Genomic DNA, 110,808 nt, shown 5'->3' with positions numbered 1-110,808 from the left:
CGAGCGGCATGATGGACGGCCAGGTCGCGGTGATCCGCGAGGCCCTGGACCGGGCGGGCCACCAGGACGCGGGGATCCTCGCGTACACCGTGAAGTACTCCTCCGCCTTCTTCGGCCCCTTCCGGCAGGCGATCAACTCCTCGCTGAAGGGCGACCGGAAGACGTACCAGCAGGACCCGCCGAACGGCCGCGAGGCGCTGCGGGAGCTGTCCCTCGACCTCGCCGAGGGCGCCGACATGGTGATGGTCAAGCCGGCCGGGCCGTATCTGGACGTGCTGCGCCGGGTCGCCGACGAGTCGGACGTGCCGGTGGCGGCGTACCAGATCTCGGGCGAGTACGCGATGGTCGAGGCGGCGGCGGAGCGCGGCTGGGTCGACCGGGACGCGGCGATGATGGAGACGCTGACGGGGATCAGGCGGGCCGGGGCGCAGATGATCCTGACGTACTGGGCGATGGACGCGGCCCGGAAGCTGCGCGGCTGACGCGCGGGGGCCGGGCGGCCGCTACGGTGACGCGCCGGGCGGCCGCGTTCGTCGGCCCCTGCACGCCACGCTTGCGCTCCGCGGGGTCGCGCTCGCCGAGCAGGAGGGGTACGAGGCTGCCGTCGTTGAGGAGGCGGGCGAACGCGCGGCGCTCGTCGGCGGCGGCGCCGGCGCCGGCGGCGAAGTTCTCGTACAGCGCGGGGTTGTTGAGGAAGTAGGCGCGGTTGGCGACCGGCGTGCCGCTGTTGACCAGGGCCCGGCGGAGTTCCGCGGAGGCCGCGGCGAGATGCGCGTCGTCCGGGCCGGAGCCGGCGGTGGCCGCCTGCCGGGACGCCGCGGCGGAGGGCGGCAGCCACTGGTTGTCCAGTGCCTGGGCCATGACCGGGTACCGGCCGCGGAGATCCTGGAACTCCCACTGTCTCGTTGCCATTTAACCCAGCCTGCCGGTCGCCGTCGATCGTCCCGCGCGGTCATCCTGCCGCACCGCCGGACGGGCGGCACCCGGATCTCCGGGAGGGCCGTGCGCCGTGTACGGGGACGGGCACCGGGACCGGCGCGGGCGGCTCCTCCGTCGCCGGAGGAGCCGCCCCGGGAGGGACCGCCGCAGTCAGCGCCGCCGTGCGCGCAGCACCGCGTCGTGGTGTTCCGCCGGCTGGTCGGGGCCGTGGGGTTCGTGGCCTTCGGGGGCCCGGCGGGTGCGGACCTCCGCCACGGCGATGTCCCAGGAATCGGTGGCCAGGTCCGCCGCCACGTCCTCCGCGGTGAAGTGCACGCCCGGGTGGGCCTCGGCGATGTCCGCGGCCCGGGGGTCCGTCTCGTGGTGGCCGACGACCAGCAGGGTGCCGCCGGGGACCACCATCGCCGCGAGGCGGCCGAAGAGCGCCTGGCGGGAGGCGGTGGTGTGGACGTAGTGGGTGGTGACCAGGTCGAAGGGGGCACCGTCAGGGGTGGAGTCGGTCAGGTCGGCCCGTACCCACGTGATACGTCCCGCGACCTCCGCGCCGCGCGCCTCGGCGTGGGCGCGGGCCCGGTCCAGCGCGGTGGCGGAAATGTCCACCGCCGTCACCCGCCAGCCGCGCTCGGCGAGCCAGATGGCGTCGGCGCCCTCGCCGCAGCCGGCCTCCAGGGCGGTGCCGGGCGGCAGCTCGGCGAGTTCGGCCACGAGCTGGGTGTTGGGGCGGCCGCTCCAGATCGCGTCGCGGGCGCGGTACTTCTCTTCCCAGTACGCCTCGCCGAACTCTTCCGTCGCGTTCGTCATCCTGGTGTCCCTCTCTGTCGTCGTCTCGGTCGGTACGTACGTCACACGCCGACCCGGCGGGCGGCGACCGCCCGGCGGGTGTCCTCGGCGACGAGGTCCGCGTTGATCTGCGCGCCGGCCATGGCGCCGGCCGACGACGCGGCGTGGACCTGGGCGGTCATGTCGGTGACGTTGCCCGCGACCCACACCCCCGGTACGTCGGTGCGGCCGGTGGCGTCGGCGGGGATGGTCTCGCCCATGCCGGACGGGTGGGCGACGGGGGTGAGGCCGAGGGCGGTCAGGAGCCCGCTGCGGGCCACCATGCGCGGGGCCACCGCGAGCGCCTGGCGGGGGACGACGGTGCCGTCCGCGAGGCGTACGCCGGTGAGCCGGTCGGCGGCGATCTCCAGGCCGGCGACCTCGCCGGTGACGACGCGCACGCCGAGGGCGTCCAACTGCTCGGCGTCCTCGCCCGCCGGGGGCTCGGTGGTGTGCGCGAAGTACGTGACGTCGGCGCTCAACTGCCGGAACAGCAGCGCCTGGTGCAGCGCCATCGGCCCGGTCGCCAGCACGCCGATGGCCTGGTCGCGGACCTCCCAGCCGTGGCAGTACGGGCAGTGCAGTACGTCCCGGCCCCAGCGCTCGCGCACGCCGGGGACGGGGGGCAGCTCGTCGACGAGGCCGGTGGTGACAAGGAGCCGCCGGGCGCGTACGGACCTGCCGTCGGCGAGGGTGACCACGAACCCGCCCTCCCCCTCCCCGGGCCCGCCGTCGCCGGTGCCGGCCGCGGGCTCCCGGGCCACCCCGGTGACCTCGCCGGGCACCACGTGGCCCCCGTAGCCGCGCACCTCCGCCCGGCCGCGCGCCAGCAGCTCGCCCGGGGGCATGCCCTCGCGGCCCAGCAGCCCGTGTACGCCGTCCGCCGGGGCGTTGCGCGGGGCGCCCGCATCGATCACCGCCACGGAGCGGCGGGAGCGGGCCAGCATCAGCGCACCGGTCAGCCCGGCCGCGCCGCCGCCGACCACCACGGCCTCGTAGCTCTCCGCCGGCTCGTCGGCCGCCTCGCGGCCCTCCGCCCACGCGGCGGTCCCGGCCTCTTCGGCGATCCCGGCCCTCTCGGCCCTTTCGGTCACGTCGACCACCTCCATGCCGCCGACGATGCAGCCGACACCGCCGAATGCGCAAACCCTGTTGCCGATATGGCAAACTCTTCGTATGGCTGACACCGACAGCACCCCAGACCCCGGCGGCGAGCTGGACACCGCGCTCACCGCCGTCGGCCCCCGCCTGCGCGAGCTGCGCCGCCAGCGCGAGCAGACGCTCGCCGAGCTGGCCACGGCCACCGGGATTTCGGTGAGCACGCTGTCGCGGCTGGAATCCGGCAGCCGCCGCCCCACGCTGGAGCTGCTGCTGCCGCTGGCCCGCGCCCACGGCGTCACGCTCGACGAGCTCGTCGGCGCCCCGCCCACCGGCGACCCCCGCATCCACCTGCGCCCGGTCACCCGCAACGGCATGACGATGCTGCCGCTGTCCCGCCGGGCCGGCGGCATCCAGGCGTTCAAGCTGATCCTGCCCGCGGGCAGCGGGCGCCGGGAGCCTGACCTGCGCACCCACGAGGGCTACGAGTGGATGTACGTGATGAACGGCCGGCTGCGCGTCGTGCTCGGCGAGCACGACCTGATCCTGGAACCCGGCGAGGCGGCCGAGTTCGACACCCGCGTACCGCACTGGTTCGGCGCGGCGGACGACGAACCCGTGGAGTTCCTCAGCCTCTTCGGCGGCCAGGGCGAACGCGCCCACCTGCGCGCCCGCCCGAAGTCGGCCCCGTAGCGGAGGAGCCGGCCGGCGGCCGCTGTCAGTGCGGCGCGATAGCTTCCCCGACATCTTGCGGCGAACCGTCGAAAGGGAAGTCATGTCCTACCCGGAGCTGCCCCGGACCGCGTCCGGCGAGGTGCTGGTGATCTGCACGTACTACGACGAGGGCGAGCCCTGCTGGGGCGAGCTGCGCGACCGGACCGGGGACGGCGCCGCGACCGTCCCGGACGGCGGCGGCCCGGTGCGGCTGCGCCGCGTCGTCGACGCCGGCTGGGACGGCCTGCGCGGCGGGAACGTGCCCGCGCTCCTCCCGCGCGGCGGATCCGCCGCGCCCGTCGCCGTCCTGGTGGACAGCGCCGCGGTCTACGGCGGCGAGCCGCTGCTGGTGGACCTGGCGGCGATACCGGGGCGCGGGGTCCGGGTCGTGGCGGACCGGCTCGGCGAGATCCTGGGGGCCCTGCTCGGCGGGACGCTCGTGTTCGACGATCTCGTCCGCGCGATGGACAGTCAGGGCACCTACCAGGGCGACGCCGGGCGTCCGGCCTTCCCCGCGCCGACGACCCCGCCGCCCCGGGCCTTCCCGGCCCTGCCCGTCACCGACGGCGCCCTGCTGGTCCGTACCTCCTTCGAGGACGACGACGGCTGGCGCGCCCTGCTGGCCGAGCTGGGCGGGACCGACGCGGACGGCTGGGTCGGCGCGGACATCGACCCGGACGACATCGACGTGGACAACTACCCGCTGACGGCGCTGGTCGTGGACGACCCGGCCTACGCGGGCCTGCCGCCCGGCGCGGTCCCGGCGCTCGTCCCGCCCGGGGAGCACACCGTGCTGGTCGCACTCGCCGACGCCGGCACCTTCGCCGGGGCGGGAGGACGGCCGGTGGTCGCCGTCGATCTCGACGACGCCCCGGGCCACATCGCGGTCCTGCCGTGGCGCCAAGCGGGCTCCATGGTCTGCAACCTGGAGATCGCCAACATGGACTTCTTCGACTACGTCGCCGTGGAGGGCGTGCAGCCGTGGTGGGAGGAGGCGTAGGCGCGCCCGGCGGGCGGTTCCAGGGTCTGTCTTCGATCTTCCGTCTGCGGCTGGGGGTACCGCCCATGTGCGCGCAGCGCGCTGTGGGGGAGCCTGGCACGCCCGCTCGCTGCGTTGTCGGGATCGACCGGACAGGCCCACTGTGCGGTCGGCCCTCCGCCTTGCGATCGCACGCGCCGGCCTCCCCCTACGCCCTGGGGGCGTGTCCGGTACCCCCTGCGCCGCCCGCCCTGCGGGCGAACGACGCGAGATCGAAGACAGACCCTAGGACTGCTCGGTGAGGAACGTCTGCAGGACGGCGGTCAGTTCGGCCGGGGCGTCTTCCTGGGCCAGGTGGCCCGCGCCCTCGAACAGCTCCAGTGCGGCGTGCGGGACGAGGGCGTGCAGTTCGCGGGCCTTGGCGACCGGGATCCAGGTGTCGTCCGTGCCCCAGCAGATGAGCGTGGGCAGGGCGATCTCGCCGTAGCGGGGCTGGATCTCGTCGGTGTAGCGCTGGTCGGCCTGGGCGATCTGGCGGTAGAACGCCGGGCGGCCGGCGTCGTCGGTCCAGGGGGCGACGAGGGCGTCGAGGACCGCCGGGTGGAGGCCGGGGCCGCCGGTGGTGGTGATGTACTCGCGGACGAGCGCGGTGTGCAGTGCCGCCGGAAGCTGCTCGAAGACGGGCGCGTGGTCCCTGACGAGACGGAAGAACGGCGAGCCCCAGGGGGCGAGCGCGACGGGGTCGACGAGGGCCAGCGCGCGGTACGCGGCGCCGTGCAGCAGGTGCGCGCGCAGCGCGACGGCGCCGCCGAAGTCGTGCCCGACGACCAGCGGCTCGTCCAACCGCCAATGATCCAGCAGTTGGACGAAGATCCGCCCCTGCGCGTCGAGCGAGACGTCCTGCCCGGCGCGCTTCTCCGACTGCCCGTACCCGGGCATGTCCCAGACGTACACCTCGCGCCCCCGCGCCAGGGCCCGCGCGACGGCCCGCCAGGTGTACGACGACCACGGCGTCCCGTGCAGCAACACCACCGGCCGCCCGCCGGCAGCCCCGAGCCGGTCCCAGCGGACCTCCCCGGCCGAGCTGGGGAAGGTCCGCGTCAACTGCCAGTCGCTCATGACGATCACCCTACGGGAGCCGCCCGCGACCGGTCGGTCAGAGGCGCTCCGGGGTGCGGATGCCCAGCAGGGCCATGCCGGTGTGCAGGGTCTGCGCCGTCAGGTCGCCGAGGAACAGGCGGTTCTCCACCTGGGCGGGGGTGTCCGCCTTCAGGACCGGGCAGTGCTCGTAGAACGTCGTGAAGTGCGACGCGAGTTGGTAGAGGTACGCCGCGATCTTGTGCGGCGCGTACTCCTCCGCCGCCTCCGCGACCACCGCCGCGAAGCCGTCCACGTGCAGGCCCAGCGCCCGCTCCGCCGGTTCGAGCGCCAGCTCCGGGTGGGCCGCCGGGCGGGCGGTGTCGCCGGCGCGCCGGAGGATGGAGCGGATCCGGGCGTACGCGTACTGGAGGTAGACCGAGGTGTCGCCGTGCAGGGACACCATCTGGTCCAGGTCGAACTTGTAGTCCCGGGCCGCGGACGTGGACAGGTCGGCGTACTTGACCGCGCCGATGCCCACCTGCGCGCCGCGCTCCGCGATCTCCGCCTCCGTCAGCGGCGGCACCGCCTTGTCGGCCTTCTCCCGGACCACCGACGACGCCCGGTCGACCGCCTCGTCGAGCAGGTCCTCCAGCCGTACGGTCGTGCCCGCCCGGGTCTTGAACGGCTTGCCGTCCTTGCCCAGGACCGTGCCGAACGCGAGCTGCGTCGCCGTCACGCCGCCGTCGAGCCAGCCCATCCGGCGGGCGGTCTCGAAGACCATCCGGAAGTGCAGCGACTGGCGGTGGTCCACGACGTAGAGCAGCGTCTGCGCCTTGATGTTGAACACCCGGTCGCGGATGGCGGACAGGTCGGTGGCCGCGTACCCGTAGCCGCCGTCGGACTTGCGGACGATCAGCGGGACCGGCTGGCCGTCCTGGCCCTTGATGTCGTCGAAGAAGACGCACAGCGCGCCCTCGGAGTCGACCGCGACGCCCGCGTCCGCGAGCAGCTCGCAGGTCTCGTCCAGCATGTCGTTGTAGCCGGACTCGCCGACGATGTCGGCGTCCCTGACCTCCATGTCGAGCTTGTCGAAGACCGAGAAGAAGTACAGCTTCGACTCGTCCACGAACCGCTGCCACAGCGCCCGCGTCTCCGGGTCGCCCGACTGCAGCGCGACGACCCGGCGCCTGGCCCGCTCCTTGAAGGCGTCGTCGGCGTCGAAGACGGCGCGGGCGGCCTTGTACAGCCTGTTGAGGTTGGAGGCGGCCTCTTCGCCGGAGACGGCGGCGCCGTCGGCGCCGTCCGCGCCGCCGCGGTCCAGCTCGTGCGGGTGCTCGTCCAGGTACTGGATGAGCATGCCGAACTGCGTGCCCCAGTCGCCGATGTGGTGCCGCCTGACCACCGTCTCGCCGGTGAACTCCAGCACCCGCACGAGCGAGTCGCCGATGACCGCCGACCGCAGGTGCCCGACGTGCATCTCCTTCGCCACGTTCGGCTGGGCGTAGTCGATGACGGTCGTGCCGGGGGCGTCCGCGTACGGGACGCCGAGGCGGTCGTCCGCGGCGCGCGCGGCGAGGGTCGACGTGATCGCCGCGTCCGTCACCGCGATGTTGAGGAAGCCGGGCCCGGAGACCTCGACGTCCGCGAGCACGTCGCCCGCGTCGACCTGCCCGGCGACCTGGGCGGCCAGCTCCCGCGGGCTGGTCTTCAGCCGCTTGGCCAGCGCCAGCATGCCGTTGGCCTGGAAGTCCGCCCGGTCGCTGCGTCGCAGCAGGGGGTCCGCGGCCGCCTCCTGCGGCAGTGCTGCCGCAAGGGCGTCCGCGACGCGCTGCCGGACCTGGGTGGCGAGGGACGGGACTGAGGCCATGTTCGTGATCGCCGCTTCCTTCTGGAGGTGGGATGAGCCCTCAGTATCCCATGCAGGGCAAGGCGGTTTTGTTTGGGAGAATGGGTCCCGCAAGCGCTGCAGAGACGCGCAGAGAGAGGAAGTACAGGACTGTGGGTGCCACCGCCGAGGCCGCCGACTGGGTCTCCCGTTTCGCCGACGAGGTCATCGCCGAGGCGGAGCGTCGCGCCCCCGGCAAACCGGTGGTCTGTGCCTCCGGCCTGTCCCCTTCAGGACCGATCCACCTGGGCAACCTGCGCGAGGTGATGACGCCGCACCTGGTGGCCGACGAGATCCGCCGCCGCGGCGTCCCCTGCGAGCACCTGATCTCCTGGGACGACTACGACCGTTTCCGCAAGGTGCCCGCCGGCGTCGAGGGCGTCGACGAGTCCTGGGCGGAGCACATCGGCAAGCCGCTGACCTCCGTGCCCGCGCCCGCGGGCAGCCCGTACCCGAGTTGGGCCGCGCACTTCAAGGCGGCCATGGAGGGCGCGCTCGCCGAGATGGGCGTGACGTACCGCGGCATCAGCCAGACGGAGATGTACACGGCGGGCGCGTACCGCGAGCAGATCCTCTTCGCGATGCGGCACCGTGCCGAGATCGACGCGGTCCTCGCCGAGTTCCGCACGAAGCCGAAGCAGCAGAAGAAGCAGCAGCAGAAGCCGGTGGACGAGGCGGAGCTGGCCGCGGCCGAGGGCTCCGGCGCCGCCGACGAGGACGACGGCCTGACGGCCGGCGGCGCGTACTACCCGTACAAGCCGTACTGCGGGGTCTGCGGGCGCGACCTGACGACGGTCACCGCGTACGACGACGAGACCACCGAGCTGACGTACACCTGCGCCTGCGGGCACGGCGAGACCGTGCGGCTCGCGGAGTTCGACCGCGGCAAGCTCGTCTGGAAGGTCGACTGGCCGATGCGCTGGGCGTACGAGGGCGTGGTCTTCGAGCCCTCCGGCGTCGACCACCACTCGCCCGGCTCGTCGTGGAACGTCGGCGGCAAGCTCGTCGGGATCTTCGGCTGGGAGCGGCCCATCGGCCCGATGTACGCGTTCGTCGGCATCAGCGGCATGGCGAAGATGTCGTCGTCGAAGGGCGGCGTGCCGACGCCCGCCGAGGCGCTGGAGATCATGGAGCCGATGCTGCTGCGCTGGCTGTACGCGCGGCGCCGGCCGAACCAGTCGTTCAAGGTCGCCTTCGACCAGGAGATCCAGCGGACGTACGACGAGTGGGACGCCCTCGTCCGCAAGGTCGGCGCGGGCTCGGCGCAGCCGGGCGACGTCGCGGCGTACGAGCGCGCCTCGGGCACCGCCGCCGGGCCGCTGCCGGCGACGCCGCGCCCGCTGCCGTACCGCATGCTCGCCTCCGTGACCGACGTGACCGCGGGCGACGACGAGCAGACGCTGCGGATCCTCGCCGAGGTCGACCCGGAGCACCCGCTGACGTCGCTGGCCGAGGCGCGGCCGCGGCTGGACAAGGCGGAGCGCTGGATCACCACGCAGGTCCCGGCCGACCAGCGCACCCAGGTACGCAAGGACGCGGACGCGGAGCTGCTGGCGTCGCTCGGCGAGGACGAGAGGGAGCTGCTGCGGCTGCTGCTCGCCGGTCTTGACGAGCACTGGTCGCTGGACGGGCTGACGACGCTGCTGTACGGGGTGCCGAAGCTGCGCGCCGGGCTGCCCGCGGATGCGAAGCCGACGCCGGAGCTGAAGGCGGAGCAGCGGGCGTTCTTCGCGCTGCTGTACCGGCTGCTGGTGGGCCGCGACACCGGGCCGCGGCTGCCGACGCTGCTGCTGGCGGTCGGGCAGGAGCGGGTGCGGGAGCTGCTGGGCGGCTGAAGCCGCGGGGCGGGGCGCCGCCGGCCGGTCAGGCGGTGCCCATGCCCTGGTTGTAGCGCGCCTTCAGTTCGTGGGTGTACGTGCGCAGGTAGCGCTCGTCGAGCGTGCGGCCGTCGGTGTAGTGGACGCCGTGGACGTCGCGCAGGTAGCGGGCGAACACGCGCGCGGAGGGGAAGCGGCCCTCGTCCACCACGAACTGGCGGTAGAAGCCGAAGAGCGCGTCGTCGTACGGCACGCCGTCCGGCAGCCCGACGACCTCGGCGCTGTCGTCGGCGGGAGCGGGCGGCGCGACGGGCTCGGGCGCCGGTTCGGGTTCGGGCTCGGGTTCCCGGGGCGGCGGGTCGACGGCGGCCGGCCGCTGCGCCGCGGCCCGCTGGTGGCCGTTGACCCCGGCGGGGGCGCGCAGATCGCGGCGCGGCGCGGGCCCCGGGATCGTCGCGACGGGCTCGGGGGCGGGCAGGGGCTCCGGCTCGGGTTCCGGTACGGGAGCGGGAGCGGGAGCGGTGACGGCGGCGGGCGGCGCCGGCTCGGCCTGCGGGGCGGCGGCCGCGGGCTGGTACGCGACCTGGGCGGGCTGTGCGGTCTGTACAGGCAGCACAGCTTGTGCGGTCTGTGCAGTTTGTGCGTCCTGTGCAGTTTGCGTGGTTTGTACGTCCTGTGCGGGCTCCAGGGCGTGCGCCGTCCGCGCGACCGATCCGGCCGGCCGCAGCGGCGCGTCGATGCCCGCCGCCGCCAGCCCCGCCTGCGCCGTCTCCGCCAGCGGCACTCCGTACCGTGCCAGCTTCAGCGGCATGACCGCCTCCACCGGCGCCTTCCGCCGCCACGCCCGGCCGTAGCGGGCGCGCAGCCGGGCGCGGTAGACCATACGGTCCTGTTCGAGACGGATGACCTCCTCGTACGAGCGCAGCTCCCACAGCTTCATCCGCCGCCAGAGCCGGAACGTGGAGGGGAAGGCCAGCAGCCAGCGCGAGACGCGCACGCCCTCCATGTACTTGTCGGCCGTGATGTCCGCGATCCGGCCGATCGCGTGCCGCGCGGCCTCCACCGCCACCACGAACAGCACCGGGATGATCGCGTGCATCCCGACGCCCAGCGGGTCGGGCCACGCCGCCGCACCGTTGAACGCGATCGTCGCCGCCGTCAGCAGCCACGCCGCCTGCCGCAGCAGCGGGAACGGGATGCGGATCCAGGTCAGCAGCAGGTCGAGGGCCAGCAGCACCACGATGCCCGCATCGATGCCGATGGGGAAGAAGACCGCGAAGTCGCCGAAGCCCTTCTTCTCGGCGAGGTCGCGCACGGCCGCGTAGGACCCGGCGAAGCCGATCGCCGCGATCACCGCCGCGCCGAGGACGACGACGGTGATGAGTATGCGGTGCGTCCGGTTCATGCGTATCGCAGGAGCCCTGTCCACGCGCCGTTCCCTCTCCGCTGGCGATCACCGGCCGCCCCGGGTCCTGCCCGGAGCCACGCTAGCCTCGCACGGCTGTACGGGCTTGCGTATGCAGGTTCGCTCACTTGACCGCGGCCAGGGCCTCCTTGGTCGCCTTCTCGGCGTCCTTCAGCAGGTCGGCGGACTTGGGCTGATCCGAGCCCTGGAAACCGGCGCCGTGGTAGTTCACGGTGACGACGACGTTTTCCTGCAGCGAGACGACCGTCTGCTTCCGGTAGTCCTGCTTGTCCTCCGTCGTCTCGTACGTGAACCCCGCGGCCTTCTGCCCCAGGCCCGACGGCGCGGAGGTCTTCATGCCCTTGGCGCCCTCGACCGCCTCGGCGCCCTTGACCTGCTTGCCGTAGTACTCGGCGGCGCGGTCGGCGCCGCTGCCGACGGCCGGGTCGGAGTCGTAGCGCTGGTAGGAGACGTCGAGCCAGCGCCACTGGTAGCCGTCGAGGCCGTCCCAGGAGCAACTGCTGCGCTGGGAGGTGTCGGCGGACTTGCCCGCCTTGCCGGCGGTGCTCTTCGCCCCCGGCACCAGGTCCTTGATGCTGTCCTTCGCGAGCGCGCCGCAGGGGTCGGGCAGCTTGGCGAACTTCGCCGGCTCGATCTGCGGCTCGCTGCTCTCCGCGGACGGCGCGGCGCTGCTCGGCTTGCCGCTGTCGCCGCCGTCGTCGCCGGAGGAGCAGCCGGCGGTGACGAGTATCACGGGCACGGCCGCGGCGGCCAGGGCTCGGGGGATGCGGGTCGTGGAGCGGTGCATGGGTCCTTCATCACTCGGTCGTCGGGCGGCGCGTGGTGGGGGCACGACGCCCTGGGCCAGGCGCCTCGCGTGCGCCAGCTTGCGAGCGTACCCGCAGGCGCCGACGGCGTACGGGCGGCCGGGGCGTCAGCCGGCGAGCTGGTCGGCGAGCCGGTCGGCGACCTGCTGGGCGCGCTGTTGCAGCTCAGCGCTGTCCGGCGGCTCGGCACCCGCGGTGTGCCACTGGTCGTACGTGACGGTCACCACGACGTTCGACGTGCGGAACACCACTGTCACCTCGCGCTGGACCCCGGGGGAGGCGCCGGCGGTCTTGTCGTCGAGGAAGGACTCGTCGCCGATGTCGTCGAGGAGGCGGGGGGCGATGGTCTCGGCGGGGCTGGAGCCGTCGTCGGGGGAGCCGGTGCTGTCGTCCGTGCTGTCGGGCGTGCTGCCGTCGGTGCTGTCGGGCGTGCTGCCCTGCGTACCGCCCTCGGAGTCCTCGCCGCCCGCCTCGCCGCTGCTCCCGCCCGTCCCGGGCTCGTCGCTCGCGCCGGCGTCCCCGTCCTTGCCGCCGCCCGGCGGGCTGCTCTCGCCCGTGGCCGGGACGCCGCCCGAGGTGTTGCCGGTCTCCGTCTTGTCGGGCAGATCGGGCCGGCCGCTGCTCACGTCGACGTCGTGCTCCTCGGCCCGCTCGGCGTAGATCTGGGCGGCCTGCTGGTCGTCGCTGACCTCGTCGTCGTACGACACGATCCGCTCGAACTGCAACTCCAGCTTGTGCCCGCCCTCGGTGGTCTCCCGCTCCCAGCGGCAGCCCACCTGCCGGTCGGCGTCATACGTCAGGTCCGGCTCGCCGGCAAGGGCCGCCTCGGCGTCCTCGTCGCTCTCCTCGTCCGCCGTCCCCGGCAGCATTTCCTCCAGCGTCCCGGCGCTCAGCGCCGTGCACGGCTCGGGCAGCGTGCTGTACTTCCCCGACGGCACCGGTACGGAGGCTGCGCCGGCCCCGCCTGTCTGGCTGTCGACCGCGCCGCTGCCCTGGTCGGAGCCGGTGCAGCCGGCCAGCGCGACCGCGAGCACGGCGGCCGTCGCGACGGCCTGCGCGAGTGCCCTTCGCTGCACGGGAGAAGGCTCCTTCCGACTACAGGACATGGTGCCGTCCGCAGGTGGCGGACGACCACCATGTTTATCGCACGTCCTGCTGGTTCGCCCGGTCGGGTGTCCGCCGTAAGGCGGTTGACCCGCTTATCTTGTCGCATGGGCGCGGGAGGCGGGCATGTCGCGTCTCATCGAGCGCTGCGCGCCGGGATGTTCCAGCCGAGAAGTACGGGTCTGTCGTGTTCCGTACCGAGGGCCGACAGCGTGGCGGTCTCCAGCCGGTACAGCGCGCCCGCGGCCGGGCGCTGGCCCAGCCGGCGGGCGGTGAGGACGCGCAGGACGTGCCCGTGGGCGACGAGCAGCACGTCGCCGTCCGTCTCCTGCCGCGCCGCGTCGGCGACGGCCAGCACCTCGTCGCAGCGGTCCCCGACGGACGCCAGGGTCTCCCCGGGGTGGCCGGGGCCGCCCGCGGGTACGCCGTCGTGCCACAGGTCCCAGCCGGGCCGCTCCGCCTGGATCTCCGGGGTGGTCAGGCCCTCGTAGCCGCCGTAGTCCCACTCCTGCAGCCGCGGCTCCAGCACCGCGCCGCGGCGGCCGGGCAGCGCCAGTTCGGCCGTGCGCACCGCACGACGCAGCGGGCTGCACAGCACCGTGGCGATGCGCCGCCCGGCGAGCAGCGGGGCCAGCGCGCGGGCCTGCTCCTCGCCCACGTCGGTCAGCGGCAGATCCGTACGGCCCGTGTGGCGGCCGTCGCGGCTCCACTCGGTCTGGCCGTGCCGTACGAGCAGCAGGTCACCCATGGGCGGCCGTGCCTCCTTCTTTCTCCGCGGCGTCCAGCGCCTCGTCCAGGGTCAGTGCGGCCAAGATGAGCGCGAGGTGGGTGAACGCCTGCGGGAAGTTGCCGAGTTGTTCACCGGTGGGGCCGATCTCCTCGGCGAACAGGCCCACGTGGTTGGCGTACGTGAGCATTTTGTCGAACGCGTAGCGCGCCCGGTCCACGTGCCCCGCGCCGGCGAGGGCCGACACGTACAGGAAGCTGCACAGCGAGAACGTGCCCTCGCTGCCCCGCAGCCCGTCGGGGGCGGCGGACGGGTCGTACCGGTGCACGAGGCTGTCGGTGACCAGCTCCGCCTCCATCGCCCGCAGCGTCGACAGCCAGCGCGGCTCGGCCGGCGCGACGAAGCCGACGAGCGGCATCAGCAGCAGCGAGGCGTCGAGCACGTCGGCGCCGTAGTGCTGGACGAACGCCTGCCGCCGCGGACTGTAGCCGCGCTCCATCACCTGCTCGAAGATCGCGTCGCGCGCGGCGGTCCAGCGGGCGACGTTGGCGGGGCGGGCGAGTTCCGCGGCCATCCGGATGCCGCGCTCGAAGGCGACCCAGCACATCAGCCGGCTGTAGGTGAAGTCCTTGGGCCCGCCGCGGGTCTCCCAGATGCCCTCGTCGGGGCGGTCCCAGTGGTCGGCGAGCCAGTCGAGGAGCGCGGCGAGGCAGCGCCAGGCGTCGTAGCCGGCGGGTCCTGCCGTGCGGCTGGCCTGGGCGAGGGCGTAGACGGCCTCGCCGTAGATGTCGAGCTGGAGCTGGTCGGCGGCGGCGTTGCCGGCGCGCACGGGGGCGGAGCGGCGGTAGCCCTCCCAGTGCGGCAGGGTCTCCTCGGGCAGGTGGGGGTCGCCGTCGACGCGGTACATGACCTGGAGCGGCTCGCCGCTGACGGTGCCGCGGGGGGTGTCGCCGGCGCCGTCCGCGGCCACCGCGGTGCCGGTGGCCGAGCGGGCGGCGTGGGCGGCGCCGAGGAGTTCGCCGAGCCAGCGCCGGTAGGCGTCCGCCTCGGCGGCGTAGCCGAGGTCGAGGAGGGCGCGTACGGACAGGGAGGCGTCGCGGATCCAGGTGTAGCGGTAGTCCCAGTTCCGCTCGCCGCCGACCTGTTCGGGCAGCCCCATGGTGGCGGCGGCCACCGGGGCGCCGGTCGGGGCGTACGTCAGCAGCTTCAGCGTGATCGCGGAGCGGGTGACCACCTCGCGCCAGCGGCCCCGGTAGGTGCAGCGGGCGGTCCAGCGGTGCCAGTAGGCACGTACCTTGCTCAGCTCCCGGTGCACGTCCCGCTCGTACGCGGGCGGGGGCGGGTCCGCGCCGGGGGCGCACACCGTGAACACCGCCGCCGCGGTGCGGCCCTGCGCCAGCTCCAGCACGGCCCGCACGTCGTCGCCCTCGCGGGTCAGGTCGCCGACCGGGCCGAGGAGCTGGAGGTGTCCGTCCGCGGTGGCGGAGCGGAACCGGGCGGTTCCTCCTTCGAGTTCGAGCCGGTGCGGGTCGCGGCCGTAGTCGAAGCGGGGGCTGCAGTCGAGCGTGAAGCGCATCGGGCCGCGCAGCGCCCGTACGAGCCGGATCACCCGGTGGGTGTCCGTCGGCTGCTCCGGATGGTCCACCGGCATGAAGTCCAGCACCTCGCCGATGCCCCCGGTGGACAGGAAGCGGGTGACGAGGACGGCGGTGCCGGGCAGGTAGATCTGCCGGGGGACGGCGTCGGGGGCGTCGGCGGTGAGCGCGAAGCGCCCGCCGCGCCCGGCGTCGAGGAGCGCGCCGAAGACGCTGGGGGAGTCGAAGCGCGGCGCGCACAGCCAGTCGACCACGCCCTCGGCGGAGACCAGCGCGACGGTCTGCAGGTCTCCGATGATGCCGTGGTCCGCGATCGGGGGGTACGGGCCCGGGGTCACGACGGCACTTCCTTCCCCTGGCGGCGGCGTTACGTCGACTCTCCCGCCCCGCGCACGCGACGGCTGCCGCGGCGCGGCCATTCGGGTGCCGGGGCTCTGCGCCGGGGTTTACGGCTCGCGGTGGACCTTGTAGTTCGCGGCCTGCGCCCGGGGGCGTACGACGAGGAGGTCGACGTTCACATGCGCCGGGCGGGTCACGGCCCAGGCGATGGTGTCCGCGACGTCCTCGGACGTCAGGGGCTCCTTCACGCCCGCGTAGACGGCGGCGGCCCTCTCCGCGTCGCCGCGCATCCGCGTCACCGCGAAGCCCTCGGTGCGGGTCATGCCGGGGGCGATCTCGATGACGCGGACGGGGCGGCCGTTGAGCTCCAGCCTGAGGGTGGCGGCGATGCTGTGCTCGGCGAACTTCGCGGCGACGTAGCCCCCGCCGCCCTCGTACACGGCGTGGCCCGCGGTGGAGGTGACGATGACCACCGTGCCGTCGCCGGAGGCGACGAGGGCGGGCAGCAGCGCCTGGGTGAGGTTGAGCGTCCCGATGACGTTCACCTCGTACATCGCCCGCCAGTCGGCCGGGTCGCCGGCCTCGACCTGCTCGGTGCCGAGGGCGCCGCCGGCGTTGTTGACGAGCACGTCGCAGCTTTCGAGGGAGGCGGCGAAGGCGTCCACGGCGGCGCGGTCGGTGACGTCCAGCGCGTACGGGGTGGCCGCGTACCCGGCGGCGGTCAGCTCCTCGGCGAGCGCGTCTATACGGTCCTTGCGGCGGGCGGTCAGGACGACATGGTGACCGGCGGCGGCGAGCTGACGGGCCGTGGCCGCGCCGATGCCGCTGCTCGCGCCGGTGACGACTGCGGTAGGCATACGCCCAGGATAAGCAGGTGGCCGGCGGGGGAGAGGGTGGCGTCTGGTGTGCGAGACGGGACCGCACGGATGAGGAGACCGCCGAGTTCGCCGACCCCTTCGCCCAGGGAGACCTTCCTCCCGGCGAAGGCCCCCGCGGAGTGGGTGCGGTGCGCCCGGGCACTGCCGCCGCGCGCCCGGCCGTGCACCTGTCCATGGCGTAAGACAGGCTGCACAGCCGCGGTACCGGCGTGCGAGGCTGTGAGCTTGCCGAGCGCGCGCAACCGCGGAGTTCGCGGCCGGCGGGCCGGGAAGGAGTGCCGGATGTATCTGGTCGCGGGTGCGGGGGGCAACGTCGGGTCCGAGGTGGTCAGGGCGCTGGCCGAGCAGGGCGCCGAGGTCCGCGCGCTCAGCCGCGGCGGCGAGCTGTCCGGGCTGCCCCCGCGCGCCACCGCCGTCGCCGGCGACCTCGACGACCCCGCGTCCCTCACCGGGGCCCTCACCGGCGTCGACGGCGTCTTCCTGCTGCCCGGCCACCGCGACATGCCCGGCCTCCTCGCCCAGGTCGTCCGCGCCGGCGTGGCCCGTGTCGCGCTGCTCTCCGGCCGCTCCGCCGCCAGCGGCGACATGGGCAACGCCGTCACCGCGTACATGGTCCGCTCCGAGGAGGCCGTGCGCGCCGCCGGCATCCCCTGGACCGTCGTCCGCCCCAGTGCCTTCGACGCCAACGCCCTGCGCTGGCTGCCCCAGTTGCGCTCCGGCGACGTGGTGCGCGGCCCCTTCGCCGACGTGCCGGTCGCCTGCATCGACCCGTACGACGTGGGCGAGGTCGTCGCCGACACGCTCCTCGGCGACGGCCACGAGGGCAAGGTCTACGAGCTGTCGGGCCCCGAGCCGCTGCTGCCCGCCGAGCAGGTCACCGTCCTCGGCGACGTGCTCGACCGACCGCTGCGCTTCGAGGGCCTGGACGACGCGACGGCCCGCGCGGAGATGGCGGCGGCCATGCCGGAGGAGTACGTCGACGCCTTCTTCGACTTCTACCGCGGCGGCGCGCTCGACGAGTCGCCGGTGCTGTCCACGGTGTACGACATCACCGGGCGCGAGCCCCGCACCTTCGAGCAGTGGGCGCAGGCCCACGCCGACGCCTTCGCGGCCTGATCCGCCTGGATCCCTTCCCTGATCTTTTTCCGCCCCGGGCCGCCCCTCCGGCGATGAGTTTTCGTGCATCACGCAGTCAGTGCTTGTAGCGGGTGCCGCGGAAGCGACCAGAGAGGGCGGATCGGCGATGGCTACGGTGAACACGGCGGCCGGGGAGGACTTCCTCCGGTTGTCCGACCCCTACCGGCGCGAGCTGCTTGCGCACTGTTACCGGATGCTCGGCTCCGTACACGACGCCGAGGACCTGGTGCAGGAGACGTACCTGCGCGCCTGGCGGTCGTACGACAACTTCGAGGGCCGCTCCTCGGTGCGCACCTGGCTGCACACCATCGCCACCCGCGCCTGCCTCACCGCCCTGGAGCGGCGGCAGCGCCGACCCCTGCCCACCGGCCTCGGCGGCCCCGGCGACGACCCGGCGGGGGAGCTGACCGAGCGGCCCGAGGTGCCGTGGCTGGAGCCGGTGCCTGACGTGCTGGTCGAGCCTTCCGCGGCGGATCCGGCGGCGGTCGTCGGGTCGCGGGAGTCCGTGCGGCTCGCGTTCGTCGCCGCGCTCCAGCACCTGCCGCCGCGGCAGCGCGCGGTGCTGCTGCTCCGCGACGTACTGCGCTGGAAGGCCGCGGAGGTCGCCGAGCTGATGGATACGTCGACGGCGTCCGTCAACAGCGCGTTGCAGCGCGCCCGGGCGCAGTTGGAGAAGGCCGCGCCGAGCGAGGAGTCGGTCGCCGAGCCGGCGGACGCGGCGCAGCGCGAGCTGCTGGACCGCTACGTCGAGGCGTTCGTGACCAAGGACGTACGGGAGATCGTGCGCCTCTTCACCGAGGACGTGGTCTGGGAGATGCCGCCGGTTCCCGAGTGGTTCCGCGGTCCCGACCAGGTGGCGACGCTCGTCTCGGTGCAGTGCCCGTACGCGCCCGGGGACGCGCGGCTGCTGCCGGTGGGCCTCAACGGGCAGCCGGGGTATGCCGTTTACACCCGCGGCCCGGACGGCGACCATCATCCGTTCGCGTTGCACGTGCTGACCGTCGCGCCCGGCGGCCGCGCCGTCTCGCACGTCGGCTGCTTCTTCGACACGTCCCTGTTCGCCACCGCCGGCCTGCCGGCCGTCCTGAGCGGCGGGGGGAGCCGATGAGGCCCGATGGGAGCGCGCCCACGGCGCTGCTCGGCGGCGTGGCGCTGCTGGAGCGGTCGGTGACGTACGCGCTGGGCGTGCTGCACCGCGTCGGCCCCGGCGACCTGCGGCGGCCCACGCCCTGTGCGCACTGGGACCTCGGGCAGCTCCTCGCGCACGTCGGCGACTCGATCGCGGCGCTCAACGAGGCCGCGGACACCGGCCGCATCGCCCTCAAGCCGCAGGCCGCGTACAGCCTCGCCGACCCGGTCAAGGCGGTACGGGACCGGGCCAGGCGGCTGCTCGGCGCATGGGCCGCGGTGCGGCAGCGGGAGCTGGTGACGGTCGGCAGCCTGCCGCTGGCGGCGGCGGTGGTGACGTGCACGGGGGCGCTGGAGCTGGCGGTGCACGGCTGGGACCTGGCCCGGGCGAGCGGGCAGCGGGAGCAGGTGCCGCCGGCGCTGGCGGAGGAACTGCTGGAGCTGGCGCCGCTGTTCGTGGCGGCGGAGGACAGGCCGGTGCGGTTCGCGGCGGTGCAGTGGGTGCGGGAGGGGGCGGAGCCGGGGGAGCGGCTGGTGGCGTACCTGGGCCGCAGGCCGGACTGGGCGGGCTGAGGGGCGTACGGGGGCGGGGCGGCAGGTTCGTCCTCAGTCCGCCGTGCCCTCCGCGTACCGTGACGGCGGTGCGCCCACCGTCGCCGTGAAGTCCCGTGTCAGGTGGGCCTGGTCCGCGTAGCCCAGGTCCGCCGCCAGCGCCGCGAGGTCCAGTGCCGCCCCCGCGTCCGCCCGTGCCGCCGCCTCCTGGAGCCGGGCCCGCCGCAGCACCCACTTCGGGCTCGCCCCGACGTACTCCGCGAACAGCCGCTGCAGCCGCCGTACGGACATTCCCGCCCCCGCGGCCACCTGGTCCACCCGCAGCAGCCCCGGCTCCGCCGCGATCCGCGCCACCACGGCCGCCGCCTCCTCCGCGGCAGGATCCGGCGCCGCCGGCAGCAGCGGCCGCAGGAAGTCCTCCGCCACGGCGCACATCTCCGTCAGGCCCTCCGCCCGCAGCACCGCCCGGCTCACCTCCGCCGCGCCCGGCCCGAGCAGCTCCGCCGCCGGCACCCGCCGGTCGACCAGCTCCGCCACCGGACCCGCCGTCAGGGCCCGGAAGCCGCCCGGCCGGAACCGCACCCCGAGCACCTGCCCGCCGCCCGCCAGCCGGCGTACGAACAGGTCGCGCTGCACCCCGTACACCAGCGGCTCGGGCTCCTCGAAGACCAGGTGCAGGTTCGGGTGCGTGAGGACCTTCGTGTCGTACGTGGCCGCGCCCGGCAGTTGCCAGCGCACGTGCCAGAACCAGTCGACGAACGGCGCCAGCGCCGCGCCGGGCCGGCGGCGGTCGAGCGAGGCGAGCCGGGCGTGCTCGCCGGGGTGCAGGACGCCGCGTGCGTCGTCGAATCCGGAGCCGGGCATACGCGCAGCGTAGCTGTCGCGTTTGTTCAAGACCGGCCGCGGCGCTCGCCGTACGTTCGCCCGTATGAGCAGCGAGAACAGCCGGGACGCAAGCGAGAACGCCGATGTGTACGCGCTGATGAAGGAGTGCGCCGCCGAGGCCGCGCGGGTGGCCAGGGGCGTACGGCCGGAGCAGTTGGCGGGACCCACGCCCTGCCCGGACTGGGACGTGCGCGCCCTCGTCAACCACTGGGTCTGCTTCACCTCCCACGGCCTGGAGCACCGCGCCCGCCGCACTCAGCTCCCCGAGGAGCTGCCGAAGCGCGACTTCGCTGCGGAGCCCGGCTGGGCGGACGCGTACGCCGCGCAGCTCGACCGGGCCGTCGCCGCCTGGGCGGCGCCCGCGGCCTGGGAGGGGGACGTCGACCTGGGCTTCCTGGAGATGCCCGCGCCGGAGGTGGCGGCGGTGATCGTCAAGGAGCTGGCGGTGCACGGCTGGGACGTGGCGCGGGCGACCGGGCAGGAGTTCCGGGCATCGGAGGGGGTGGCGGCGCTGGCGCTGCGGGTCGCGGAGGACCACGGCGAGATGTACCGGCAGTACGACGGCTTCGCCGACGCCGTGCCCGTACCGCAGGACGCTCCGGCGTTCGACCGCGCGCTGGCCGCGACGGGCCGCGACCCGCGGCACCCGGCCGCCTGACCCCGGGCGCTACGCCAGCTCGAAGCCGGTCGTGGACGGGATGTGCGCCGGCACCGCCTCGTGGCGGTCGCCGACGTTCACCGTGCCGGCCGGCTCGGACATCATGGTCGCCGTGCCGGGCGCGGCCACGGGCCGGTGCTCCACACGCCGCGCGGCACGGTGGACACGGCACCCCTGGGCAGCGTGACCGTACGCTCGCCGCGGGCCTCCCGCAGGCCGATGCGCAGCTCGCTCTCGACGACGAGGAAGAACTCGTCGGTGTCCTCGTGCGACGCCGGGTCGAACCCCTTCGAAATGGGCATCGCCACCGAGCTGTTCGGGCTGCGCCGGCCCGAGCTGGACGTCGCGTGGTACGACTTCACGCTCTGCGCCCCCGTGCCCGGCGTGCGCATGCACGACGGCTTCTTCACCCTCTCCCGCCGGCTCGTCTTCGCCGCCCACCGCGACGGCGGGCAGCGGCAGTTCATCGAGCGCCCGGTGCCGGCGGTGCCGGACGCCTCGCTCGCCCCGGTGCTCGCCTGGGCGGCGGAGCGGCTCGACCGGCCGCTGGCCGTCGCCGACCTGGCCGGGTACGCCGCCGTCAGCCCGGCCACGCTGCACCGGCGCTTCGTCCGGGAGCTGGGCACCACGCCGCTGGCGTGGCTGACGGGGGAGCGGGTGGCGCTGGCGTGCCGGCTGATCGAGCGCGGGGAGCACCGGCTGGAGGTGGTGGCGCGGACGAGCGGGCTGGGCACGGCGGCGAACCTGCTGGCGCAGGTGCGGCGGCGTACGGGGCTGAGCCCGTCGGCGTACCGGGCCCGCTTCGGCCCGGCGGGCGCCGCGGGCCCCGGGGGCGGCTCCGGGCCCGCACCCGTACCCGTACCCGGGCCCGCGCCCGTACCGGAAAAAGGTTCTGGGCCCGCTCCCCGGCCCTGCTAGCCTCCTCCGCATGAAGCGCGCTGTGCAGACGACGACGCCGGACACCGTCCCGGCGCGCTGACCCACGACCCAGCCGAAGCCCCGGGGCGACCGCCCCGGGGCTTCGGCGTGCACCACCCCCGCGGGCGGCCACCGCCCCCCACCGACCCGCGAGGAGCCCCACCGTGAAAGACCACCGCCGCCTCGGCCGCGAACTCGGCCTCTTCGGCACCGACCCCCTCATCGGCGCCGGACTCCCGTACTGGCTGCCCGCCGGCGCCGCCGTGCGGCAGGCGCTGGAGGAGTACGTCGCCGACGTCGAGCAGCGCGCCGGCTACCAGCGCGTCTACTCACCCGTGCTCGGCAAGCGCGAGCTGTACGAGCTGTCAGGGCACTGGGAGCACTACCGCGACGACATGTTCCCGCCCATGCGCCTCGGCGGCGGCCCCGACGGCCGCCCGGACGGTGAGGAAGTCGTACTCCGCCCCAGCCTCTGCCCCCACCACGCCCTCATCTACCGCTCCCGCGAGCGCAGCTACCGCGAACTCCCGCTGCGCATCGCCGAGCTGGGCGGCATGTACCGCGCCGAGCTGTCCGGCGTCCTCGGCGGCCTCACCCGCGTACGCGCCATCCAGCTCAACGACGCGCACGTCTTCTGCACCCTGGAGCAGGTCGCCGGCGAGGCGCTGGCCGCGCTGCGGCTGATCCGCGAGGCGTACGCGGCGATGGGTCTCGCTGCCGCCCGCTACCGGCTCTCGCTGCCGGGCCCCGGCGCCAAGTACGTGCGCGACCCGGAGCTGTGGCGGCGGGCGGGGGCGCTGCTGGAGCAGGCGCTCGCCGCGGCCGGGATCGACTACGAGGCCGAGGAGGGCGAGGCGGCGTTCTACGGGCCGAAGATCGACGTACAGGTGCTGGACGCGGCAGGCCGCGAGGCGACCCTGTCCACCGTGCAGGTCGACTTCCACCAGCCGGCGCGCTTCGGCCTCGCGTACGTGGGCGCGGACGGCGGGCGGCACCGCCCGGTGATGGTGCACCGCTCGGTCGTCGGCAGTGCGGAGCGGGCGGTGGCGCAGCTCGTGGAGGTGCACCAGGGGGCGTTCCCGCCGTGGCTGGCGCCGGTGCAGGCGGTGGTGCTGCCGGTGGGCGAGGCGGAGGCGGCGCCGGCGGAGGCGCTGCTGCGGCGGTGCGTGGCGGCGGGGCTGCGGGCGGAGCTGGTGGGTCCCGAGCGGGGCACCCTGGGTGCGCGGGTACGGGGTGCGCGGCTGGCCCCGTACCAGGTGGTGGTCGGGGCCCGGGAGGCGGCGGGCGGGGCGGCGGCGCTGCGGCTGCGCGACGGGCGGCGGCCCGCGCCGCTGCCGGCGGCGGAGGCGGTGGCCCGGATGGCGGCGGCGGTGGCGGCGCGGCGCCCGGAGCTGTGGCCGGACGAGGGGGAGGCGGCTGTCTGATCAGAGCCCGTCGAGGTCGTGCCAGTGCTCCTGCCAGCGCCAGTCGATGGGCTGGTCGGCGCGCTGGTGGCGGATGTCGGTCGACAGCCGGTACGTGGCCGCGGTGTTGTCCAGCGACGCGTGCACCATGTGCGCGGAGTGGACGACCATGTCACCGGCCGCGTAGTCCGCGAGGAGCCAGCGCGCGTCGTACTCCTCCGCCAGCGCCGGCAGGTCCGCGGTGATCGAGGCGGCCGGGCGCTTCAGCGTGCCCGCCGCCTCGGCCGCGAGGACCCGTACGTGGCTCCGCTCCAGATACACGAGCCCGCCCAGCTCCACGGGGCAGTCGCCGAGCGGGATCCACGAGCTGAGCACCCGGTCCGTACCCTCGCGGAGATAGACGAGGTCGTAGTGCGCCTGCGTGGCCGTGCCGACTCCGGCCTCGCCGGGCCGGGTGTGGCGCAGGATCTTGCGCCGGTGGAGGAACGTCCCGCCGCCGAGGAACCACGCGTACCAGTCCCGCACCGCGGGCTGCGCGCAGAACTCCGCGTACTCGCGCCCCGGCACGACCCGCCCGAACAGCGCGGCCCGCTGCTCGCCGCGGGGCTGCTCGGGGTCGACGTGCGCGAAGTAGAAGCGCCGGAACTCCCGTACGCCGCCGGGGTCGAGCACCCCCCGCAGCCACAGGTACCCCTCCCGCCGCAGCCGCGTCCACAGCGCCTCGCGGTCACCCCGCTCGGCGTCCGGCACGGGCCGCAACTCGCCGAGGCGGCGCGGGGACTCGTCCAGGACGTAGCCGTTGGAGGTGACCATGGCCCCAGGATGACCGCGGGGGACCGTCCGAGACCAGAGGGCCTTGCCGACCGGCGCGCGCGCCGTCAGGTCGTGTGCGGGCGTACCCCTTGTCAGGAACGGTCGTCCACGACGTCCAGGTCGACGAACCTGGGTTCTGAGGTGCACAGCTCGCGGAGCCGCCCCGCGATGCGCTGCGTTTCCGGCAGGTCGTTGTTGACCATCGCCTGTTCATACGACGGGAATTCGACGATGTCCACGAAATGCCGGCTGCTTTCCCGGTCCCGTGCGTGGATTTCCCGCGACATCGTGCGTTTCCCCTCGGTGGCCGCCATCCATTCGTCCATGGCGCGGCCCAGTTCCTCGGGATTGTCCGACTCGTACTCGATGAGCTGCACGAACGTCATCGTCCTCAGCTTCCCTTCGCGTACTCCGTCGCCATGGCGCCGGCGAAGTCGTAGAGGATGACCTGTTCGTCACCCACGACCCAGGCGTCGTGGCCGGGCGGGCAGACGAAGACGTCGCCGGCCTGCACCTCGGATTCCTGGCCGCTGTCCATGAGGATGCGCATGCGGCCCTGAACGACGTAACCGTTGTGGTGCACCATACAGGTTTCGGTACCCGCCAGGGGTTTGACCGACTCCGACCAGCGCCAGCCGGGCTCGAAAGTCGCGACCGCGAAATCCAGGCCGGTCATGTGCACCGCTTCGAGGTGACCGCGCGGGAAGTCGCGTCGTTCGTCCGGCTTCTCGATGGTCTTCACTTCCAGCATTGCGATACCTCCCTCCTTGCCCTTCCAGTGTGCACTTCGCGCGTCGGGGGCGGCAAACAGAGGGAGGTATCGCGGGCGGGGCCTAGGTGCCGGAGTAGGAGTGCAGGCCGTCGACGAACATGTTGACGCCGTAGTAATTGAAGAGGAAGCAGAGGAACGCGACGATCGCCAGGTACGCGGCCTTGCGGCCCTTCCACCCGGCCGTGGCGCGGGCGTGCAGGTAGCAGGCGTACGCGACCCACGTGATGAACGACCAGACCTCCTTGGGGTCCCAGCCCCAGTAGCGGCCCCAGGCGCTCTCCGCCCAGATCGCGCCCGCCACGATGGTGAAGGTCCAGAACGGGAAGACCGCCGCGTTCACCCGGTACGCGAACTTGTCCAGCGACGACGCCGCCGGCATCCGGCTCAGCACCGAGCGCGCGAACGAACCGGGCTGCGGGCCCTTCGGGTCCGCGAGCTTCGCCTCGTAGCGCTCGCGGAAGAGGTAGAGGACCGTCGCGACCATACCGAGGTAGAACAGCGCCCCGCAGGCGATGGCGAGCGAGACGTGGATCCACAGCCAGTACGAGTCGAGCGCCGGCACCAACTGGTCGCTGTCGGTGTAGAGCACCGACACGGCCAGGCCCAGGTCGAGCAGGACCGTGGTGACGAGCGGCAGGCCCATCCAGCGGATGTTCTTGCGGGCCGCCAGGAAGCCGAGGTACGCGGCCACCGCGACCATGGAGAAGGTCGTGGAGAACTCGTACATGTTGCCCCACGGCGCCCGCTGCACCGAGAGGGCGCGCGTCAGCACCCCGGCGGCGTGCAGCGCGAAGGCCAGCACCGTGAGGGAGACGGCGACGCGGCCGTAGACGTCGCCCTGCTCGTCGCCGCCCGCCGCGCCGGGACCGTCGGGCACGGCCGCGGCGCCGGAGGAACCGCGGGTGACGACCTTCGGGCGCTCCAGCACGGCGGTGCCGCCGCCGCGCTTCTTGACCGTGACGGTCACGGCGGGCGCCTCCGCGCCGGCCGCCTGCCGCGGGGTGAGCGCGGCGGCGGTCGTGGCCACGCGGCTACGGCTGCCGAAGACCCACTCCCCGACATGCGCGAAGAAGGCGAGGGCGTAGACGGCCATCGCCGAGTAGATGAGGACGTTGCTGATGTCCGCCAGGTTCTGGTCCGTCGCGGCAGCGATGTTCACGCGCGCGCTCCTTCATCGGGCTTGGCTTCGGGCCCTTCGGGCTCGTCGGGTTCGTCTGACTCGGTCTCTTCTGACGTCGTGGCTGCGGGCTCGGCTTCGGACTCTACGGACTTCGCACCCGCCGCCGCGGACCCACCCCCGGCCGCGCCGGACTTGTCCCCGGCGCCCCCGGACTTCTTCTCCCCGGCCGCCGCCTCGTCCGCCGTGGCATCGGGGCCGTCGGTTTCCCCGGCGTCGGCGTCGTCCGCGGTGGCCACCGCCGGTGCCCCGTCCGTCTGCAGCGCCACCGCCAGGTCCGCCAGCTCCTCCGGCAGCCGCGCGCTCTCGCTGCGCCCCAGCCCCGCCAGCTCCACGACCGTACGGCCGTCCGCCCCCGGCGCCGTACGCAGCCACACCCGCCGGCGCTGGATGAACAGCGACCCGGCGAGGCCGACGATCGCGAGGATGGACCCGCCCAGCGCCCAGTAGTTGCCGGGCTGCTGGGAGACCTGGAAGCTGGCCCAGCGCTCCAGCCGCTCGAACTTCAGCGACCCCGCCCCGTTCGGCAGCGTGAACGTGTCGCCGGGCCGCAGCGACTTCCGCAGCGGCTCGCCGTTCTTCTGCTTGAACTGCTTCAGCCGCTCGGTGTCGAGCTGGTACACGTTCTGCGGCACGCCGGCGTCCACGCCGAGGTCGCCGCGGTAGGCGTTGAGGAACAGCGCGGGATAGTCGGGCCCCGGGAACTGCGAGACCATCCCGTCCTTGCTGTAGCCGCCGAACGTCGGGGTGAAGAAGCCCTGGAAGGCGATCTGCGTCTTCTCGCCGTTCTCGTCCCGGTAGTCCGGGACCTTGATCGCGCCGGTGGAGGTGTGGTTGCCGTCCTGCGGCAGGAACGCGACCGGGCCGCTGAACGCCACGTCGCCCTGGCCGTCGCGGACCGTGACGACGGGCGCGTAGCCGTGGCCGATGAGGAAGATCTTGGTGTCGTCGATCTGTAGCGGGTGGTTGACCTCGACGCGGGCCTTGTGCTGCTCGCCCGCCGCACCCTTCCACCAGGTCAGATCGGCGTAGAACTCGCGCGCCGTGCCGCGCTGCGGCCCGTCCTTCTCGAACGTCGCCGTGAAGTCGTCCAGCGTGAAGCCGAACGAGTCCAGGTCGGCGCCGAACGCGGAGTCCTGGAAGTCGTCGTACTGCGTGAGGGTGTTGGCGAAGCCGTCGCCCTTGACGATCAGCTTGCCGCCCTCGACGCGCAGGAGGTTACCCACGGCGAAGGCGACGAGGAGGATGAAGAGCGCGATGTGGAACAGCAGGTTGCCGGCCTCGCGCAGATAGCCCTTCTCGGCGGAGATCGCGCCCTCGTCGCCGGCCGGCGCCACGGCGTAGCGGAACCGGCGCCGCCGCAGGATCCGCTCCGCGGCCGCGCGCACCTCGGCCCCTTCGGCCTCGGTCTCCCACGTCGTGTACGCGGGCAGCCGCGTGAGGTTCCGCGGGGCGCGCGGCGGGCGGGCGCGGAGCTGTCCGACGAACTGCCAGGAGCGCGGGATGATGCAGCCGGCCAGCGAGACGAAGAGCAGGATGTAGATCGCCGAGAACCACACCGAGCTGTAGACGTCGAAGAGCTGGAGCTTGTCGTAGAGCGGGCCCAGCGTCTCGTGCCGCTCGCGGAACTGGACCACCGCGATCTCGTCGACCGAGTTCTGCGGGATGAGCGAGCCGGGGATGGCGCCGAGCGAGAGCAGGAACAGCAGTATCAGCGCCACCCGCATCGAGGTGAGCTGCCGCCAGAACCAGCGCGCCCACGCCACGAGCTCGCGCCCGAACGAGCCGCCCTGCGGCACCGGGCTCTGCGGCGAGTCGTCGACCGGTGCCGTGGACAACTGGGACGCGGCGGCCGTCAGCTCGCGCTCGTCGGTCGTGGTCATGGCTCAGATCCCCACAGTGAAGTTCGACGTCCAGACCTGCATCTCGTTGATGATGCGGTCCCAGATGCCCGTGAGTAGCAGGATGCCGGTCACGACGAGCATGCCGCCGCCGATTCGCATGACCCACACATAGTGCTGCTTGACCCAGGCGAACGCCCCGAGCGCCCGCCGGAAGGCGATGGCGGCGACGATGAACGGCAGCCCCAGGCCCACGCAGTACGCGACCGTGAGCAGCGCGCCGCGGCCGGCGCTGGCCTCGTTCGTGGACAGGGCGAGCACCGAGATCAGCGTCGGGCCGATGCACGGCGTCCAGCCGATGCCGAAGACCATGCCGAGCATCGGCGCCCCGGCGAGACCCACCGCGGGCCGCTTGTGGATCCGGAACTCCCGCTGCGTGAACCCGCCGAGGGTGCGGCCCAGTATCCCCATGAACGTCAGCCCGAGCAGTATCGTCAGCGCGCCGACGACCTTGGAGATCGTCTCCCGGTGCTCCAGCAGGTTGTTGCCGACGCCGCCGAAGAACGCGCCCGTCGAGACGAAGACCGCGGTGAAGCCGAGGACGAAGAGCCCGGCGCCGGCGGCCATCCGGCCGCGGCGGGCGTTCTCCAGGTCGGTGCCGCTGACCCCGGTGACGTAGCTGAGATAGCCGGGCACGAGCGGCAGCACGCACGGGGAGAAGAAGGACACGAGGCCGCCGAGCACCGCGACCGGCAGGGCCAGCAGCAGGGCCCCGGTCAGCACGGTCTGGTTCGGCTCCATGGCTTACGTCACTTCTCCTCGATGACCGGTTCGAGCGCCTTGCGCAGCTCCTTCTCGGAGAGCGGCTTGAGGGCCCGTACGGCGATCTTCCCCTCGCGGTCGAGGATGAGCGTGGAGGGGATCGCCTGTGGCGAGAGGCTGTTCTCGGGGAACTTCAGGATCAGCTTGCCCGACGGGTCGTACAGGCTCGGGTACTCGATCTTGAAGGAGCGGTCGAACGCCTGGGCGTTGGCCACGTCGAGGTCGCGGGTGTTGATGCCGACGAACTGCACGCCGCGGTCGGCGGTGTCCTCGGAGACCTTGCGCAGGTTCGGCGCCTCGGCGCGGCAGGGGGCGCACCAGGAGCCCCACACGTTGAGGACGACGACCTTGCCCCGGTAGTCGGCGAGCGCGAGTTCCTCGCCGTCGGTGGTCTCGCCGGAGATGTCCGGCGCGGCGAGGCGCTCGCTCGCCTTCACCACGGTGAGCTGGCCGGTGCCGCTGACGAACTGGGTGTTGCCACCGGACGACGTCGCGTCCTCGCCGCACGCGGTCAGCGCCAGCGCGCCGGCGACGGCCGCGGCGGCGGCCGCGAGGGTCCGGCGGTGGAGCCTCCTCGCAGAAATCATGTGAAAAGTTTCGCATGGCCCGGAGAGGGATCTTCTCCACCCCCCTCTAGCGCCGCGCGGCGGGACGGAGGGGCTGCTCAGCGGGTCCGCGGGGGGCCGTCGGTCGTACGCCGCCGGGGCCGGGGCATGCGCGGCCGGGGGCCGCCGCTCCGCGTACGGGCCCGGGCGGGCCGCGCGGGCGCTACGCCCGCGGGGCGTTGGCCGCCGCGCCGCGGATGGCGCCCCGGCCGAACTTGCGCTGCGCCCCCGCGAGGAGGTGCGGCGGCACGAGGTCGCGGGCGGGCTCGCTGTAGCCGACGGAGACGATGTCGTCGCCGTCGAACGTGAACGACGTCAGCGACGCCAGCGTGCACTGCCGCGACCGTGGGTCGTGCCACAGCCGCCGGCCCTCGGCGAAGCTGCGCAGGATCCAGATGGGCAGTTGGTGGCTGACGCAGACGGCCTCGTGACCACGGGCGGCCTCGCGGGCGGACTGCAGCGCGCCCATCATCCGTACGACCTGGTCGATGTACGGCTCGCCCCAGGAGGGGCGGAAGGGGTTGGTGAAGTACTTCCAGTTCGCCGGCTTGCGCAGCGCGCCGTCGCCGACGCCGAACGCCTTGCCCTCGAAGACGTTGGCCGCCTCGATGAGCCGGTCGTCGCCGGCGACCTCCAGGCCGTGCGCCTTCGCGACGGGCGCGGCGGTCTCCTGCGCGCGCTCCAGCGGGGAGGCGACGACGTACCGCACGTCGCGCGCGGCGAGGTGCTCCGCCACGCGCTCGGCCATCCGCCGGCCCAGGTCGGAGAGGTGGTAGCCGGGGTTGCGGCCGTAGAGGACGCCGTCGGGGTTGTGGACCTCACCGTGGCGTACGACGTGCACGACGGTGAGATTCTCTTCATCTTTACCGCGCATGTCAGCCATTTTGGACGTCCTGCTCCCCGGCCGCCGACCCGCCCCCGGCTTCGGCACCCGCTTCGGCCGCCGCACGGGCCGCGACGGGCAGCGCCCGGGCGATCCGCTCCATCGCAACGTCGTCCAGGGCGGTGGAGACGAACCAGCACTCGAAGGCGGACGGCGGCAGGTACACGCCCTCGGCGAGCATGGCGTGGAAGAAGGCCGTGAACTGCTCCGTACGCTGTGCCTTCGCGCCCTCGTAGTCGATGACGGGGGAGCCGGAGTCGGTGAAGAAGACGGAGAACATGTTGCTCGCCGTCTGCACCCGGTGCGGCACGCCCTCCTTGGCCAGTGCCTCGGTGACGAGCCCACGGAGCTGCCGGGAGACGGCGTCCAGCGTGTCGTACGCCGCGTCGTCCAGGAGCCGGAGCTGCGCGAGCCCGGCGGCGGTGGCGACGGGGTTCCCGGAGAGCGTGCCCGCCTGGTACACCGGCCCGGCCGGCGCGAGCCGCCCCATGACGTCCGCCCGGCCGCCGAACGCGGCGGCCGGGAAGCCGCCGCCCATCACCTTGCCGAAGGTCATCAGGTCCGGGGTCACGCCGTCGACGCCGTACCAGCCGGCCCTGGAGGTGCGGAAGCCGGTCATCACCTCGTCGGACACGTACAGCGCGCCGTACTCGGCGCACAGGTCCTTCAGCCCCTGGTTGAAACCGGGCAGCGGCGGCACCGTGCCCATGTTCCCGGGGGACGCCTCGGTGATCACGCAGGCGATGTCCCCGGGGTGCTCTTCGAACGCCGCGCGGACGGCTGCCAAATCGTTATACGGCAGTACGAGGGTCTCGCCGGCCTGCGCGCCGGTGACCCCGGGGGTGTCCGGCAGCCCGAGCGTGGCGACCCCGGAGCCGGCCGCGGCGAGCAGCGCGTCGACGTGCCCGTGGTAGCAGCCGGCGAACTTCACGACCTTCGCCCGCCCGGTGAACCCGCGCGCCAGCCGGATCGCCGACATCGTCGCCTCGGTGCCGGAGGAGACGAGTCGTACCTGCTCAGCGGGGGTGACCCGGGACACGATCTCCTCTGCGAGCGCCACCTCGCCGGCGCCCGGGGTGCCGAACGACGTCCCGCGCGCGACGGCCTCCTGCACCGCGGCGGTCACCTCGGGGTGCGCATGGCCGAGGATCATCGGTCCCCACGAGCAGACGAGGTCGACGTACTCGCGACCGTCGGCGTCCGTCAGGTACGGACCCTGCCCCGACACCATGAACCGGGGCGTACCGCCCACGGCGCGGAACGCACGCACCGGAGAGTTCACGCCGCCGGGGGTCACGGCGGCCGCACGGTCGTAGAGCTTCTGCGAGACTGGAGCCTGGTACGGATAAGTCACGCAAGCCATGGTCTCAGAGTCGCAAGGCGACCCGCGTCGGGGTGTTTCGCGGGCCGGCTGCTGGGGATGTAGCTGAGACGATGATCGGGTTGCGCGGCGGGGGCAGTGCACATCTGAGAGCAGTCGGGTGGAGATATGCATCGCGGTGGCGAACTGGGCGAAGGGACCGATGACCGAGGGCCCCGGCGCGCCAGGTCGGGACGCCATCGCCGGGTGAACCACGGCGGCGAGGGCGTGAACAAGAACGACGGCCGGTCGGGCGGCGTGACGTACAAGTACTTCGGCGCGCCCGACGGCGCGACGGCGGCCCGCGTGCCGATCTCCATGCGCCCGGAGGAACTCGGCGGCGACGAACTCGGGCAGGGCGGGCTCTTCGCCAAGGTGAAGCCCGAGACGATGTCCGCGATGGTCCTCACGGGCATCGAGGGCATACCGCTGCACAAGGTCCCGCCCCTGGAACTCGTCGTCCTCCACCCCGACTACGCGGTGGTCCGCCTCCCCATGACGGTGGTCGACCCCCTCCGCGGCATCGGCGAGGAGGAGGTCGGCGCCGCCGCCTTCATCTGGTCCACGGTCCCCGACCGCGGCGGCCCCCGCGACGCCTTCGACGTCTACCGGATGCTCCACGAATGGCAGGAGTTCGCCGACAGGCTGCATGAGGCGGGCCACCAGCCGTACTGCCTGGTCTGGCCCTGACCTGCGATCTAGTGGGCTCACGGTCTCGGTTGCAGGAGCAGGCTTAGGGGTCTCACGAAGGCGGTGATCAGGCCGCCAGGGCACATTGAGGGCACATGCCGGAGTGATCTCCGGGGGATGTGCCCTCTGTCGTGTCCGGCCCGTCCTTGCCGGCGCCGGCACCCAGGACGGCGTCGATCGCCTGACGGGTCCGGCCTCGCTCTGCGGCATGAGGTGGGTGTACGTCCGCAGCGTGAAGCCGGGGTCGGAGTGCCCGAGGTACTCGGAGAGCGCCTTGATGCTCTCCCCGGCGTCGAGGAGCACCGAGGCGTACGTGTGCCGGAGGGCATGCATGCCGTCGTCGGGCGCGGCGGCCATGTACTTGGCCCCGCGCTCGCGGGGAGGGATGACCTCGGCGGCGACGAGCGCGCGCTTCCAGTCGCCCTGGTTGAAGACGCTCCGGTTGTAGGCGTTGCCCTTGGCGTCCGTGAAGATCAGCCGGTGCGTCTGCGGCTCACCGTCCGGCGTGGCCCAGGGCAGGGTGATGTCGGTTGCGGGGAACTTCTTCAGGTGCTGCTTCAGCACCTTGGCCAGTTCGTCAGGCAGCGGCACGGAGCGAATCCGATCGCCCTTCGGCAGAGCGAAGACCTTCTTGCTGCGTACCAGCCGTATCTGGCGTCTGACGTGGATGAGCTTGCGGGCGAAGTCGATGTCGCCTTCGGCGACGCCGAAGATCTCTCCCTGGCGGAGTCCGCAGCCGAAGCCCAGCGAGCCGCCGGCCGTGAAGCGGTCGGGGAGGCCGGAGATCACCGCCTGAACCCTGTCGAGTGTCCACGGCACCACCGGCTTCTTCGCGTGCTTCGGCAGCTTCACGGAACTGGACCGGCACGGGTTCCGAGCCAGGAGACCGTCCTCGACGGCCGCGTCCAGCATGCCCACCAGAACGTCGAGGACACAGCCCCTGATCACCAGCAGTCCCCACCTGGTGTCTCGGCGCTCGCATACCTGGCGGCTTCAGAGAAGGCCGTCAGAGACGGTGGGGTGGATGGGGGAACTGTGCATCCACGCTATGTCGAACTGCTGAAGTGCGATGGTGTACAAGAGGCTCGGTGCCCGGACATACAGGCAAGGCGTGTTTCTGCCGTGTGTGGAGCTGCTGTAAAAGGTCAGGAAGGCCGCTTGGTCCGTTGCGATCACACGGCAGGTGTTGGGCAGGTTGAACTCATGGAGTTCGACATTGCTCCGCAAGGACGTGACGTGGGCGAGGTAGTCCACGTTCGTCCGCACCTGATTCCTGAGCAGGTCAGGAGTGTATCCGGGGTCGAATCGCTCGATGTCATGCGAGCGTCGATCGAGCCAGGAGTCTCCCCGGGGCCGGGAGTCGGGCAGGAGGACTTGGACGGAGTCGGGTGACAGTTCCCCGGACCACACAGGGGAGAACGCCTCGCGAGTGAGCACGTTTCCGCGTCCCGACAACACCTTGATCCAGCGGGCGCGGCGGAGGTCGCGTGCGATGTCCTGTTCGGCGGACGACTGCCGGCGGTAGACGCGGCGGAGACCGGTGCCGGTGAACGAGGAGCAGGCGGCGATCAGCCACCACAGCGGGCGTGAGCCGCGGAGGAGGCCGAACCCGAGGGCGATCGCGCTGGCGATCAGTGAACTGCCTATCCCGAGGAGGAAGGGGGTCATCCGAACCATCTCCTGTGACTGCGTGGCATCACCCGTCAGGACTGCGGTGAGCAGATGAAGGGAAGGAGCTCCCGCAAGACGTGCGCGGCGTTCCGGGCCGCGAGTTCGTGATACTCGTGACCCTTCTTCTCATCGGCGTTGTCGGACACGCCTCTGATAACGATCCAGCCGGGGTTCTCCGCACCATGGACGGAGTGCTCCTGCCAGTACTGGCTGAGCCCTCCGGCTTCCATGTCCACGGCCAGGACCTTTTCGTGGTAGCCCTTGAGGTAGTGCCGGATCTCGCTGTCCCGGTCCGCGATGACGGCCTCTCCCGACCCGATCAGTCCCGGGTAGACGTCGAATTCCTCCGGGGCGCCCGATAGGAGTCGGCGGTGCAGGTGTGCCGGCATCCCGTTCTCCGCGAAGAAGGCGTTGGCGGCGTGGACGACCGGGGCAGGTGCCTGGCGGTGTTCCCCGCGGCGCCGGATGTCACCGTGTGGGTTGATCTTGCGGTTCTCGTAGTAGACGACGTCGGTGGAGACGATGACGTTGCCGATGCGGGCACGCTCGGTGTCGATGCCGCCGCCCACGCCGACCATGGCCCACAGCCGCGGCGCGTAGTGGCGGTGCAGGTTCTCCAGGGCCGCCATCGCCGACCGCTGGCCCTGGCTCTGACTCTGGGTGGCCACCACACGGACGGTCGAATCCGGAGTGGTGAGGCTGCCCCGGTAGAAGTAGAGGCCACCGGGATTTTTGTGCCGGCGTAGGTCCAACTCCTCTACCACCGCGCGTAATTCATCGCTCAGGATGGTGACCACGCCGATGTCCCACGTGGAGGTGGGATCGGAGCTGCTCCCGTCGCCGCCGGAGGCGTCGCCGACGTGAGATGGTGTGGCTCCCCCGAGAACCTTGGCATGTTCTCCGATGGCGTTGTTGCTGAAATTATTGTTGCTCCCGTTACTGATGATCCCTCGGTTGCCGGTCATTGCTTTCCTCCTTCGCCGGAGTCGCCGGAGCCCGCGGGCTGATTCCCCGCGGCGCCGACGTGGGCGCCGTCACCCACCGCATTGTTGTTGAAGCTGTTATTGTCGCCGAAGTTGAAAATCCCGCTGTTGATGATCTTCAGGGCGCGATTCGTGAACTCGGATATGTCCACGTCCTTGGTGGACAGGAAGTCACTGGCAGCCCGGAGCAACCTCAGCTCGATTGTCTTCATCTGGCCCAGAATGTCGCTCTTTTCTAGCTGTACCTTGGACCACGCCTGACTCGCCTTCTCCCTGATACTCACCCGGCTCCCCGTCAAGATGTTGCGCCTCGGCTCACTGGTGAGGTCGCGGGGGAGTACGGCGGCCTTTCCCAGCGCACGGAGGTGACGGACGACCCGCCACGACTTCTGAATCTCCTGCGGCAGCGTGCCCAGTTCGCAGAACGCGGACGAGATCACGGCCATGGCACCTTGCTGACCGAATTCCTCGGTCCGCTGGAAGGAGCGCGGCGTGTGGGCGAGAACGCAGGCCGCCATGAAGATACTCAACGTCCTTCCCTGGACGCTGACGCGCAGCAGGACGGTCGCAACGAACTCCGAACCCGCCATGGGAGCTGTGACTTCGAGGAAGTGGTGCCGTCTGGCTCCCGGGGTGTTGATGACGGCTCGCAGCTCGCCGTCGTCCAGGGGCAGCGCGAGGGACGGATCGGCCGCCACGTCGGTCTCGGCCACGTAGACGCGGTCACGGACCTGGATGGGGAGCCGGACATCCTGGCTGTCGGTGTCGAGCAGCCGCATCGCCTCGCGCAGGTGGTCTACCAGTTCGTGCGTCTGGAAGGGCGGTTCGCGGTGTTCGAGGTCATGGAGCTGCGCACCGTCGTCCTCGCTCGGGCGCAACAGCTGGATGTTCATCGGCGGGTTCCACTGATAGACGAGTTCACCGGCCCCGACGAAGGGTGATCTGTCCCCGAAGAGCGTGAAGAAGGTGAGACCCTCCTCCTCATCGTCGTCGTCCTCGCTGTGGCGGGGCCGGCGGTAGACCGCGCAGGCGTGCCGCTGCTGAAGGTCCGCAGCCCTCTGCCGGCCGGACAGGCGTGCGGGCCGGAGATTCCGCGCCCTCTGGATGCGGCTGAGCGTCAGCTGTCGCGTGGCGCCGACCCCGAGGTACAGGACCGCCATGCCCGTGGCGACGGCCATGGCCGCCAGCGCTTGGCCCGGATGGGAGACCGCGACTACCACCCCGGTCGCGGTCACCGAGAGCGCGACGACACGGATACGCCGGACCACGGGCGGCTTTTCGGCCTTCCACCAAGGAAAGACCAGCCTGAGGAGGTCCCTTTCGAAGATCACGAGTTCCCAGTCGCGGCGTTTCGATGTCCTCTTCGGCTGCTGCTTCCGATCGGCTTCCCGCAGCATCCTCGTGACGCGCAGCAGCCAGAGCAGGGCGAGGCCGCACCCGAGGAGGACGGCGCACGGCAGGGCACCGGCCAGGGCCGGGACGGCTACCGCTCCCACCAAAGCCAGGCGCAGGACGGTGGACAGCGCCGCGGCTCGCCATGCGTGGCGCATGACGGGGACGATGTCGAACCCGTAGGAGGGGGCGACCCTCCGGTACGGGGCAGTACACACCTCGTCGATCACTAGATCGCGGAAGCGTTCGTCGACGTAGACGCCCGCGCATAAGTGGCGCGTGGCCGCGGTGGGTTCATCGGCCGTTTCCTTGGGCGGCAGTGCATGTGCGCTGATCATGCTGTGCCCCTACCTCGCGGGGTTAAGGTCCATGAGACTATAAATGCCCAGGCATCTTTAAGTCAATATGACCTTTAGGGGTTCCGATGAACGACCAGTTGAAGGGCGCCGCCGAGGTGGAGCCGTCGTGGGTCACCGTGGACCTGGCGATCTTCACCGTCAGGAGCGAGCGGTTGATGGTGCTCCTGATCGATCGCGGGCGGCAGCCGTACCTCGGCCGGGCCGCGCTTCCCGGCGGCTACGTCCGTAAGAACGAGACTCTGCGCGCCGGGGCCCTGCGCGAGCTACGGGAGGAGGCCGGGATCGACGGCAGCCGGCTTCACCTGGAGCAGCTCGGCGCGTACGGGGATCCGCCACGTGACCCGAGAGGGCGCGTCGTCACCGTCGCCTACCTCGCCCTGGGGCCGAACCTTCCCGTGCCCGTGGGCGGCACCGACGCCGAACGCGCCTACTGGGCCCCAGTATCGGACATTACAAGCGCCACCGTCCGATTGGCGTTCGACCACTCCGACATCATCGCGGAAGCCCTGGAGGAGGTCCGCAGGAAGCTGGAGTACACCGCCATCGCGACAGCCTTCTGCGGGGAGTCGTTCGCATTGAGCGAGCTGCGCAGGATCTACGAGGTGATCTGGGGGCAGCCCCTCGACCCGAGCAACTTTCGCCGCAAAGTGCTCAACACCAAGGGCTTCGTCCGAGCCACCGGGGAACAGCGACTACCATCCACCGGCCGCCCAGCCGCCCTCTACCGCCGGGGGGAAGCGTGGCTGCTCAGCCCGCCTTTGCTGCGAAGCAACGGACAGGGCACATAGCCCGCCCACGGCTGGCTTTCTCCCGCCCCTTCCCTCGCCTCCTGCACGCAGCACCTGCAGACCTGGAAGGGCGAGTGGCTGCTCACAACTCCGCGATCGCGACCGTCCGCTTCAACCTCGGCAGCAAGTACATCAGTGACGCCATCGCCAACCGCCCTTGAGGGCCCAGCCCGTGCACGGAGGCAGTGACTAGCTGCAGTTTCAGTTGCATTCAACGCCGTTCAGCACGGTTCGACCGAAGGACGGCCGCCTCGTCCACCGTAGGTCAGGACCGCTGACGGAGCCCCCTAAACCCCCGGGCGAGCAGTTGGAAAGCGGGTTGAGGTGAGGTCGCTCGGCAAAGTTCCCCGCTCGGCTCTGTCTCGTCGAGGGCACATCCAGGGCACATGGGGGCCGAAATTGCCGGTGACCAGCCTCAACTGCTGAAGGTAGTTTTCGCTGGTCACCGGCAATATCGGTGCATCGTCGCAGGTCAGCGATCCGCTGTGATCACTGGCTCCACGAATGGCAGGAGTTCGCCGACAGGCTGCATGAGGCGGGCCACCAGCCGTACTGCCTGGTCTGGCCCTGACCTGCGGATTTATGGCCTCGTGAACCCGAGCGACCGAGGCAGCTTGGAGGCCGGGCGGACGCTCTACGCACCACGCATCGACGCCGGGAACCACGAAGGCGACGTCGACGACGTAGGCATGGCGGTGGCCGGCCTGACGCATGTCGTGCGCACAGCCGAGGATTCAGGCGTCGACCCGTCCGTCCCGGCCGCGGTCCTCGAACTCTTCGGCCGCGCAGTCGCCGCCGACCGCGAACGCGGCAGCCTGACCAGTCTCATCGAGCTGTGGTGGTTTTCCGCGGTGGCCGGTGCTGTCGTCCAGGAGGCGAAACCAGCGGCGGGCGAAACTGGCGGCGCTGCGGTTGTGGCCGGCCTCCATCAGACGCAGGATCAGCACCGCGGGGTCGATCCAGGGTGGCGCGGTTCAGGGGGCTTGTGCAGGTGAGGTAACTGTTGACGAGTCGGGACGTATTCGAGTCGGGGCAGCCCGTGCCGGATCGGTATTGCTCAACTGCATTCGGCGAAGCCTGTACTGCTTGCCGGGGGCACGCATCGCAGGGGTCCCCAGGAGTTGCGACGGCACCCGAGCCGGCGGAGGCAAGCCAGGCCACATGGCGTCCGAAAGCGCCACCGGCCGGCGGAGAGCAGTGAAGGGCTGTTTCTGCTGGCAGCAACTGCGTCGTCCGGCCCTGCGGCGACCTGCCGCCAGGGCGTCATCCCGCGAGCCGAGTCGGTGCTGCGGGCGTCACCGAGCGGCAGGGGTTCCGAGCGCGTGTTCCGCCGGGCCTCCATCAGCGTGGCGGCCGGGCTGAGCTGTGGCGCTATGCGGCCGCCCTGCGTGGCGTCGTCTTCTTCGGGAAGCGGGTGCGCGAGGACGCGCGCTGGGGCTGGGCGGTGTTGCCGCGCCGGCCGCTGCGTCCTTTGGCGTTCTGGCGCTTGACGGGCGTCACGGCGGCTGCGGAGTCTGCGGTGAGGGTGACGGGGACGCCGGACGGGGCGCGGGCGCCGGTGATGCGGGCGAGTTCCGTGCTGCCGGGCCGGATGCTCGTGATGTGTGCGGTGATGCCGGCGGTGGCGGTCAGGCTGGTCATCTCGCGGCGCTGGTCGGGCAGGACGAGGGTCACCACCCTGCCGGACTCGCCGGCGCGAGCCGTGCGGCCGCTGCGGTGGAGGTAGTCCTTGTGGTCGGCGGGCGGGTCGACGTTGACGACCAGGTCGAGGTCGTCGATGTGGATGCCGCGGGCGGCGACGTTGGTGGCGACCAGTGCGGTGATGTCTCCGCGCTTGAACCGTTCGAGGGTGCGGGTGCGCTGGGACTGGGACTTGCCGCCGTGCAGCGCGGCGGCCCTTATCCCGTTGGCCAGCAGGTGCCGGGTCAGCCGGTCGGCGCCGCGCTTGGTGTGCAGGAACAGCAGCACACGGCCGTCGCGTGCGGCGATGTGGGTGGCGGCCGTCCGCTTGTCGCCGTCCGTGACGTGCAGTACGTGGTGCTCCATCGTCGTCACGGTGGCGGCCGACGGGTCGACCGAGTGGACGACCGGGTCGGTGAGGAAGCCCCGTACCAGCCGGTCGACGTTATGGTCCAGCGTTGCCGAGAACAGCATCCGCTGGCCGTCTGCCCGCACCTGCCGCAGCAGGGCGGTGACTTGGGGCAGGAAGCCCATGTCGGCCATCTGGTCGGCTTCGTCCAGCACGGTGATGCGTACCTGGTCCAGGTGGCAGTCGCGGCGGTCGATCAGATCCCGCAGCCGTCCCGGGGTGGCCACGACCACTTCGGCGCCGTCGCGCAGCGCGGTGGCCTGCCGTGCCAGGGACGTGCCGCCGACCACCGTGGCGAGGCGCAGATGCGCTGCCCGGGCGTAGGGGGTGAGGGCCTCCGTGACCTGCTGGGCCAGTTCGCGGGTGGGCACGAGGACGAGCGCGAGCGGGTGGCGAGGGCCGGCACTCCGGCCGGCGGTACGGGCCAGCAGGGCCAGGCCGAACGCCAGGGTCTTGCCCGAGCCGGTGCGGCCGCGGCCGAGGACGTCCCGGCCGGCCAGGGAGTCGGGGAGGGTGGCCGCCTGGATGGGGAACGGCACGCTCACACCCTGGTGATGCAGCGTCGTCAGCAGAACGGGCGGCATGTCCAGGTCGGCGAACGACGCGGCCGGGGGCAGCGCAGGTGTGCTGTTCGCCGGCAGCGCGAACTCGCCCTGCGCGGCGGCGGGTTTCCGTCGCCCCGGTCGGCGGGGGTTCTGACCACGCGAACGGCGGCGGGCCGGGTTGTCGGGGGTTTGGCGTGTGTTGCGGTGCATGGGAGCTCCTCGTCACGGCGCGTGTCGAGGAGCTCCCGGCGGAGACGAGCCGCACGGGAGCCGCAGGAACGGGCCGGGGAATGGGCGAACGGCGGCGCGGTGCGCTCCGGACGCGGGGCACGGGCCCGCGCGGTACAGCCCCGCCGGCCCGTGCTTGTGACTTGCGCCACGTCCTCGGATCAGGGTTCAGATGAGGGTGATGTTCTCCGCCTGCAGGCCCTTCTGCCCCTGGGTGGCGTCGAACTCCACCCGCTGGCCCTCGGCCAGCTCACGGAAGCCCTGGGCGTTGATGTTGGAGTGATGGGCGAAGACGTCGGCGCCGCCGTCGTCCTGGGTGATGAAGCCGAAGCCCTTTTCACTGTTGAACCACTTCACGGTGCCGGTGGCCATGTCTTTTTCTCCTTTGGTGGCTGTGCCGGAGATCCGCACGATGCGTGATCCAGCGTCGCCGCGATGATTACCAGGTCCGGAAAGCACCGAAAAAACAGAAATGCGCCTGAGGTCAAAGCCAGCAGGCGCACACAAAGTACATGGGAACCACAACTGCAACTTTTCCCAGCGTAGCACGGGCGACCCGCGACCCTGGTTCTGCAGGCCGCAGCAGGCCGGACCTCCGGTGATCCCGCACTGTGCCTCGATGGAGCTCCTGGGACAGGCCGCGGCCCGATTTCGGCGTCCCGTGACCTCCCGCTCTTTGACATCGGCGCGAAAAATACGTCCAATGGGGCGCAAGCGCCTCCGGCCTCGATCGGCTGCGCACAATCGAATCCTGGCAGCGGGTGCTTCGCATCGAGTACGCGATGTGATCCGCGCGATAGTCGCAAAAGCCGGTGTGGACCTGGTCGTTTACCGCGGCATCCACTCCACGAAGTTCCCGGGAAGTCAGGACGGGGCGTGGCACGGGGACGACCGCGGCAAGGCCGCCCTGCCCCCGGGCCGCCATTCACCTCCGCCGACCTGGCCCGCCGCCTGCCCACGCTTCCCCTGGCCGTCGGGAACCGCAGCCCGATGGCACGGGGCAGGGTCCGCACACACATCACCCCGTGAACGCGGGTGCGACAACGGCCGGGAGGAGATCCCCGATGTCCTCCCGGCCCGCCTCACCGCCGTTCCCCGGGACGACCGGCGGGAGACCACGTACGCAACGCCGAAGAAGGGACCCACCACCATGACCGCATCCTCAGCTCCCTCAGCCCGTGCCCGGCCGCCGGACGAGTCCGGCAGTGACTTCTCCCGGCTGGCGAAGAAGATCTCCGACGCCGGGCTGATGGCCCGCCGCCCCGGCTACTACACGGTCCGCATCACGACCGTGGCCGCGTGCTACGCCGCAGCCTGGACCGTCTTCGGGTTCGTCGGTGCCAGTTGGTGGACGCTGGCGGTCGCCGCCGCACTCGCCCTGGTCTTCGGCCAGGTCGCCCTGGTCGCCCACGACGTGGCGCACCGCCAGGTGTTCCGGCTGCGCCGGGCCAGCAGCGCGTCCGGCCGGGTCGCCGGAGCCGCCATCGGCATGGGCTACGAATGGTGGCAGGACAAGCACACCCGCCACCACGCCAACCCCAACCACGAAGAGCGCGACCCCGACCTCGCCCCCGACATCCTGGTCTGGACGCCCGGCCAGGCCCGCGCCGCCCGGGGACTGCCCCGCCTGCTCGGCCGCTGGCAGGCCGCGCTGTTCTTCCCGCTCCTCACCCTTGAGGGCATCAACCTGCACGTCGCCGGCGTCCGTGCGCTGGCGGGCCGCCAGGTCAAGCACCGAACGCTGGAAGGCACCCTGCTGTTCGGGCACATCGCGGGGTATCTGGCGGTGCTGTTCCTGGTCCTGCCGCCGGGCATGGCGCTCGCCTTCCTCGCCGTCCACCAGGGCCTGTTCGGCCTCTACCTCGGTTCCATCTTCGCCCCCAACCACAAGGGCATGCCGACACTGTCCGGCCGTGATCTCCCGGACTTCCTGCGCCGCCAGGTGCTCACCTCGCGCAACGTGCGCGGCGGCCGGTTCCTCGACCTGGCGCTGGGCGGGCTGAACTACCAGATCGAGCACCACCTCTTCCCGAGCATGCCCAGCCCGCATCTGTCGAAGGCCCAGGTCATCGTCCGGCGTCACTGCCAGGAGCTGGGTGTGTCCTACGCGGAGACGGGGCTGTTCACCTCGTACAGGCAGGCCCTTCTCAGCCTCCACGAGGCCGGCGCCCCGCTGCGCGGCACTGCCCGGGCATCGTGACGTTCCGCTGTGGTCGGCCGCCGGGGATGACCACGGCGACCGGCAACGGCCACGCGGCGCCCGCACCGACCGCACGGCCGCGGTCGCTCCCCGTACCGGGCTTCGCGGAGGTCCGCACGCACAGAGAGGGCACACGCCGGAGTGATCTCCGGCGGGCGTGCCCTCTGTCGCATCCGCCTCGTCCTCGCCGGCGCCCACGACGGCGTCGATCGCTCGCCGGCGCCGGGCCCGACCCGGGTCGGGCCCGGTGGGAACGGTGATGACCTCGTCGCTGCCGCCCGTGCGGAGACGGCGTGCGGACTGCGCCGACCCGGGACTCCTGCCCGGTCGCTCCGGCCTCTCGGCCGTCCGCCTTGGCGGCGCACGATGCTTCTTTCAGCGGGCCGAAACCGACTTGTCTCCTGGGCCGGTCGACTAGGTTGTGGCGCACATTCGACACATGGGGAGGGCCATGGCCGACGAGCCGGCGCGCGTTGCCGAGGAGACGTTATCCAGGGTCGACTTCACCCTGCCGCACTCGGCCCGGGTCTGGAATTACCTGCTGGGCGGAAAGGACAACTACGCCCCCGACCGCGAGGTCGGCGAGCAGATCCTGGCGGCGTTTCCGAGCATTGCCCACATCGCCCGTCAGCAGCGGTCCTTCCTCGCCCGCGCGGTCCGCTTCCTGGTCAGGGAGGCAGGCGTACGCCAGTTCCTGGACATCGGCACCGGTCTGCCGACCGCGGACAACACCCATGAAGTGGCTCAGGCTGCCGCGCCGCAGTGCAGGATCGTCTACGTCGACAACGACCCTCTGGTGCTGGTGCACGCCCGTGCGTTGCTGACCAGCACGACCGAGGGGGCGTGCGCCTACCTCGACGCCGACGTGCGCGATCCCGGAGCGATCCTGCAAGCCGCGTCCGACACGCTGGACTTCGACCAGCCGATCGGTCTGATGATGCTGGGCATCCTCGGTCAGCTCCCCGACGACGATGACGCTCAGAGCATCGCGGGCCGGCTCCTGGACGGACTGCCGTCGGGCAGCTATCTGGCGCTCAGCGACGGTACCGACACCGACGAGGCGCTGAACGCGGCCATCGCCGCCTACAACGCGGGCTCGGCCAGTTCCTACCACCTGCGAAGCCCAGAACGTATCGCCGCATTCTTCGACGGGCTGGAACTGATCGAGCCCGGCGTCGTCATGACATCGGAGTGGCGGCCGGCACCTGGCGCTATCGGTACCCCCGTCGAGGTGGACGCGGTCTGCGGGATCGGCAGAAAGCCCTGACGCAAGGCGGCCGGGCACACCTGTCCTCCGTGAGTCCGGACTGCTCGGCAACTCCCTGAGGCGGGGCGGCGGGACGCATCTCAGCCGCCCACCAGGCGGAGGGAGTAAAGGCGGGTGATCTGCCGGGCTGAGGCGTTGTCATCCGATACCAGCACGAGGGTGCGGTGGCCGGTCAGGGTCATGCCTTCCACGTTGTCCAGCAGCGGGTTGGGCTGCGGCTGCGGCGATGTGGCCCCGGACGGCGGGCAGTCGGCCAGGTCCACCAGGAGCCGCTTGGTGAGGAAGACCCCGGCGCCGGCCCCGGTGAGCGACGGGAGGCCGGTGACGTCCGGCGCGCCGTGGAGCGAAACCCGGTAGATGCGGACGGTGTTGCCGACTCCTTCCGTGTAGCCGCGTTCCAGGGCCAGCAGGTGGTGACGGTCCAGCGCGGCCAGCTCGGCCAGGCCGAGACCGGGGTCGGCCCGGTAGGCGTACTGGGCCTGGGGGGCGAAGGCGCCGCCCGGCGTCCCGTCGTAGCGCAGGATGCGCAGCAGGCCGCGGTCCGCCTCGTCGTGGCCGTCGGCGTCGAGCGGGCCTTCCAGGCCGGCGTACAGGGTGCGGCCGTCCGGCGCCGCGGTCAGGGACTCGAAGGTCTGGTTGGCCGGGGCCTGCCCGGCCGGGGCGACCCGGAAGCGCGGCGGCACCGGCAGTTCGGCCGTCTGCCGGCCGTCGGACAGGCGGAACCGGCGGATGGACGGCTCGCGTTCCGAGGAGGCGAGCACCGTGCCCGCGGGTTCGGCGACCAGGCCCTCCCCGTCGAAGTCGGTCCCGGTGTACGGAGCACCGTCCGGGCGGCGCAGGACGGTGACGTCGCGTACCGCCGCCCCGACGTGCCCCGGAGCGCTGCGCACGGCCAGGTGGTAGAGCCTTGCCTCGTCGGCGTCGGTGTTGTCGGTCAGCGCCAGGACCGGCGAGCCCGCCCGGGCGCTCAGCGCGGAGAGCCCTGCGACCCGGGTTCCTTCGAAGGCGGTCTTGTCGAGGGCGTCGGAGAAGCCGGTCAGCGTCGTACCCGGCGAGCAGGCGGCAGGCCGGCCCGTCGGCGACGCGGCGGGCTCTGCGGGGGCTGCCGGGGCGGCCGGCGACGACACCGTCAGCAGCAGCGCGGGAAGCCCGGCCCGCCACCATCCGTTCATCAGGTCCTCCGGGAGTGTCGGGACGTCAGGACAGGTCCACGCTCAGTTTGTAGAACCTGGTCGTCTGGTTCTTCGTGTTGGCGTTGTTGTCGCTGACCAGGTAGAGGGCGCGGCGGCCGTCCGGCAGATGCTCGCCCAGGGCCATGCCCTCGATGTTGTCCAGCAGGGGATTGAGCTGAGGCTGCTTGTGAGGTGCGCCGGCGGTGGGGCAGTTCACCAGATTGGCCAGCGGCTTCTTCTCCACCCAGGAGTCCTCGGTGATGCCGGAGAGCGACTTCGTCCCGCTGATGTCCGGCTTCTTCGCCAGCGACAGCAGGAACAGGTGCACCGAATTGCCCTCCGGCATGTAGCCGCGTTCCAGGGCGAGCAGCCGGTCGCCGCTCAGGGCGATCAGCTCGGTGAGGAAGAGCCCGTATTCGGTCTGGTACGCGTACTGCCGGGGCTTCTTGCCGAACTCTCCGCCCGGAGAACGGGTGTAGCGCAGGATCCGTACCTGGCTGCGGCCCGCCGACTCGCCGTCGATGTGCAGGGGGCCCTCCATACCCGCGTACAACTGGGTGCGGTCCTCGCTCAGGCTCAGGGATTCCAGCCGCCGTGCGGGGCTGGAGTCCTCGAAGCCCTCCGGCAGGGCGATCTCTCCGTTCTGCATCCCGTCGCCGAGTCGGTACGACCGGATCGACGGCCCCGCCTCCGAGCTGATCAGGACGTTCTTCCCGTCCACCGCCATCCCCTCGCCGTCGATGTCGGCGGCGGAGAGCTTGTCGTCCCGGGGGTGCAGGATCGTGGCGTCTCCGACCGCGGGGACGAGCCGCGCGTCGTCGAGGGTGAGGGAGTGGAGGCGGGGAGGGCGGTTGTCCCCCAGCGCCAGGATAGTGCGGTCCCCGGTGACGGCGAGGGCCGAAAGCCCCTGCACCGGCGTGGGTTCCGCGACGGTGTCCAGGGCGTCGGAGTAGCCCAGCAGACCGACCTGTTCCGAGCAGGGGCCGGTCGTGCCGGTGCCGGAGGAGCCCTTCCAGACCCCCACGCCGGTGATCACGGCGAGGGCGACCGCCACGGCCGTGAGGGCCCTGGAGTACCGGCGCGGCCAGGAGAGGTGCGCGGTGCCCGGCTTGGCCCGGAGGTTCCGGACGAAGGGCCGGCTGCCGACCGAGTGCGGGTCCAAGGTGTGGGGCTCGGGGCCGCCTTGGCCGGGAACGATCCGGCGCAGTTCGGCGGCGATGTCGTTCGGCGTCAGGAAGTCCTGGTGGTTGCCGATGCCGGCCCGGACCGTTTCGACCAGGGCCTGGGTGAATGCGGTGAGACCGGTGCCGGTGGTGCCGACCGCGTCGCCGCCGGGGGGCGAGGCCGCCAGTACGTAGATGTCGCGCAACTCGGCGGCTTCGACCTCCCTTCGTACGGCATCGAAGGCGACACTCCCCTGGCAGCAGTCCAGGATGACGATCGTCCGGGACGGCGGGTCGGGGGCGGCGCCGAGCCGGCGGAGCAGGTCGGTGAACGGGACCGCGGTGCCCGGGACGTCGTCCTCGCGGCTGTCGGGCAGGGCCAGATGGAGCGCGCCGTCGTGGGTCAGGCCGTGGCCCGCCCAGTAGACGACCAGGCAGTCCGACGCCTGCCGCGCGGCGTGGGCCACCGGGTCCAGGAGCTGCTCGCGGTTCTGCGGCCGGACGAGCCGGCACCGACCGGTCGGCAGGCCCCAGATCCGGGAGTCGCCCAGTACGTCCCGCAGCTCCAGGCAGCCGCGGTCCACGGCCGGCAGGGGCCGGAGGCCGCTCTCGGGGACGTGGTCGGCGACACCGATCAGCACGGCGTACGAGAGGTGGGGCAGCGGCAGCCGGGGGCGCAGGGCCGCGTCGGTCGTCTGGGGGTTGGCGAGGGCCTGCGGGGAGAGCCGTACGGTGTGCTCGTCCTGCCGCACCTCCAGGGTCGAACTCACCGGCCGCGAGGCCCGCCAGGCGGACAGCGCCAGGACCAGGTTGGCGAGGTCGAAGGAGCTTCCGGTGACGAACTCGATGGCCTCCAGGGTGAGTCCCATGGAGGGGGTCAGCGGGATGGCCGGGTCGTCCTCCAGATGTCTGCGTAAGGAGCGCAGCTCCTCCTCGCCCTCCGGCCCGCCCTGTGCCGTGATCGTGATGTGCATGGGATCTCCCTGCCGGCCGGCGGTCGTTCACTCCCTGACCGGTACCGTAGCGCCGCTGGGTGACAGGGTGTACTGGACCGGTCACACAGATGGCGGTGGGCGGGGGAGGCCGACCCGATCAGGCGAGGTGTCCGTCACCCGTGCGGGACCCCGGACGCCGGCGGTGGTGGCGGGCCCGGCCGGAAGGGCGGAGGGCTGGCGCTGAAGGGGGTGAACTCAGACACCGAGCGCGGAGTTCTGGCGGCCGGAGTACGTACGCCGCGAGATCCTGCGCCGAGCAGATCCGCCGCCTCCACCGGCACGGCAGGCCCGTCGTCATCACCGAGTTCGGCTGCTGCGCCTACCGGGGCGCCGACGACAAGGGCGGCATGGGCTTCGACGCCATCGACCTCGAAACCGGCCGGATCGTGGGCGACCCGGTCCGCGACGAGCAGGTCCAGGCGGACTACGTGGACGAACTGCTCGGCATCTACGAGACCGAGGGCGTCCACGGCGCCTTCGTCTACGCGCCCGGGGCGGACCGCCGCACCGGCTGCCGCGCCCACCGCGCCGAGAACTCCGACGGCCTGATCAAGACGGCGCCGCCGACGGGCGAGTACCGGAAGGGGTGCCGCTGATCGGCCGGGCCCCCTCCCCGGCGGGCGGTGATAGGACGGTTCACGGCTGGACGAGGCGTGCGGAGAGGGGAGTGGGTCGCGGTGGCGGAGAACATCGACGAGGTCGTGGACGGACTGGCGGGGATCGTACGGGACGCCCGGCGGGACGGTGACCGGGCAGGGTACTTCGCGGCGCTGTACCGGCAGGTGACGGTCGAGGTCCGCGGGGCCATCCACGAGGGGCGGTTCGACGACGGGGCCCGGATGGACCGCTTCGACACGTTCTTCGGCAACCGCTACTTCGAGGCGTACGACGCCTGGCGCCGCGACCGCGGCGGACCGCGCTGCTGGCGCGAGACGTTCGGGCTGCTGGACGACGACCGCACGGTCATCGTCCAGCACCTGATCCTCGGGGTGAACGCGCACATCAACCTCGACCTCGCGGTCGCGGCCGCGCGGACCTCCCCGGGCGAGGACATCCGGTCGCTCCGGCGCGACTTCCTCCTGATCAACGACATCCTCGCGAGCGTGGTCCTGGCCGTGGAGGACTCGGTCGGCGCGCTGTCGCCGCTGCTGTCGCTGCTGGACACGATCGGCGCGCGTACGGACGAGCAGATCCTCGACTTCAGCGTCCGCCGGTCCCGCGAGGAGGCGTGGCACAACGCTGTCCTCCTCGCCGGCCAGAACGAGGAGCAGCGCGCCGCCACGATCGACCGCCTCGACGTCCGCGCCGCCGTGCTGGCCCGCCTGATCGCCCGCCCGGGCGGCCTCGTCCAGCCGGCCCTGCAACTGATCCGCAGCACGGAGAGCGACGACGTACCGGCGAACATCGCCCACCTGGACCGGGCCATGGAGCGGCCGGCAACGGCACCGGCGGAGACGGCGCGTTGACCGCGGCGTCCGGGCCCGGGGGTCAGACCTTGCGGGCCAGGGCGCCGAACTGCGGTACCTCCGGGAGCCCGGCGGTGCCGGCGGTGCCGGCGGTGCCGCCCGGGGACGGGCGCCAGTGGGTGCAGGAGACCAGGCCGGGGGACAGGGGGTCCAGGTCGTCGAGGAAGCTCGCGACCTCGGTCCGGTTGCGGGCGGTGATCGGCGGGGTGGCGTTCTCGTTCCAGAAGCGCATCGCCGCCGCGTTGCCCTCGCCGCCCAGTTCCACCGTGGGGTGGGTGAGTACGAGGTAGCTGCCGGGCGGTACGGCCCCCATCAGCCGGCGTACGACCCGGCGCGCCTCGCCGGTGTCCAGGACGAAGTTGAGGATGCCCAGCATCATGACCGCCATCGGCTGCCCGAAGTCCAGGGTGCGCTCGGCGCCGAGCAGGATCGCCTCGGGGTCGTGGGCGTCGGCGGCGACGTACGCGGTGGCGCCTTCGCGGCTGCCGGTGAGCAGGGCGCGGGCGTGGGTGAGGACGAGGGGGTCGTTGTCGACGTAGACGATCCGGGCCGCCGGCGCCATCCGCTGGGCCACCTCGTGGGTGTTCTCCGCGGTCGGCAGCCCGGTGCCGACGTCGAGGAACTGCCGTATCCCCGCCTCGCCCGCGAGGTACCGCACCGCGCGCCCCAGGAACTCCCGGTCGGCGCGGGCCACGTCGCGTATCACCGGGAACAGGCCCGCCACGTGATCGCCCACCTGCCGGTCCACGGCGTAGTTGTCCCTGCCGCCGAGCCAGTGGTTCCACACCCGCGCGTTGTGCGCCACGGAGGCGTCCACCGGCCCGACCGACTTCCGACCCGCGCCCATCATCCGCCCTTCGCCGCCCGAACCTGCCGCCCCATTGTGCGCGGCGCGGACCCGGGCGCCATGCCGGGGCGCGTCAGCGGTCCGGGGCGGGGGCGGGGAAGGGGAGGGGGCAGCGGGGGGAGGAGGCGCAGGCGGCGAGGTCGTCGCAGCCCGCTTCGACGGCGGCGGCGAGTGCCGTACGGACCGTGGTCAGGTCGGCGATCCTCGCGTCGACCTCCGCGAGCTTCGCCGCCGCCCGGTCCCCGAGCCCGGCGGCGGTCCCGCCGCGGCGGCGGCGCCCGGCGGCCAGCAGGTCGGCGACCTCGGCCAGCGTGAACCCGAGCCGCTGGGCCGCCTTGATCACGCGGAGCGCGGTCACCGCGTCCTCGCCGTACAGCCGGTGGCCGCCGTTGCTGCGCGCGGGCGCGGGGAGCAGGCCGCGGCGCTCGTAGTAGCGCAGCGTCTGTACGTGCACGCCGGCCGCGGCGGCGACCTGCCCGCTGCGCAGGGTCCCGCTCACCGCGCCGCTGCCGCGGCGATCCGCGCGGCGAGGGCGTCGAGGACGGCCGCGTGCGCCGGGTCCACGTCGATGTCCAGCCACAGCCGGCCGGCCGTACGGTCCTGGTGGCGGCCGGTGGCGCGGCGGGTGTCGGTGCCGGTCGTGAAGGTGAAGAACGAGCAGCAGCCGCTCTCCCGCGCCGCCAACTCCCGTACCCGCTCCCCGACTCCGGGACCGTCCGCCAGCACCAGCCGCAGCCGCAGCGGCCCCGGCCGGGACAGCGAGACCGGCCCGGCCGCGAACAGCGCGTCCCACTCGGCCACCCGCAGGGGCCGCTCCGCGGTGGGCAGCGTGCAGGACCGCGGCACCCACGCAAGGTCACTCATGGCGCTCACTCCCGTCGTCGCGTCCCCGCGGGCGGGGACGCTCCCGACGGTAAACCTGTACCCGGGTACCGGTTGCAAGCGCGGACGACCGATGAGTCCGCGGCACGCGGTCCGTCTGCAGAGGTAAGGAAACCGATCCGAGGAGGACACCCGATGCTCGCCGCCCCCGTCACCGTCGCCCTGCCGACCGCGGACCGCCGCGAGGCCCACCGCTTCTACCGCGAAGGACTGGGTCTCGAAGCCATCGGCGAACTCGCCGAGGACGGGGTGCCGGAGCCGCTGCAGTTCGCCGTGACCGACGGCCTGCGCATCATGCTCGTCCCGACCGGCGGCTTCGGCTGGATCACCGGCGACCACGAGGTCGCCCCCCGCGGCCACAGCGAGTGCGTCCTCAGCGTCTCCGCCGGCACCGAGGCCGACGTGGACGCCCTGGTCGGCCGCGCCCGCACGGCGGGCGCGCAGATCGTCGCGGAGCCGGCCAAGCAGCCCTGGGGCTACACCGGCACCTTCGCCGACCCGGATGGCCACCTGTGGATGATCACCACCGGGAGCTGGGACTGACGCCGGCTCGCCCTTCGGGCGCGGGGGAGGCGGGGATCACTTCTTGCGCGGGTCGCCGTCCCGCTTGGCGTCGCCTTCGCCCTCGTCGTCCCCGTCATCCCCGTCGTCCGCTTCGTCGCTCTTGCCCTCGTCGCCCTTCGCGTTCTCGTCGCCGAGCTTCTTCAGGAACTCCGGGTTGTCGTCCGGCGCCACCCACGTCGAGCGCCGCCCCCGGCCGGTGCCGCCGCCCCCGCCCGAGCCGCCGGCCGGCGGGCGGCGGCGATTGCGGCCGGCTATCAGCCAGCCGATCGAACCCAGCAGCGGGAACAGGACGATGAGGATGATCCAGGCGATCTTGGGGAGGTGCTTGGCGTCTTCCTTCCTCGTGGTCGCGCAGTCGAGCAGCGCGTAGATCACCACGCCGAGGAGGACGAACAACGGCAGGTAGCGGAGCACGCGGCAAACCCCCTGAATGTCGCGGGGCTACGGCCTCGGCCCCCGCTGCGTCTCCGCGTCAGGTTAACGTCTCAGCGCCGGTCCTCGTCGGGTCCCTGGCGTCCTTCCGGACCTTCCTCGTCCCGCTCGCGGCCGCGCTCGTCCTCCGGCTCCTGCCGCGGCTCCTCGCGAGGCTCCCCGCGGGGCTCGTCCTTCCGCCGGTCCTCGCCCAGCGAGCGGAGGAAGTCCGGATTGTCGTCGGGCGCCACCCAGCCGCCCCGCCCCGGCCGGCGCCCGCCGCCGCCCGCGCCCTCGCCGGCGATCACCGGGCGGCCCCGCGGCCGGCCGCCGATGAACCACGCCAGCGGGCCGAAGAGCACCGAGCCGAAGAGCACGATGATCGCCACCCAGACCAGCTTGGGCAGGTTCCGTACGTCCTTCTCCGGGGTGTTCAGACAGTCGATGAACGCATAGATCCACACCGCCAGGACCAGGAGAAACGGCAGATACCTGAGCATGTGGGGCCCTTCGACGTGCGGTGCAGCGGCGGTGCGGCGGTCCCCCGCGCCGGGTTCGGTGCGGCTCCCGTACGGATCCCGCGGTCCGTCCAGGGTAATCCGTGCCGGGGACACCCCCGCGACCCCGCCCGCGCCCCGCCCCGTACCCCCTTCGCGGATCGCGCCCGGCGCCTGGCGGATACTGGGGCGCATGGCTTACGACGATCTCCGCTCGCTGCTGCGGGCTCTGGAGCGCGACGGCGACCTCAAGCGCATCAAGGCCGAGGTCGATCCGTACCTCGAAGTCGGCGAGATCACCGACCGCGTGAACAAGGGCGGCGGACCCGCGCTGCTCTTCGAGAACGTCAAGGGCTCCGCCATGCCGCTGGCGATGAACGTCTACGGCACCGACCGCCGGCTCCTCAAAGCCCTCGGCCTCGGCTCGTACGCGGAGATCGGCGAGCGCATCGGCGGGCTGCTCAAGCCCGAACTGCCGCAGGGCTTCACGGGCGTACGCGAGGCGTTCGGCAAGCTCGGCACCATGGCGCACGTACCGCCGCGGAAGGCGAAGGACGGGCCGGTCCAGGAGGTCGTGCTCACCGGCGACGACGTCGACCTCGACACGATCCCCGCGCTCTTCACCTGGCCCCAGGACGGCGGGTCCTTCTACAACCTGGGCCTCACCCACACCAAGGACCCCGAGACCGGCGTGCGCAACCTCGGCCTCTACCGCCTCCAGCGCCACGACCGCCGCACCATCGGCATGCACTGGCAGATCCACAAGGACAGCCGCAACCACTACCAGGTCGCCGCCCGCCGCGGCGAGAAGCTGCCGGTGGCCATCGCCTTCGGCTGCCCGCCTGCCGTGACGTACGCGGCGACCGCGCCGCTGCCCGGCGACATGGACGAGTACATGCTCGCCGGCTTCATCGGCGGCAAGCGCGTCGAGATGGTCGACTGCAAGACCGTGCCGCTCCAGGTCCCCGCGCACGCCGAGGTGGTGCTCGAAGGCTGGCTGGAGCCCGGCAAGGAGCTGCCGGAGGGCCCGTTCGGCGACCACACCGGCTTCTACACCCCGCAGGAGCCGTTCCCCGCGCTGACCATCGACGCGGTCACGATGCGCCGCCGCCCGCTGCTGCAGTCCATCGTCGTCGGCCGCCCGCCGACCGAGGACGGGCCGCTGGGCCGGGCCACCGAGCGGTTCTTCCTGCCGCTGCTGAAGGTGATCGTGCCGGACATCGTGGACTACCACCTGCCGGAGGCGGGCGGCTTCCACAACTGCGCGATCGTCTCGATCGACAAGAAGTACCCGAAGCACGCGCAGAAGGTCATGTCCGCGATCTGGGGCGCGCACATGATGTCGCTGACCAAGCTGATCATCGTGGTCGACGCCGACTGCGACGTGCACGACCTCCAGGAGGTCGCCTGGCGGGCGCTGGGCAACACCGACTACTCCCGCGACCTGTCCGTCGTCGAGGGCCCGGTCGACCACCTCGACCACGCCTCGTACCAGCAGTTCTGGGGCGGCAAGGCGGGCATCGACGCCACCGCGAAGCTGCCCGAGGAGGGCTACACGCGCGGCTGGCCGGAGATGGTCGTCTCCGATCCGGACACGGCGGCGAAGGTCGACGCCCGGTGGCGGGAGTACGGCCTGTGACGGCCGCGGGGAGCGTCGTCGGCCCGGGCCCCGCCCGGTCGGGCAGCGGCGTACGGGCCTTTCTGCGGCTGGTGATGATCGAGCACTCGATCTTCGCGCTGCCGTTCGCGTACATCGCCGCGCTGACGGCCATGCTGGTCGACGGCGACGGGGCGATCGAGTGGGGGACACTGCTGCTCGTCACGGTCGCGATGGTGGCGCTGCGGACGTTCGCGATGGCCGCGAACCGGATCATCGACCGCGAGATCGACGGCCGCAACCCGCGCACCGCCCACCGCGAACTGGTCACCGGCGCGGTCTCCGTACGCTCGGCGTGGACGGGCGCGCTGATCGCGCTGGCGATCTTCTTGGGCGCCGCGGCACTGCTGAACCCGCTGTGCCTGGTGCTGGCGCCGGTCGCGGCGGTGCCGATGGTGGTCTATCCGTACGGCAAGCGATTCACGACGTACCCGCACGCGATCCTCGGCCTCGCCCAGGCGATCGGCCCGATCGGCGCGTGGCTGGCGGTCACGGGGGAGTGGTCGTGGCCCGCGGTGCTGCTGGGGCTCGCGGTGGGCGTGTGGATCGGCGGCTTCGACCTGATCTACGCCTGCCAGGACGTCGACACCGACCGCGCCCAGGGCATCCGCTCGGTCCCGGCCCGCTTCGGCATCGCGGGCGCGCTGTACGGGGCGCGGGTGGCGCACGTCGTGACGATGGCGCTGTTCGTCTGGTACGCCCTGGCGACGGACGCGGGCGCGCTGTTCTGGGTCGGCCTGGCGGTGGTGGCGGGCGTGTTCGCGTACGAGCACAGCATCGTCCGCCCGGACGACCTGAGCCGCCTGAACCGCGCGTTCTTCACCCTCAACGGCGTGATCGGCATCATCCTCTTCTGCTGCGCCGCAGCAGACCTCTTCGTCCGCGACCTGAGCCTCTGACCCGCCGGGGTCATGCCGCCCAACGGCCGGCGTGGAGTACCAGCACGGTGACCATGCCGTCGTCGATCCGGTAGATCGCCCGGTAGCGGCCGACCCGCAGGCGGCGCTTGCCGGTGCCCCACGGAGCCGAGTTCTTCGGGCGCTGCTCCGTGGCGAGCGCGTCGATGCCGTCGATGAGCGCGCGCAGCCCGGCGGGGTCGCCATCGAGGAAAACGGCGGCCGCGTTCACGGCATCGGTCTCCCAGAGGGCTTGGTGAACGGGAGCGCGACCGCCCGCGGGTACGACCACAGCACACCGTTCTTGGCCCGCCTGCAGCCGACGATCGCGAAGGCGAAGGACGTCGCCAGGTGCACCCCCCACGCCGCCATCGGCACCGCCGGCACCCACTCCGGCCAGCCCTGTTCCTCAGCCAGGTAAATGCTCCCGCCCGTCAGCGCGCCGAAGACGACGACCGCGACGATCTGGGTGATGCCCCAGTTCAGGCCCTCGGTGCCGTGGTGGCGGACGAACGGGTCCCCGGACTTGCCGCGGATGTTCAGCGGCCCGATCCAGGCGATCAGGAAGCCGATGCAGCAGGCGCCGGTACCGGCGATGAAGATGAGCAGCGCGGACAGGTGCGCCCACATCGCCGAGTCGGGCGGCGGCTTGCCGGGCGGGCCGTGCGGGTAGAGCTGCGGCGGGTACGGGACGGCGGGGCCCGGGTGTGGGTAGTGGGCGGGGGCGCCCTGTGGTGCGTACGGCGTCGGGGCACCCGGCGGTGCGTACGGCGGCAAAAGCGGTGGCTGCTGTCCGGCCGGGTCTCCGGGCGGCTGTGCGGCCGCCCGGTCGTCGCTGGGGTCCTGCTCGGGCATACGTCCCATCCCCCGGGTGATCGTCCGTTCCGCTTCGGACACAGACCCTAGCCCGCCCGAAGCGCGCCCCTTCTGCGGTCGCTGAAGTAGAAGGCCGCCAGGACGCCGCCCAGGAGGCCGAAGAGGTGGGCCTGCCAGGAGATCGACTGCTCCAGGACCTGGTCCGTCGGCAGCGCGCCCCACACCATCGAGCCGTAGACCAGGGCGACCACGATGCCGATCAGCACGTCGGACATCCGCCGGTCGACGAAGCCGCGCACCGCCACGTAGCCGAAGAGGCCGAAGACGACCCCGGACGCGCCCGCCGTGGCCGTGCCCGCGGGCGAGACCAGCCACACCCCGAGCCCGCTCACCAGCATGATCACCGCGACCACGCCCACGAACCGCCCGATCCCCCGCATCGCCGCTATGAAGCCCAGCACCAGCAGCGGCCCCGTGTTCGCCGACAGGTGGTCCCAGCCGAAGTGCATGAACGACGCCGGGATCACGTCACGCAGCTCGCCGAAGTCCCGCGGCGTGATCGCGTACGTGTCCAGCTTGTTGCCGCCGGCCTGGTCGACCGCCTCCAGCACCCACAGCAGCGCCACCCACGCGAGCATCACCAGCGCGGCGCGCTTCACGTATATTCGCCCGCGCGGCGGCCGAGCCGCCCGTGCGGGCCGCGCGGCGGGGGTGCCGCGCCCGTAAGGTTCGTACATCACCCGAGCCCCCTTCGGACCAGTGTGTCCTCCCTGAGGGAAACGCAGGCGGCCTGCGCCGCGGTTCCCGGTGCCGGATAGGCTCGCCGGGTGGAGCCGCCGCACCAGACGCCGTACGAGGACCCGGACGGGCCGCCGTCCGAGGTGCCGCACGCCGAGCCGCACGCCGGGCAGCCGGGCCGCGACCGGCGCCGGCCCTGGGTCGTCGGCGTCTCCGGCGCCTCCGGCACCCCGTACGCCGCCGCCGTGCTGCGCGCGCTGCTGCAGGCCGGGGAGGCCGTCGACCTCGTCGTCAGCAGGGCCGCGCGGCTGACGCTGCTGGACGAGACGGGCGGCCCGTTCCGCGACGCGCACTGGCGCGACGACCTGCGGCGCTGGCTCGCCGTCGGCGCCGACGGCAGCCCGGACGCCTTCGACCCGGCGATGGACCTGTCCGGCGTACGGCACTGGGCGGCCGGCGATCTGGCGGCCGGCCCCTCCTCCGGTTCGTACGCCGCGAAGGGCATGATCGTCGTCCCGGCGTCGACCGCCGCGGTGGCCGGCATCGCGCTCGGGCTCTCCAAGGACCTCCTCCAGCGCGCGGCGAGCGTGACGCTGAAGGAGGGCCGGCCGCTCGTCGTCGTCGTACGGGAGACGCCGCTGCCCGGGCCGACGCTGCGGCAGATGGTCGCCCTGGACGAGGCGGGCGCCGTGGTCCTCCCGGCCGCACCCGCCTTCTACGCCGGGGCCACCGGCATCCAGGACCTCGTGGACTTCGTCGCCGGCCGCGCCCTCGACGCCGCGGGCGTGGCGCACAAGCTCTATCGCAGATGGGAAGGGGAGCTGGGGCGCTCCCGCTGACACAGCACGCAGCAGACCGCACGCAGCACACGCACGCAGCAGAAAGCCGGCAGCCGGCACAGCAGCACGGAAGGCTTGAGATCGCACATGGACGCCGTCGACAGGCAGCTCATCCAGGCCCTGCGGGAGAACGGCCGGGCCTCGTACGCCGAGCTGGGCCGGCTCGTGGGGCTCTCCGGACCCAGCGTCACGGACCGGATCAACCGCCTGGAGGCCGCCGGGGTGATCACCGGCTACCGCGCCACCGTCGACGCCGCCCTGCTGGGCCGGGGCGTCACCGCGCTCGTCGGGATCTCGCTCTCCGAGGCGGTGGACCACGACGACGTCGCGGACCGGCTGCGCGACCTGCCGGAGATCGAGGACTGCTTCTTCATCGCCGGGGCGGACTCCTTCATGCTCAAGGTGCGGGCGCCGGACGTGGACGGGCTGGGGAAGACGGTCCGGCGGATGTCGCGGATCACGGGCGTCTCGCACACGGCGACGACAGTGGTGCTGTCCACGATGTGGGAGAGCAGGGTGGGCGAGATCGCGGAGGAGTAGGCCGCGTAGGCTCGGATACGCGCAGATGCGCAGGAACGTGACTTACGGGCTGGGAGGCGGCGCGTGGACGCAGGGCTCAGGCGCGAGCTGGCGGAGAAGGCGCGCGCGGGCGCACGGCTGAGCCGGGCGGACGGTGTCGCGCTGTACGGGAGCGGTGACCTGGCCTGGCTGGGCGGGCTCGCGCACGAGGCGCGGATGCGGCGGCACGGGGAGCGCGGCTACTTCGCGGCGGCCTCGGACCCCGCGGAGCCGGTGGCGGAGGTCCCGTACGGGGAGGAGGACCCCGCGCAGACCGTCGACGCGCTCCTGGCGCTCCGCGAACGGCAGGACGCCGGCGCCGGCCTGCTGGCCGTCGTGCCGCTGGCGGCGGGGCGGGTCACGGGCGCGGTGGCGCTGAAGACGTTCGCGTTGGCGCGGCTGCTGCTGGACAACGTGCCGCACGTGCGGGCCGCGTGGACCGCGTACGGCACGCAGACGGCGCAGCTCGCGCTCCAGCACGGCGCCGACGACTTCGCCCCGGCCCCGGGTGCGGCCGAGACCCTCCCGGCCGCGGAACTCGTCGGGCTGATCCAGGACGCGGGCCTGCACCCGGTCGAGCGCGACGCGCGCTACGCCGCCGTCCGCGAGCACGCAGGACCGGACCCGGAGCGGCGCGAGGCGCCGCAGCCGATGCGCTTCTGAGGCCGTCATGACCCTGCACTACGAGCTGGACCCGGCGGTCACCCCTGCCCTGCGTGACGGCATATGCACGCTCTGGGCCGACGTCAGCAACGCGGGCGGCGCGGTGGGCTTCGTACCGCCGGTGACGCCCGCGGACATCCGCCCGGAGCTGGTCAGGCACCTCGCGGCCATGGCGGAGGGCCGCACCCACCTGATCGCCGCCCTCGACGGGGCCGGCCGCCCCGCTGCCACCGCCTTTCTGACGCTCAACACCCACCGCCTGATGCGGCATTGGTGCTGGCTGTACACCGTGATGGTCCACCCCGACCGGCAGGGCACGGGCGAGGGCCGCCGCCTCATGGCCGCCGCGGCGGACGCGGCACGCGGCCTGCCGGGGATGCGGGGGATCCGGCTGACGTGCCGGGGCGGGACGGGGGTCGACACGTTCTACGCGTCCTGCGGCTACAAGGAGGTCGGCCGCGTACCCGACGCGATACGGGTCGCGGACGACGACTACCGCGACGACATCACGATGTGGCTGCCGCTGCATACTTGAGTACGACCCGCACGCGCACGCCGCGCATGCGCGCGCAGCACCACCCCGCACGGAGCACCACCGCACGCAGCACCACCCTGACCGACGGAGCAGAGAGCAGAGAGAAGTTGTCAGCCGTGACCCCCAAACCGAACCCCGCCGTCCGCTACACCGCCATGCGCCTCGGCGTCTTCGCCGCGTCGTTCGTGATCCTGGCCGTCATGGTCCGGGTCGGCGCGCTCCCGGCGGGCCTGGGCGACTCGAACTACCTGTGGGTCATGCTGCTGTCGATCGTCGTCTCCGCGCCGCTGAGCTTCATCCTGCTGCGCCGGCAGCGGGACGAGATGTCGGAGCAGATCGTGGGCCGGGTGCAGAAGTCGAAGGAGCGGCTGGCGGCGAACCGCAGCCGCGAGGACGAGGCGGACGACGAGGCGCGCGGCACCGCGTAGGGGCGCGGCGCGGGAGGACCGCGCAGGGGGACGTGAGGGGCGTCACCGTCACCCCCAAAGCCGCACTATGGGAATGTCAAAGCAGGAGTGTTAGTCTTCTCGTCATGACGACGACGGTGCCTGCGCTACGCATGCCTACGAGCCCTCTGCTCGTGGCGCGCCTGCACGTCGATCTCTGCCGCTGCCTGTCCGCGGCATGTCAGAGCCGCTAGTCCCCGCGCTCTGACCCGGTCACGCACCACATTCCCCAAGTAGCAGACGCGCGCCCGTCGTCCCGGTCCCGGCACCACCGTGCCCGGACGAGGCGGCCCGGTGCGCCCAGTCACGGAGACGCCCGTGTCCACATCCACCCCCGCCCCCACCGCGCAGCCGCGCAGCGGCTTCCGGATACCCAAGGTGCCCTTCTGGGCCCAGATCCTCGCCGGCCTCGTCCTCGGCGTGCTCCTCGGCTGGGCCGCCCGTACCGGCGACGTCGCCTGGCTGAAGGACACCCTGGACCAGATCGGCACCATCTTCGTCCAACTGCTCAAGCTGGCGGTCGCCCCGCTGGTGTTCTTCGCCATCCTGGTGTCGATCACCAACCTGCGGAACGTCAACAACGCCGCCCGCCTCGCGACCCGTACCCTGCTGTGGTTCTTCGCCACCTCGCTGATCGCGGTCGCCATCGGCCTGGCCATCGGCCTGCTCACCAACCCCGGCTCCGGCACCGACCTGTCCCCGAAGGACGGCGCGGCCCCCGAGGACAGCGGCTCGTGGATCGACTTCCTCACCGGGATCATCCCGACGGACGTCATCACGCCCTTCACCGAACTGAACGTGCTGCAGATCGTCTTCATGGCCGCGGCCCTCGGCGTCGCCGCCCTGAAGCTCGGCGAGAAGGCCCAGCCGATCATCGCGTTCAGCGAAACGATTCTGGAGCTGCTGCAGAAGGCGCTGTGGTGGGTCATCCGCCTCGCCCCCCTCGGCACCGTGGGCCTCATCGGCTTCGCGATCGCCGACTACGGCTGGAACCTGATCAGCAAGTACGCGACTTTCACCGCCGACGTCTACATCGGCTGCGCCCTGGTCCTCTTCGGCGTCTACCCGCTCCTGCTGGCCACGGTCGCCAAGGTCAACCCCCTGCAGTTCTTCCGCGGCGCCTGGCCGGCGATCCAGCTCGCCTTCGTCTCCCGCTCCTCGGTCGGCACGATGCCGGTCACCAAGAAGGTTACCGAACGCCTCGGCGTCCCCAAGGAGTACACCTCCTTCGCGGTCCCCTTCGGCGCGACGACGAAGATGGACGGCTGCGCCGCGATCTACCCGGCCCTGGCGGCCATCTTCATCGCCGAGATCTTCGACGTCAGCCTGGGCATCCAGGACTACATCCTGATCGCCTTCGTCTCGGTCATCGGCTCCGCCGCCACCGCGGGCCTCACGGGCGCCACCATCATGACCACCCTGACCCTCTCCACCCTGGGCCTCCCCCTGGAGGGCGTGGGCCTGCTGCTGGCGATCGACCCGATCCTGGACATGGTCCGCACGGCGACGAACGTTGCTGGACAATCAGTATGCACGTTGATAGTCGCCGCGCAGGAGGGAATCCTCGACCGCGACAAGTACAACTCGGCAACGAGCTTCGACATCAACGACGTTGACATCGACTCGCTGGACTCGCTCGACTCCGACGACCGGAAGGTGCCGGTCACAGCCGCCGTCTGACGCTCCGCTCGCCGGCACGTGGTGCCCGTACTCCCCGCATGGCTGGGGGTGCGGGCACCACGTATGTGCGGCCTCGTCAGGGATGCCTCCGGGTGGGTACGGTCTGAGTCGTGTCCGGCGCGCGTCGGGTTGGTCACCCGCAGTGCGTGCGTCGGTGGATCGCGCACGACTAGGGGAGCTGGTTCCGGCATGGCGTCTGACGCTGCTCGGTCATCGGAAGAGGGGTTCACGTCGGAACGGGCGGCGCGGGTGATGGCCGCCGCGTGCCGGTCCGCCGGGCTGAGCGACACGGGCGCGGAGTTGATCCGCTTCGGCGAGAACGCCTTGTTCCGTCTGGCCTCGACCCCGGTCGTCGTCAGGATCGCCCGCGGCCCGGAGTGGCTGTCGACGGCGCGCAAGGAGGTGGGGGTGTCGCGCTGGCTGGAGGGCGAGGGGTTCCCGGCTGCCCGGGTGCTCGAAGACGTGGACCAGCCGCTCTCGATCGACGGCCACCCGGTCACCTTCTGGCACCTGATCGAAGAGGGCGACCGCAAGGCAACCTACGGCGAACTGGGCGCGGCCCTACGCGGCATCCACTCCCTGACGCTCCCCGCCGGCCTGGAGCTGCCGCCCTTCGAGCCCTTCGACAAGTGGGAGCTGCGCCTTGAGATGGCGCCGATCCCGGAAGACGACAAGGCGTTCCTGCGGAAGAGGCAGCGGGAGCTACAGGACAAGTACGCGGAGCTGACCTTCGAGACACCCAAGGGCCCGGTCCACGGGGACGCCCACGTCCAGAACCTCATGGTGAACAAGCAAGGCGAAGTGATCGTCATAGACTTTGAGGGCTTCTGCTTCGATCACCCGGAGTGGGACCTGATGGTCACGGCGGTAGAACACCACAGCATCGGCTGGCAAACGGACGACCAGTACGCAGACTTCGTGTCCGCGTACGGCCGAGATCTTTACGAGTGGCACGGCTACCCGACACTACGCGGAATCCAAGAGTTCGGCATGACGACATGGCTCATGCAGAACGTCAAGGAGAGCGCTAGCGTGGCGGACGAATATAGGCGTCGAGTCTCATCGCTACGTGATGATGATGCTCCGCGATATTGGCGTCCTTGGTAAAAACCTATCTCGCTGACAAGTGAGTGAAGTAGAAGGTGATCCTTTATGGACCCAGGTCTCGCGGCCGTTCTAGGTGCTGTGGTCGGTGCTTTAGGCACAGGTGGTGCTGGCATAATTGCGGCGATTTTCTCTCGATCTCAGGCGCATGAGCAGTTGCGTGCTGAGCATGCGAGAGCGGCAAGGGAGCCGCGCAAGGTCGCCTATGCTTCATACATCGAAGATCATTGGAAGCAGTATGGGCGATTATGCGATGCGAGGAAATACCTAGCAGTTTGGAGGGATGAAGGGGACGAGGGCGAATCTCATTGGCGGCAACGGGCAGGTGAAGCATATGATGCCTATATAGGCGATAGTCGCAATTATCGACACGCGCAGGCGCAAGTGTACATGGAGGGTCCTCCGTCAGTTATAAGCGCGACTGTGGATCTAAGCGGTAAGCTGGTGGAATTCGCCGATGTGGTCTATTCCTTAGCATTTGAGGATACTCCACAGTTCAGTTGGGAGGATCTCGATGAAGCGCGGAATGCTTCATACTCCGCCTATTTAGATTTCCTGTACTGTTCGTCGGATGCGCTAGCAGAGGACGGAATCTAACCGTCAGGCTTTTCGGTGAACTGGAGAGGCGCCAGACTTAGTTACTCGGCGTCCAACCTGGAGAGAGCGGTGCGAACCCTCTCATTGAACTCCGCGACAGTGCGGTTGTTGGTATGGGTGTTGACGTCGCGCTGGAAGTCGTTGATGTAGCGCTGGAAGCGGGCTGATTGGAGAGAGTCGCCTGCGTCTACGGCCAGGCTCGCGGTTGCGACGGCTGCCTCAAGTTCGCCGTTGATGAGTTGGCTCTTGGCCAGGACCATGCGGCAGAAGCCGAGGGTGCGGGCGTACTTGGGGTCAGTGTCGTCTACGGCGCGTTGGGCGTGTTCGATGGCTTCGCGGCGTTGCTTGAGGTCGCGGAAGCAGTGGCAGAACTCGCCCATCAACTCGGCGGAGTCGAAGTAGCCCAGCCACTCGGGGTCTTCGGCGGTGTCGGCTCGTTCGAAGTAGCGCTCCGCTTCGTTCATCGCGCGGCCGGCTCCGATGGCATCTCCGGCGTTGGAGCAGGCGCGGGCTTCCATGGCGGCGAACAGGGCCATGGCGCGGGGAGTGGACTTGCCTCTTCCGCCCTCGACGGCGGCGCGGCCTAACTGGATGGCCTGGGCGTGGTTGCCGAGGTAGTTCGCTTGGTGGCTGAGGTTGGACAGGATGCGGGCGCCGAACATGCGGTCGGCGGTTACCTGGGTGAGGCGGAGGGTGCCGGTCAGGTAGCGGTGCGAGAGGCGGTGGTTGCCGGTGTCGTAGGCGGTCCAGGCGAGGAGTTGGGAGATCTCTGCGGCGGCGCTGAAGAGCGCGGTGCCTACCTTCTCGCTGTAGCTGGCGCTGAGTAGGGGGAGGACTTCGTGGCGGAAGTAGTGGCGTAACGCCTTGTGGCCGTGGCCGCCGCCGTAGAGGAAGTCCAGTTGCATGAACATGTCCGCGGCGGTGCGGACGGCGCGTACGTCGCGCATGCCGACGCGCTGGGATGCCGGGCGGTCCGGCTGGAGACCGTCAGGGCGGGAGACCATCCACGACAGGACGGCTGCACTGGTATCGGAATCGGGCACGATGAGCTTGCTGGGGGAGTCGGCCCGTTCCTCGGTGGTCTCTTCGAGCATCGCCAGTGCGTCGGCGAATGTCTCGGGGTAGCCCGATGTCGGCGGTGCTGCTGCTTCGTACGGGTCCGGGAAGCCGAGATCCCTGGGGGTGAGCCGCCGTCGGAGCTTGTTACTCAGGACGTGTGCCATGGTGGCCGCCGTCTTCGGCTGGATACCGGCGCCATCGCGCCAGCGCTGCACGGCGATGTGTGTCGTGCCGAGGTTGTCCCCGCGCTGCGCTGCGTGGTCTCGCATGCGCTTGGCCAGGCCCTTGTTCGAGACGCTGGCCTCGTTCATGACGGCGATCAACTGCGCGTTCGGCTCTCGGTTCATGCTCCCCTGCCCTAACCCGAGAATGACGGCAAGTCGTGATGTTGTCACAGATCGTAGGGCGGTGGGGGTTCATCGGTGAACCCCCTCTCTGGTCCCGGTGTTCACGTGAACCCCCGGTGAACGCTCCCGAATTGACTGCCGGGGCCGTTCACTGGGCGGTGTTCGAGGAACTGAGAAGATCGCGGATAACCGGAGGACGCCATGGAGCGCGGGCCGATTGGTCGGATCGATGAGGTTCCATCGGCGGCTGCCGAGCGTGCTGCGGCCTTTGCCCCGCCGGTGGAGCAGTTCCGGGGGCTCACCCTGCACGCCGAGGCATCCGATTCGCTGCGCGCGGCGCGGAAGCTGGTCACGTCGGCGCTGGACGACTGGGGTCTGTCCTGGCTTGCTGATGACGCGGAGCTGGTGATCGGGGAGCTGGTCGGGAACGTCGTCAATCACGCTGTTCCCGACGCGCGTCGTGCGCGGCCCGGCGGCTCCCGGCGTATCGACGTCACGCTGCGGAAGTGGCCCTCGGTGCTGCTCGTCGGGGTGGCTGACGAAGACTCCGAGCCGCCGTGTGTTCCGGGTGGTGAGCTGTTCTCGCCGGAGTTGGCGGGTGACTTCGTGGAGGTCTTGTTGCCGACTCACGGCCGTGGCCTGTCGATCGTCCAGCAGTTGTCGGACGCGCTGTGGTGGGTGCCGGAGGCTGAGGGCGGTAAGACCGTGTGCTGCCGGTTCGACCTCGACGGCAAGCCCCGCGGCAACGCGCTGTAGTCGCCGGTCCGTCGTCCATGGACGCCCTTCCCAGCGATCGGGAGGAGGACGGCGGACCGGTCTGGCCGGGGACTGACCCTCTCCGGCCAGGGGTGCGGCTCTCAGGCGTCCGCTGGCTCCCAACGCGGAAACGGGGCCGCACCCCACCAACTTCAGACCGAGACCGGGCCACCCAACAGCCCTAGGAAGCGAAGGGTGGCCCGGCTGGGGACGCGACGGTCCCCGGTGCCAGATGGTACCGGGGCCGTCGCTCTGCGTTTTTGCCCTGGGCCAAGGAAGTTGACGATCCGTTACATAGATCGGGACAGAGGTGGATCACGTGTCCGGAGCTGGTGAGGACAGGCTGAACGACGGGTTGGACGTCTTCGCGCTCGATGCCGGCCTGTGGAACTCCAGCGTCGATTACGTGGCGGGCTGGCGTGAGGCGGCACGGGCCGCGGACCGGCTGAACCGGGCGTTGCTGGCTGCCGGGGTGGAACTGTCCCGGGTGCGTGCCGTGGCCGACGCCAACCAGGACGGCCGCGGTGTGGTGCGCCTGGCAGGGTGGCCGGCCGCTGTGGAACAGCTCGCCGTGCTCCTGGAGGACGCGGCCGGTGACGTGGGCGGTGCGTCGTGATGCGGTCCGGTGGTCGGGTGTCCCGTAGCTGTGTGCGTCGTCGGCTGGAGAGGGTTTGGGCGGTAGCTGCCATGGGGCGAGAGAGCAGGGGGCCTTACGCTGGCCGGGCGAATCGGGCAGGTACCTGGCCTGCCCGTTGTTGTGCCCGATTGGCCCCCTGCTCTTCGAGGCTCGCCCCATGGGAGCTGCCTAAAGCCTCGGAAGCTGACGACCCCCAGCCCTGCGTACTCCGGCCGAAGCCAGCCGGTCAACTTCCCGCGTCCTGGTGTGTGCTGTGGTGTGGGGCGCTGGCCGTCCGGCCGGGACCGGCGGGCACGCCGCACGCCCGGCCGGGGCGGCACGGGCGCCCGGCGCGCCGCAGGCGCGCCCTTGAGGAAGTAGAGAAAGTTTCGACCGATCCTCGGCCCTCATGCGCGGCTGGCGCGGGCGGCCTGTTTGTCGGCGGTGATCCGGTAGGCGAGTTGGGCGCGGTCCGCTCCGGTGCGGAGTTCTTCGAGGAGCAGGGGCCGGTCGTCGGTGCCGTGCGTGACGCGGGCGAGGTGCATGACCGGTGTGGCGTCGGGGAGTTGCAGGGCGGTCCGCTCGTCGGGCAGCGGCATGCGGGCGCGTACCGTCTCGGACCACCACAGCGTGTGTCCGGCCTCGGTGAGCAGTGCGTAGATCGCGTCCGGCTCGCGGTCCGGCGCCTCGGCGAGCGTGTCGACCCTCTCGGCGACTTCGAACGGGATGGTCGTGCGGTGCAGGGCGCGGGTGCCGGTGGCCGGGTCGGTGAGCAGGCGGTCGCAGACGAAGATCGCTTCTTCCGCGTCCAGTCCGAGGAGTGCGCCGGTGGCCTGGGTGGTGTGGGAGCGGTAGACGGCGGGCGCTTCGGTGGTGGTCCACTCGATGCCGTCCGCCGAGGTGAACTGTCCGCCGCGGCTGCGAGTGACGCGCCGGTTGATGGTGAGTGCGGGGGTTCCGGTGGTGCGGACGAAGCTGCCTTTGCCGTGGCGGACTTCGATGAGTCCTTCGGCGCGCAGGGCGGCGATGGCGTTGCGGACGGTGGGGCGGGAGACCTGGTAGCGGGCGATGAGCTGGGTCTCGGAGGGCAGTGGTGCGCCGGCGGTGAACTCGCCGGACAGGATCGCTTCGCGGATGGCGGCGGCGACCTGCTGGTAGAGGGCTCCGGGGCGCTGGATCTCGCTCATCTCGGCACCTTCGTCTTCTCGTCGTCGTAGGCACGTCGCACGCGCGACATCACTCGTCAGAATAAGTAGTTGCTTCCGTGCTGTACAGCTCCCCATACTCATAACTCGTCAGGACAAGTGACGTCAGGCAGAAGGGTTTGGCGTCCTCAACAGGCCAGGGAGGCCGAAGCAATGCAGTCCATACCTGTGGACACCGGGCGGCTGGGCGTACTGCGGTGCGCCATCGCCCCTGAAGCGAAGATCGTCAATCCCGACACCAAGGAGGTCAGGAAGGACAAGGACGGCAACACCGTCTACACCGTGGCCGTCACGGTCAGGCAAGACGCCCGCCGCATCTCGGTGATCGAGATCGCGGTGGCCGGTGAGCCGAAGGGGATCGAAGAAGGGCAGGTCCTCAAGGTCACCGGACTGACCGCGTTCGCCTGGCAGATGGGCGACCGGCACGGCATCAGCTTCCGCGCCGACACCATCACCCCCGCATCCGGCCCGCCGGTCAAGGGCGGTGAGGCGCGATGAACTGGATCCTGATCGCGTTAGCCGCCGCGGTGCTGGCCTGGGTGCTGGTCATCGGCAACCTGCTCAAGCGGCACCGCCCGGCCTGGCACTGGTACCTCATCGGCTACCCGGTCACAGCCTGCCGGGTTCTCGTCACCTGGCGCCGCGTCGCCATTCTCACCGACCTGGCCGTCTCCCATCGCCCGCCCCGCGGGCTCCTCGGCGACCTGATCGTCAAGGGCGAGGCACTGCGCCCGGCACCGCCGCGAATCTCCTTCCCGCGGGCAACCCGCCTGGGCCTCGCGGTGACGGTGCGGCTCCACCCCGGGCAGACACCGGCCGTGTTCACGGCGGCGGCGGATGCGCTGGCGCACGCCTGGAAGGTCCACGCGGTCCGCGTCACCTCCCCCCGGCGCGGACACGTACTGCTGACCGCAACCGCCACCGACCCCCTCGCGCGGCCGGGCCTGGTCACGGCCAAGCCCCGGCTGCTCACCGCGGTCCTCGGCGCGCTGGAAAGCGGCGGCGCGTGGCTGATGGACTTCCTCCTGGTGCCGCACTGGCTCATCGCCGGCGCCACCCGATCCGGCAAATCCACCCTCCTCGCCCGTCTGGTCGCCCAGCTCGCACCCCAACCCGTCGCCCTCGTCGGCATCGACTGCAAAGGCGGCATGGAACTGGGCCTGTTCACCGACAGGTTGAGCGCACTGGCCACCTCCCGCCGCGAAGCGGTGGCCGTCCTCGGCGCGCTGGTGGTCGAGACACAGGACCGGATGAGCATCTGCCGTGAGGCGGGCGTCCGCTCGATCTGGGAGCTGCCGGGCAAGCAACGGCCCGTTCCCGTCGTCGTCCTCGTCGACGAGTTGGCAGAGCTGTATCTCTCGGACGGCACCCGGCCCAGCAAGGCGGAGACGGAGCAGTGCTCCACCTACCTGCTGCGCCTGGCCCAGCTCGGCGCCGCGCTCGGCGTCCACCTGGTCATCGCCGGCCAACGGATCGGCTCCGACCTCGGCCCCGGCGCCACCGCACTACGCGCCCAACTCAACGGCCGGATCTGCCACCGCGTCAACGACCCCGGCACCGCCGAAATGGCCCTCGGCGACCTCAACAAAGACGCCGTGACCGTCGCCCAGACCATCACCCCCGACGAACAAGGCGTCGCCGTCTGCGCCGGCCCGGACGGCGGCTGGAACCGCGCCCGCTCACAGCTCACCACGACCGAGGAAGCCACCACCACGGCGGCGAAGCACGCGCACGTGACGCCCGTGCTGCCCGCACTCGACCGCGCCCTTGAGGCGCTGAAGGGAGACGAGTCATGACCAGCGCGGGAACGGCCGTCTCGCTGGTGGTCCTCTTCGGGATCATCACCTTCCTCCTCGTCCGCTCCCGGGACGTACGCGCCTGGGAAGCGACCTGCATCGCCCTGTTCGGCATCTACCTCGGACAGACCCCCGTGATCCACACGGTCGACGGCTTCATGACCTGGATCACCACCGGCTTCGCCCACTTCTAGGAGGGCCACCCCCCATGCCTATGCCTCGTGTCAGGTGCCCGCACTGCAAGGGAGAAGGCGCACGCACCACCTGGACCGGCCGGCGGCGACGCTGCCGCGTCTGCCGGGGTGCCGGAACCATCCGCTGAACCCAACCAGCCAATCGATCAACGAAGAGGAGCAACGACATGAACGACAGCGCGCCATTCCCCGCCAACTCGGCCGCTACCGCGGCCCACCCCGGAAGGTCACCACCATCACACCCGACAACACCCGGGCTGACAGGCGCGCCGTGCTCGACGTGGCGGCGCGCCTGCGCCAGCTCTCCGACGCAGACCGCGACGCGATACGCCTCGCCCAAGACCCCAAGTTCCCCCGATGGCTCCAGCAGATCACCGCCACCGGCGGCTGCGCCCACCCCATCCACCTCACCGGCTCAACCACCACACGCGACACGACGACCGGCGAGATCCTGCACCACTACGACACCCGCAAGGAACCCGGCGAACGCCTCCTCATCCGCTGCCGCAACCGCCGCGCCACTGTCTGCCCGCCCTGCTCCCGCCTCCACGCAGGCGACACCTACCACCTCGTCCGCGCCGGCCTCCTCGGCGGCAAGAACACCCCCACCACCGTTCGCGACCGACCCCGACTCTTCCTCACCCTCACCGCACCGTCCTTCGGCGCCGTCCACAGAACCGGCGAACGCTGCCGCCCTCGGCGTGAGCGCGGCGAGTGTGAGCATGGCCGTCCGCTGAGCTGCGGATCCGTTCACGACCCGGCAGACTCCCTCATCGGCCAACCCCTCTGCCCTGGCTGCTATGACTACACGGCACACGTGCTCTGGCACGCACACGCGGGCAAGCTCTGGGACCGCTTCGTCCGCGCCGTCCGGCGCCAACTCGCCACGACGGCCGGACTGGCACAGTCCCGCTTCCCGGAGCACGCACGACTCTCCTTCGCCCGGGTAGCCGAGTACCAGCGACGCGCCGCCGTCCACGTCCACGCCGTCGTACGGCTCGACGGCCCTGCCGGACCGGACGACGAACCTCCTGCATGGGGCAGTACAGAACGGCTCATTGAGGCTGTGCGCACGGCGGCACAGCGGATCACGGTCGGTACTCCGTACAGCCCCGCCGTGGGCGAGCTGGTGCTGCGCTGGGGCGCCGAGGTGGACGCCCGGCCCCTGCGTGCGGACCTCGACGGACCGCCTGACGACGCCGTAGCCGCCTACGTCGCCAAGTACGTCACCAAAGGCGCAAGCGCCACCGGTGCCGGCACCGACTACCGGCTCACCACCCTGGACGACATCGACGCGGCCCGCGTCAGCAAGCACGTCCGCACCCTCATGCGCACCTGCTGGCGCTTCGGCGACCTGCCGGAGTACGCATCGCTACGCCTGCACGCATGGGCCCACACCCTCGGCTACCGCGGCCACATCCTCACCAAGTCCCGGGCCTACTCGACGACCTACGCGGCCCTGCGTGCCGAACGGGCCCGGCACGAACGTGGCGACGGCACCGGCGACCACGCCCGCGTCTCGGACGCGGTGACCGACGTCCAATGGCGCTACGCCGATTCCGGCCACACGCCTGGCGCGACCCTTATCGCGGCCGGCGTCGCTGGGGACCTTGCCACCAACCGCGAGATCGCTCGTGAAGCGATTCGCGAAGGGGATGGGCGCCCTTGACCGATCCCGCCCCCTCATCGCCTCCGGAGTGGATCGCACGGATCCTTGCGCGCTGGGTTCCTCCGGAGGATTACGACGATCGCCTGTCCGCGGTCGTGGACGAATACGCCGCGGACAGTCGTCATCCGGGGTGTGAGGCTATGCCTCCGGATCGGTCGTCGCGCCGCGCGGTGTGATGTCGATCCTCTCGGCTGGCTGAGTGCCTCTGGTGCATCTCAGCCGGTGGACTTCATTGCGCAGCTCGTAGACCGAGCGAATGGCCTTAGTCATCTCCTTGCAGATGACTGCAATCCTTCTTACTAACGCGAGAACGATCCAGGACAGGGCGCCAATGCCTGAAACGATCGCTGCAGCCCAGCCGTAGACTTCCACCTGGCCCAACACACCTTTCCCCTTCAGGTGATCGGGCAAAGCAAAAAGGGCGCGCTCGGCCCGACCACATGAAAGTGGTCGTACCGAGAGACGCCCTCGACGGCCGCGCGTTCGGTCCCCTATGGATTCCCGTTCTTGCGGAGTGCGAATCTCGAAGATCTTTAGAATGTTGCTACCGGAACCCGTGCATTTGGCCCGTCGTGCCGTTAGCTCAGGATGGTCTCCAGTGCGCGAAATCGTAGCGGGCCATCCGTACAGATGCAAGTACTGTAAGTGATGCGCCTCAACGGTGCTTGCGGGAGATCGTGTTACGGGCTCCCGGGAACGCTGGTCTATGCCTGCAACTTAGGCTCCGCGCCGCGCGGCGTGATCTCGATGGAATCCAGCTCCGGCGGCTTGCGGCGGCCTCTGCCGACGCTGTAGACCTCGGCCCTCTCGATCACGCTGGCGGCGATGACCCGACGCCGTTCAAGGTTCTCCGGGCGGTCGTCCCGCCAAACGGTGAGTGCGTCGACCTCTTCCCGGCTCTCGGCGATGGTGACGGCGGCTTCACGGGCTCGTAGCTGGCGCAGAGTCTCCCGCAGATGGGCAAGGGAGTCGTAGTAGTCCTCGTCCTCCATCTGCCCGTCTTTCCAGCGCTGCCGGAGATCCCTGACGCGGCGCTCCTGCCGCTCGATCTCGCTACTCAGGTCGTCATCGACCGGCCGCGGGCGAGGCTTCGGCCGGCGCTTGAGGAGCGCGGCTTCCACAACCTCATCAAGGCGGGCCTCGATCCAGTCGTACGCGCGGTAGACCTTGCCGCAGCCGGGTTCCCCAGTCTCCTTCACGATCTGGGACGAGTTGCAGAAGGCCCGGCGGCGTCGCTTCCCGTTGAGCGTCATCCACTGGACGCTCATCAGCGAACCGCAGTGACCGCACCGCAGAAAGCCCCGGTAGAGGTGCTTGCGGCGGCCCGCTCCGCGGTGGGCCGGGGTGCTGCGTTCGTCCAAGACCGTCTGTACGTTCTCCCACTCGCGGCGGGTGAGGGGGTGCGGGTACGTGCTGTCTCCGACCTCCCGGCCCTGGTGAGTCACGATGCCGCCGACTCGCTCGGAGCGGTAGACGCGCTTCACTTTCTGGATCGTCCACGCCGTCGCCGTACCCGACGTCCGTGCACCTCGCTCGTTCCATAGCCGCGCCACGTCTCCGGTCGTCTTCCGCTCCATCAGCATGCGGTAGCCCTCCCGGATCAACTCAACTTCCTCCGGGACGAGTCGCTGGAAGTTCGAGCCCTCCTCGAAGCCGAACACGCGTGGCCCGCCAGCGTGCGGCTTTCCCTGCTCCCGGCGCTGGCGTAGAGCGGCGTTGACGCGCTCGGCCATGCGCTCGGTCTCGCCCTGGGCCACAGCTCCCTTGATGGAAAGGATCATGCGGCCGTTGGCTGTGGAGGTGTCTTCGCCCTCGGTCGTCGCGAACTGGAACCTGTGGGCCTTCTGCTCGTCCAGGAAGGCGGTCAGCTCGCTGAGTCGGCGAGTCAGCCGGTCGATCGAGTAGACGACCACGGCGTCGATGACGCCTGCGCGGGCATCCTTCATCATCCGTGCGTACTCTGGGCGCTTCCGCCGGCTGGTGGTCGACGCTGACGTGTCGTTCTCGGGGTAGACCTTGAGTACGGGCCATCCCCGCTGCTTGCATAGCTCCCGGCACGCCTTCTCCTGGCGCTTGATCCCGAGTTCCTGCCCCTTGGCGTCTTTGCTGATACGTACGTAGATCCCGACGCGCTGCGGCTTCGCCATGTGCCCGACCTCCCTGCCCGGCCGGACAACATACCTACATGAGGTCCGGCTGCGAACGTCGCGGGCCAGGCGGTGATCCCGGTGCTGGTCGCGTCGCAGGAGAAGATCCTGGACCGCGACATGTACGACAACGCCACCAGCTTCGACCTCGACGACCCGCACCCGGTGGACCCCACCCCGCCCAAAACCCCGGCAACAGCGGCGGCCTGACCGCCCCCGCCCCCCACGCGACGCCCGCACCCCGGCAGTTCCGGGGCCGCGGGCGTCCGCGCAGCGGCACCACTGCGCTGGCATTCGGTCAGGAACTGAGGTCCAGGACTCGTACCCGTTGGCCCTCCCACCGTTCCGGGGCGGTGGTGGCCAGCACTGCCCCGTCGGGACGGTCCGGGGTGGGCTGGGCCGCGTGGCTGCTGTGGGCTGCGGCCCAGGTCCTCTGCTTCGCTACCGCCAGGGCGGCGGGCAGATCGAGGTCCAGGACGGTGATGCCGGGCAGGGCCGCGAGGTGCTCGGCCGTTCCCGGCCGGCGGCGGTCGGCTTCCACGAGCGCACACGCTGGGGCGTAGAGGAACCACCCCGGTTCGGCGTGAGCCCGGTGGATGAGCCGGGAGGCGAGGATGTTGCCCTGCCCGGCCGCGGCCATCGCGGTGTCGTCCAGGATGATGTGCAGGTCGGTCACGAACCGCTTACCTGGTCCAGGCGCCGGTCCAGTTCGCTGTCGAGGCTCTGCTGCTCCGCCGCGGTAGGCGCGTATCCGTTCCACGCCTTGAGCGTCTCGCGGGCCTTCTCCGTCCGTTCGGCACGCTCGGCCGGGGTGAGGAGGCCCTCGGCGAGGCGGGCCAAGTAGGCGCGCAGGGACATGCCTTCGGCCGCCGCGACGGCGGCGAGTCGGTCCCTGGCTTCCTCGGGGATGCGGACATTGGCGTCGGGCATCGGCAGACTCCTTCCCGCCGCCCCAGGGTACGGGTACGCACCCGTACCCGCACGCCAAAGAGCCGTTCCAGCACTTGTCATTGAGCACGCTTGGCGACCCTGCCGACCCGGGCGCAGGTACCTACGCGTAGCCCCTTCGGCCTCTGCCTGACCTCCTGCCCGACCAGGCCAGTCGTGGCTCTCAACTGGTGGAAGGACGTGCCTGTTCCGAGCCGCGTGCGTCAGTCGGTGCGCCCGAGTCAGCCGTGCGCCGGCCGGGGACCGTCGGCGCCGTAGTTCGGATGCGCCTGGTAGACGCCGGTCAGCGCACCGCCGGAATCCACCTCCCAGGCCCCGGCTATGGCTGTCGGCGGCACCTCTCCATGGGGATCATCGCCCTTCGCTCCGTCGATCTCGTACACCCAGCCGCCGGGATAGGGACGTGCTTCAGCCACCAACTCGGGCGGCGGTTTCCGCGAAGGCCCGGCCGGGACCGTCCGCCGTCTGAAGAGCCGTATCAGGCCGCTTCCCCTGGCCCCCTCAGCCATCCTTCCGCACGGGCGCGTGCCGGAAGCACAGGATTGCCCGTGCAACTGGCCGTCCAGGCAGGACGTCGTGAAGACCATGGGGCCCATTGAACGGCCGTCGCGCCGCTTTCTGTCCGCCTTCTGGCTGGCGGCGCTGACCGGAGTGGGGTGCGGGTTCGTCGTCGCCTTGCTCATCCTGCGTTCGCGGGACTACTGCGATGCCGCGAACGAGCCGGGGCACCGTTTGGGCCTCATCTTCATGGGACTCCCGGCCCTCCTGTGCGTCAGCGCGCTCGCGGCCGTGATCGCCTCGGGGGTTCTGTGGCGCCTGGTCCGGCCCGGTTCCTGGAAGGCGGCCGTCTTCACCGTGGTGCCGATCACGTTGAAGGTCTCCCTGCTCGTCGGCTGGGCGGCATTCGCGGTTCTCGGTACGCCGGAGGGATATCCCGGCACTCCGGCCTCTGCCCGGCGAGCAACATCCCGCCCTGGTGGCCCTCCTGGCTACCCGCTTGAGCGAACCAGCGCAGCATGCCGGGCTGATGCCGGGCCCGCCGTCACCCGCGGGTCGCTCTGCCGGACTGCGGTGGTGATCGTCAGACTCGCGGGGGAGCGGGACTTCGGCGGGTTTCTGCGGCTTGCCGCCGGGGCTGAGCAGTGGTTCGGGGCCATGGTCGACGAGCCCGGGTTCCACGAGGCCGTGCGGGAGCACATTCGGGGTGGGGTTGCGCTCGTTGCCGTTTCCGGGGGGTCCGTTGTCGGGGGGTTGCTGTTCGGGGGTGAGGCGTCCGTTTTCCGGGTGCACTGGCTGGTGGTGGCCGAGGACGCCCGGGGGCAGGGCGTCGGGCGGGCGCTGATGGCGGAGGCGGAGCGGCGGTTCGTACGGGGGCGGGGGGCCGGGTGCGTCGAGGTGGTGACGTTCGGGGTTGATCATCCCGGGGCCGTTGCCAGCGGGGCGCGGGTCTTCTACGAGCGGCTGGGGTTCAGCCCCGCCGAGGCTGCCCCGGCCGGGCCCGAGGGGGGTTCGCGGCAGGTGTTCCGGCGGGTGGTCGGGGAGCCGGGGGAGTGAGGGTGCGGGTTCGTACTCAGGCGGGGGTGAGTACCTTCGCTCTGGTTCGGGCCGCGGGCGGGCCACGAGGGTGGGGGTATGCGTCGTGTGCTGCGGATTCTTCTCTTTCAACTGCTCTCCCTCGGCCTCCTGGCTGGTGCCGCCGCCGGGGCCTGGGCCGGGTGGCTCGGCTGGGACCAGGAGCGCGAGGTGCGCGGGGATATCGAGACCGGGCCGTACGAGGCGTGGCAGGTCGGCGGGTTGGTGCTGACGCTGCTCGTCGCCGTGGTCGTCGTCGCGTACGTGCGGCACTTCGTGCCCGCTGTGCTCGGGTCGACCGCCGGGCTGACCTTCGCCTCGTACTACGACTGGTCGGACGACAACTCCGGGCTCTTCGCCGTCGGGGTCGCGCTGATCCTCATGGGGACCTTCGTCGGGTCCGCCCTCGTCGCCGTTGCTGTAGGTGCCATGCGTGGAGAGCCCGAAGCGGGGCAGGGGGCCTTCGTCGTCTGCCGCTGACGGGGCGTGGCCGCGCGCAGGCAAGCGGAACCGGGAGTACCGGGTGCCGCGTCCTCTGGCGGGGTGGCCGGCCGTTCGCGAGAATGCGGCGTCCGTTGCCGCCCGGCGAGCCGTACGAAGCCGACGCGAACGTCACGGAGCCACCCATGACGCAATCCGCACCACAGCAGCAGCACCCGGCGCCCGCACACCCCCCGCAATACCTCAAGGAGATCAACTCCAGACTCCTCCCCGGCACCGCCGTCCCCCCGCTGCTGCCGCCCGCCGTCCGCGCCGACGCCCGCGGCGTCCGCGAAGCGGAGGTGCCCCCCGCCGCCCCGCACGCCCAGCACGGCTCCCTCGCCGACATCCCCTTCGACAACGCCGCCCACTCCCCCGGCGAGCCCGCCCTCGCCCGCCCGCGCGCCGACGGGACCTGGGCCGACGTCACCGCGGCCGAGTTCGCCGAGCACGTCCTCGCCGTCGCCAAGGGCCTCATCGTCTACGGGCTGCGCCCCGGCGACCGGCTCGCGATCATGTCGCGTACGACGTACGAGTGGACCCTGCTGGACTTCGCCGCCTGGGCCGCGGGACTCATCACCGTCCCCGTCTACCCCACGTCCTCCGCCATCCAGGCCCGCCACATCCTGCACGACTCCGGCGCCCTCGCCTGCGCCGTCGAGAGCGTCGAGCAGGCCCGCCTCCTCAGCGGCCGGCGCCAGGACCTGCCGCACCTCGCCCACCTCTGGCAGCTCGACACCGGCATCCTCGGTCAGCTCGCCGCCGCGGGCCGCGACGTCCCCGACACCCTCGTCCGCCAGCGCCGCGCCGGCCTCGGCCCGGCGAGCGTCGCCACCGTCATCTACACCTCCGGCACCACCGGCCTGCCCAAGGGCTGCGTCCTCACCCACGGCAACTTCCTCGCCGAGGTCGACAACGCCATCGAGCTGCTCTACCCCCTCTTCACCGCCGTCAGCGAAGACCCTCCCGCCACCCTCCTCTTCCTCCCGCTCTCCCACGTCCTCGGCCGCATGACCGCCATCGGCTGCCTCCGCGCCCGCGTCAAACTCGGCCACGCGCCCAGCATCAAGACCGACGACCTGCTGCGCGACCTCGCCGCCTTCCGCCCGACGTTCTTCGTCGGCATCCCGTACGTCCTCGAAAAGGTCTACAATACCGGCCGCGCCACCGCAGAAGGCATCGGCCGTGCCGCCTCCTTCGACCGCGCCGCGAAGGTCGCCGTCCGCTACGCCGAAGCCCTGGAGGCCGAGTTGCACGGCGAGGGGCCCGGCCCCGGTACGCGCCTCAGGGCGCTGCGCAAGCTGTACGACGCCCTCGTCTACCGCCGCATCAGGGCCGCGCTCGGCGGCCGCGTCAAGTACGCGATCTGCGGCGGCTCCCCGCTCGGCCGCCGCCTCGCCGCCTTCTACGCCGGCGCCGACGTCAAGGTCTTCGAGGGGTACGGGCTCACCGAGACCACCGCCGCCGCCACCGTCACCCCGCCGCTGAAGCCCCGCTTCGGCACCGTCGGCTGGCCGCTGCCGGGCACCGCGATACGGATCGCGCCCGACGGCGAGGTGCTGGTCCGCGGCGGCCACCTGTTCTCCGGCTACTGGGACGCCGAGGCCGGCGTCACCCGGCTCGACACCGACGACGGCTGGTTCGCCACCGGCGACCTCGGCGAGCTGGACGCCGACGGCTATCTGACGATCACCGGCCGCAAGAAGGACCTCATCGTCACCGCCTCCGGCAAGAACCTCGCGCCCGCGCCCCTGGAGGACCGGCTGCGGGCGCACCCGCTGGTCAGCCAGTGCCTCGTCGTCGGCGACGACCGCCCGTACGTCGCGGCGCTCCTCACCCTCGACCCCGAGGGGCTGCAGCACTGGCGGATGATGCGCAAGCGCAGTTACGTCCCGGTCACGGAGCTGATACGCGACCCGCTGCTCCGCGCGGACCTCCAGCGGGCGGTCGACGGAGCGAACGAGCTGGTCTCGCGCGCGGAGTCGATCCGCCGGTTCACGGTGCTGCCCGCGGACTTCACGGAGGAGGCCGGGTACGTGACGCCGTCGATGAAGCTGAAGCGGGCGGCGATCGTACGGGACTTCGGGCACGTCATCGACGAGCTGTACGCGGCCGAAGGCTGACCGGGAACGGGCCCCGGGCTCCGGCGGCTCGTGGGACGCGGGCCGGCACCGGCGCCCCCTACCGCCGTTCCGCGTCCGCCAGCAACCTCCGCAGCGACGCCCGCGCCGGCGGGCCCCACGTCTCCTTGCCGCCCTTCCGGCCCCGCACGCCCGCCTCCCCGACGAGCAGCCCGACCAGCGCCCGCAGCACCGCGACGCCGCGGGCGCGGCGCAGCGTCGCCGCGTCGACGGCCGGTCCGTACGCGGTGTGGAAGCGCTCCGCGGCGGCGTCGTCGGGGAGCAGGATCCACGCGGCGGCGAGGTCGAGGGCGGGGTCGCCGGCGCACAGGTCGCCGAAGTCGACGACGCCGCACAGAGTGCCGCCGGCGGTGAGGACGTTCGCGGGGTGCAGGTCGCCGTGCTGCCACAGCGCCGGGCCGCTCCACGCGGGCGCGGCGACGGCGTCGTCCCATACCGCCCGTACGGCATCCGCATCCGCGTCCGCGACGAGCCCCAGCGCGGCCGCCTCGGCGAGCTGCTGCGCGAACCACTCGGCCGCGTCCGACAGCGGCCCGCCGCGACCCCGCCCGGTGGGGGCGCCGCCGGGTGCGGGCCGGTGCAGCGCGGTCAGGAACGCGGCGAGGGTGTCGGCGGCGGCCGGGCCGCGGGTGACCGGGGCGCGGTCGGCGGGGGTGCCGGGCACCCAGGTGGTGACGATCCAGGGGCGCGGGAAGCGCTCGGAGGGCTCGCCGATGCGCTGCGGCACGGGCACGGGGAGCGGCAGGTGCGGGGCCAGCTCGGGGAGCCAGGCGTGCTCCTTGCGCAGCAGCTCGTCGGCGGACTCGGTGGCCCACGGGAGGCGTACGGCGAGGTCGTCGCCGAGCCGCCAGAGCTGGTTGTCCCAGCCGCGGGCGCCGAGGGTGAGGGGGCGGTCGGCGAGGTCGGGGTGCTGCTCGCGCAGCAGCTCGCGGATCAGGCCGGCGGTGATCTCGGGGTCGGCGCCGGAGGCGGAGGAATGCCCGGCCGCAGTGTCGTCCCCGGCTCCGGCTTCGCGCTGAGCCCCGTCCTCGGTCTCGCGCTCGGTCTCGCTCCCGGCCCCGGCCACGTCCGCGCCACCGGTCGCGCCCCCGGCACCCGTACCGCCTGCCGCGCCTGTCTCGTCCTCGGGCTCCGCGCCCGTCTCCGCGTCGCTCATACGACGCCACCGTATCCGGCCCCACCGACACCCGGGCATGAGAAAACCCCCGCCAGGAGGGCGGGGGTTCCTCAGGTCAGCGTGGTGCCAGCGTCACGACGGGGAGACGTTGGCCGCCTGCGGACCCTTCGGGCCCTGCTGCACGTCGAAGGTCACCTGCTGGTTCTCTTCGAGCGAGCGGAAGCCTTGGGCGTTGATAGCGGTGTAGTGGACGAAGACATCGGGACCGCCGCCGTCCTGGGCGATGAAGCCGAAGCCCTTTTCAGCGTTGAACCACTTGACGGTTCCGGTAGCCATGAGCCCTCCTTGGGCCAAAGGGTCGCCCTGCCCCAGAGCCTCGAAGAAGCCTGAAAACGACACATGCCCGCGGCGTCACAATCTCCGCAGGCACGGTACTGCAAGGAAACCAAACTGCAACTTGCGGTTGAGCCTAGCACGCGCGAGCCCGCCCCGGTAGGGAAAAGATCACCCTCCGGTGAGCCCCCGTACCCGCGTGCGGTCGGGGCTGCGGTTAGCCTCGGAGCCGTGACAGCACCGCCACCCGACGCAGGAGCTCGGCGCCGGCCACGAGTCGGCCACATCCAGTTCCTGAACTGCGTCCCCCTCTACTGGGGCCTCGCCCGTACGGGCACCCTGCTCGACCTGGAGCTTTCGAAGGACACCCCGGAACGGCTCAGCGAGCAGCTCGTCGGCGGGGAGCTGGACATCGCCCCCGTCACCCTCGTGGAGTACCTCCGACACGCCGACGAGCTCGTCGCCCTGTCCGACATCGCCGTCGGCTGCGACGGGCCCGTGATGTCCTGCGTGATCGTCTCGCAGCGGCCGCTGGGGGATCTGGACCGGGAGCGCGTGGCGCTCGGTTCCACCTCCCGCACCTCCGTGCGCCTGGCCGAGCTTCTGATCGGCGAGCAGTACGGCATCACGCCGGACTACTACTCCTGCCCCCCCGACCTCTCCCTGATGATGCGCGAGGCCCAGGCCGGCGTGCTCATCGGGGACGCCGCGCTGCGCGCCTCGCTGCACGACGCCCCGCGGCTCGGACTGCACGTGCACGACCTCGGGCAGATGTGGAAGGAGTGGACCGGGCTGCCGTTCGTCTTCGCCGTGTGGGCCGTACGCCGCGACTTCCTGGCCCGCGAGCCCGAGCTGGTGGCGAACGTGCACCGGGCGTTCCTCGACTCCCGCGACCTGTCGCTGGCCGAGGTCGACAAGGTGGCCGAGCAGGCGGCGCGGTGGGAGTCGTTCGACCCGCCGCTGCTCGAACGGTACTTCCGCACCCTGGACTTCAGGCTGGGCGCCGAGCAGTTGGAGGGCATCGACGAGTTCGCCCGCCGCGCGGGCTTCCCGGACGAGGCGCGGGTACGGCTGCTGCCGGCGGGGGGCGCGGCCTAAGCTGGGGCGGCGACAGGGGGCGTACGCGGGGCCGTAGGAGAGGCGGGGCCGGGGGGAGTCCATGCAGCCAGTGCAGAACGGTGATCCCGAGGTCGTCGGGCCGTACCGGGTGCTGGGCAGGCTCGGCTCCGGCGGCATGGGCCGGGTCTTCCTGGGCCGCAGCCCGGGCGGCGCCACCGTGGCCGTCAAGGTCGTCCACCCGCACTTCGCGCACGACGACGAGTTCCGTACCCGCTTCCGCCGCGAGGTCGAGGCCGCGCGCCGCGTCGGCGGCACGTGGACCGCGCCCGTGCTCGACGCCGGGCCCGACGACGACGTGCCGTGGGTCGCCACCGGGTACGTCGCCGGGCCCAGCCTCAGCGACGCCGTCGCCGAGCACGGGCCGCTGCCCGAGGAGACCCTGCGCCCCATGGGCGCCGGGCTCGCCGAGGCGCTGGCCGCGGTGCACGGGCTCGGGCTCGTACACCGGGACGTCAAGCCCTCCAACGTCCTGCTGACCCTCGACGGCCCCCGGCTCATCGACTTCGGCATCGCCCGCGCCACCGACGGCACCGCCTCGCTGACCGCCTCCGGCGCCTCGGTCGGCTCGCCCGGCTACATGTCGCCCGAGCAGATCCTCGGCCGGCCCGTCACCGGCGCGGGCGACGTCTTCAGCCTCGGCGCCGTGCTGGTCTTCGCGGCGACCGGGCGGTCGCCGTTCCCGGGCGACAGCGCGCCGACGCTGCTGTACCTGGTGGTGCACGAGGAGCCGCAACTGCACGGTCTCACCGGCGGGCTGGGGGAGCTGGCCCTCGCGTGCCTGTCGAAGGACCCGGCCGCGCGGCCGGAGCCGGCGGAGCTGGTGGAGCGGCTGGCGGCGGGCGGCGAGGCGGCGCACCTCGTACGGCCCGGATGGCTGCCGCCGCCGGTCACGGAGCAGATCAGCCGGCGTGCGGTGGAGCTGCTGGCGATGGAGGCGCAGCCGGCGGCGGCGCCGGAGCGGCGGGACGACGGGCTGCCGTCGGGTCCCGTGCCGCTGCAGCAGGCGGAGTACGGGCCGGGGGCGTTCGGGCCGCCGCCGGTGCTGGACGGCACGGTGGCGGGTGCGGCGGCCGGTGCCGGCTCCGGGGCGCAGGACGCGCCGGCGGCCGCGGCGGGGGCGACGCCGCCCGGCGGGCCCGGTGCCGGGGCCGCGGGCGCCGCGCTCGGCGCCGTCGCCGCGACTTCACCCGAGCGGCGCGCGGAAGTCGGCCTGCGCTCGCGCCGGTTCAGTTGCACCCTGGTGCTCTCCGTCGCCGGGGCCCTCGCGGCGCTGGTGCTCGGCCTGTTCCTCGTACCGGGACTGCTGGACGACGACGGCGCCGACCGCCCGCAGGCCCAGGACACCACCGGCGGCAGCTCCGCGGGCAACGGCAACGACCGAGGGAACGAAGACGGCGAAGACAGCGGAGGCGGCAGCGGCGGCGACACCGGCGAGGCCACCGACAGCCCGTCCCCGGAGCCGACGGAGCGCGTGGACCTCGTCCCGCAGCAGTACCTCGGCACCTGGAACGGCGAGGTCACCCAGGACAACGGCGTGCCGAACGGCCGCGTCACCGTCGAGATCGAGGAGGGCGGGAAGGGCGAGTACGTCGCGTACTTCGACTACTCGCTCTACGACATCGCCCACTGCTACAGCCGCGCCAAGCTCACCGCCGCCACCGGCGAAACCCTCGTCCTGAGCGAGGAGGACGACCCGTCGAGGAAGAACAGCGAGGGCGTGTGCGTCCCCGGCACTTCCGAAGTGACGCTGATGCACAAGGGCGGCACGACGCTGGAGTACCGCTCCGACGCCGAAGCCTCCGGCAACCCGCGCGCGACGCTGCGGAAGGACGGCGGCTGACGGCGGCCGCCCGCCCCTGCGCCGGAGCCGGTGGTCTGCTCCGCGTAGGCTGGGGTCCGCTCGTACGCACCACTCGCGGAAGGGGCCGGTCACCTTGACCACCGATCTGCAGGCAGTCCTGGACCGCGCCGCCGCGGGCGGCCGCGTCACCCCCGGCGAGGCCCTCGACCTGTACCGCTCCGCCCCGCTGCACGCGCTGGGCGCCGCCGCCGACGCCGTACGCCGTACGCGCTACGCCGGGACCGAGCACATCGCGACGTACATCATCGAGCGGAACATCAACTACACCAACGTCTGCGTGACGGCCTGCAAGTTCTGCGCCTTCTACGCGCCGCCCACCGCCAAGGACAAGGGCTGGACCCGCGGCCTGGACGACATCCTGCGCCGCTGCGAGGAGACCGTGCAGCTCGGCGGCACGCAGATCATGTTCCAGGGAGGCCACCACCCCGACTTCGGCGTGGAGTACTACGAAGAGCACTTCTCCGCGATCAAGAAGGCGTACCCGCAGCTCGTCATCCACTCCCTCGGCGCTTCCGAGGTCGAGCACATGGCGCGCATCTCCGGCACCACCGCCGAGGACGCCATCCGCCGCATCCATGCCGCCGGCCTCGACTCCTTCGCCGGCGCCGGCGCCGAACTGCTGCCGGCCAGGCCGCGGCAGGCCATCGCGCCGCTGAAGGAGAGCGGCGAGCGCTGGCTGGAGATCATGGAGACGGCGCACGGTCTTGGCGTGGAGTCGACGTCCACGATGCTGATGGGCACGGGCGAGACGAACGCGGAGCGGATCGAGCACCTGCGGATGATCCGGGACGTACAGGACCGTACCGGTGGGTTCCGGGCGTTCATCCCGTACACCTACCAGCCGGAGAACAACAAGCTGAAGGGCCGCACCCAGGCGACCACGCTGGAGTACCTGCGGATGATCGCCATCGCGCGGATCTTCCTCGACAACGTGGCGCACATCCAGGGCTCCTGGCTGACCACCGGTAAGGACGTCGGCCAGTTGACGCTGCACTACGGCGCGGACGACCTCGGCTCGGTGATGCTGGAGGAGAACGTGGTGTCCTCCGCCGGGGCGCGGCACCGCTCGAACCTGCGCGAGATCATCGAGATGATCCGCGGCGCCGACCGCGTGCCGGCACAGCGTGCGACGACGTACGAGCATCTCGTCGTGCACGACGACCCGGCGGACGACCCCGTGGACGACCGCGTGGTCTCGCACCTGTCGTCCACCGCCCTCGACGGCGGCACGGCACACCCCGAACTGACGCTGGTGGAGGCCGACCGGTGACGCGCGCGACCCTGGAGAAGCAGCCGCACGAGGTGGCGGCGATGTTCGACGACGTCGCCGCGAACTACGACCTCACCAACGACGTCCTCTCCCTCGGCCAGGCGCGGCTGTGGCGCAAGGCGGTCGCCCGCGCGGTCGATGCGCGGCCGGGGCAGCGGGTGCTGGACCTGGCGGCGGGTACGGGCACGTCGTCGCTGCCGTTCACGGCGGCGGGGGCGTACGTGGTGCCGTGCGACTTCTCGCTGGGCATGCTGCGCGAGGGCAAGCGGCGCCACCCGCGGCTGCCGCTGACGGCCGGGGACGCGACGCGGCTGCCGTTCGCGGACGGGGTGTTCGACGCGGTGACGATCTCCTTCGGGCTGCGCAACGTCCAGGAGACGGCCGCGGCGCTGCGCGAGATGCGGCGGGTGACGCGGCCGGGCGGCCGGCTGGTGATCTGCGAGTTCTCGCACCCGACGTGGGCGCCGTTCCGGACGGTCTACACGGAGTACCTGATGCGCGCGCTGCCGCCGATCGCGGAGCGGGTGAGCAGCAGCCCGGACGCGTACGTCTACCTCGCGGAGTCCATCCGCGCCTGGCCGGACCAGCCCGCGCTGGCCGCGGAACTCGCCGCCGCCGGCTGGACCCGCCCCGCATGGCGCAACCTCAGCGGCGGCATCGTCGCCCTCCACCGCGCGTACGCCCCGAGCTGAGGCCGCCGGGTCCCGGACACATGGCCGGACATGGCCGGGGTGGACGTGAGGGTGTCGGTGGCGGCACCTAGAATGCGGGGAACGACCTGCGTTCCTGGGAGCCGCCGTGACCGACGCCTCTGAGCCCACCCGCACTGCCGATGTGATCGTCGTCGGGGCCGGACCGGCCGGCTCGACGACCGCGTACTACCTCGCGAAGGCCGGGCTCGACGTCCTGCTGCTGGAGAAGACGGCGTTCCCCCGCGAGAAGGTCTGCGGCGACGGGCTCACCCCACGGGCGACGAAGCAGCTCATCGCCATGGGCATCGACGTCTCGGAAGAGGCCGGCTGGCTGCGGAACAAGGGCCTGCGGATCATCGCCGGGGGCAACAGGCTGCAGCTCGACTGGCCCGAGCTGGCCGCGTACCCGGACTACGGGCTGGTGCGCAAGCGCGACGACTTCGACCAGCAGCTCGCCCAGCAGGCGCAGAAGGCGGGCGCCCGGCTGTACGAGCGGTGCAACGTCGGCCAGCCCGTCATCGACGAGCGCACGGGCCGGATCACCGGCGTGCACGCCAAGCTCGGCGAGGAGAAGACGCCCGTCACCTTCCACTCCCCGCTGGTCATCGCCGCCGACGGCAACTCCTCGCGGCTCTCCCTGGCCATGGGTCTGCACCGCAACGAGAAGCGCCCGATGGGCGTCGCCGTACGGACGTACTTCACCTCCCCGCGGCACGAGGACGACTATCTGGAGTCCTGGCTGGAGCTGTGGGACAAGCGCGGCGCCGAGGACCGGCTGCTGCCCGGGTACGGCTGGGTGTTCGGCATGGGCGACGGCACGTCCAACGTCGGCCTCGGGATCCTCAACTCCTCGTCCGCCTTCAAGGAGCTGGACTGGCGGGACGTGCTCAAGGCGTGGTGCTCCTCGATGCCGGAGGAGTGGGGCTACACCCCGGACAACATGACGGGCCCCATCCGCGGCGCCGCCCTGCCGATGGCCTTCAACCGCCAGCCGCACTACGACCGCGGCCTGCTCCTCGTCGGCGACGCCGGCGGCATGGTCAACCCGTTCAACGGCGAGGGCATCGCGTACGCGATGGAGTCCGGCCAGATCGTCGCGGACGTCGTCGTCCAGGCCAACGGCCGCTCGACGCCCGCCCAGCGCGAGCTGGCGCTGCAGCGCTACCCGAAGGTCCTCAAGGACACCTACGGCGGCTACTACCAGCTCGGCCGCGCCTTCGTCCGCCTCATCGGCAACCCGAAGGTCATGAAGCTCGCCACCGAGCGCGGCCTGACCCACCCGGTCCTGATGCGCTTCACCCTCAAGCTGCTGGCGAACCTCACGGACCCCCAGGGCGGCGACGCCATGGACCGCATCATCAACGGCCTGACGAAGGTCTCCCCCCGAGCTTGAGAATTCGCGCACACGCGCCTGGGAGGCATACGCGAGAGCCCCCGCCGGACCGCCGGCGGGGGCTCTCGCGTATGCGGGTGCGCGGGTGCGCGGGAGGGCTCAGAGGACCCGCACGGCCGACGTGGGCATGTAGTACGACATCTCCTGGATGACCACGCCCTTCGACGGGTTGGCCGCGTCCAGGTACTTGCCGTCGCCGATGTAGACGGCCACGTGGTACGCCGAGCCGGTGCCGCCCCAGAAGACCAGGTCGCCGGGCTGGACGTCGGAGACCGCGACCGGGGTGCCGACCGTGGACTGCTCCGCGGCGGTGCGGGGGAGCTCCACTCCTACGGTCCGGAACGCGGCCTGGGTCAGGCCCGAGCAGTCGTACGACGACGGGCCCGTGGCGCCCAGCACGTACGCCTTGCCGACCTGGGCGTTGAGGAAGTCCAGCACCGTGCCGACGCTGCCCGACGCGGCCGGGGCCGCCGCGGGGGTCTCGGCGGCGGGCGCGGAGTCGTCGGCGGGGGCGTCCGAGGAGGCCGAGGCGGCGGCCAGTTCCTCGCGCTCCGCGGCGCGGGCCGCTGCCCGCTCCCTGGCGCGCTCCTCGGCGGCTGCGCGGGCCTCCGCCTCCTTCTTGGCCTTCGCGGCCGCCTTACGGGCGTCCTCGGCGGCCTCCTGCGCGTTCGTGCGCAGTTCGAGGCGCAGGGCCGCGGTCTGGGTGGCGTCGGCGCTCTGCTCGACGCCGGTGGTGAGGGCCGTGCTCACGTCCACGGTGGGGAGTGCGGCGGTCGACTCCGTGGCCGTCGTACCGGTGGTCTTGCTGGTGTCGGCGAGGGCGGGAGCGGACGCCGCCGTCGCGACCATGGTGCCGAGGGCGCCACCGGCGACTCCGGTGCGGACGACCCACGCGGGGGCCTGCCGGCGCCGGGGCTTCCGGTGGCTGGGTATGTGCGGTTTACGGGACATGAACACCAGCGCTATCAGGGGGAAGGACCGTGTTTCAACAGTCGTGGGATGCGCCACACTTGGCGACCCCCTCTGTGAAATGAGGCATTTGGGCGGTCTGTTCCCCGGGCGCTCTCCGGCGGCCGGCCTTCCCCGCGTCGTTACCTCCCTGATACGCACGGCATTTGGCCCGCGCGCCGAACGTTGCCGGACGGTTATCACTTCTGCCGCCGCAAACCAAGCAAGGCCGGTTGCTCCGTAACCCGTACTGTGGCCCAAATCACTCGGATCCGTTTCCGTGCCCGCGCTCCCCGCGGAGGCGCTTGTGCGTGTGCGCGAAGGCGCCGTGACACCCGAATAACAATTGAGCGCGACGGCGCTCGAATTCGCCTCCGGCCGCGCCACGGTGAAATCGCCCGCCCCTCGAACCCCGCCGCCCCCACCCCGCTGACCTGCGGCCCGCCGCCGGTGGCGGAGATCCGGTGATCGTTCCGTCGCACCGCGCGGCCTGCTCCGCGGGCATTCGCGCGTGCGATCGATCACCGGGTGGTTAAGATCACAAAGCCGTAGGGGACCCCCGTGTCACAGATCACAGAGCGATGGGCATAAGATGCCCATCAGTAGGGCTTGTGAACTGCCTCACATGTGAGCGATCTTGGTGGGGCAGGAACGCGAGTCCGGTGTGGACTTGCAGGCAGTCATCGACGACTGGAGAGGAGCGGGGCCAGCGGTGAACGTATACACGCCGATCCTCGTGCTCGGAGCCATTGCGGCGGCCTTCGCGGTGTTCTCCGTGGTCGCGGCGGCGCTGGTGGGTCCGAAGCGCTACAACCGGGCCAAGCTCGAGGCCTACGAGTGCGGCATCGAGCCGACGCCGATGCCCCCCGGTGGGGGCCGCTTCCCGGTCAAGTACTACCTGACGGCGATGTTGTTCATCATCTTCGACATCGAGATCGTCTTCCTCTACCCCTGGGCCGTCTCGTTCGACGCCCTGGGGATCTTTGGGCTCGTGGAGATGCTGCTCTTCGTGCTCACCGTCTTCGTCGCGTACGCCTACGTGTGGCGCCGCGGCGGACTGGAATGGGACTAGGGGGTACTACGAATGGGACTTGAAGAAAAACTCCCGAGCGGGTTCATCCTCAGCACGGTCGAACAGGCCGCGGGGCTGGCGCGCAAGTCGTCCGTCTTCCCGGCGACGTTCGGGCTGGCCTGCTGCGCGTTCGAGATGATGACCGCCGGTGCCGGCCGCTACGACCTGGCGCGCTTCGGCATGGAGGTCTTCCGCGGCTCGCCCCGCCAGGCGGACCTGATGATCGTCGCGGGCCGGGTGAGCCAGAAGATGGCGCCGGTGCTGCGGCAGGTCTACGACCAGATGCCGAACCCCAAGTGGGTCATCTCCATGGGCGTCTGCGCCTCGTCCGGCGGCATGTTCAACAACTACGCGATCGTGCAGGGCGTCGACCACGTCGTGCCGGTCGACATCTACCTGCCCGGCTGCCCGCCGCGCCCCGAGATGCTCATGGACGCGATCCTCAAGCTGCACGAGAAGATCCGCCACGAGAAGATCGGCGTGAACCGCGAGGAGGCCGCCAGGGAGGCCGAGGAGGCCGCGATGAAGGCGCTCCCGACGATCGAGATGAAGGGTCTTCTCCGGTGAGTGGGGAGAGCGCGGACGGGGTCAACCCCGACCAGGACCTGAACGCCGAGAACCTGCCCGGCAGGCGCGGCGATCACGGCGAGACCATCCGCGTCCAGCGCGGCATGTTCGGCTCCGAGGGCGGCGGTGACACCTCCGGCTACGGCGGGCTGGTGCGCAGCGTCCGGCTGCCGGGCGAGTCCGTGCGCCCGTACGGCGGCTGGTTCGACGAGGCCGCCGACGAACTGGAGGGTGCCCTCGAAGAGCAGGGGCTCCTCCCCGAGAACGCCTTCGAGAAGGTCGTCGTCGACCGCGGCGAGCTGACCTTCCACGTCGACCGCACGCACCTGGTGCGCGTGATGCGGACCCTGCGCGACGACCCGGCGCTGCGCTTCGAGCTGTGTACCGGCGTCTCCGGCGTGCACTACCCCGACGACAAGGGCCGCGAGCTGCACGCCGTGTACCACCTGCGCTCGCTGACCCACTCCCGGCTGCTGCGGGTCGAGGTCAGCGCGCCCGACGAGGACCCGCACATCCCGTCCGTCGTGGAGGTCTACCCGACGAACGACTGGCACGAGCGCGAGGTCTACGACTTCTTCGGCATCGTCTTCGACGGCCACCCGGCGCTGACCCGGATCTTCATGCCGGACGACTGGCAGGGCCATCCGCAGCGCAAGGACTACCCCCTCGGCGGCATCCCCGTCGAGTACAAGGGTGCCCAGATCCCTGCTCCCGACCAGCGGAGGTCGTACCGATGAGCACCACCCACGCGACCGGGGCCGCCCGGGAGACCACCGAGGGCACCGTCTACACCGTCACCGGCGGTGACTGGGACGAGGTCGTCGAGTCGGTCCACCGGGCCGACGACGAGCGGATCGTCGTCAACATGGGCCCGCAGCACCCCTCCACCCACGGCGTGCTGCGGCTCATCCTGGAGATCGACGGCGAGACCGTGACGGAGTGCCGTTGCGGGATCGGTTATCTGCACACCGGCATCGAGAAGAACCTCGAATACCGCACGTGGACCCAGGGCTCCACCTTCGTGACCCGCATGGACTACCTGACCTCGTTCTTCAACGAGGCCGGGTACTGCATGGCGGTGGAGAAGCTGCTCGGCATCACCGACGAGGTGCCCGACCGGGCCACCGTCATCCGGGTGCTGCTGATGGAGCTGAACCGGATCGCCTCCCACCTGGTGGCCATCGCCACCGGCGGCATGGAGCTGGGCGCCACCACGGTCATGATCTACGGCTTCCGCGACCGGGAGCTGGTCCTCGACCTGTTCGAGCTCATCACGGGACTGCGGATGAACCACGCGTTCATCCGCCCCGGCGGGCTCGCCCAGGACCTGCCCCCCGGCGCGGTCGACTCCATCCGCGAGACGATCAAGAAGCTCCGCAAGAACTTCCCGGAGTACGACGCGCTGGCGACCAACAACCCGGCGTTCAAGGCCCGGATGCAGGACGTCGCGCACCTGGACCTGGCCGGCTGCCTGTCCCTCGGCGTCACGGGCCCCGTGCTGCGCGCCACCGGGCTGCCGCACGACCTGCGCAAGACGGACCCGTACTGCGGCTACGAGACGTACGACTTCGACATCCCCACCGCGGACACCGCAGACGCCTACGGCCGGTTCCTCATCCGGCTGGAGGAGATGCGCCAGTCGCTGCGGATCGCCGAGCAGTGCGTGGACCGGCTGGAGCCGGGCCCGGTGATGGTCGCCGACAAGAAGATCGCCTGGCCCGCGCAGCTCGCGCTGGGGCCCGACGGCCTCGGCAACTCGCTGGACCACATCAAGAACATCATGGGGACCTCGATGGAGGCCCTGATCCACCACTTCAAGCTGGTCACCGAGGGCTTCCGGGTGCCGCCGGGGCAGACGTACGTGGCATTGGAGTCGCCCAAGGGCGAACTGGGCGTGCACGCCGTCAGCGACGGCGCCACCCGCCCGTTCCGGGTGCACTTCCGCGAGCCTTCGTTCGTGAACCTGGGGGCTATCGCGGCCATGACCGAGGGCGGCCAGGTCGCCGACGTGATCGTGGCGATCGCGTCCATCGACCCGGTTTTGGGAGGCGTCGACCGATGACGACAGCAGAGCAGGGCCAGGCGGCCGTGTCGCTGGGCATGCCCCAGTTGCCGGCCCCGGACTATCCAGCCGAGGTGCGTGAGCGGCTGGCCGCGGACGCCAGGGAGATCATCGCCCGCTATCCGGACAGCCGGTCCGCGCTGCTGCCGATGCTCCACCTGGTGCAGTCGGAGGAAGGCCACGTCACGCGCACTGGCATGCAGTTCTGCGCGGAGACGCTGGACCTGACCGCCGCCGAGGTGACGGCGGTCGCCACCTTCTACACCATGTACCGGCGCAAGCCCTCCGGTGACTACCAGGTCGGAGTCTGCACCAACACGCTCTGCGCGGTGATGGGCGGCGACGCCATCTTCGACGAGCTGAAGGAGTACCTGGGCGTCGGCAACCAGGAGACCACCGAGGACGGCAAGGTCACGCTGGAGCACATCGAGTGCAACGCCGCGTGCGACTTCGCCCCCGTGGTGATGGTCAACTGGGAGTTCTTCGACAACCAGACCCCCGAGTCCGCCAAGCGGCTCGTGGACGATCTGCGCGCCGGCGCGGAGGTGCACCCCACCCGCGGCGCGAAGCTGTGCACGTTCAAGGAGACCGCCCGCGTCCTGGCCGGATTCCCCGACGAGCGCCCTGGCGCCGTCGCGGAGTCCGGCGGTGCGGGTCCCGCCTCGCTGATCGGGCTGCGCATGGCCAAGGGCGAGGTCCCGGCCGCGCGCGCGGTCACCCAGCGCGCGCAGCCGCACCCGGCCAACCCGCCGGCGGACGCGCTGGAGGACCAGCCGCCCGCCGGCCACCCCAGTTCGCACGACGCGCCGCAGCAGACCTCCGCGTCCGACCCGGCGTACCCGCCCACCGCGTCCGCGGATGAGCCCACCGAGGAGGAGGGCGCGTGATGACCGTCGACTCGCCGGAGAAGCTGCTGACCCCGGTGCTCTCCGCCTTCTGGGACGACCCGGAGTCCTGGACCCTGGACACGTACCGGCGGCACGAGGGCTACCAGGGGCTGCGCAAGGCCCTCGCGATGTCGCCCGACGACGTCATCGCGTACGTCAAGGACGCCGGTCTGCGCGGCCGCGGCGGCGCCGGCTTCCCGACCGGCATGAAGTGGCAGTTCATCCCGCAGGGTGACGGCAAGCCGCACTACCTCGTCGTCAACGCGGACGAGTCGGAGCCGGGCACCTGCAAGGACATCCCGCTGCTCTTCGCCAACCCGCACTCCCTCATCGAGGGCATCGTCATCGCCTGTTACGCGTTCCGGTCCAACCACGCGTTCATCTACCTGCGCGGCGAGGTCGTGCCGGTGCTGCGCAGGCTGCACGAGGCGGTGCGCGAGGCGTACGCCGCGGGCTTCCTCGGCAAGGACGTCCTGGGCTCCGGGCTCGACCTGGACGTCACGGTGCACGCCGGCGCCGGCGCGTACATCTGCGGTGAGGAGACCGCGCTGCTCGACTCGCTGGAGGGCCGGCGCGGCCAGCCCCGGCTGCGTCCCCCCTTCCCGGCCGTCGAGGGCCTGTACGCCTGCCCCACTGTGGTGAACAACGTCGAGTCCATCGCCTCCGTTCCCGCCATCATGAACAAGGGCAAGGAGTGGTTCCGCACGATGGGCAGCGAGAAGTCCCCGGGCTTCACGCTGTACTCGCTCTCCGGCCACGTCGCCCGCCCCGGTCAGTACGAGGCGCCGCTCGGCATCACCCTGCGCCAACTGCTCGACATGGGCGGCGGCATGCGCCCCGGCCACCGGCTGAAGTTCTGGACCCCCGGCGGCTCGTCCACCCCGATGCTCACCGACGAGCACCTGGACGTCCCCCTCGACTACGAGGGCGTCGGCGGCGCCGGCTCCATGCTCGGCACCAAGGCGCTCCAGTGCTTCGACGAGACGACCTGCGTGGTGCGGGCCGTCACCCGCTGGACCGAGTTCTACGAGCACGAGTCCTGCGGCAAGTGCACCCCCTGCCGCGAGGGCACGTACTGGCTCGTCCAACTCCTCCGCGACATCGAGGCCGGCAAGGGCGCCCTCGACGACCTCGACAAGCTCAACGACATCGCCGACAACATCAACGGCAAGTCCTTCTGCGCCCTCGGCGACGGCGCCGCCGCGCCGATCTTCTCCTCGCTGAAGTACTTCCGCGACGAGTACGAGCAGCACATCACCGGCGGCGGCTGCCCCTTTGACCCGGCCAGATCCACCGCCTGGGCCGACACCCCCGGCTCCACGACCCACCAGGAGGTGACCGCGTGACCGTCACGGAGCCGGAGAAGGCACCGGAGAAGGCTGCCGCTCCGGAGAACATGGTCACGCTGACCATCGACGGCGTCGAGGTCAGCGTGCCCAAGGGCACCCTGGTCATCCGGGCCGCCGAGCAACTCGGCATCGAGGTCCCGCGGTTCTGCGACCACCCGCTGCTCGACCCGGTCGGCGCCTGCCGCCAGTGCATCGTCGAGATCGAGGGCCAGCGCAAGCCGTCGGCGTCCTGCACCATCACCTGCACCGACGGCATGGTGGTCAAGACCCAGCTCACCTCGGCCGTCGCCGAGAAGTCGCAGCGCGGCGTGATGGAGCTGCTGCTCATCAACCACCCGCTGGACTGCCCGGTCTGCGACAAGGGCGGCGAGTGCCCGCTGCAGAACCAGGCGATGTCCGCCGGGCAGGCCGAGAGCCGCTTCGACGGCCAGAAGCGCACCTTCGAAAAGCCGGTGCCGATCTCGACCCAGGTGCTGCTGGACCGCGAGCGCTGCGTGCTCTGCGCGCGCTGCACCCGGTTCTCCAACCAGATCGCCGGCGACCCGATGATCGAGATGCTGGACCGCGGCGCGCTCCAGCAGGTCGGTACGGGCGAGGGCGTGCCCTTCGAGTCGTACTTCTCGGGCAACACCATCCAGATCTGCCCGGTCGGCGCGCTCACCTCGAAGATGTACCGCTTCCGCTCGCGCCCCTTCGACCTGATCTCCTCGCCGTCCGTCTGCGAGCACTGCGCCGGCGGCTGCGCCACCCGCACCGACCACCGCCGCGGCAAGGTCATGCGGCGGCTCGCCGCCAACGACCCGGCGGTCAACGAGGAGTGGATGTGCGACAAGGGCCGCTTCGGCTTCCGGTACGCGCAGCTCCCCGACCGGCTCACCCAGCCGCTGGTCCGCGACGACAGCGGTGAGCTGCAGCCGGCGAGCTGGCCCGAGGCGCTGCGCGCCGCGGCCGCGGGGCTGGCGGCGGCCCGCGGGCGGGCCGGGGTGCTCACCGGCGGGCGGCTGACGCTGGAGGACTCCTACGCGTACGCGAAGTTCGCGCGCGCCGCGCTCGACACCAACGACATCGACTTCCGCGCCCGGGTGCACAGCGCCGAGGAGACCGCGTTCCTGGCCGCGCAGGTCGCGGGCAGCGGCCGCGGCGTCACGTACGGCGCGCTGGAGAAGGCACCGGTGGTGCTGCTCGCCGGCCTGGAGGCGGAGGAGGAGGCGCCCGGCGTCTTCCTCCGGCTGCGCAAGACGTGGCGGAAGAAGGGGCTGAAGGTCTACTCGATCGCCTCCTTCGCCACCCGCGGCCTGACGAAGGCCGGCGGCACGCTGCTGCCGGCCGCTCCCGGCACCGAGCCGAGCTGGCTCGACGCCCTCGGCTCCGGCGCCGGACTCGGCGAGGACGGCAAGGCCGCGTCCGACGCGCTGCGCCAGGAGGGCGCGGTGATCCTCGTCGGCGAGCGGCTGGCGGGGGTACGGGGCGCGCTGTCCGCCGTGGTACGTACCGCGGAGGCCACCGGCGCCACCCTCGCCTGGATCCCGCGCCGCGCAGGCGAGCGCGGCGCGATCGAGGCCGGCGCGCTGCCCGGGATGCTCCCCGGCGGCCGGTCCGGCAGCGACACCGAGGCCCGCCGCGAGACGGCCGCCGCCTGGGGCCTGGCGGAACTGCCCACCGGCGAGGGCCGCGACACCGGCCGGATCCTGGACGCCGCCGCGGCCGGGGACATCGGCGCGCTGCTCGTCGGCGGCATCGAGGTCACCGACCTGCCGGACCCGGAGAAGGCCCGCGAGGCGCTGGACCGGGCGGAGTTCGTGGTCAGCCTGGAGCAGCGGCCCAGCGAGGTCACCGAGCGGGCCGACGTGGTCTTCCCGGTGGCCGCGGTCGCCGAGAAGCAGGGCACTTATCTCAACTGGGAGGGCCGCGCCCGGCCGTTCGAGGCCGCGCTGAAGCCGGACCAGATGACCCGCCGGCTCGCCCCCGCCGACCAGCGGGTGCTGCACATGCTCGCCGACGCGCTCGACGTCCACCTGGGCCTGCCGGACGCCCGTACGGCACGGGCCGAGCTGGCCCGCCTCGGCGTCCGCACTGAAGGCACCCGCCCCACGCCGCCGGACGAGCGCGCCGCGCCGCTGCCGCAGCCCGGCGCCGGCGAGGCGGTGCTCGCGGGCCACCGGCTGCTGCTCGACGAGGGCCGGCTGCAGGAGGGCGACGAGGCCCTGACCGGCACCCGCCACGAGGCGGCGGCCCGGCTCTCGCCCGCCACCGCGGAGGCCACCGGCGTCGCCGACGGCGACCCGCTCGCGGTCACGGGACCGGCCGGCACGGTGACGCTCCCGCTGCGGGTCACCGCGGAGCTGCCCGACCAGGTCGTCTGGCTGCCGATGAAGTCGAAGGACCCGGGCGTGACGGCGGCCACGGGCGCGAACCCCGGCGACCTGGTCCGGGTGTCCGCCGTATCCAAGGAGGTCGAAGCGTGAGTGCGATGCGGAAGCGCGGCGCGCGATCGCGCGGCGGAGATGCGTACATGACGGAGGCACGACGGTGATCGCAAGCGCATCCGCGGCGCAGGGCGCGAGCGTCCTCGCCGCGGAGGATCTCAGCTTCTTCGGGGGCGACCCCTGGTGGCTGATCCTCCTCAAGGCGGTCTTCTGCTTCGCGTTCCTGATGCTGACGGTCCTCCTGGCGATCGTCTTCGAGCGCAAGGTCCTGGGCTGGATGCAGCTCCGCATCGGCCCGAACCGGCACGGTCCCTGGGGCCTGCTGCAGTCGCTCGCCGACGGCGTGAAGCTGATGTTCAAAGAGGACATCATCGTCAAGGGCGCCGACAAGTTCGTCTACATCCTGGCGCCGCTGCTCGCCGTGATCCCCGCCTTCATGGCGATCGCGGTCGTCCCCTTCGGCCCGGCCGACAACCAGGTGTCGATCTTCGGCGAGCGCACCGCGATGCAGCTCACCGACCTTCCGGTCGCCATGCTGTACGTGCTGGCCACCGCCTCCATCGCCGCCTACGGCGTCGTGCTCGCCGGCTGGGCGTCCAACTCGACGTACCCGCTGCTCGGCGGCGTCCGCGCGACGGCCCAGGTGATCTCGTACGAGGTCGCGATGGGCCTGTCGTTCGCCGCCGTGTTCCTCTACTCCGGGTCGCTGTCGACCTCGGAGATCGTCGCGGCGCAGGACGACCGCTGGTTCGCGGTGCTGCTGCCGGTCTCGTTCATCGTGTACCTCATCGCGATGGTCGGCGAGGCGCACCGGCTGCCGTTCGACATGCCGGAGTCCGAGGGCGACCTGGTCGCGGGGTACTCCACCGAGTACTCGTCGATCAAGTTCGCGATGTTCATGCTCTCCGAGTACGTGCACATGGTGACGCTGTCGGCCGTGGCCGTCACGCTCTTCCTCGGCGGCTGGCGCGCGCCCGCGCCGATCAGCACCGTCTGGGAGGGCGCCAACACCGGCTGGTGGCCGATGCTCTGGTTCATCGGCAAGGTCCTCGTCCTCCTGTTCGTCTTCGTCTGGCTGCGCGGCACGCTCCCACGGGTGCGCTACGACCAGTTCATGAAGCTGGGCTGGAAGGTCCTCATCCCGGTCTCCATGGTCTGGCTGATGCTGGTCGCCACCGTCCGGGCGCTGCGCAACGAGGACGTGGACTTCACCGAGATCGTGCTCTACATCGCCGGCGGGCTGCTGGTGATCCTGCTGCTGTCCTTCGTCGTGGACATCTTCCGCGACCGCAAGGACAAGGAGGAGGCGGCCCGCGAGGCGGCCAAGCCCACGCCGGAGTTCGACCCGATGGCGGGCGGCTACCCCGTACCGCCGCTGCCCGGTCAGACCCTCCCGCCCGTGCCCCGCCGTCCCTCGCGCCGCGAGCGCGAGCTGGTGGGCACGAACGGTCCCGGAGGCGACACTGAGGAGGCCGACAATGGCTGACGAGAAGAAGGACAAGCAGGGGTTCGTCAACCCGGTGGCCGGCTTCGGCGTGACCTTCAAGGCCATGTTCAAGAAGCGGCTGACCGAGCAGTACCCCGAGTACAAGAAGCCGACGGCGCCCCGCTTCCACGGCCGCCACCAGCTCAACCGGCACCCGGACGGGCTGGAGAAGTGCATCGGCTGCGAGCTGTGCGCGTGGGCCTGTCCGGCGGACGCGATCTACGTCGAGGGCGCGGACAACACCGAAGAGGAGCGCTACTCGCCCGGTGAGCGCTACGGCCGCGTCTACCAGATCAACTACCTGCGCTGCATCCTGTGCGGGCTGTGCGTCGAGGCGTGCCCCACCCGGGCGCTGACCATGACCAACGAGTACGAACTGGCCGACCGCAGCCGCGAGTCCCTCATCTACACCAAGGACGAGCTGCTCGCCGGTCTCCAGGAGGGCATGGTCGACTCGCCGCACGCCATCTACCCGGGGATGACGGAGAAGGACTACTACAGCGGCCTCGTCACCGAGGCCGCCGCCGGCACGGAGCGCCAGGTCGCCGTCAGCAAGGGCGAGTCGGCACCGGAGCCGCACTCCGAAGGAGCCCAGGCATGAATGCCCTCGCCCAGGCCGGCTACACCACGTCCACCGGGGAGGCGACCCAGTTCTGGGTGCTGGCCGTCTTCGCCGTCGCCGGTGCGCTGGGCACCGTGCTGATGAAGAAGGCGGTGCACTCGGCGCTCTGCCTCGCCGGGACGATGGTGATCCTGGCGGTCTTCTACCTCGCCAACGGCGCCTACTTCCTCGGCGTCGTGCAGATCGTCGTCTACACCGGCGCGGTCATGATGCTCTTCCTCTTCGTGCTGATGCTCGTCGGCATCAGCGCGGCGGACTCGCTGAAGGAGACCATCAAGGGCCAGCGCTGGCTGGCGATGCTCTGCGGCATCGGCTTCGGCATCCTGCTGATCGCCGGCATCGGCAACGCGAGCCTCAACACCTTCGAGGGCCTGGAGGACGCCAACTCCGGCGGCAACGTCCACGGTCTGGCGGCGCTGATCTTCCGCGACTTCGTCTTCGCCTTCGAGCTGACCGGCGCGCTGCTGATCACCGCCGCGGTGGCGGGCATGGTCCTCACCCACCGCGAGAAGACCGAGCCCACCCCGACCCAGCGCGAGCAGGCCGCGCAGCGCGTACGCGACGGCGTCCAGGTGCCGCCGATGCCCGCGCCGGGCGTCTACGCCCGCCACAACGCGGTGGACCTCCCGGGCCTGCTGCCCGACGGCACGCCGTCCGAGCTGACCGTCAACCGCACGCTGCGCGACCGCGGCCAGATCCGGGACGTCTCCGCGCAGGCGCTGGCGGATCTCGCCGCCATAGAGCAGCGCACCGCCGACTACCAGGGCAAGGCCCTGGAACCGGACACCGGCGACGACGACGGGGACGGCTCCGTCGGCGCGAACGCCGGCGGTAAGGCCGGAAAGGGAGAGGGCGAGTGAACCCGGTCAACTACCTGTATCTCTCCGCGCTGCTGTTCACCATCGGCGCGGCCGGGGTGCTCATCAGGCGGAACGCCATCGTGGTGTTCATGTGCATCGAGCTGATGCTGAACGCCTGCAACCTGGCGCTGGTCACGTTCTCCCGGATGCACGGGAACCTCGACGGCCAGATCGTCGCGTTCTTCACCATGGTCGTCGCCGCCGCGGAGGTCGTGGTCGGCCTGGCGATCATCGTGTCGTTCTACCGCTCCCGCCACTCGGCCTCGGTCGACGACGCCGCTTTGATGAAGCTGTAAGGGGACGCACCAGTGGAGTCACTCATCGGATTGCTCGTCGCGGCGCCGCTGCTCGGCGCGGCGGTGCTGCTCTGCGGCGGGCGGAGGCTGGATCGTACGGGCCACTGGCTCGGTACGGGCCTGTCCTTCACCTCCTTCGTCCTCGGCCTCGTCCTCTTCGCCGACATGCTCGGCAAGGACGGCGAGGAGCGAGCGCTGCACAGCCACCTCTTCACCTGGATTCCGGTCGAGGGGTTCCAGGCGGAAGCGGCGTTCCAGCTCGACCAGCTCTCGATGACGTTCGTGCTGCTGATCACCGGCGTCGGCTCGCTCATCCACCTGTACTCCGTGGGCTACATGGAGCACGACGAGCGCCGCCGCCAGTTCTTCGGCTATCTGAACCTCTTCCTCGCGGCGATGCTGCTGCTGGTCCTCGCGGACAACTTCCTGCTGCTGTACGTCGGCTGGGAGGGCGTCGGCCTCGCCTCGTACCTGCTGATCGGCTTCTGGCAGCACAAGCCGAGCGCGGCGACGGCGGCGAAGAAGGCGTTCATCGTCAACCGCGTCGGCGACGTCGGCCTGTCCATCGCGATCATGATCATGTTCGTCACCTTCGGCACCTTCGCGTTCGAGCCGGTGATGAACTCGGTCGGCGAGACCAGCGAGGGCAAGCTGACGGCCATCGGGCTGATGCTGCTGCTCGCGGCGTGCGGCAAGTCGGCGCAGGTGCCGCTGCAGTCCTGGCTGGGCGACGCGATGGAGGGCCCCACGCCGGTCTCCGCGCTGATCCACGCCGCCACGATGGTGACCGCGGGCGTCTACCTGATCGTCCGCTCCGGCGCGATCTTCGACGCGGCACCGGACGCGCAGCTCGTCGTCACGATCGTCGGCGCGGTCACGCTCCTCTTCGGTGCGATCGTCGGTTGCGCGAAGGACGACATCAAGAAGGCGCTGGCCGGCTCGACCATGTCGCAGATCGGCTACATGATCCTGGCCGCCGGGCTCGGCCCGATCGGCTACGCGTTCGCGATCATGCACCTGGTGACCCACGGCTTCTTCAAGGCCGGGCTCTTCCTCGGTGCGGGCTCCGTCATGCACGGCATGAACGACGAGGTCGACATGCGCAAGTACGGCGGCCTCAGGAAGTACATGCCGGTCACGTTCGTCACCTTCGGCCTGGGCTATCTGGCCATAATCGGTTTCCCGGGCCTGTCGGGCTTCTTCTCCAAGGACCTCATCATCGAGGCCGCGTTCGCCAAGGGCGGTACGCAGGGCTGGATCCTGGGCGGCGCGGCGCTGCTGGGCGCGGCGCTCACCGCGTACTACATGACGCGCGTGATGCTCATGACGTTCTTCGGCGAGAAGCGCTGGGAGCCGGACGCGCACGGCAACGAGCCGCACCCGCACGAGTCGCCGAAGACGATGACGATCCCGATGATCGTGCTGGCGATCGGCTCGGTCGGCGCGGGCGCGTTCTTCGACGTCGGCGAGCGGTTCGTGCACTGGCTGGAGCCGGTCACCGGCTTCGAGCACGGGCACCTGCCGGACGGCCTGAGCGTCGGCATCGTCACCGGCGCCACTGTCACCTGCATGGTCCTCGGTGTCGCGGTGGCCTGGCTGCAGTACGGCCGTCGCCCGGTCCCCGCCGCCGCACCGCGCGGCTCCCTGCTCACCCGCGCCGCCCGGCGCGACCTGCTGCAGGACGACTTCAACCACGTGGCGCTGGTCAAGCCCGGCGAGTACCTGACCCGCGGCCTGGTCTACCTGGACCACAAGCTGGTCGACGGCATCGTCAACGGAACCGCGGCGGCGTTCGGCGGCCTCTCCGCCAGGACCCGGCGGGTCCAGAACGGCTACGTCCGCAGCTACGCGGTCTCGATGTTCGGGGGCGCGGTGGTCCTCATCGCCGCCACCCTGCTGATGAGGGCGGTCTGAACCCATGGCTGATTCTTCCTTCCCGCTGCTGACGATCACCGCGGCGGTCCCGGCCGTGGGCGCGATCGCCACCGCCGCGGTGCCCGCGGCCAAGCGCGAGCTGGCCAAGTGGCTCGCGCTCGGCGTGTCGCTGGCGACGCTGGTGCTGGCCGCGGTGATCGCGGTCCGGTACGACCCGGACGGCGACCGCTTCCAGCTCACCGAGTCGCGGGCGTGGATCGCCGACTTCGGGGTGAGATACGAGCTGGGTGTCGACGGCATCGCCGTCGCGCTGGTGGCGCTGACCGCGCTGCTGATCCCGTTCGTCATCCTCGCGGGCTGGCACGACGCGGACCCCGTCGAGACCAAGAGTTCCCGCTGGCGCCCCACCCAGGGCTTCTTCGCGCTGATCCTGGCCGTCGAGGCGATGGTGATCGTCAGCTTCCTGGCCACGGACGTCTTCCTCTTCTACATCTTCTTCGAAGCCATGCTCATCCCGATGTACTTCCTCATCGGCGGCTTCGGGGACAAGGCGCACGAACACGGCGAGGAAGAGGCGGCGCGGCAGCGCTCGTACGCGGCCGTGAAGTTCCTGCTGTACAACCTGGCCGGCGGCCTGATCATGCTGGCCGCGGTCATCGGCCTCTTCGTCGTCACCAACGACCAGCTCGGTTCCGGCACGTTCTCGCTCCAGGAGATCCTCCAGGCGCGCGCCAACGGCGACCTGGACATCTCGACGAACACCGAGCGGCTGCTCTTCCTCGGCTTCTTCTTCGCCTTCGCGGTGAAGGCGCCGCTGTGGCCGCTGCACACCTGGCTGCCCAACGCCATGGGCGAGTCCACCCCGCCGGTCGCCGTGCTCATCACCGCGGTGGTCGACAAGGTCGGCACGTTCGCCATGCTCCGCTTCTGCCTCGGGCTCTTCCCCGAGGCGAGCGACTGGGCGACGCCGGTGGTGCTGGTGCTCGCGCTGGTGAGCATCCTCTACGGTGCGCTGCTCGCAATCGGGCAGCGGGACATCAAGCGGCTGATCGCGTACGCCTCGATCTCCCACTTCGGCTTCATCGTGCTGGGCATCTTCGTGATGACCAGCCAGGGCCAGGCCGGGGCGACGCTGTACATGGTCAACCACGGCATCTCCACCGCCGTCCTGATGCTGGTGGCCGGGTTCCTCATCACCCGCCGCGGCTCGCGGCTCATCGCCGACTACGGCGGCGTGCAGAAGGTGGCACCGGTGCTGGCCGGCACCTTCCTGATCGGCGGCATGGCCACGCTGTCGCTGCCGGGGCTCGCGCCGTTCGTCAGCGAGTTCCTGGTGCTGGTGGGCACGTTCAGCCGCTACCCGGCGATCGGCATCATCGCCACCGTGGGCATCGTGCTGGCCGCGATCTACGTCCTCGTGCTGTACCAGCGGACGATGACGGGGCCGGTCACGGAGAAGGTCGCGAAGCTGCCCGACCTGCGGGTGCGCGAGGTGCTGGTGGTCGCGCCGCTGATCGCGCTGCTCATCGGCCTCGGCGTGTACCCGAAGCCGCTCACCGAGATTGTCAACCCGGCCGTCGAGCACACCATGTCCGACGTGCAGAAGTCCGACCCGGAGCCCGATGTGAACCCTGTGGAGGCCACGCATGAGTAGGGGTGTCCACAGCCTGTGGATGGCGCAGGACGGTGTCGACAAGATCAAGGCACCGCACATCGAGTACGACCTGCTGGCGCCCACGCTGATCGTCATCGGCGCGGCCGTGCTGGGCATCGCCATCGAGGCGTTCCTGCCCCGGCGGCACCGGTACGCCGTCCAGGTCGGGCTCGCGACCCTCGCGATGGCCGGCGCGTTCGGCGCCGTCGTCGCCCTGGCCGCCACCGGCAAGGGCACGGACGAGGCGCAGACCGCCGCGATGGGCGCTCTGGCCATCGACGGCCCGACGCTGTTCCTCCAGGGCGTCATCCTGCTGGTCGGCGTGCTCGGGGTGTTCACCTTCGCCGAGCGCCGGCTGGACCCGGTCGCGCACGGCAACCGGGTCGACTCCTTCGCCGCCGAGGCCGCCGCCGTACCCGGCGGCAAGGCGGAACAGGCCGCGGTCAAGGCGGGGTTCACCACCACCGAGGTGTTCCCGCTGCTGCTCTTCGCGACCGGCGGCATGCTCATCTTCCCGGCCGCGAACGACCTGCTGACGCTCTTCATCGCGCTGGAGGTCTTCTCCCTGCCGCTGTACCTGCTCTGCGCCGTCGCCCGCCGCAAGCGGCTGATGTCGCAGGAGGCGGCGGTGAAGTACTTCCTGCTGGGCGCCTTCTCGTCGGCGTTCCTGCTCTTCGGCGTCGCGCTCCTCTACGGCTACGCGGGCAGCGTGCGCTACGCCGAGATCGCCGACGTCGTCGCGGGCAACCCGCAGAAGATGACCCCGGCGCTCGCCGACACCATGGGCAACGACGCGCTGCTGCTCATCGGCGGCGCGATGGTGCTGCTCGGCCTGCTCTTCAAGGTCGGCGCCGTGCCGTTCCACATGTGGACCCCGGACGTCTACCAGGGCGCCCCCACCCCCGTCACCGGCTTCATGGCCGCGGCCACCAAGGTCGCCGCGTTCGGCGCGCTGCTGCGGCTGCTGTACGTCGTGCTGCCGGGGATGAAGTGGGACTGGCGGCCGGTGATGTGGGGCGTCGCGATCCTCACGATGGTCATCGGCGCGATCCTCGCGATCACCCAGACCGACGTGAAGCGACTGCTGGCGTACTCGTCCATCGCGCACGCGGGGTTCATCCTCGCGGGTGTCACCGCGGCCAACGAGGAGGGCATCTCCTCGGTGCTGTTCTACCTGGCCGCGTACGCCTTCGTGACGCTCGGCGCGTTCGCCGTCGTCACGCTGGTGCGGGACGCGGGCGGCGAGGCGACGCACCTGTCCAAGTGGGCGGGTCTCGGCCGGCGTTCGCCGCTGGTCGCGGCGGTCTTCGCGGTGTTCCTGCTGGCGATGGCGGGCATCCCGCTGACCAGCGGCTTCGCCGGGAAGTTCGCGGTGTTCAAGGCGGCGGCGGACGGCGGCGCGACGCCGCTGGTCGTCGTCGGCGTCATCGCCTCGGCCATCGCCGCGTTCTTCTACGTCCGCGTCATCGTGCTGATGTTCTTCAGCGAGCCGCGTCCCGAGGGCCCCGCGGTGACCGTGCCGAGCGCCTTCACCGTCACCGCCATCGCCGTCGGCCTGGCCGCGACGCTGGTACTGGGCGTGGCGCCGCAGTACTTCCTGGATCTGGCCGGGAACGCGGGGGTGTTCGTCCGCTGAGCTGCGGGGTCCGGGGGCGGCGCCCCCGGACCCCGCAGCCGGCTCTAGCGCTGCGGCGGGGTCCAGCCGGTCGGCTTGACCTGGCCGTGGACGCCGCCGAGGGCGATCCGCACGCCGTTCGGTCCCGGGGCCCAGCCGTCGATGGCGACGGTGTCCCCGTCCTCCAGCCACGGGCCCTTGCCCTTCGTCAGCTCCAGCAGCGAGCCCACCTGATCGGGTTCGGGACCGCTGACGGTGCCGGAGGCGTAGAGGTCGCCGGTGCGTACGGAGGCGCCGTTGACGGTCATGTGGGCCAACTGCTGCGCCGCGGTCCAGTACATGGCGGCGAACGGCGGGCGGGAGACCGTCTCGCCGTTGATCCGTACCTCAAGCCGCAGGTCGTAGCCGTTGCCGGTGTCGTCGGGGCCGGTGTCGTCGAGGTAGGGCAGCAGCGGGTGCGTGCGCTCCGGCGGGGCGACGCGGGCGGCTTCGAGGGCGTCGAGGGGGGTGATCCAGGTGCCGATGGACGTGGCGAAGGACTTGGCCTGGTGCGGGCCGAGGGGGCGCTGCTCCCACGGCTGGACGTCGCGCGCGGACCAGTCGTTGACCAGGCAGACGCCGAAGACGTGGTCGCGGAAGGCGGTACGGGGCACGGGCGTGCCCATCCGCGACGGTACGCCGATGACGAAGCCGACTTCGGCTTCGATGTCGAGGCGGATGCTGGGTCCGAACCCGGGGCCGACGGCCGGGTCGTCGGCGGCGCGTTTGCGCTGGCCGGCGGGGCGTACGACGGGCGTGCCGGTGGGGACGATCGTGCCGGACCTGCCGTGGTAGCCGATGGGCAGGTGCTTCCAGTTGGGCGTCAGCGGCTCCTCGCCGGGGCGGAAGATGCGGCCGACGTTGGCGGCGTGGTGCTCGCTGGAGTAGAAGTCGACGTAGTCGCCGACCTCGAAGGGCATGTGCAGCACGACGCGGTCCACCTCGTGCAGGTGCGGCCCGACGGCGGCGCGGTGTGCCGGGTCGGTCAGCCAGCCGGTCACCCCGGCCCGTACGGCCTGCCACACCGGCCGGCCCGCGGCCATCAGCGGCGCCAGCGTCCGGGCGGCGAGCAGCGCGGTGTGCGGGGAGCCGAGGGCCGCCGCGACGGCGGCGGTGTCCAGGACGTAATCGCCGTAGCGCACGCCCACTCGGGGGTTCGTGCCGTCGGGCGTGGAGAAGACACCGTACGGAAGGTTGTGCGGCCCGAAGGGATCGCCTTCAGGAACGTCGAGCGGGCTGTGCTCGGACATCGCGGGGTCCTGCCTCATCGTGGTCGGCGGGCTGGGGACCTCAGGTTACGACCCCCAGGTCGGCCTAGGGGAAGCCGCCCGACGTGATCGTCGCGTGACCGGATACGCTGCGAGCGTGGTGCATGGTGGTTGCTAACGACACATCGACAATCTGTTCCACGTGAACGTCTGCAGACAGGAGGAGCCCTCGTGACCGTGGTCGCGCCCTTGGGGCTCAGCGTTCAGGACCGAGCCTTGGAAGCCGATGTCGACGCCGGACTCGCGGCCGTCGAAGAGGGCCTCCTGGAGGCCACGAAGAGCGATGTGCCGTTCATCACCGAGGCCGCGCGGCATCTCGTCCGCGCGGGCGGCAAGAGATTCCGCCCCCTGCTTGTCATGCTCGCCGCGCAGTTCGGCGATCCGCACGCGCCGGGCGTCGCGCCCTCCGGCGTCGTCGTCGAGCTGACGCACCTGGCCACGCTCTACCACGACGACGTGATGGACGAGGCCGCCGTACGCCGCGGCGTCCCCAGCGCCAACAGCCGCTGGGCCAACTCCGTCGCCGTCCTCACCGGCGATTTCCTCTTCGCGCGCGCCTCGCGGCTACTCGCCGACCTGGGCCCCGAGATGGTCCGTATCCAGGCCCAGGCGTTCGAGCGGCTGGTCACCGGGCAGATCCTGGAGACCGCGGGGCCGACCGAGGGCCGCGACCCGGTCGACCACTACCTGGACGTGCTCGCCGGCAAGACCGGCTCGCTCATCGCCGTCTCCGGCCGCTTCGGCGCGCTGACGGCGGGCGCGGACGAGTCGGTGGTGGAGGTGCTGACGCAGTACGGCGAGCGCATCGGCATCGCCTTCCAGCTCGCGGACGACCTGCTCGACATCACCAGCGACGGCACCGAGTCGGGGAAGACCCCGGGCACCGACCTGCGCGAGGGCGTCGCGACGCTGCCGGTGCTGCACCTGCGCGCCGCCGCCCAGCGCCACCGCGAGCCGGCGGACCTGGAGCTGGCGGCGCTGCTCGCCGACGACCTGACGGACGACTCGCGGCACGCGGAGGCCCTGGCCAGGCTGCGGGTCCACCCCGCGGTGGAGCAGGCCAGGCGGGACACCGTGCGGTACGCGGCGGAGGCGCGGGCGATCCTGACGGCGCTGCCCGCGTGCCCCGCGCGGACGGCCCTGGAGGGGCTGTGCGACGCGGTGGTGGACCGGGCGGGGTAGCGGTTCCGGCCGCGGTCCCGGGGCGGATGACCCGTAGAAAGGTCAGGGTGATCCCCCTCCCGGGGCGGATGCCGTCATACGACAGGAGTAATCGAAGCTGCACCCAGGGGCTGACGCCACGGGCCGTCCGGTTTGTTGTGATGGAGGGGAAGCCGTGACGCAGCGAATGACTTTCCGCGGACCATCGCGGAGACGGAGGTACTTCCCATGGCACTGATCCCACCGGAGCGACCCGCCGACGAGGCAGAGGACCGCGCCGCGGACCTCGCCGCGGCCCGGCGCAGAAAGGCGGTGCGGTACGGGGTGCCCCTGGGTATCGCGGGGCTTGCCGCCGCCACCATCGGCCTGGTGCCCGCGCTCGCGCAGGACGAAGGACCGAGCAAGGACGACGTGACGGCCGAGGAACTGATCGCCAAGGCACTGGCGTCGGAGGTCGAGTCGGTCGACGGCACGGTGCAGGTCAGCACCGACCTGGGCCTGCCCTCCATACCGTTCGGCGGCGGCGGTGGCGAAGGCGCGGACCTCTCGCGGCTGCTCGCCGGCGACACCAAGCTGCAGGTCGCGGCCGACGGCCCGGAGAAGCAGCGGGTCACGCTCAAGGGTTCGGACGGCGACCGGACCGTGGTGCGCAACGGCAAGGACGTGTGGACGTTCGGCGGCGCCTCGGACGAGGTGTCCCACTCCACGCTGCCGAAGGACGCGGGGAAGAAAAACGCCGGGGAGCATGACCTGGGTCTGCCGAAGGACCTGAAGGACGCCACCCCGCAGGAGCTGGCGGAGCGGCTGCTGAAGGCCGCGGACGAGACCACGGACGTGGACGTCGCCGGCACGGCGCAGGTGGCCGGGCAGGACGCGTACGAGCTGCGGCTGACGCCGAAGCAGGACGAGTCGACGGTCCGGGACGTCACGATCGCGGTGGACGCCGACAACGGCGTGCCGCTGCGGGTGGCGCTGACCGCGGACGACGGCAAGGCGGTCCTGGACGCCGGCTTCACGAAGGTCGACTTCAACAAGCCGGACGCGGACCTGTTCGCGCCGCCCGCGGGCGCCGAGGTGACGGAGCAGGACCCGGGCGAGGGCTTCGGCGAGGGCCACGGCGGTGACTTCGGCAAGGGCTTCGGCGGCTTCGGCGGCGACTGGGCCGGCGGGGACTGGGCCAAGGGCGGCAAGTCCGGCGGCCTGGAGGACGTGAAGGTCCACGGCGAGGGCTGGGGCTCGATCGCCGAGATCTCGCTGCCCGGCGGCACGCTGAGCGAGGACGGGGTCGGGGCCGCCCTCGACTTCTTCACCGACAAGACGGACGCGGGCCGGGTCTTCGAGAGCCGGCTGGTCAACGTGCTGATCACGGACGACAAGGTCTACGTCGGCGCCGTCACCCCGGAGGCCCTGGAGGCCGCCGCGGGCTGACCGCAGTACCGCACCGCAAGGGCCGCCGCGCGCCTCCCCGGCACGCGGCGGCCTTCGCGTGCGCCCATGTCAGTGCACACAGAACTCGTTCCCCTCCGGGTCCGTCATGACGGTCCACTCGCCGCCCTGCTCCTTCACGTGCCGGACGACGGCGGCCCCCAGCTCCGCGAGCCGGGTCGTCTCCTCCTCGCGCCGCCCGGACTCGGGGTGGAGGTCGAGGTGCAGGCGGTTCTTGTGGGCGGGCTTGGGCTCGGGGACCTGGTTGAAGAGCAGCCGGCGGCCGAGCCCGGTGCCGGAGGTGGGGTCGTACGGGTCGTCGGGGTGCCGGACGGCGGCGGCGGTGCGCCAGGCGCGGCGGTCGCGGTGGCGGGTGAGCACGTCCTCGGGGACGGCGCCCGCGGTGAGGAGTTGCTCGATGAGCGGGCTGTTGTCCTCCACCTCGTAGCCGAGGGCGGCGGCCCAGAAGTCGGCCTGGGCGTGCGGGTCGGTGGCGTCGATAACGAGCTTCCAGTGCGTGGGAACCATGTACCGGTTATACTGGTTACATGGTGGACGAGGCAAGCGCCCACGCCCCGGGCGTCGAGATGCGACCCCCGGACGGCCAGGTCTTCCGCTTCGATCCGGGCGCGCTGAGCCTGGAGTTGCTGACGACCGGCGGCCCGGGGCCCTTCGCGCGGTACGAGGTGCTGCACACCCCCGCGGACGTCGCGGCGTGGGCGGCGGCGAGCAGGCTGCGCCCGGTGCCGGAACTGGCGGTCACCGACGACGACGTACCGGCCGTACGCCACCTGCGCGACGCCCTGTTCCGCCTCACCCAGGCCCGCGCCCACGCCGAACCCCTCCCCGCCGCGGACCTCGCCGTCCTCAACGCCGCCGCGGCCGAACCCCCGCTGGCCCCCCGCCTCACCCCCGACGGCACCCCGTCCTGGGCCCCGGGACCTGCGACGACGGCCCGGCTCCTGGCGACGGTCGCCCGCGACGCGGTGGACCTCTTCTCCGGCCCGTACGCGTACCGCATCCGCGAGTGCGCGGGCGAGCGCTGCTACCTCCTCTTCGCCGACACCTCCCGCCCGGGCCGCCGCCGCTGGTGCTCCATGGAGCGCTGCGGCAACCGCCACAAGGTCCGCACCCTCAGAGCCCGGCGCGAAGCGGACCACTCCTGACAAGATGCGGCACATGAAGCGTGTCGTCGCCCGGGCCTGGAAGCTCCTGCGCGGTCCCCTGCAGTGGCGGATCCTGTGGTTCACCCAGGCCAAGTTCATGATCGGTGTGACGGGTGTGGTGCGGAACGAACAGGGCCAGGTGCTGCTGCTCAAGCACCGCATGTGGCCCGACTCCCGGCCCTGGGGCCTGCCGACCGGCTTCGCGGTCAAGGGCGAGGAGTTCCCGCAGACCGTCGTGCGCGAGGTCCGGGAGGAGACCGGCCTCGACGTCGTGCCCGGCCGGCTGGTCCAGGTGACCAGCGGCTACCGGCTGCGCACGGAGATCGCGTACGAGGCGCTGCACGTGGGCGGCACCCTGAAGCTCGACGGCTTCGAGATCCTGGCGGCGGACTGGTTCAGCCCGGACGCACTCCCGGAGGGACTCCAGGAGGCGCACGTCCGGCTGATCCGGGCGGGCGCGCCGGCCTGACGCCTCAGCCCCAGGTGAGGGGGTCGAGGTGGAGGTAGAAGCGGAGGCGGTCGGGGTCGGGGACCGTGCCGTAGTGCTCGGCGAAGGCGGTGTCCTGGACGCGGGCCCCGGCCTCGTCAGGCCAGGTTTCGCGGGAGTTGGCCAGGAGCAGGGCCAGGTCGCTGTGGCGGTCGGCGAGTCCGAGGCGGCCGAGGTCGACGAAGCCCGACACGTCCAGGGTCCCGGGGTCGAGGACGATGTTCGGCAGGGTGAGGTCGCCGTGGCAGACGACGGTGTCGTCGGCGGCCTGCTTCCGGCGCCGGGGAAGCTGGGGTTCGAGGCGGGCCAGCAACTCCGCGGGCGGGGTCTGCTGTTGCTCTTCTGGCAGGAAGTCGGGCTGGACGGCGCCGCGGGCGACGACATCGCGGGCGGTGGCGATCACGTCGTCCAGGTCCCTGCGGTACGGGCAGCCGGCGGCGGGGAGCGCGTGGAGGGTGCGTACGGCCTCCGCGATCCGGCTCCAGCAGGCCCGCAGGTCCTCGGGCGGCAACCGGTCGGCCGGGACGCCGGGGACGGCGGCGGTGACCAGGCGGGCGCCGGTGCCGTCGGAGTGCCAGTCGAGGACGCGGGGTCCCGGCACGCCCTGGCCGGCCAGCCAGGCGACGCGGTCGCGCTCGTCGGCGAGTGCGGCGGCGCCGGCGGGATCCGTCGCGGGTACGTGCTTGGCGTAGCGGGTGCCGTCCGCGCTGCGGAAGACGGCGGCACCGGACTCGCCGGTGGTGACGGGGGTCCAGTCGTCGGGCGTCATGCCTTGCGTTCCCTTCGGTAGTGCAGGACGAGGAACGGGATGCCGAAGACGGAGAAGGCGTGTTCGGCGCGGAGCCGGCCGTCGCCGCCGGCATGGACGTCGAGCCGCTCGGCGAAGCCGTGCACGCCGAGGGCCGCCGCGCCCACCACCGGGCCCAGGGCGACCTTGTGCGGCCGTATGCCCAGCGCGCCCGCCGCCGCACCCGCCACTGTGCCCACCGCCACCGGACCCGCGCCCGTCGGCCGGGCGCCCGCCCAGCCCGCGCCGGCCGCCAGGGCGCCGCTCGCGGCGATGCGCTGCCACAGCGCCGGGATCCCGCCCGGCCGCTGCCGTACCCGGGCGACCGCCTCGGCCACCCCGAGGCCGACCGCCCCGGCAGCGGCCCCGGTGACCGCCGTACGGACTCCCCGCCCCCCGGTGAGCGCGGCCCCCGCGAGGGCACCCATGACCCCCGCGATCACCACCTGCGCCCGCAACTCCGGCTTGTCCACCCGCTCACGCCCCATCCCCGCACCCTACGTGCGCCCTTCCGCCCGGCGCCCCGCCGCCGTTACGCCCGCCGCCCGCGAGCCGGTGCCTCAGGCGGGCCGGCCCGGGTTCGCCGCCTCCGGCACGCCGGTCGCGGCCGCCTTCGCCCCGCCGCCCGGCTCCCCGGCGGCAGCCGCCCTCGCCTCCGCCCGGCGCAGTTCCAGCCGGCCGCGGCGCGCCGTGCGCAGCGCGTCGTACGTGAGCAGGGCAAGCGCCAGCCAGATCAGCAGGAAGCCCGCCCAGCGCTCCGCCGGCATCGACTCGCCGAAGTACAGGACTCCCAGCACGAACTGCAGCGTCGGCGCCAGGTACTGCATCAGGCCGATCGTCGACAGCGGCAGCCGGACCGCCGCCGCGCCGAAGCAGATCAGGGGGAACGCCGTGATCACACCGCAGCTCGCGAGCAGCAGCGCGTGGCCGACGCCCTCCGTGTGGAAGGTCGAGTCGCCGCGGGCGCCCAGGACCACCATGAACACCAGCGCCGGCAGGAACTGCACCGCCGTCTCGGCCGCGAAGGACTCGATGCCCTCCAGCCCGATCCGCTTCTTGATCAGCCCGTACGTCCCGAACGAGAAGGCCAGCACCAGCGCGATCCACGGCAGCCGCCCGTAGCCCACCGTCAGCACGACCACCGCCGCCACCCCCACCCCGACCGCGATCCACTGCAGCCCGCGCAGCCGCTCCCGCAGCAGCAGCACGCCGAAGGCGATGCTCACGAGGGGGTTGATGAAGTAGCCGAGGGCCGCCTCGACGACGTGGCCCGAGTTGACGGCCCAGATGTAGACGAACCAGTTGACGGTGATCGTCGCCGCCGCCCCCGCGACCAGCGCCAGCCGCCGCGGTTCGCGCAGCAGCGGCCGGATCCAGGACCAGCGGCGCAGCACCAGCAGGAGCAGGATGCAGGCGACCAGCGACCACACCATCCGGTTGGCCAGGATCTCCGCGGGGCTCGCGGGTTCCAGCAGGGGCCAGAAGAGCGGGATGACGCCCCAACTCCCGTACGCGGCGAAGCCGTAGAGGAGCCCGAGCCGGGCCTCGCTCGCCGCACGCGCCGGTGCTTCACCTGATGACCCCACGGCCGCCCTCCCGTTCCGCTGCCCGCACGGCGTGCGCCGTGCCGACGGTAGCGGGCGCGAGAGCCCGTTGTCATATCCGTATCAGCATTTGGGTCCTTACGGCTGCCGCGTCGCCGGGCCCTCCGCGGGCGCCGCGGCGAGACCCGCCGCGACCGCTTCCGCCAGCGGCGTCGTCGGCCGGCCGATGAGCCGGGACAGCTCGCCGGACGTGCCGGCCAGCAGCCCGCGGGAGACCGCCGCGTCGACGTCGACGAGCACGTCGGCCATCGCCTCCGGCAGCCCGGCGCCGAGCAGGACCCGGCGGTGCTCGGCGGGCGGCAGGTCGCGGTAGCCGACCTGGGCGCCGGACTGCCGGGCGACCTCCGCCGCGTACTCCGGCAGGCTCCACGCCGTGTCGCCGCTCAGCTCGTACGCCCGGCCCTCGTGCCCCTCGCCGGTCAGCACCGCGGCGGCCGCGGCGGCGTAGTCGGCGCGGGAGGCGGCGGCGATCCGGCCGGCGCCCGCGCTGCCGAGGACGGCGCCGTGGCCGAGGACGGCGGCGAGCTGGTCGGTGTGGA

112 protein-coding genes and 2 pseudogenes (2 of these 114 running past the window's edge) are annotated in these 110,808 nt (G+C 71.7%); 61 read left to right on the top strand and 53 right to left on the bottom strand.

The features are described from left to right. A protein-coding gene (gene hemB / locus CXR04_RS14650) for a porphobilinogen synthase (protein WP_234380766.1) crosses the window boundary here: on the top strand, positions 1-482 show its 3' portion. Its footprint begins 454 nt before the window's first position; 482 of the gene's 936 nt are visible here — the last part of the coding sequence; the start codon falls outside the window, past its left edge; it ends in the stop codon at positions 480-482. On the opposite strand, the gene CXR04_RS14645 is transcribed toward hemB, so the two are convergent. The 3 genes from CXR04_RS14645 to CXR04_RS14635 all read right to left on the bottom strand — a co-directional run bounded on the left by CXR04_RS14645 (position 412) and on the right by CXR04_RS14635 (position 2,879). Next, positions 412-912 carry a hypothetical protein gene (locus tag CXR04_RS14645; RefSeq protein WP_159072321.1) on the bottom strand — a complete coding sequence of 167 codons (501 nt, stop codon included), beginning with the start codon at positions 910-912 and terminating at the stop codon, positions 412-414. The two genes, hemB and CXR04_RS14645, sit on opposite strands and share 71 nt — an antisense overlap. Positions 913-1,089: 177 nt before the next feature. Continuing rightward, the gene (locus CXR04_RS14640; protein WP_101422576.1) at positions 1,090-1,740 is read right to left on the bottom strand and encodes a class I SAM-dependent methyltransferase; all 651 of its coding nucleotides are present in this window, start codon (positions 1,738-1,740) and stop codon (positions 1,090-1,092) included. A 41-nt stretch (positions 1,741-1,781) separates the two neighbouring features. Continuing rightward, entirely contained in the window at positions 1,782-2,879 is a 1,098-nt protein-coding gene (locus tag CXR04_RS14635) for an NAD(P)/FAD-dependent oxidoreductase (protein ID WP_234380765.1), read from the bottom strand. Between the two features lie 55 nt (positions 2,880-2,934). Here CXR04_RS14635 and CXR04_RS14630 point away from each other — a divergent pair, with 55 nt between their 5' ends. Together CXR04_RS14630 and CXR04_RS14625 are read left to right on the top strand one after the other, a co-directional pair. Continuing rightward, positions 2,935-3,549, top strand: coding sequence for a helix-turn-helix domain-containing protein (locus tag CXR04_RS14630; protein WP_101422572.1), 615 nt, complete (start codon positions 2,935-2,937; stop codon positions 3,547-3,549). An 82-nt stretch (positions 3,550-3,631) separates the two neighbouring features. After that, positions 3,632-4,570, top strand: a complete 939-nt coding sequence (locus CXR04_RS14625; RefSeq protein WP_101422570.1) for a DUF6924 domain-containing protein — start codon at positions 3,632-3,634, stop codon at positions 4,568-4,570. 264 nt (positions 4,571-4,834) lie between these two features. Here CXR04_RS14625 and CXR04_RS14620 read toward each other — a convergent pair whose 3' ends face one another. Next, positions 4,835-5,668 carry an alpha/beta fold hydrolase gene (locus CXR04_RS14620; protein ID WP_101422568.1) on the bottom strand — a complete coding sequence of 278 codons (834 nt, stop codon included), beginning with the start codon at positions 5,666-5,668 and terminating at the stop codon, positions 4,835-4,837. A gap of 37 nt (positions 5,669-5,705) precedes the next feature. Beyond that, positions 5,706-7,496 carry an arginine--tRNA ligase gene (argS, locus tag CXR04_RS14615; RefSeq protein ID WP_101422566.1) on the bottom strand — a complete coding sequence of 597 codons (1,791 nt, stop codon included), beginning with the start codon at positions 7,494-7,496 and terminating at the stop codon, positions 5,706-5,708. A 131-nt stretch (positions 7,497-7,627) separates the two neighbouring features. Between argS and lysS the strand changes: the two genes are divergently transcribed. Further along, the gene (gene lysS, locus CXR04_RS14610) at positions 7,628-9,349 is read left to right on the top strand and encodes a lysine--tRNA ligase (RefSeq protein WP_101422564.1); all 1,722 of its coding nucleotides are present in this window, start codon (positions 7,628-7,630) and stop codon (positions 9,347-9,349) included. A gap of 28 nt (positions 9,350-9,377) precedes the next feature. Here lysS and CXR04_RS14605 read toward each other — a convergent pair whose 3' ends face one another. From CXR04_RS14605 to CXR04_RS14580, 6 genes are all read right to left on the bottom strand, one after another. Continuing rightward, the gene (locus CXR04_RS14605; RefSeq protein ID WP_101422562.1) at positions 9,378-10,736 is read right to left on the bottom strand and encodes a DUF2637 domain-containing protein; all 1,359 of its coding nucleotides are present in this window, start codon (positions 10,734-10,736) and stop codon (positions 9,378-9,380) included. A gap of 124 nt (positions 10,737-10,860) precedes the next feature. Beyond that, positions 10,861-11,544, bottom strand: a complete 684-nt coding sequence (locus CXR04_RS14600; RefSeq protein ID WP_101422560.1) for a DUF3558 family protein — start codon at positions 11,542-11,544, stop codon at positions 10,861-10,863. Between the two features lie 126 nt (positions 11,545-11,670). Continuing rightward, a complete protein-coding gene (locus tag CXR04_RS14595) occupies positions 11,671-12,639 on the bottom strand; it encodes a hypothetical protein (protein WP_101422558.1) in 969 nt (322 codons plus the stop codon). 164 nt (positions 12,640-12,803) lie between these two features. After that, a complete protein-coding gene (locus tag CXR04_RS14590; RefSeq protein WP_101422556.1) occupies positions 12,804-13,415 on the bottom strand; it encodes a histidine phosphatase family protein in 612 nt (203 codons plus the stop codon). After that, a complete protein-coding gene (locus CXR04_RS14585) occupies positions 13,408-15,327 on the bottom strand; it encodes a glycoside hydrolase family 15 protein (RefSeq protein ID WP_101422554.1) in 1,920 nt (639 codons plus the stop codon). Before CXR04_RS14585 ends, CXR04_RS14590 begins: the two co-directional genes overlap by 8 nt. Before the next feature lie 108 nt (positions 15,328-15,435). Next, entirely contained in the window at positions 15,436-16,185 is a 750-nt protein-coding gene (locus CXR04_RS14580; protein WP_101422552.1) for an SDR family NAD(P)-dependent oxidoreductase, read from the bottom strand. Between the two features lie 303 nt (positions 16,186-16,488). Between CXR04_RS14580 and CXR04_RS14570 the strand changes: the two genes are divergently transcribed. From CXR04_RS14570 to CXR04_RS14560, 3 genes are all read left to right on the top strand, one after another. After that, positions 16,489-17,322, top strand: a complete 834-nt coding sequence (locus CXR04_RS14570; protein ID WP_101422548.1) for an SDR family oxidoreductase — start codon at positions 16,489-16,491, stop codon at positions 17,320-17,322. Between the two features lie 127 nt (positions 17,323-17,449). After that, positions 17,450-18,451 carry a sigma-70 family RNA polymerase sigma factor gene (locus CXR04_RS14565; protein ID WP_234380224.1) on the top strand — a complete coding sequence of 334 codons (1,002 nt, stop codon included), beginning with the start codon at positions 17,450-17,452 and terminating at the stop codon, positions 18,449-18,451. Further along, positions 18,448-19,044, top strand: coding sequence for a TIGR03086 family metal-binding protein (locus CXR04_RS14560; RefSeq protein WP_101422544.1), 597 nt, complete (start codon positions 18,448-18,450; stop codon positions 19,042-19,044). The genes CXR04_RS14565 and CXR04_RS14560 overlap by 4 nt, the downstream gene beginning before the upstream one ends. Before the next feature lie 33 nt (positions 19,045-19,077). On the opposite strand, the gene CXR04_RS14555 is transcribed toward CXR04_RS14560, so the two are convergent. Next, positions 19,078-19,887: an AraC family transcriptional regulator gene (locus tag CXR04_RS14555; protein WP_101422542.1), complete on the bottom strand. Its 810-nt coding sequence runs from the start codon at positions 19,885-19,887 to the stop codon at positions 19,078-19,080. Positions 19,888-19,951: 64 nt separating this feature from the next. Here CXR04_RS14555 and CXR04_RS14550 point away from each other — a divergent pair, with 64 nt between their 5' ends. Beyond that, the gene (locus tag CXR04_RS14550) at positions 19,952-20,566 is read left to right on the top strand and encodes a TIGR03086 family metal-binding protein (RefSeq protein ID WP_101426373.1); all 615 of its coding nucleotides are present in this window, start codon (positions 19,952-19,954) and stop codon (positions 20,564-20,566) included. A gap of 9 nt (positions 20,567-20,575) precedes the next feature. Here the strand turns inward: CXR04_RS14550 and CXR04_RS14545 are convergent. Further along, positions 20,576-20,835: pseudogene (locus tag CXR04_RS14545) on the bottom strand (cupin domain-containing protein); the annotation flags it as partial. Between CXR04_RS14545 and CXR04_RS14540 the strand changes: the two are divergent. After that, positions 20,786-21,484, top strand: coding sequence for a helix-turn-helix domain-containing protein (locus CXR04_RS14540; protein WP_101426372.1), 699 nt, complete (start codon positions 20,786-20,788; stop codon positions 21,482-21,484). The pseudogene CXR04_RS14545 and the gene CXR04_RS14540 sit on opposite strands and share 50 nt — an antisense overlap. A gap of 164 nt (positions 21,485-21,648) precedes the next feature. Then, the gene (gene thrS, locus CXR04_RS14535; RefSeq protein ID WP_101422540.1) at positions 21,649-22,908 is read left to right on the top strand and encodes a threonine--tRNA ligase; all 1,260 of its coding nucleotides are present in this window, start codon (positions 21,649-21,651) and stop codon (positions 22,906-22,908) included. On the opposite strand, the gene CXR04_RS14530 is transcribed toward thrS, so the two are convergent. The 9 genes from CXR04_RS14530 to hemL all read right to left on the bottom strand — a co-directional run bounded on the left by CXR04_RS14530 (position 22,909) and on the right by hemL (position 31,163). Then, positions 22,909-23,700 carry a phytanoyl-CoA dioxygenase family protein gene (locus CXR04_RS14530; protein ID WP_101422538.1) on the bottom strand — a complete coding sequence of 264 codons (792 nt, stop codon included), beginning with the start codon at positions 23,698-23,700 and terminating at the stop codon, positions 22,909-22,911. A gap of 92 nt (positions 23,701-23,792) precedes the next feature. Beyond that, positions 23,793-24,086: a hypothetical protein gene (locus CXR04_RS14525; RefSeq protein WP_101422536.1), complete on the bottom strand. Its 294-nt coding sequence runs from the start codon at positions 24,084-24,086 to the stop codon at positions 23,793-23,795. A 5-nt stretch (positions 24,087-24,091) separates the two neighbouring features. Next, positions 24,092-24,451: a cupin domain-containing protein gene (locus CXR04_RS14520; RefSeq protein WP_101422534.1), complete on the bottom strand. Its 360-nt coding sequence runs from the start codon at positions 24,449-24,451 to the stop codon at positions 24,092-24,094. Between the two features lie 82 nt (positions 24,452-24,533). After that, positions 24,534-25,631, bottom strand: a complete 1,098-nt coding sequence (ccsB, locus tag CXR04_RS14515) for a c-type cytochrome biogenesis protein CcsB (RefSeq protein WP_101422532.1) — start codon at positions 25,629-25,631, stop codon at positions 24,534-24,536. Then, positions 25,628-27,532, bottom strand: a complete 1,905-nt coding sequence (gene resB, locus CXR04_RS14510) for a cytochrome c biogenesis protein ResB (RefSeq protein WP_101422530.1) — start codon at positions 27,530-27,532, stop codon at positions 25,628-25,630. The genes ccsB and resB overlap by 4 nt, the downstream gene beginning before the upstream one ends. 3 nt (positions 27,533-27,535) lie before the next feature. Then, entirely contained in the window at positions 27,536-28,291 is a 756-nt protein-coding gene (locus tag CXR04_RS14505; protein WP_101422527.1) for a cytochrome c biogenesis CcdA family protein, read from the bottom strand. 8 nt (positions 28,292-28,299) lie between these two features. Beyond that, entirely contained in the window at positions 28,300-28,899 is a 600-nt protein-coding gene (locus tag CXR04_RS14500; RefSeq protein WP_101422525.1) for a TlpA family protein disulfide reductase, read from the bottom strand. 181 nt (positions 28,900-29,080) lie between these two features. Then, positions 29,081-29,791: a histidine phosphatase family protein gene (locus tag CXR04_RS14495; RefSeq protein WP_234380223.1), complete on the bottom strand. Its 711-nt coding sequence runs from the start codon at positions 29,789-29,791 to the stop codon at positions 29,081-29,083. A gap of 1 nt (position 29,792) precedes the next feature. Then, complete coding sequence (gene hemL, locus CXR04_RS14490) at positions 29,793-31,163, bottom strand: glutamate-1-semialdehyde 2,1-aminomutase (RefSeq protein ID WP_101426371.1); 1,371 nt, start codon at positions 31,161-31,163, stop codon at positions 29,793-29,795. Positions 31,164-31,289: 126 nt separating this feature from the next. Here hemL and CXR04_RS14485 point away from each other — a divergent pair, with 126 nt between their 5' ends. Then, entirely contained in the window at positions 31,290-31,850 is a 561-nt protein-coding gene (locus CXR04_RS14485; RefSeq protein ID WP_173534870.1) for a hypothetical protein, read from the top strand. A gap of 219 nt (positions 31,851-32,069) precedes the next feature. On the opposite strand, the pseudogene CXR04_RS36905 reads toward CXR04_RS14485, so the two are convergent. The 4 genes and pseudogenes from CXR04_RS36905 to CXR04_RS14465 all read right to left on the bottom strand — a co-directional run. Then, positions 32,070-32,762 (bottom strand): annotated as a pseudogene (locus CXR04_RS36905) (tyrosine-type recombinase/integrase); the annotation flags it as partial. Positions 32,763-32,843: 81 nt separating this feature from the next. Then, positions 32,844-33,518 carry a hypothetical protein gene (locus CXR04_RS14475; protein ID WP_101422522.1) on the bottom strand — a complete coding sequence of 225 codons (675 nt, stop codon included), beginning with the start codon at positions 33,516-33,518 and terminating at the stop codon, positions 32,844-32,846. 35 nt (positions 33,519-33,553) lie between these two features. After that, positions 33,554-34,486, bottom strand: a complete 933-nt coding sequence (locus CXR04_RS14470; RefSeq protein WP_101422520.1) for a 5'-methylthioadenosine/S-adenosylhomocysteine nucleosidase family protein — start codon at positions 34,484-34,486, stop codon at positions 33,554-33,556. Further along, a complete protein-coding gene (locus CXR04_RS14465; RefSeq protein ID WP_101422518.1) occupies positions 34,483-36,234 on the bottom strand; it encodes a hypothetical protein in 1,752 nt (583 codons plus the stop codon). Before CXR04_RS14465 ends, CXR04_RS14470 begins: the two co-directional genes overlap by 4 nt. Before the next feature lie 86 nt (positions 36,235-36,320). Here CXR04_RS14465 and CXR04_RS14460 point away from each other — a divergent pair, with 86 nt between their 5' ends. After that, the gene (locus CXR04_RS14460) at positions 36,321-37,043 is read left to right on the top strand and encodes an NUDIX hydrolase (RefSeq protein WP_101422517.1); all 723 of its coding nucleotides are present in this window, start codon (positions 36,321-36,323) and stop codon (positions 37,041-37,043) included. A 689-nt stretch (positions 37,044-37,732) separates the two neighbouring features. Next, positions 37,733-38,038 (top strand): imine reductase family protein, encoded by a 306-nt coding sequence (locus CXR04_RS36660; RefSeq protein ID WP_324843326.1) that lies wholly within the window; start codon positions 37,733-37,735, stop codon positions 38,036-38,038. 376 nt (positions 38,039-38,414) lie between these two features. Here CXR04_RS36660 and CXR04_RS14450 read toward each other — a convergent pair whose 3' ends face one another. Next, positions 38,415-39,887 carry a DEAD/DEAH box helicase gene (locus CXR04_RS14450; RefSeq protein ID WP_101422515.1) on the bottom strand — a complete coding sequence of 491 codons (1,473 nt, stop codon included), beginning with the start codon at positions 39,885-39,887 and terminating at the stop codon, positions 38,415-38,417. 186 nt (positions 39,888-40,073) lie between these two features. After that, positions 40,074-40,277: a cold-shock protein gene (locus CXR04_RS14445; protein ID WP_101422513.1), complete on the bottom strand. Its 204-nt coding sequence runs from the start codon at positions 40,275-40,277 to the stop codon at positions 40,074-40,076. A gap of 778 nt (positions 40,278-41,055) precedes the next feature. Between CXR04_RS14445 and CXR04_RS14440 the strand changes: the two genes are divergently transcribed. Continuing rightward, a complete protein-coding gene (locus CXR04_RS14440) occupies positions 41,056-42,105 on the top strand; it encodes a fatty acid desaturase family protein (protein WP_101422512.1) in 1,050 nt (349 codons plus the stop codon). 451 nt (positions 42,106-42,556) lie between these two features. Then, positions 42,557-43,372, top strand: coding sequence for an SAM-dependent methyltransferase (locus tag CXR04_RS14435; protein ID WP_101422510.1), 816 nt, complete (start codon positions 42,557-42,559; stop codon positions 43,370-43,372). Between the two features lie 80 nt (positions 43,373-43,452). Here CXR04_RS14435 and CXR04_RS14430 read toward each other — a convergent pair whose 3' ends face one another. Further along, positions 43,453-44,544 (bottom strand): esterase-like activity of phytase family protein, encoded by a 1,092-nt coding sequence (locus tag CXR04_RS14430; RefSeq protein ID WP_101422508.1) that lies wholly within the window; start codon positions 44,542-44,544, stop codon positions 43,453-43,455. 25 nt (positions 44,545-44,569) lie between these two features. Then, positions 44,570-46,681, bottom strand: coding sequence for an effector-associated constant component EACC1 (locus tag CXR04_RS14425; RefSeq protein ID WP_101422506.1), 2,112 nt, complete (start codon positions 46,679-46,681; stop codon positions 44,570-44,572). A 368-nt stretch (positions 46,682-47,049) separates the two neighbouring features. Here CXR04_RS14425 and CXR04_RS14420 point away from each other — a divergent pair, with 368 nt between their 5' ends. Both CXR04_RS14420 and CXR04_RS14415 read left to right on the top strand, forming a co-directional pair. After that, positions 47,050-47,298, top strand: coding sequence for a hypothetical protein (locus CXR04_RS14420; RefSeq protein ID WP_101422504.1), 249 nt, complete (start codon positions 47,050-47,052; stop codon positions 47,296-47,298). A 57-nt stretch (positions 47,299-47,355) separates the two neighbouring features. Continuing rightward, positions 47,356-48,168 carry a DUF5995 family protein gene (locus tag CXR04_RS14415; protein ID WP_234380222.1) on the top strand — a complete coding sequence of 271 codons (813 nt, stop codon included), beginning with the start codon at positions 47,356-47,358 and terminating at the stop codon, positions 48,166-48,168. Between the two features lie 22 nt (positions 48,169-48,190). Here the strand turns inward: CXR04_RS14415 and CXR04_RS14410 are convergent, their stop codons facing one another. From CXR04_RS14410 to CXR04_RS14400, 3 genes are all read right to left on the bottom strand, one after another. Further along, positions 48,191-49,015: an SAM-dependent methyltransferase gene (locus CXR04_RS14410; RefSeq protein ID WP_234380221.1), complete on the bottom strand. Its 825-nt coding sequence runs from the start codon at positions 49,013-49,015 to the stop codon at positions 48,191-48,193. A 73-nt stretch (positions 49,016-49,088) separates the two neighbouring features. Further along, positions 49,089-49,514, bottom strand: a complete 426-nt coding sequence (locus tag CXR04_RS14405; protein ID WP_101422498.1) for a MerR family transcriptional regulator — start codon at positions 49,512-49,514, stop codon at positions 49,089-49,091. Continuing rightward, the gene (locus CXR04_RS14400) at positions 49,511-49,879 is read right to left on the bottom strand and encodes a hypothetical protein (RefSeq protein ID WP_101422496.1); all 369 of its coding nucleotides are present in this window, start codon (positions 49,877-49,879) and stop codon (positions 49,511-49,513) included. The genes CXR04_RS14405 and CXR04_RS14400 overlap by 4 nt, the downstream gene beginning before the upstream one ends. A 153-nt stretch (positions 49,880-50,032) precedes the next feature. Here CXR04_RS14400 and CXR04_RS14395 point away from each other — a divergent pair, with 153 nt between their 5' ends. Beyond that, complete coding sequence (locus CXR04_RS14395) at positions 50,033-50,440, top strand: VOC family protein (protein WP_101422494.1); 408 nt, start codon at positions 50,033-50,035, stop codon at positions 50,438-50,440. Positions 50,441-50,476: 36 nt separating this feature from the next. Here the strand turns inward: CXR04_RS14395 and CXR04_RS14390 are convergent, their stop codons facing one another. Together CXR04_RS14390 and CXR04_RS14385 are read right to left on the bottom strand one after the other, a co-directional pair. Then, a complete protein-coding gene (locus tag CXR04_RS14390) occupies positions 50,477-50,875 on the bottom strand; it encodes a PLD nuclease N-terminal domain-containing protein (RefSeq protein WP_101422492.1) in 399 nt (132 codons plus the stop codon). Positions 50,876-50,946: 71 nt separating this feature from the next. Beyond that, on the bottom strand, positions 50,947-51,336 hold the full coding sequence (locus tag CXR04_RS14385; RefSeq protein ID WP_442802458.1) for a PLDc N-terminal domain-containing protein: 390 nt from the start codon (positions 51,334-51,336) through the stop codon (positions 50,947-50,949). A gap of 226 nt (positions 51,337-51,562) precedes the next feature. On the opposite strand from CXR04_RS14385, the gene CXR04_RS14380 reads away from it, so the two are divergent. Further along, the gene (locus CXR04_RS14380; protein WP_101422488.1) at positions 51,563-53,008 is read left to right on the top strand and encodes a menaquinone biosynthesis decarboxylase; all 1,446 of its coding nucleotides are present in this window, start codon (positions 51,563-51,565) and stop codon (positions 53,006-53,008) included. Continuing rightward, complete coding sequence (gene mqnP / locus CXR04_RS14375; RefSeq protein ID WP_101422486.1) at positions 53,005-53,925, top strand: menaquinone biosynthesis prenyltransferase MqnP; 921 nt, start codon at positions 53,005-53,007, stop codon at positions 53,923-53,925. Before CXR04_RS14380 ends, mqnP begins: the two co-directional genes overlap by 4 nt. A gap of 10 nt (positions 53,926-53,935) precedes the next feature. Here mqnP and CXR04_RS14370 read toward each other — a convergent pair whose 3' ends face one another. Genes CXR04_RS14370 through CXR04_RS14360 form a run of 3 tightly spaced genes read right to left on the bottom strand, consistent with a single transcriptional unit; the run spans position 53,936 to position 55,397 of the window. Beyond that, the gene (locus tag CXR04_RS14370; protein ID WP_234380220.1) at positions 53,936-54,154 is read right to left on the bottom strand and encodes a type II toxin-antitoxin system RelE family toxin; all 219 of its coding nucleotides are present in this window, start codon (positions 54,152-54,154) and stop codon (positions 53,936-53,938) included. Next, positions 54,151-54,777, bottom strand: coding sequence for a DUF4870 domain-containing protein (locus tag CXR04_RS14365; RefSeq protein WP_159072320.1), 627 nt, complete (start codon positions 54,775-54,777; stop codon positions 54,151-54,153). Before CXR04_RS14365 ends, CXR04_RS14370 begins: the two co-directional genes overlap by 4 nt. A gap of 47 nt (positions 54,778-54,824) precedes the next feature. Next, on the bottom strand, positions 54,825-55,397 hold the full coding sequence (locus CXR04_RS14360; RefSeq protein ID WP_101422480.1) for a rhomboid family intramembrane serine protease: 573 nt from the start codon (positions 55,395-55,397) through the stop codon (positions 54,825-54,827). Between the two features lie 222 nt (positions 55,398-55,619). On the opposite strand from CXR04_RS14360, the gene CXR04_RS14355 reads away from it, so the two are divergent. The 8 genes from CXR04_RS14355 to CXR04_RS34835 all read left to right on the top strand — a co-directional run bounded on the left by CXR04_RS14355 (position 55,620) and on the right by CXR04_RS34835 (position 61,898). Beyond that, the gene (locus CXR04_RS14355; RefSeq protein ID WP_199850633.1) at positions 55,620-56,315 is read left to right on the top strand and encodes a UbiX family flavin prenyltransferase; all 696 of its coding nucleotides are present in this window, start codon (positions 55,620-55,622) and stop codon (positions 56,313-56,315) included. Between the two features lie 87 nt (positions 56,316-56,402). Beyond that, on the top strand, positions 56,403-56,855 hold the full coding sequence (locus tag CXR04_RS14350) for an Lrp/AsnC family transcriptional regulator (RefSeq protein ID WP_101422476.1): 453 nt from the start codon (positions 56,403-56,405) through the stop codon (positions 56,853-56,855). Positions 56,856-56,918: 63 nt separating this feature from the next. Further along, positions 56,919-57,536: a hypothetical protein gene (locus tag CXR04_RS14345; RefSeq protein WP_101422474.1), complete on the top strand. Its 618-nt coding sequence runs from the start codon at positions 56,919-56,921 to the stop codon at positions 57,534-57,536. Positions 57,537-57,543: 7 nt separating this feature from the next. After that, positions 57,544-58,071 (top strand): GNAT family N-acetyltransferase, encoded by a 528-nt coding sequence (locus CXR04_RS14340; protein ID WP_101422473.1) that lies wholly within the window; start codon positions 57,544-57,546, stop codon positions 58,069-58,071. 116 nt (positions 58,072-58,187) lie between these two features. Beyond that, on the top strand, positions 58,188-58,499 hold the full coding sequence (locus CXR04_RS14335; protein ID WP_101422471.1) for a DUF4229 domain-containing protein: 312 nt from the start codon (positions 58,188-58,190) through the stop codon (positions 58,497-58,499). Positions 58,500-58,835: 336 nt separating this feature from the next. After that, a complete protein-coding gene (locus CXR04_RS14330) occupies positions 58,836-60,197 on the top strand; it encodes a dicarboxylate/amino acid:cation symporter (RefSeq protein ID WP_101422470.1) in 1,362 nt (453 codons plus the stop codon). Positions 60,198-60,386: 189 nt separating this feature from the next. After that, positions 60,387-61,304, top strand: coding sequence for a phosphotransferase enzyme family protein (locus CXR04_RS14325; RefSeq protein WP_101422468.1), 918 nt, complete (start codon positions 60,387-60,389; stop codon positions 61,302-61,304). Between the two features lie 45 nt (positions 61,305-61,349). Then, complete coding sequence (locus CXR04_RS34835; protein WP_159072319.1) at positions 61,350-61,898, top strand: hypothetical protein; 549 nt, start codon at positions 61,350-61,352, stop codon at positions 61,896-61,898. A gap of 41 nt (positions 61,899-61,939) precedes the next feature. Here the strand turns inward: CXR04_RS34835 and CXR04_RS14320 are convergent, their stop codons facing one another. Next, a complete protein-coding gene (locus CXR04_RS14320) occupies positions 61,940-63,304 on the bottom strand; it encodes a sporulation protein (protein ID WP_101422466.1) in 1,365 nt (454 codons plus the stop codon). Positions 63,305-63,505: 201 nt separating this feature from the next. On the opposite strand from CXR04_RS14320, the gene CXR04_RS14315 reads away from it, so the two are divergent. After that, positions 63,506-64,060, top strand: coding sequence for an ATP-binding protein (locus tag CXR04_RS14315; RefSeq protein ID WP_101422464.1), 555 nt, complete (start codon positions 63,506-63,508; stop codon positions 64,058-64,060). A gap of 319 nt (positions 64,061-64,379) precedes the next feature. Continuing rightward, complete coding sequence (locus tag CXR04_RS14310) at positions 64,380-64,676, top strand: hypothetical protein (RefSeq protein ID WP_442802376.1); 297 nt, start codon at positions 64,380-64,382, stop codon at positions 64,674-64,676. A gap of 407 nt (positions 64,677-65,083) precedes the next feature. Here CXR04_RS14310 and CXR04_RS14305 read toward each other — a convergent pair whose 3' ends face one another. Further along, positions 65,084-65,863, bottom strand: coding sequence for a GntR family transcriptional regulator (locus tag CXR04_RS14305; protein WP_101422460.1), 780 nt, complete (start codon positions 65,861-65,863; stop codon positions 65,084-65,086). Positions 65,864-66,034: 171 nt separating this feature from the next. Between CXR04_RS14305 and CXR04_RS14300 the strand changes: the two genes are divergently transcribed. The 4 genes from CXR04_RS14300 (at position 66,035) to CXR04_RS14285 (ending at position 69,540) form a co-directional block, all read left to right on the top strand. Next, entirely contained in the window at positions 66,035-66,379 is a 345-nt protein-coding gene (locus CXR04_RS14300) for an SCO3933 family regulatory protein (RefSeq protein WP_101422458.1), read from the top strand. Continuing rightward, positions 66,376-67,677, top strand: coding sequence for an FtsK/SpoIIIE domain-containing protein (locus CXR04_RS14295; protein ID WP_101422456.1), 1,302 nt, complete (start codon positions 66,376-66,378; stop codon positions 67,675-67,677). The genes CXR04_RS14300 and CXR04_RS14295 overlap by 4 nt, the downstream gene beginning before the upstream one ends. Next, positions 67,674-67,871 (top strand): hypothetical protein, encoded by a 198-nt coding sequence (locus CXR04_RS14290; RefSeq protein WP_101422454.1) that lies wholly within the window; start codon positions 67,674-67,676, stop codon positions 67,869-67,871. The genes CXR04_RS14295 and CXR04_RS14290 overlap by 4 nt, the downstream gene beginning before the upstream one ends. A 271-nt stretch (positions 67,872-68,142) precedes the next feature. Continuing rightward, positions 68,143-69,540: a replication initiator gene (locus CXR04_RS14285; RefSeq protein WP_199850632.1), complete on the top strand. Its 1,398-nt coding sequence runs from the start codon at positions 68,143-68,145 to the stop codon at positions 69,538-69,540. A gap of 704 nt (positions 69,541-70,244) precedes the next feature. On the opposite strand, the gene CXR04_RS14280 is transcribed toward CXR04_RS14285, so the two are convergent. Further along, positions 70,245-71,687: a recombinase family protein gene (locus CXR04_RS14280; RefSeq protein WP_101422453.1), complete on the bottom strand. Its 1,443-nt coding sequence runs from the start codon at positions 71,685-71,687 to the stop codon at positions 70,245-70,247. A gap of 81 nt (positions 71,688-71,768) precedes the next feature. On the opposite strand from CXR04_RS14280, the gene CXR04_RS14275 reads away from it, so the two are divergent. Beyond that, on the top strand, positions 71,769-71,897 hold the full coding sequence (locus CXR04_RS14275) for a hypothetical protein (protein ID WP_442802375.1): 129 nt from the start codon (positions 71,769-71,771) through the stop codon (positions 71,895-71,897). 88 nt (positions 71,898-71,985) lie between these two features. On the opposite strand, the gene CXR04_RS14270 is transcribed toward CXR04_RS14275, so the two are convergent. The 3 genes from CXR04_RS14270 to CXR04_RS34830 form a co-directional block, all read right to left on the bottom strand. After that, the gene (locus CXR04_RS14270) at positions 71,986-72,354 is read right to left on the bottom strand and encodes a hypothetical protein (protein ID WP_101426369.1); all 369 of its coding nucleotides are present in this window, start codon (positions 72,352-72,354) and stop codon (positions 71,986-71,988) included. Between the two features lie 5 nt (positions 72,355-72,359). Beyond that, positions 72,360-72,617, bottom strand: a complete 258-nt coding sequence (locus tag CXR04_RS14265) for an Arc family DNA-binding protein (protein ID WP_101422452.1) — start codon at positions 72,615-72,617, stop codon at positions 72,360-72,362. A gap of 239 nt (positions 72,618-72,856) precedes the next feature. Further along, entirely contained in the window at positions 72,857-73,051 is a 195-nt protein-coding gene (locus tag CXR04_RS34830) for a hypothetical protein (protein ID WP_159072318.1), read from the bottom strand. A 658-nt stretch (positions 73,052-73,709) separates the two neighbouring features. Between CXR04_RS34830 and CXR04_RS14250 the strand changes: the two genes are divergently transcribed. The 3 genes from CXR04_RS14250 to CXR04_RS14240 all read left to right on the top strand — a co-directional run bounded on the left by CXR04_RS14250 (position 73,710) and on the right by CXR04_RS14240 (position 76,810). Then, entirely contained in the window at positions 73,710-74,189 is a 480-nt protein-coding gene (locus CXR04_RS14250; RefSeq protein WP_101426367.1) for a GNAT family N-acetyltransferase, read from the top strand. 111 nt (positions 74,190-74,300) lie between these two features. Continuing rightward, the gene (locus CXR04_RS14245; RefSeq protein ID WP_101426366.1) at positions 74,301-74,687 is read left to right on the top strand and encodes a hypothetical protein; all 387 of its coding nucleotides are present in this window, start codon (positions 74,301-74,303) and stop codon (positions 74,685-74,687) included. A gap of 146 nt (positions 74,688-74,833) precedes the next feature. Further along, complete coding sequence (locus CXR04_RS14240) at positions 74,834-76,810, top strand: AMP-dependent synthetase/ligase (RefSeq protein WP_101422451.1); 1,977 nt, start codon at positions 74,834-74,836, stop codon at positions 76,808-76,810. Positions 76,811-76,868: 58 nt separating this feature from the next. Here the strand turns inward: CXR04_RS14240 and CXR04_RS14235 are convergent, their stop codons facing one another. Then, positions 76,869-77,984, bottom strand: coding sequence for an aminoglycoside phosphotransferase family protein (locus CXR04_RS14235; protein WP_101422450.1), 1,116 nt, complete (start codon positions 77,982-77,984; stop codon positions 76,869-76,871). 93 nt (positions 77,985-78,077) lie between these two features. After that, positions 78,078-78,281 carry a cold-shock protein gene (locus CXR04_RS14230; protein WP_018840208.1) on the bottom strand — a complete coding sequence of 68 codons (204 nt, stop codon included), beginning with the start codon at positions 78,279-78,281 and terminating at the stop codon, positions 78,078-78,080. A gap of 228 nt (positions 78,282-78,509) precedes the next feature. Here CXR04_RS14230 and CXR04_RS14225 point away from each other — a divergent pair, with 228 nt between their 5' ends. The 5 genes from CXR04_RS14225 (at position 78,510) to CXR04_RS14205 (ending at position 84,613) form a co-directional block, all read left to right on the top strand. Then, entirely contained in the window at positions 78,510-79,376 is an 867-nt protein-coding gene (locus CXR04_RS14225; protein ID WP_101422449.1) for a menaquinone biosynthetic enzyme MqnA/MqnD family protein, read from the top strand. A gap of 61 nt (positions 79,377-79,437) precedes the next feature. Next, on the top strand, positions 79,438-81,237 hold the full coding sequence (locus tag CXR04_RS14220) for a serine/threonine-protein kinase (RefSeq protein ID WP_199850459.1): 1,800 nt from the start codon (positions 79,438-79,440) through the stop codon (positions 81,235-81,237). Between the two features lie 94 nt (positions 81,238-81,331). Next, complete coding sequence (gene mqnC, locus CXR04_RS14215; RefSeq protein WP_101422448.1) at positions 81,332-82,528, top strand: cyclic dehypoxanthinyl futalosine synthase; 1,197 nt, start codon at positions 81,332-81,334, stop codon at positions 82,526-82,528. Continuing rightward, a complete protein-coding gene (locus tag CXR04_RS14210) occupies positions 82,525-83,220 on the top strand; it encodes a demethylmenaquinone methyltransferase (RefSeq protein ID WP_101422447.1) in 696 nt (231 codons plus the stop codon). The genes mqnC and CXR04_RS14210 overlap by 4 nt, the downstream gene beginning before the upstream one ends. Before the next feature lie 106 nt (positions 83,221-83,326). Next, positions 83,327-84,613, top strand: a complete 1,287-nt coding sequence (locus CXR04_RS14205; protein ID WP_101422445.1) for a geranylgeranyl reductase family protein — start codon at positions 83,327-83,329, stop codon at positions 84,611-84,613. A gap of 99 nt (positions 84,614-84,712) precedes the next feature. On the opposite strand, the gene CXR04_RS14200 is transcribed toward CXR04_RS14205, so the two are convergent. Further along, complete coding sequence (locus CXR04_RS14200) at positions 84,713-85,462, bottom strand: C40 family peptidase (protein ID WP_101426364.1); 750 nt, start codon at positions 85,460-85,462, stop codon at positions 84,713-84,715. Between the two features lie 811 nt (positions 85,463-86,273). Here CXR04_RS14200 and CXR04_RS14195 point away from each other — a divergent pair. The 14 genes from CXR04_RS14195 to nuoN all read left to right on the top strand — a co-directional run bounded on the left by CXR04_RS14195 (position 86,274) and on the right by nuoN (position 102,353). Then, positions 86,274-86,633, top strand: coding sequence for an NADH-quinone oxidoreductase subunit A (locus CXR04_RS14195; RefSeq protein ID WP_018840719.1), 360 nt, complete (start codon positions 86,274-86,276; stop codon positions 86,631-86,633). Positions 86,634-86,645: 12 nt separating this feature from the next. Continuing rightward, complete coding sequence (locus CXR04_RS14190; RefSeq protein ID WP_047017472.1) at positions 86,646-87,200, top strand: NuoB/complex I 20 kDa subunit family protein; 555 nt, start codon at positions 86,646-86,648, stop codon at positions 87,198-87,200. Beyond that, positions 87,197-87,937 carry an NADH-quinone oxidoreductase subunit C gene (locus tag CXR04_RS14185; RefSeq protein WP_101422443.1) on the top strand — a complete coding sequence of 247 codons (741 nt, stop codon included), beginning with the start codon at positions 87,197-87,199 and terminating at the stop codon, positions 87,935-87,937. Before CXR04_RS14190 ends, CXR04_RS14185 begins: the two co-directional genes overlap by 4 nt. Further along, a complete protein-coding gene (locus tag CXR04_RS14180; protein WP_101422441.1) occupies positions 87,934-89,262 on the top strand; it encodes an NADH-quinone oxidoreductase subunit D in 1,329 nt (442 codons plus the stop codon). The genes CXR04_RS14185 and CXR04_RS14180 overlap by 4 nt, the downstream gene beginning before the upstream one ends. Next, a complete protein-coding gene (gene nuoE, locus CXR04_RS14175; protein ID WP_101422439.1) occupies positions 89,259-90,149 on the top strand; it encodes an NADH-quinone oxidoreductase subunit NuoE in 891 nt (296 codons plus the stop codon). The genes CXR04_RS14180 and nuoE overlap by 4 nt, the downstream gene beginning before the upstream one ends. Further along, entirely contained in the window at positions 90,149-91,495 is a 1,347-nt protein-coding gene (nuoF, locus tag CXR04_RS14170; protein ID WP_101422437.1) for an NADH-quinone oxidoreductase subunit NuoF, read from the top strand. Before nuoE ends, nuoF begins: the two co-directional genes overlap by 1 nt. After that, entirely contained in the window at positions 91,492-93,963 is a 2,472-nt protein-coding gene (locus CXR04_RS14165) for an NADH-quinone oxidoreductase subunit G (protein WP_101422435.1), read from the top strand. Before nuoF ends, CXR04_RS14165 begins: the two co-directional genes overlap by 4 nt. A gap of 64 nt (positions 93,964-94,027) precedes the next feature. Next, positions 94,028-95,410 carry an NADH-quinone oxidoreductase subunit NuoH gene (gene nuoH, locus CXR04_RS14160; protein ID WP_101422433.1) on the top strand — a complete coding sequence of 461 codons (1,383 nt, stop codon included), beginning with the start codon at positions 94,028-94,030 and terminating at the stop codon, positions 95,408-95,410. After that, positions 95,403-96,011 (top strand): NADH-quinone oxidoreductase subunit NuoI, encoded by a 609-nt coding sequence (gene nuoI / locus CXR04_RS14155; protein WP_101422431.1) that lies wholly within the window; start codon positions 95,403-95,405, stop codon positions 96,009-96,011. The genes nuoH and nuoI overlap by 8 nt, the downstream gene beginning before the upstream one ends. Beyond that, complete coding sequence (locus tag CXR04_RS14150) at positions 96,008-96,892, top strand: NADH-quinone oxidoreductase subunit J (protein ID WP_101422429.1); 885 nt, start codon at positions 96,008-96,010, stop codon at positions 96,890-96,892. Before nuoI ends, CXR04_RS14150 begins: the two co-directional genes overlap by 4 nt. Continuing rightward, complete coding sequence (nuoK, locus tag CXR04_RS14145; RefSeq protein WP_047017481.1) at positions 96,889-97,188, top strand: NADH-quinone oxidoreductase subunit NuoK; 300 nt, start codon at positions 96,889-96,891, stop codon at positions 97,186-97,188. The genes CXR04_RS14150 and nuoK overlap by 4 nt, the downstream gene beginning before the upstream one ends. Before the next feature lie 12 nt (positions 97,189-97,200). Then, positions 97,201-99,102 (top strand): NADH-quinone oxidoreductase subunit L, encoded by a 1,902-nt coding sequence (gene nuoL / locus CXR04_RS14140; RefSeq protein WP_101422427.1) that lies wholly within the window; start codon positions 97,201-97,203, stop codon positions 99,100-99,102. A gap of 4 nt (positions 99,103-99,106) precedes the next feature. Continuing rightward, positions 99,107-100,717, top strand: a complete 1,611-nt coding sequence (locus tag CXR04_RS14135; RefSeq protein WP_101422425.1) for an NADH-quinone oxidoreductase subunit M — start codon at positions 99,107-99,109, stop codon at positions 100,715-100,717. Next, positions 100,710-102,353: an NADH-quinone oxidoreductase subunit NuoN gene (gene nuoN / locus CXR04_RS14130; protein WP_101422423.1), complete on the top strand. Its 1,644-nt coding sequence runs from the start codon at positions 100,710-100,712 to the stop codon at positions 102,351-102,353. Before CXR04_RS14135 ends, nuoN begins: the two co-directional genes overlap by 8 nt. A gap of 44 nt (positions 102,354-102,397) precedes the next feature. Here the strand turns inward: nuoN and CXR04_RS14125 are convergent, their stop codons facing one another. Continuing rightward, positions 102,398-103,621 carry a fumarylacetoacetate hydrolase family protein gene (locus tag CXR04_RS14125; RefSeq protein WP_101422421.1) on the bottom strand — a complete coding sequence of 408 codons (1,224 nt, stop codon included), beginning with the start codon at positions 103,619-103,621 and terminating at the stop codon, positions 102,398-102,400. Between the two features lie 189 nt (positions 103,622-103,810). Here CXR04_RS14125 and CXR04_RS14120 point away from each other — a divergent pair, with 189 nt between their 5' ends. Next, positions 103,811-104,821, top strand: a complete 1,011-nt coding sequence (locus CXR04_RS14120; protein ID WP_101422419.1) for a polyprenyl synthetase family protein — start codon at positions 103,811-103,813, stop codon at positions 104,819-104,821. Positions 104,822-105,028: 207 nt separating this feature from the next. Beyond that, the gene (locus CXR04_RS14115; RefSeq protein ID WP_101422418.1) at positions 105,029-106,228 is read left to right on the top strand and encodes a LolA family protein; all 1,200 of its coding nucleotides are present in this window, start codon (positions 105,029-105,031) and stop codon (positions 106,226-106,228) included. Between the two features lie 69 nt (positions 106,229-106,297). On the opposite strand, the gene CXR04_RS14110 is transcribed toward CXR04_RS14115, so the two are convergent. Continuing rightward, the gene (locus CXR04_RS14110) at positions 106,298-106,753 is read right to left on the bottom strand and encodes a VOC family protein (RefSeq protein ID WP_101422416.1); all 456 of its coding nucleotides are present in this window, start codon (positions 106,751-106,753) and stop codon (positions 106,298-106,300) included. A 20-nt stretch (positions 106,754-106,773) separates the two neighbouring features. Between CXR04_RS14110 and CXR04_RS14105 the strand changes: the two genes are divergently transcribed. Together CXR04_RS14105 and CXR04_RS14100 are read left to right on the top strand one after the other, a co-directional pair. After that, a complete protein-coding gene (locus tag CXR04_RS14105; RefSeq protein ID WP_101422415.1) occupies positions 106,774-107,391 on the top strand; it encodes a CGNR zinc finger domain-containing protein in 618 nt (205 codons plus the stop codon). A gap of 13 nt (positions 107,392-107,404) precedes the next feature. Further along, a complete protein-coding gene (locus tag CXR04_RS14100) occupies positions 107,405-107,860 on the top strand; it encodes an NUDIX domain-containing protein (RefSeq protein ID WP_101426363.1) in 456 nt (151 codons plus the stop codon). A gap of 4 nt (positions 107,861-107,864) precedes the next feature. Here CXR04_RS14100 and CXR04_RS14095 read toward each other — a convergent pair whose 3' ends face one another. From CXR04_RS14095 to CXR04_RS14080, 4 genes are all read right to left on the bottom strand, one after another. Then, on the bottom strand, positions 107,865-108,647 hold the full coding sequence (locus CXR04_RS14095; protein WP_101422413.1) for an APH(3'') family aminoglycoside O-phosphotransferase: 783 nt from the start codon (positions 108,645-108,647) through the stop codon (positions 107,865-107,867). Beyond that, positions 108,644-109,153, bottom strand: coding sequence for a hypothetical protein (locus tag CXR04_RS14090; RefSeq protein ID WP_234380219.1), 510 nt, complete (start codon positions 109,151-109,153; stop codon positions 108,644-108,646). The genes CXR04_RS14095 and CXR04_RS14090 overlap by 4 nt, the downstream gene beginning before the upstream one ends. A 72-nt stretch (positions 109,154-109,225) precedes the next feature. Continuing rightward, positions 109,226-110,251: an EamA family transporter RarD gene (gene rarD / locus CXR04_RS14085; protein ID WP_101422412.1), complete on the bottom strand. Its 1,026-nt coding sequence runs from the start codon at positions 110,249-110,251 to the stop codon at positions 109,226-109,228. Between the two features lie 96 nt (positions 110,252-110,347). Then, positions 110,348-110,808, bottom strand: partial view of an NAD(P)H-binding protein gene (locus CXR04_RS14080; RefSeq protein WP_101422410.1) — the 3' portion only. 430 nt of this gene lie beyond the right edge of the window; 461 of the gene's 891 nt are visible here — the last part of the coding sequence; its start codon lies beyond the right edge, outside the window; it ends in the stop codon at positions 110,348-110,350.

The sequence above is a fragment of the Streptomyces sp. CMB-StM0423 genome (genome assembly GCF_002847285.1).
In the GTDB taxonomy this organism is placed as follows: Bacteria; Actinomycetota; Actinomycetes; order Streptomycetales; family Streptomycetaceae; genus Streptomyces.
The sequence above is the reverse complement of the archived record's forward strand: the minus strand, read 5'-3'. Positions and strand labels throughout refer to the sequence as shown.

Bases quoted from the DNA above. Each gene is read 5' to 3' on its own strand.
- CXR04_RS14540 (WP_101426372.1), top strand. From the start codon at position 20,786: ATGCGCAGCTCGCTCTCGACGACGAGGAAGAACTCGTCGGTGTCCTCG.
- CXR04_RS14190 (WP_047017472.1), top strand. From the start codon at position 86,646: ATGGGACTTGAAGAAAAACTCCCGAGCGGGTTCATCCTCAGCACGGTC.
- CXR04_RS14450 (WP_101422515.1), bottom strand. From the start codon at position 39,887: ATGCACCGCAACACACGCCAAACCCCCGACAACCCGGCCCGCCGCCGT.
- CXR04_RS14200 (WP_101426364.1), bottom strand. From the start codon at position 85,462: ATGGTCGCGACGGCGGCGTCCGCTCCCGCCCTCGCCGACACCAGCAAG.
- CXR04_RS14235 (WP_101422450.1), bottom strand. From the start codon at position 77,984: ATGAGCGACGCGGAGACGGGCGCGGAGCCCGAGGACGAGACAGGCGCG.
- CXR04_RS14645 (WP_159072321.1), bottom strand. From the start codon at position 912: ATGGCAACGAGACAGTGGGAGTTCCAGGATCTCCGCGGCCGGTACCCG.
- CXR04_RS14620 (WP_101422568.1), bottom strand. From the start codon at position 5,668: ATGAGCGACTGGCAGTTGACGCGGACCTTCCCCAGCTCGGCCGGGGAG.
- CXR04_RS14440 (WP_101422512.1), top strand. From the start codon at position 41,056: ATGACCGCATCCTCAGCTCCCTCAGCCCGTGCCCGGCCGCCGGACGAG.
- CXR04_RS34835 (WP_159072319.1), top strand. From the start codon at position 61,350: ATGGACCCAGGTCTCGCGGCCGTTCTAGGTGCTGTGGTCGGTGCTTTA.
- nuoE (WP_101422439.1), top strand. From the start codon at position 89,259: ATGACGACAGCAGAGCAGGGCCAGGCGGCCGTGTCGCTGGGCATGCCC.
- CXR04_RS14240 (WP_101422451.1), top strand. From the start codon at position 74,834: ATGACGCAATCCGCACCACAGCAGCAGCACCCGGCGCCCGCACACCCC.
- CXR04_RS14605 (WP_101422562.1), bottom strand. From the start codon at position 10,736: ATGAACCGGACGCACCGCATACTCATCACCGTCGTCGTCCTCGGCGCG.
- CXR04_RS14465 (WP_101422518.1), bottom strand. From the start codon at position 36,234: ATGATCAGCGCACATGCACTGCCGCCCAAGGAAACGGCCGATGAACCC.
- CXR04_RS14445 (WP_101422513.1), bottom strand. From the start codon at position 40,277: ATGGCCACCGGCACCGTGAAGTGGTTCAACAGTGAAAAGGGCTTCGGC.
- CXR04_RS14435 (WP_101422510.1), top strand. From the start codon at position 42,557: ATGGCCGACGAGCCGGCGCGCGTTGCCGAGGAGACGTTATCCAGGGTC.
- CXR04_RS14090 (WP_234380219.1), bottom strand. From the start codon at position 109,153: ATGGGGCGTGAGCGGGTGGACAAGCCGGAGTTGCGGGCGCAGGTGGTG.
- CXR04_RS14625 (WP_101422570.1), top strand. From the start codon at position 3,632: ATGTCCTACCCGGAGCTGCCCCGGACCGCGTCCGGCGAGGTGCTGGTG.
- CXR04_RS14265 (WP_101422452.1), bottom strand. From the start codon at position 72,617: ATGCCCGACGCCAATGTCCGCATCCCCGAGGAAGCCAGGGACCGACTC.
- CXR04_RS14520 (WP_101422534.1), bottom strand. From the start codon at position 24,451: ATGCTGGAAGTGAAGACCATCGAGAAGCCGGACGAACGACGCGACTTC.
- CXR04_RS14475 (WP_101422522.1), bottom strand. From the start codon at position 33,518: ATGACCCCCTTCCTCCTCGGGATAGGCAGTTCACTGATCGCCAGCGCG.
- CXR04_RS14365 (WP_159072320.1), bottom strand. From the start codon at position 54,777: ATGCCCGAGCAGGACCCCAGCGACGACCGGGCGGCCGCACAGCCGCCC.
- CXR04_RS14115 (WP_101422418.1), top strand. From the start codon at position 105,029: ATGGCACTGATCCCACCGGAGCGACCCGCCGACGAGGCAGAGGACCGC.
- hemL (WP_101426371.1), bottom strand. From the start codon at position 31,163: ATGGCTTGCGTGACTTATCCGTACCAGGCTCCAGTCTCGCAGAAGCTC.
- CXR04_RS14580 (WP_101422552.1), bottom strand. From the start codon at position 16,185: ATGCCTACCGCAGTCGTCACCGGCGCGAGCAGCGGCATCGGCGCGGCC.
- CXR04_RS14315 (WP_101422464.1), top strand. From the start codon at position 63,506: ATGGAGCGCGGGCCGATTGGTCGGATCGATGAGGTTCCATCGGCGGCT.
- CXR04_RS14630 (WP_101422572.1), top strand. From the start codon at position 2,935: ATGGCTGACACCGACAGCACCCCAGACCCCGGCGGCGAGCTGGACACC.
- CXR04_RS14530 (WP_101422538.1), bottom strand. From the start codon at position 23,700: ATGGTCACCTCCAACGGCTACGTCCTGGACGAGTCCCCGCGCCGCCTC.
- CXR04_RS14305 (WP_101422460.1), bottom strand. From the start codon at position 65,863: ATGAGCGAGATCCAGCGCCCCGGAGCCCTCTACCAGCAGGTCGCCGCC.
- CXR04_RS14180 (WP_101422441.1), top strand. From the start codon at position 87,934: ATGAGCACCACCCACGCGACCGGGGCCGCCCGGGAGACCACCGAGGGC.
- CXR04_RS14495 (WP_234380223.1), bottom strand. From the start codon at position 29,791: ATGCGCGGTAAAGATGAAGAGAATCTCACCGTCGTGCACGTCGTACGC.
- resB (WP_101422530.1), bottom strand. From the start codon at position 27,532: ATGACCACGACCGACGAGCGCGAGCTGACGGCCGCCGCGTCCCAGTTG.
- CXR04_RS14105 (WP_101422415.1), top strand. From the start codon at position 106,774: ATGGTGGACGAGGCAAGCGCCCACGCCCCGGGCGTCGAGATGCGACCC.
- CXR04_RS14410 (WP_234380221.1), bottom strand. From the start codon at position 49,015: ATGGGCGCGGGTCGGAAGTCGGTCGGGCCGGTGGACGCCTCCGTGGCG.
- CXR04_RS14420 (WP_101422504.1), top strand. From the start codon at position 47,050: ATGGGCTTCGACGCCATCGACCTCGAAACCGGCCGGATCGTGGGCGAC.
- argS (WP_101422566.1), bottom strand. From the start codon at position 7,496: ATGGCCTCAGTCCCGTCCCTCGCCACCCAGGTCCGGCAGCGCGTCGCG.
- CXR04_RS14570 (WP_101422548.1), top strand. From the start codon at position 16,489: ATGTATCTGGTCGCGGGTGCGGGGGGCAACGTCGGGTCCGAGGTGGTC.
- CXR04_RS14350 (WP_101422476.1), top strand. From the start codon at position 56,403: ATGGACGCCGTCGACAGGCAGCTCATCCAGGCCCTGCGGGAGAACGGC.
- CXR04_RS14500 (WP_101422525.1), bottom strand. From the start codon at position 28,899: ATGATTTCTGCGAGGAGGCTCCACCGCCGGACCCTCGCGGCCGCCGCC.
- CXR04_RS14095 (WP_101422413.1), bottom strand. From the start codon at position 108,647: ATGACGCCCGACGACTGGACCCCCGTCACCACCGGCGAGTCCGGTGCC.
- CXR04_RS36660 (WP_324843326.1), top strand. From the start codon at position 37,733: ATGGCGGTGGCCGGCCTGACGCATGTCGTGCGCACAGCCGAGGATTCA.
- CXR04_RS14460 (WP_101422517.1), top strand. From the start codon at position 36,321: ATGAACGACCAGTTGAAGGGCGCCGCCGAGGTGGAGCCGTCGTGGGTC.
- CXR04_RS14150 (WP_101422429.1), top strand. From the start codon at position 96,008: ATGAATGCCCTCGCCCAGGCCGGCTACACCACGTCCACCGGGGAGGCG.
- CXR04_RS14300 (WP_101422458.1), top strand. From the start codon at position 66,035: ATGCAGTCCATACCTGTGGACACCGGGCGGCTGGGCGTACTGCGGTGC.
- CXR04_RS14395 (WP_101422494.1), top strand. From the start codon at position 50,033: ATGCTCGCCGCCCCCGTCACCGTCGCCCTGCCGACCGCGGACCGCCGC.
- CXR04_RS14485 (WP_173534870.1), top strand. From the start codon at position 31,290: ATGCATCGCGGTGGCGAACTGGGCGAAGGGACCGATGACCGAGGGCCC.
- CXR04_RS14320 (WP_101422466.1), bottom strand. From the start codon at position 63,304: ATGAACCGAGAGCCGAACGCGCAGTTGATCGCCGTCATGAACGAGGCC.
- CXR04_RS14600 (WP_101422560.1), bottom strand. From the start codon at position 11,544: ATGCACCGCTCCACGACCCGCATCCCCCGAGCCCTGGCCGCCGCGGCC.
- CXR04_RS14430 (WP_101422508.1), bottom strand. From the start codon at position 44,544: ATGAACGGATGGTGGCGGGCCGGGCTTCCCGCGCTGCTGCTGACGGTG.
- CXR04_RS14560 (WP_101422544.1), top strand. From the start codon at position 18,448: ATGAGGCCCGATGGGAGCGCGCCCACGGCGCTGCTCGGCGGCGTGGCG.
- CXR04_RS14125 (WP_101422421.1), bottom strand. From the start codon at position 103,621: ATGTCCGAGCACAGCCCGCTCGACGTTCCTGAAGGCGATCCCTTCGGG.
- CXR04_RS14505 (WP_101422527.1), bottom strand. From the start codon at position 28,291: ATGGAGCCGAACCAGACCGTGCTGACCGGGGCCCTGCTGCTGGCCCTG.
- CXR04_RS14550 (WP_101426373.1), top strand. From the start codon at position 19,952: ATGAGCAGCGAGAACAGCCGGGACGCAAGCGAGAACGCCGATGTGTAC.
- CXR04_RS14325 (WP_101422468.1), top strand. From the start codon at position 60,387: ATGGCGTCTGACGCTGCTCGGTCATCGGAAGAGGGGTTCACGTCGGAA.
- CXR04_RS14640 (WP_101422576.1), bottom strand. From the start codon at position 1,740: ATGACGAACGCGACGGAAGAGTTCGGCGAGGCGTACTGGGAAGAGAAG.
- CXR04_RS14100 (WP_101426363.1), top strand. From the start codon at position 107,405: ATGAAGCGTGTCGTCGCCCGGGCCTGGAAGCTCCTGCGCGGTCCCCTG.
- CXR04_RS14340 (WP_101422473.1), top strand. From the start codon at position 57,544: ATGACCCTGCACTACGAGCTGGACCCGGCGGTCACCCCTGCCCTGCGT.
- CXR04_RS14295 (WP_101422456.1), top strand. From the start codon at position 66,376: ATGAACTGGATCCTGATCGCGTTAGCCGCCGCGGTGCTGGCCTGGGTG.
- CXR04_RS14400 (WP_101422496.1), bottom strand. From the start codon at position 49,879: ATGAGTGACCTTGCGTGGGTGCCGCGGTCCTGCACGCTGCCCACCGCG.
- CXR04_RS14565 (WP_234380224.1), top strand. From the start codon at position 17,450: ATGGCTACGGTGAACACGGCGGCCGGGGAGGACTTCCTCCGGTTGTCC.
- CXR04_RS14470 (WP_101422520.1), bottom strand. From the start codon at position 34,486: ATGACCGGCAACCGAGGGATCATCAGTAACGGGAGCAACAATAATTTC.
- CXR04_RS14380 (WP_101422488.1), top strand. From the start codon at position 51,563: ATGGCTTACGACGATCTCCGCTCGCTGCTGCGGGCTCTGGAGCGCGAC.
- CXR04_RS14425 (WP_101422506.1), bottom strand. From the start codon at position 46,681: ATGCACATCACGATCACGGCACAGGGCGGGCCGGAGGGCGAGGAGGAG.
- CXR04_RS14230 (WP_018840208.1), bottom strand. From the start codon at position 78,281: ATGGCTACCGGAACCGTCAAGTGGTTCAACGCTGAAAAGGGCTTCGGC.
- nuoF (WP_101422437.1), top strand. From the start codon at position 90,149: ATGACCGTCGACTCGCCGGAGAAGCTGCTGACCCCGGTGCTCTCCGCC.
- nuoI (WP_101422431.1), top strand. From the start codon at position 95,403: ATGGCTGACGAGAAGAAGGACAAGCAGGGGTTCGTCAACCCGGTGGCC.
- CXR04_RS14525 (WP_101422536.1), bottom strand. From the start codon at position 24,086: ATGACGTTCGTGCAGCTCATCGAGTACGAGTCGGACAATCCCGAGGAA.
- CXR04_RS14135 (WP_101422425.1), top strand. From the start codon at position 99,107: ATGGCTGATTCTTCCTTCCCGCTGCTGACGATCACCGCGGCGGTCCCG.
- nuoN (WP_101422423.1), top strand. From the start codon at position 100,710: ATGAGTAGGGGTGTCCACAGCCTGTGGATGGCGCAGGACGGTGTCGAC.
- CXR04_RS14220 (WP_199850459.1), top strand. From the start codon at position 79,438: ATGCAGCCAGTGCAGAACGGTGATCCCGAGGTCGTCGGGCCGTACCGG.
- CXR04_RS14290 (WP_101422454.1), top strand. From the start codon at position 67,674: ATGACCAGCGCGGGAACGGCCGTCTCGCTGGTGGTCCTCTTCGGGATC.
- CXR04_RS14590 (WP_101422556.1), bottom strand. From the start codon at position 13,415: ATGGGTGACCTGCTGCTCGTACGGCACGGCCAGACCGAGTGGAGCCGC.
- CXR04_RS14555 (WP_101422542.1), bottom strand. From the start codon at position 19,887: ATGCCCGGCTCCGGATTCGACGACGCACGCGGCGTCCTGCACCCCGGC.
- CXR04_RS14280 (WP_101422453.1), bottom strand. From the start codon at position 71,687: ATGGCGAAGCCGCAGCGCGTCGGGATCTACGTACGTATCAGCAAAGAC.
- CXR04_RS14110 (WP_101422416.1), bottom strand. From the start codon at position 106,753: ATGGTTCCCACGCACTGGAAGCTCGTTATCGACGCCACCGACCCGCAC.